Annotated in this window: 105 protein-coding genes (1 of these 105 running past the window's edge); 54 read left to right on the top strand and 51 right to left on the bottom strand. The window is 70.6% G+C overall.

Annotation, left to right across the window (positions count from 1 at the left end; genetic code table 11):
* Positions 1-168: 168 nt before the first annotated feature.
* The 10 genes from ACIBVN_RS09660 to ACIBVN_RS09615 form a co-directional block, all read right to left on the bottom strand.
* On the bottom strand, positions 169-1104 hold the full coding sequence (locus ACIBVN_RS09660) for an ABC transporter ATP-binding protein (RefSeq protein WP_397134494.1): 936 nt from the start codon (positions 1102-1104) through the stop codon (positions 169-171).
* Complete coding sequence (locus tag ACIBVN_RS09655) at positions 1101-2066, bottom strand: ABC transporter ATP-binding protein (RefSeq protein ID WP_397134492.1); 966 nt, start codon at positions 2064-2066, stop codon at positions 1101-1103. Before ACIBVN_RS09655 ends, ACIBVN_RS09660 begins: the two co-directional genes overlap by 4 nt.
* Positions 2063-2890 (bottom strand): ABC transporter permease, encoded by an 828-nt coding sequence (locus ACIBVN_RS09650; protein WP_397134490.1) that lies wholly within the window; start codon positions 2888-2890, stop codon positions 2063-2065. The genes ACIBVN_RS09655 and ACIBVN_RS09650 overlap by 4 nt, the downstream gene beginning before the upstream one ends.
* Positions 2883-3842 (bottom strand): ABC transporter permease, encoded by a 960-nt coding sequence (locus ACIBVN_RS09645; RefSeq protein ID WP_397134488.1) that lies wholly within the window; start codon positions 3840-3842, stop codon positions 2883-2885. Before ACIBVN_RS09645 ends, ACIBVN_RS09650 begins: the two co-directional genes overlap by 8 nt.
* Entirely contained in the window at positions 3842-5458 is a 1617-nt protein-coding gene (locus tag ACIBVN_RS09640; protein ID WP_397134486.1) for an ABC transporter substrate-binding protein, read from the bottom strand. The genes ACIBVN_RS09645 and ACIBVN_RS09640 overlap by 1 nt, the downstream gene beginning before the upstream one ends.
* A 93-nt stretch (positions 5459-5551) precedes the next feature.
* Entirely contained in the window at positions 5552-6226 is a 675-nt protein-coding gene (locus ACIBVN_RS09635; RefSeq protein WP_397134484.1) for a GntR family transcriptional regulator, read from the bottom strand.
* Positions 6227-6252: 26 nt separating this feature from the next.
* Positions 6253-7836, bottom strand: coding sequence for a hypothetical protein (locus tag ACIBVN_RS09630; RefSeq protein ID WP_397134482.1), 1584 nt, complete (start codon positions 7834-7836; stop codon positions 6253-6255).
* A gap of 157 nt (positions 7837-7993) precedes the next feature.
* Entirely contained in the window at positions 7994-8746 is a 753-nt protein-coding gene (locus ACIBVN_RS09625; RefSeq protein WP_397134480.1) for an ABC transporter ATP-binding protein, read from the bottom strand.
* Entirely contained in the window at positions 8743-9348 is a 606-nt protein-coding gene (locus ACIBVN_RS09620; RefSeq protein ID WP_397134478.1) for a TetR/AcrR family transcriptional regulator, read from the bottom strand. Before ACIBVN_RS09620 ends, ACIBVN_RS09625 begins: the two co-directional genes overlap by 4 nt.
* Positions 9349-9415: 67 nt before the next feature.
* Entirely contained in the window at positions 9416-14146 is a 4731-nt protein-coding gene (locus ACIBVN_RS09615; RefSeq protein WP_397134476.1) for an ATP-dependent helicase, read from the bottom strand.
* A gap of 88 nt (positions 14147-14234) precedes the next feature.
* Here ACIBVN_RS09615 and ACIBVN_RS09610 point away from each other — a divergent pair, with 88 nt between their 5' ends.
* Positions 14235-14723, top strand: coding sequence for a VOC family protein (locus ACIBVN_RS09610; RefSeq protein ID WP_397134474.1), 489 nt, complete (start codon positions 14235-14237; stop codon positions 14721-14723).
* Between the two features lie 49 nt (positions 14724-14772).
* Here ACIBVN_RS09610 and ACIBVN_RS09605 read toward each other — a convergent pair whose 3' ends face one another.
* Positions 14773-14967, bottom strand: a complete 195-nt coding sequence (locus tag ACIBVN_RS09605) for a hypothetical protein (RefSeq protein ID WP_349450076.1) — start codon at positions 14965-14967, stop codon at positions 14773-14775.
* A gap of 43 nt (positions 14968-15010) precedes the next feature.
* Between ACIBVN_RS09605 and ACIBVN_RS09600 the strand changes: the two genes are divergently transcribed.
* Positions 15011-15205 (top strand): DUF3046 domain-containing protein, encoded by a 195-nt coding sequence (locus ACIBVN_RS09600; protein WP_349450077.1) that lies wholly within the window; start codon positions 15011-15013, stop codon positions 15203-15205.
* 16 nt (positions 15206-15221) lie between these two features.
* Here ACIBVN_RS09600 and ACIBVN_RS09595 read toward each other — a convergent pair whose 3' ends face one another.
* Complete coding sequence (locus tag ACIBVN_RS09595) at positions 15222-15494, bottom strand: hypothetical protein (RefSeq protein WP_397134472.1); 273 nt, start codon at positions 15492-15494, stop codon at positions 15222-15224.
* A gap of 416 nt (positions 15495-15910) precedes the next feature.
* Between ACIBVN_RS09595 and recA the strand changes: the two genes are divergently transcribed.
* The 4 genes from recA (at position 15911) to ACIBVN_RS09575 (ending at position 20718) form a co-directional block, all read left to right on the top strand.
* A complete protein-coding gene (gene recA, locus ACIBVN_RS09590; protein ID WP_349450079.1) occupies positions 15911-16999 on the top strand; it encodes a recombinase RecA in 1089 nt (362 codons plus the stop codon).
* A 1109-nt stretch (positions 17000-18108) separates the two neighbouring features.
* The gene (locus ACIBVN_RS09585) at positions 18109-18552 is read left to right on the top strand and encodes a regulatory protein RecX (RefSeq protein ID WP_397134470.1); all 444 of its coding nucleotides are present in this window, start codon (positions 18109-18111) and stop codon (positions 18550-18552) included.
* A 608-nt stretch (positions 18553-19160) separates the two neighbouring features.
* Positions 19161-19892 carry a TetR/AcrR family transcriptional regulator gene (locus tag ACIBVN_RS09580; protein ID WP_397134468.1) on the top strand — a complete coding sequence of 244 codons (732 nt, stop codon included), beginning with the start codon at positions 19161-19163 and terminating at the stop codon, positions 19890-19892.
* Positions 19893-20073: 181 nt separating this feature from the next.
* On the top strand, positions 20074-20718 hold the full coding sequence (locus ACIBVN_RS09575) for a TetR/AcrR family transcriptional regulator (RefSeq protein WP_397134466.1): 645 nt from the start codon (positions 20074-20076) through the stop codon (positions 20716-20718).
* On the opposite strand, the gene ACIBVN_RS09570 is transcribed toward ACIBVN_RS09575, so the two are convergent.
* Positions 20701-21861 carry an RNA-guided endonuclease InsQ/TnpB family protein gene (locus tag ACIBVN_RS09570; RefSeq protein ID WP_397134464.1) on the bottom strand — a complete coding sequence of 387 codons (1161 nt, stop codon included), beginning with the start codon at positions 21859-21861 and terminating at the stop codon, positions 20701-20703. The genes ACIBVN_RS09575 and ACIBVN_RS09570 overlap by 18 nt on opposite strands.
* A gap of 108 nt (positions 21862-21969) precedes the next feature.
* Here ACIBVN_RS09570 and ACIBVN_RS09565 point away from each other — a divergent pair, with 108 nt between their 5' ends.
* The 5 genes from ACIBVN_RS09565 (at position 21970) to rny (ending at position 28156) form a co-directional block, all read left to right on the top strand.
* Entirely contained in the window at positions 21970-22860 is an 891-nt protein-coding gene (locus ACIBVN_RS09565; RefSeq protein WP_397134462.1) for an ATP-binding cassette domain-containing protein, read from the top strand.
* The gene (locus tag ACIBVN_RS09560) at positions 22857-24428 is read left to right on the top strand and encodes an ABC transporter permease (protein WP_397134460.1); all 1572 of its coding nucleotides are present in this window, start codon (positions 22857-22859) and stop codon (positions 24426-24428) included. The genes ACIBVN_RS09565 and ACIBVN_RS09560 overlap by 4 nt, the downstream gene beginning before the upstream one ends.
* Before the next feature lie 205 nt (positions 24429-24633).
* Positions 24634-25149 (top strand): GNAT family N-acetyltransferase, encoded by a 516-nt coding sequence (locus ACIBVN_RS09555; protein ID WP_397134458.1) that lies wholly within the window; start codon positions 24634-24636, stop codon positions 25147-25149.
* Between the two features lie 22 nt (positions 25150-25171).
* Positions 25172-26140 carry a phosphotransferase family protein gene (locus tag ACIBVN_RS09550; RefSeq protein WP_397134456.1) on the top strand — a complete coding sequence of 323 codons (969 nt, stop codon included), beginning with the start codon at positions 25172-25174 and terminating at the stop codon, positions 26138-26140.
* A gap of 399 nt (positions 26141-26539) precedes the next feature.
* Positions 26540-28156, top strand: a complete 1617-nt coding sequence (gene rny / locus ACIBVN_RS09545) for a ribonuclease Y (protein ID WP_397134454.1) — start codon at positions 26540-26542, stop codon at positions 28154-28156.
* Positions 28157-28187: 31 nt separating this feature from the next.
* Here the strand turns inward: rny and ACIBVN_RS09540 are convergent, their stop codons facing one another.
* The 6 genes from ACIBVN_RS09540 to ACIBVN_RS09515 form a co-directional block, all read right to left on the bottom strand.
* A complete protein-coding gene (locus ACIBVN_RS09540; RefSeq protein WP_397134452.1) occupies positions 28188-29996 on the bottom strand; it encodes a S9 family peptidase in 1809 nt (602 codons plus the stop codon).
* 50 nt (positions 29997-30046) lie between these two features.
* Complete coding sequence (locus tag ACIBVN_RS09535) at positions 30047-30895, bottom strand: glutamate ABC transporter substrate-binding protein (protein WP_397134450.1); 849 nt, start codon at positions 30893-30895, stop codon at positions 30047-30049.
* A 184-nt stretch (positions 30896-31079) separates the two neighbouring features.
* Positions 31080-31985 (bottom strand): amino acid ABC transporter permease, encoded by a 906-nt coding sequence (locus ACIBVN_RS09530; RefSeq protein WP_397134448.1) that lies wholly within the window; start codon positions 31983-31985, stop codon positions 31080-31082.
* On the bottom strand, positions 31982-32671 hold the full coding sequence (locus ACIBVN_RS09525; RefSeq protein WP_397134446.1) for an amino acid ABC transporter permease: 690 nt from the start codon (positions 32669-32671) through the stop codon (positions 31982-31984). The genes ACIBVN_RS09530 and ACIBVN_RS09525 overlap by 4 nt, the downstream gene beginning before the upstream one ends.
* 80 nt (positions 32672-32751) lie before the next feature.
* Positions 32752-33591, bottom strand: coding sequence for a glutamate ABC transporter substrate-binding protein (locus ACIBVN_RS09520; RefSeq protein ID WP_349450094.1), 840 nt, complete (start codon positions 33589-33591; stop codon positions 32752-32754).
* 33 nt (positions 33592-33624) lie between these two features.
* Positions 33625-34380 carry an amino acid ABC transporter ATP-binding protein gene (locus ACIBVN_RS09515; RefSeq protein WP_349450095.1) on the bottom strand — a complete coding sequence of 252 codons (756 nt, stop codon included), beginning with the start codon at positions 34378-34380 and terminating at the stop codon, positions 33625-33627.
* Positions 34381-34518: 138 nt separating this feature from the next.
* Between ACIBVN_RS09515 and miaB the strand changes: the two genes are divergently transcribed.
* The 4 genes from miaB (at position 34519) to ACIBVN_RS09495 (ending at position 38864) form a co-directional block, all read left to right on the top strand.
* On the top strand, positions 34519-36015 hold the full coding sequence (gene miaB / locus ACIBVN_RS09510; protein ID WP_397134443.1) for a tRNA (N6-isopentenyl adenosine(37)-C2)-methylthiotransferase MiaB: 1497 nt from the start codon (positions 34519-34521) through the stop codon (positions 36013-36015).
* A gap of 789 nt (positions 36016-36804) precedes the next feature.
* Positions 36805-37359, top strand: coding sequence for a hypothetical protein (locus tag ACIBVN_RS09505; RefSeq protein WP_397134441.1), 555 nt, complete (start codon positions 36805-36807; stop codon positions 37357-37359).
* Between the two features lie 90 nt (positions 37360-37449).
* Positions 37450-38184, top strand: a complete 735-nt coding sequence (locus ACIBVN_RS09500; protein WP_397134440.1) for an isocitrate lyase/phosphoenolpyruvate mutase family protein — start codon at positions 37450-37452, stop codon at positions 38182-38184.
* A gap of 26 nt (positions 38185-38210) precedes the next feature.
* Complete coding sequence (locus ACIBVN_RS09495; protein ID WP_397134438.1) at positions 38211-38864, top strand: hypothetical protein; 654 nt, start codon at positions 38211-38213, stop codon at positions 38862-38864.
* On the opposite strand, the gene ACIBVN_RS09490 is transcribed toward ACIBVN_RS09495, so the two are convergent.
* Positions 38840-39754: a ribonuclease Z gene (locus tag ACIBVN_RS09490; RefSeq protein ID WP_397134436.1), complete on the bottom strand. Its 915-nt coding sequence runs from the start codon at positions 39752-39754 to the stop codon at positions 38840-38842. The genes ACIBVN_RS09495 and ACIBVN_RS09490 overlap by 25 nt on opposite strands.
* Here ACIBVN_RS09490 and ACIBVN_RS09485 point away from each other — a divergent pair.
* The 6 genes from ACIBVN_RS09485 (at position 39753) to ACIBVN_RS09460 (ending at position 46209) form a co-directional block, all read left to right on the top strand.
* Positions 39753-40265 carry a methylated-DNA--[protein]-cysteine S-methyltransferase gene (locus tag ACIBVN_RS09485; RefSeq protein WP_397134434.1) on the top strand — a complete coding sequence of 171 codons (513 nt, stop codon included), beginning with the start codon at positions 39753-39755 and terminating at the stop codon, positions 40263-40265. The genes ACIBVN_RS09490 and ACIBVN_RS09485 overlap by 2 nt on opposite strands.
* A 27-nt stretch (positions 40266-40292) precedes the next feature.
* Positions 40293-41198, top strand: coding sequence for a tRNA (adenosine(37)-N6)-dimethylallyltransferase MiaA (gene miaA / locus ACIBVN_RS09480; RefSeq protein WP_397134432.1), 906 nt, complete (start codon positions 40293-40295; stop codon positions 41196-41198).
* Between the two features lie 9 nt (positions 41199-41207).
* Positions 41208-42020 carry a diaminopimelate epimerase gene (dapF, locus tag ACIBVN_RS09475; protein ID WP_397134430.1) on the top strand — a complete coding sequence of 271 codons (813 nt, stop codon included), beginning with the start codon at positions 41208-41210 and terminating at the stop codon, positions 42018-42020.
* A gap of 49 nt (positions 42021-42069) precedes the next feature.
* Complete coding sequence (locus tag ACIBVN_RS09470) at positions 42070-42825, top strand: hypothetical protein (RefSeq protein ID WP_397134428.1); 756 nt, start codon at positions 42070-42072, stop codon at positions 42823-42825.
* Positions 42826-42844: 19 nt separating this feature from the next.
* Positions 42845-45121: a tetratricopeptide repeat protein gene (locus ACIBVN_RS09465; RefSeq protein ID WP_397134426.1), complete on the top strand. Its 2277-nt coding sequence runs from the start codon at positions 42845-42847 to the stop codon at positions 45119-45121.
* Positions 45122-45426: 305 nt separating this feature from the next.
* Positions 45427-46209 (top strand): SDR family NAD(P)-dependent oxidoreductase, encoded by a 783-nt coding sequence (locus tag ACIBVN_RS09460; protein WP_397134424.1) that lies wholly within the window; start codon positions 45427-45429, stop codon positions 46207-46209.
* 9 nt (positions 46210-46218) lie between these two features.
* On the opposite strand, the gene ACIBVN_RS09455 is transcribed toward ACIBVN_RS09460, so the two are convergent.
* A complete protein-coding gene (locus tag ACIBVN_RS09455) occupies positions 46219-46650 on the bottom strand; it encodes a hypothetical protein (protein WP_397134422.1) in 432 nt (143 codons plus the stop codon).
* Between the two features lie 93 nt (positions 46651-46743).
* On the opposite strand from ACIBVN_RS09455, the gene ACIBVN_RS09450 reads away from it, so the two are divergent.
* Genes ACIBVN_RS09450 through ACIBVN_RS09440 form a run of 3 tightly spaced genes read left to right on the top strand, consistent with a single transcriptional unit; the run spans position 46744 to position 49062 of the window.
* Complete coding sequence (locus ACIBVN_RS09450) at positions 46744-47421, top strand: response regulator transcription factor (protein ID WP_397134420.1); 678 nt, start codon at positions 46744-46746, stop codon at positions 47419-47421.
* Positions 47422-47446: 25 nt separating this feature from the next.
* Complete coding sequence (locus ACIBVN_RS09445; RefSeq protein WP_397134418.1) at positions 47447-48685, top strand: ATP-binding protein; 1239 nt, start codon at positions 47447-47449, stop codon at positions 48683-48685.
* A gap of 35 nt (positions 48686-48720) precedes the next feature.
* A complete protein-coding gene (locus ACIBVN_RS09440) occupies positions 48721-49062 on the top strand; it encodes a PepSY domain-containing protein (protein WP_397134416.1) in 342 nt (113 codons plus the stop codon).
* A gap of 98 nt (positions 49063-49160) precedes the next feature.
* Here ACIBVN_RS09440 and ACIBVN_RS09435 read toward each other — a convergent pair whose 3' ends face one another.
* Both ACIBVN_RS09435 and ACIBVN_RS09430 read right to left on the bottom strand, forming a co-directional pair.
* The gene (locus ACIBVN_RS09435; protein ID WP_397134414.1) at positions 49161-49946 is read right to left on the bottom strand and encodes an endonuclease/exonuclease/phosphatase family protein; all 786 of its coding nucleotides are present in this window, start codon (positions 49944-49946) and stop codon (positions 49161-49163) included.
* Positions 49947-49977: 31 nt separating this feature from the next.
* Entirely contained in the window at positions 49978-50658 is a 681-nt protein-coding gene (locus ACIBVN_RS09430; protein ID WP_397134412.1) for an HNH endonuclease family protein, read from the bottom strand.
* Positions 50659-50817: 159 nt separating this feature from the next.
* Between ACIBVN_RS09430 and ACIBVN_RS09425 the strand changes: the two genes are divergently transcribed.
* The gene (locus ACIBVN_RS09425; RefSeq protein ID WP_397134410.1) at positions 50818-51822 is read left to right on the top strand and encodes a helix-turn-helix domain-containing protein; all 1005 of its coding nucleotides are present in this window, start codon (positions 50818-50820) and stop codon (positions 51820-51822) included.
* Here ACIBVN_RS09425 and ACIBVN_RS09420 read toward each other — a convergent pair whose 3' ends face one another.
* The 7 genes from ACIBVN_RS09420 to aceB all read right to left on the bottom strand — a co-directional run bounded on the left by ACIBVN_RS09420 (position 51823) and on the right by aceB (position 60336).
* The gene (locus ACIBVN_RS09420) at positions 51823-53736 is read right to left on the bottom strand and encodes a hypothetical protein (protein WP_397134408.1); all 1914 of its coding nucleotides are present in this window, start codon (positions 53734-53736) and stop codon (positions 51823-51825) included.
* A gap of 57 nt (positions 53737-53793) precedes the next feature.
* Positions 53794-54006, bottom strand: coding sequence for a DUF2277 domain-containing protein (locus tag ACIBVN_RS09415; protein WP_349457077.1), 213 nt, complete (start codon positions 54004-54006; stop codon positions 53794-53796).
* A gap of 73 nt (positions 54007-54079) precedes the next feature.
* Entirely contained in the window at positions 54080-54829 is a 750-nt protein-coding gene (locus ACIBVN_RS09410; protein ID WP_397134406.1) for an IclR family transcriptional regulator, read from the bottom strand.
* Positions 54826-56034 (bottom strand): (Fe-S)-binding protein, encoded by a 1209-nt coding sequence (locus ACIBVN_RS09405; RefSeq protein WP_397134404.1) that lies wholly within the window; start codon positions 56032-56034, stop codon positions 54826-54828. Before ACIBVN_RS09405 ends, ACIBVN_RS09410 begins: the two co-directional genes overlap by 4 nt.
* A 76-nt stretch (positions 56035-56110) precedes the next feature.
* A complete protein-coding gene (locus tag ACIBVN_RS09400; protein ID WP_397134401.1) occupies positions 56111-57298 on the bottom strand; it encodes an FAD-binding oxidoreductase in 1188 nt (395 codons plus the stop codon).
* Positions 57298-58734 carry an FAD-linked oxidase C-terminal domain-containing protein gene (locus tag ACIBVN_RS09395; protein ID WP_397134627.1) on the bottom strand — a complete coding sequence of 479 codons (1437 nt, stop codon included), beginning with the start codon at positions 58732-58734 and terminating at the stop codon, positions 57298-57300. Before ACIBVN_RS09395 ends, ACIBVN_RS09400 begins: the two co-directional genes overlap by 1 nt.
* A gap of 24 nt (positions 58735-58758) precedes the next feature.
* Positions 58759-60336 carry a malate synthase A gene (gene aceB, locus ACIBVN_RS09390; RefSeq protein WP_397134399.1) on the bottom strand — a complete coding sequence of 526 codons (1578 nt, stop codon included), beginning with the start codon at positions 60334-60336 and terminating at the stop codon, positions 58759-58761.
* A gap of 153 nt (positions 60337-60489) precedes the next feature.
* Between aceB and ACIBVN_RS09385 the strand changes: the two genes are divergently transcribed.
* From ACIBVN_RS09385 to ACIBVN_RS09370, 4 genes are all read left to right on the top strand, one after another.
* Positions 60490-61182, top strand: a complete 693-nt coding sequence (locus tag ACIBVN_RS09385; protein ID WP_397134397.1) for a DUF4097 family beta strand repeat-containing protein — start codon at positions 60490-60492, stop codon at positions 61180-61182.
* Between the two features lie 84 nt (positions 61183-61266).
* Entirely contained in the window at positions 61267-62685 is a 1419-nt protein-coding gene (gene hflX / locus ACIBVN_RS09380; protein WP_397134395.1) for a GTPase HflX, read from the top strand.
* A gap of 518 nt (positions 62686-63203) precedes the next feature.
* Positions 63204-64412 carry an imidazolonepropionase gene (gene hutI, locus ACIBVN_RS09375; RefSeq protein ID WP_349457070.1) on the top strand — a complete coding sequence of 403 codons (1209 nt, stop codon included), beginning with the start codon at positions 63204-63206 and terminating at the stop codon, positions 64410-64412.
* Positions 64413-64917: 505 nt separating this feature from the next.
* Positions 64918-65652: a DegV family protein gene (locus ACIBVN_RS09370; protein WP_397134393.1), complete on the top strand. Its 735-nt coding sequence runs from the start codon at positions 64918-64920 to the stop codon at positions 65650-65652.
* Positions 65653-66008: 356 nt separating this feature from the next.
* Here ACIBVN_RS09370 and ACIBVN_RS09365 read toward each other — a convergent pair whose 3' ends face one another.
* Together ACIBVN_RS09365 and ACIBVN_RS09360 are read right to left on the bottom strand one after the other, a co-directional pair.
* Complete coding sequence (locus ACIBVN_RS09365) at positions 66009-66671, bottom strand: DUF4097 family beta strand repeat-containing protein (protein ID WP_397134625.1); 663 nt, start codon at positions 66669-66671, stop codon at positions 66009-66011.
* A 634-nt stretch (positions 66672-67305) separates the two neighbouring features.
* Positions 67306-67791 carry a serine hydrolase gene (locus ACIBVN_RS09360; RefSeq protein WP_397134391.1) on the bottom strand — a complete coding sequence of 162 codons (486 nt, stop codon included), beginning with the start codon at positions 67789-67791 and terminating at the stop codon, positions 67306-67308.
* Positions 67792-67946: 155 nt separating this feature from the next.
* Between ACIBVN_RS09360 and ACIBVN_RS09355 the strand changes: the two genes are divergently transcribed.
* The 3 genes from ACIBVN_RS09355 to ACIBVN_RS09345 all read left to right on the top strand — a co-directional run bounded on the left by ACIBVN_RS09355 (position 67947) and on the right by ACIBVN_RS09345 (position 70652).
* Positions 67947-68534: a PadR family transcriptional regulator gene (locus tag ACIBVN_RS09355; RefSeq protein WP_397134389.1), complete on the top strand. Its 588-nt coding sequence runs from the start codon at positions 67947-67949 to the stop codon at positions 68532-68534.
* Between the two features lie 87 nt (positions 68535-68621).
* A complete protein-coding gene (locus ACIBVN_RS09350) occupies positions 68622-69344 on the top strand; it encodes a VOC family protein (RefSeq protein WP_397134387.1) in 723 nt (240 codons plus the stop codon).
* 672 nt (positions 69345-70016) lie between these two features.
* The gene (locus ACIBVN_RS09345) at positions 70017-70652 is read left to right on the top strand and encodes a helix-hairpin-helix domain-containing protein (RefSeq protein WP_397134385.1); all 636 of its coding nucleotides are present in this window, start codon (positions 70017-70019) and stop codon (positions 70650-70652) included.
* Positions 70653-71001: 349 nt separating this feature from the next.
* Here the strand turns inward: ACIBVN_RS09345 and ACIBVN_RS09340 are convergent, their stop codons facing one another.
* The gene (locus tag ACIBVN_RS09340) at positions 71002-71310 is read right to left on the bottom strand and encodes a hypothetical protein (protein ID WP_397134383.1); all 309 of its coding nucleotides are present in this window, start codon (positions 71308-71310) and stop codon (positions 71002-71004) included.
* A 249-nt stretch (positions 71311-71559) separates the two neighbouring features.
* On the opposite strand from ACIBVN_RS09340, the gene ACIBVN_RS09335 reads away from it, so the two are divergent.
* A complete protein-coding gene (locus ACIBVN_RS09335; RefSeq protein WP_397134381.1) occupies positions 71560-73638 on the top strand; it encodes a ComEC/Rec2 family competence protein in 2079 nt (692 codons plus the stop codon).
* Between the two features lie 347 nt (positions 73639-73985).
* Here ACIBVN_RS09335 and ACIBVN_RS09330 read toward each other — a convergent pair whose 3' ends face one another.
* The gene (locus ACIBVN_RS09330; RefSeq protein ID WP_397134379.1) at positions 73986-74630 is read right to left on the bottom strand and encodes a TetR/AcrR family transcriptional regulator C-terminal domain-containing protein; all 645 of its coding nucleotides are present in this window, start codon (positions 74628-74630) and stop codon (positions 73986-73988) included.
* Positions 74631-74744: 114 nt separating this feature from the next.
* Here ACIBVN_RS09330 and ACIBVN_RS09325 point away from each other — a divergent pair, with 114 nt between their 5' ends.
* The 4 genes from ACIBVN_RS09325 to holA all read left to right on the top strand — a co-directional run bounded on the left by ACIBVN_RS09325 (position 74745) and on the right by holA (position 79115).
* Positions 74745-75347 carry an NADPH-dependent FMN reductase gene (locus ACIBVN_RS09325; protein ID WP_397134377.1) on the top strand — a complete coding sequence of 201 codons (603 nt, stop codon included), beginning with the start codon at positions 74745-74747 and terminating at the stop codon, positions 75345-75347.
* Between the two features lie 30 nt (positions 75348-75377).
* Positions 75378-76388, top strand: coding sequence for an aldo/keto reductase (locus ACIBVN_RS09320; protein WP_397134375.1), 1011 nt, complete (start codon positions 75378-75380; stop codon positions 76386-76388).
* Between the two features lie 5 nt (positions 76389-76393).
* Positions 76394-77884: an MFS transporter gene (locus tag ACIBVN_RS09315; protein WP_397134373.1), complete on the top strand. Its 1491-nt coding sequence runs from the start codon at positions 76394-76396 to the stop codon at positions 77882-77884.
* A gap of 259 nt (positions 77885-78143) precedes the next feature.
* Complete coding sequence (gene holA, locus ACIBVN_RS09310) at positions 78144-79115, top strand: DNA polymerase III subunit delta (protein WP_397134371.1); 972 nt, start codon at positions 78144-78146, stop codon at positions 79113-79115.
* Between the two features lie 196 nt (positions 79116-79311).
* Here the strand turns inward: holA and ACIBVN_RS09305 are convergent, their stop codons facing one another.
* Both ACIBVN_RS09305 and ACIBVN_RS09300 read right to left on the bottom strand, forming a co-directional pair.
* On the bottom strand, positions 79312-80442 hold the full coding sequence (locus ACIBVN_RS09305; protein WP_397134369.1) for an epoxide hydrolase family protein: 1131 nt from the start codon (positions 80440-80442) through the stop codon (positions 79312-79314).
* A gap of 111 nt (positions 80443-80553) precedes the next feature.
* Complete coding sequence (locus ACIBVN_RS09300) at positions 80554-81039, bottom strand: MarR family winged helix-turn-helix transcriptional regulator (RefSeq protein WP_397134367.1); 486 nt, start codon at positions 81037-81039, stop codon at positions 80554-80556.
* 68 nt (positions 81040-81107) lie between these two features.
* Between ACIBVN_RS09300 and ACIBVN_RS09295 the strand changes: the two genes are divergently transcribed.
* The gene (locus tag ACIBVN_RS09295; RefSeq protein WP_397134365.1) at positions 81108-82325 is read left to right on the top strand and encodes an MFS transporter; all 1218 of its coding nucleotides are present in this window, start codon (positions 81108-81110) and stop codon (positions 82323-82325) included.
* Here ACIBVN_RS09295 and ACIBVN_RS09290 read toward each other — a convergent pair.
* The 6 genes from ACIBVN_RS09290 to ACIBVN_RS09265 form a co-directional block, all read right to left on the bottom strand.
* Positions 82318-83010, bottom strand: a complete 693-nt coding sequence (locus ACIBVN_RS09290; RefSeq protein ID WP_397134363.1) for an ABC transporter ATP-binding protein — start codon at positions 83008-83010, stop codon at positions 82318-82320. The two genes, ACIBVN_RS09295 and ACIBVN_RS09290, sit on opposite strands and share 8 nt — an antisense overlap.
* Complete coding sequence (locus tag ACIBVN_RS09285; protein WP_397134361.1) at positions 83003-83920, bottom strand: ABC transporter ATP-binding protein; 918 nt, start codon at positions 83918-83920, stop codon at positions 83003-83005. Before ACIBVN_RS09285 ends, ACIBVN_RS09290 begins: the two co-directional genes overlap by 8 nt.
* Positions 83917-86484 (bottom strand): FtsX-like permease family protein, encoded by a 2568-nt coding sequence (locus tag ACIBVN_RS09280; protein WP_397134359.1) that lies wholly within the window; start codon positions 86482-86484, stop codon positions 83917-83919. The genes ACIBVN_RS09285 and ACIBVN_RS09280 overlap by 4 nt, the downstream gene beginning before the upstream one ends.
* Positions 86481-89534, bottom strand: a complete 3054-nt coding sequence (locus ACIBVN_RS09275) for an ABC transporter permease (RefSeq protein WP_397134357.1) — start codon at positions 89532-89534, stop codon at positions 86481-86483. The genes ACIBVN_RS09280 and ACIBVN_RS09275 overlap by 4 nt, the downstream gene beginning before the upstream one ends.
* A 173-nt stretch (positions 89535-89707) precedes the next feature.
* Positions 89708-89980, bottom strand: a complete 273-nt coding sequence (gene rpsT, locus ACIBVN_RS09270; protein WP_397134355.1) for a 30S ribosomal protein S20 — start codon at positions 89978-89980, stop codon at positions 89708-89710.
* Positions 89981-90088: 108 nt separating this feature from the next.
* Positions 90089-91075 carry a hypothetical protein gene (locus tag ACIBVN_RS09265; RefSeq protein WP_397134353.1) on the bottom strand — a complete coding sequence of 329 codons (987 nt, stop codon included), beginning with the start codon at positions 91073-91075 and terminating at the stop codon, positions 90089-90091.
* A 14-nt stretch (positions 91076-91089) separates the two neighbouring features.
* Here ACIBVN_RS09265 and lepA point away from each other — a divergent pair, with 14 nt between their 5' ends.
* Together lepA and ACIBVN_RS09255 are read left to right on the top strand one after the other, a co-directional pair.
* A complete protein-coding gene (lepA, locus tag ACIBVN_RS09260) occupies positions 91090-92958 on the top strand; it encodes a translation elongation factor 4 (RefSeq protein ID WP_397134351.1) in 1869 nt (622 codons plus the stop codon).
* Positions 92959-92975: 17 nt separating this feature from the next.
* Positions 92976-93467 carry a GNAT family N-acetyltransferase gene (locus ACIBVN_RS09255; protein ID WP_397134349.1) on the top strand — a complete coding sequence of 164 codons (492 nt, stop codon included), beginning with the start codon at positions 92976-92978 and terminating at the stop codon, positions 93465-93467.
* On the opposite strand, the gene ACIBVN_RS09250 is transcribed toward ACIBVN_RS09255, so the two are convergent.
* Positions 93455-94981 (bottom strand): DUF6297 family protein, encoded by a 1527-nt coding sequence (locus ACIBVN_RS09250; protein ID WP_397134347.1) that lies wholly within the window; start codon positions 94979-94981, stop codon positions 93455-93457. The genes ACIBVN_RS09255 and ACIBVN_RS09250 overlap by 13 nt on opposite strands.
* A gap of 40 nt (positions 94982-95021) precedes the next feature.
* Complete coding sequence (ccmA, locus tag ACIBVN_RS09245) at positions 95022-95645, bottom strand: heme ABC exporter ATP-binding protein CcmA (RefSeq protein WP_397134345.1); 624 nt, start codon at positions 95643-95645, stop codon at positions 95022-95024.
* A gap of 163 nt (positions 95646-95808) precedes the next feature.
* Here ccmA and ACIBVN_RS09240 point away from each other — a divergent pair, with 163 nt between their 5' ends.
* Positions 95809-96051, top strand: a complete 243-nt coding sequence (locus ACIBVN_RS09240) for a hypothetical protein (protein ID WP_397134343.1) — start codon at positions 95809-95811, stop codon at positions 96049-96051.
* Positions 96052-96381: 330 nt separating this feature from the next.
* Here the strand turns inward: ACIBVN_RS09240 and ACIBVN_RS09235 are convergent, their stop codons facing one another.
* Positions 96382-96912, bottom strand: a complete 531-nt coding sequence (locus tag ACIBVN_RS09235) for a DNA-binding response regulator (protein ID WP_397134341.1) — start codon at positions 96910-96912, stop codon at positions 96382-96384.
* Between the two features lie 286 nt (positions 96913-97198).
* Here ACIBVN_RS09235 and ACIBVN_RS09230 point away from each other — a divergent pair, with 286 nt between their 5' ends.
* Complete coding sequence (locus ACIBVN_RS09230; RefSeq protein ID WP_397134339.1) at positions 97199-97834, top strand: MOSC domain-containing protein; 636 nt, start codon at positions 97199-97201, stop codon at positions 97832-97834.
* 94 nt (positions 97835-97928) lie between these two features.
* Here ACIBVN_RS09230 and ACIBVN_RS09225 read toward each other — a convergent pair whose 3' ends face one another.
* The gene (locus ACIBVN_RS09225; protein ID WP_397134337.1) at positions 97929-99134 is read right to left on the bottom strand and encodes a styrene monooxygenase/indole monooxygenase family protein; all 1206 of its coding nucleotides are present in this window, start codon (positions 99132-99134) and stop codon (positions 97929-97931) included.
* Between the two features lie 88 nt (positions 99135-99222).
* Between ACIBVN_RS09225 and hemW the strand changes: the two genes are divergently transcribed.
* Entirely contained in the window at positions 99223-100443 is a 1221-nt protein-coding gene (gene hemW, locus ACIBVN_RS09220) for a radical SAM family heme chaperone HemW (protein WP_397134335.1), read from the top strand.
* Here the strand turns inward: hemW and ACIBVN_RS09215 are convergent.
* The 3 genes from ACIBVN_RS09215 to ACIBVN_RS09205 are packed head-to-tail and all read right to left on the bottom strand — an operon-like array spanning position 100440 to position 102912.
* Entirely contained in the window at positions 100440-101291 is an 852-nt protein-coding gene (locus ACIBVN_RS09215; RefSeq protein ID WP_397134333.1) for a DUF4870 domain-containing protein, read from the bottom strand. The two genes, hemW and ACIBVN_RS09215, sit on opposite strands and share 4 nt — an antisense overlap.
* Entirely contained in the window at positions 101288-102094 is an 807-nt protein-coding gene (locus ACIBVN_RS09210) for a DUF3097 domain-containing protein (protein ID WP_397134331.1), read from the bottom strand. The genes ACIBVN_RS09215 and ACIBVN_RS09210 overlap by 4 nt, the downstream gene beginning before the upstream one ends.
* A gap of 17 nt (positions 102095-102111) precedes the next feature.
* Positions 102112-102912, bottom strand: coding sequence for a hypothetical protein (locus tag ACIBVN_RS09205; RefSeq protein ID WP_397134329.1), 801 nt, complete (start codon positions 102910-102912; stop codon positions 102112-102114).
* Positions 102913-103070: 158 nt separating this feature from the next.
* Here ACIBVN_RS09205 and hrcA point away from each other — a divergent pair, with 158 nt between their 5' ends.
* The 3 genes from hrcA to ACIBVN_RS09190 are packed head-to-tail and all read left to right on the top strand — an operon-like array spanning position 103071 to position 105962.
* Positions 103071-104084: a heat-inducible transcriptional repressor HrcA gene (gene hrcA, locus ACIBVN_RS09200; RefSeq protein ID WP_397134327.1), complete on the top strand. Its 1014-nt coding sequence runs from the start codon at positions 103071-103073 to the stop codon at positions 104082-104084.
* Positions 104085-104095: 11 nt separating this feature from the next.
* Positions 104096-105235: a molecular chaperone DnaJ gene (gene dnaJ / locus ACIBVN_RS09195; RefSeq protein WP_397134325.1), complete on the top strand. Its 1140-nt coding sequence runs from the start codon at positions 104096-104098 to the stop codon at positions 105233-105235.
* Position 105236: 1 nt separating this feature from the next.
* Positions 105237-105962 (top strand): 16S rRNA (uracil(1498)-N(3))-methyltransferase, encoded by a 726-nt coding sequence (locus tag ACIBVN_RS09190; protein WP_397134323.1) that lies wholly within the window; start codon positions 105237-105239, stop codon positions 105960-105962.
* 7 nt (positions 105963-105969) lie between these two features.
* Here the strand turns inward: ACIBVN_RS09190 and ACIBVN_RS09185 are convergent, their stop codons facing one another.
* Together ACIBVN_RS09185 and ACIBVN_RS09180 are read right to left on the bottom strand one after the other, a co-directional pair.
* On the bottom strand, positions 105970-106614 hold the full coding sequence (locus ACIBVN_RS09185) for a hypothetical protein (RefSeq protein ID WP_397134321.1): 645 nt from the start codon (positions 106612-106614) through the stop codon (positions 105970-105972).
* The gene (locus ACIBVN_RS09180) at positions 106611-107123 is read right to left on the bottom strand and encodes a SigE family RNA polymerase sigma factor (protein WP_344987656.1); all 513 of its coding nucleotides are present in this window, start codon (positions 107121-107123) and stop codon (positions 106611-106613) included. The genes ACIBVN_RS09185 and ACIBVN_RS09180 overlap by 4 nt, the downstream gene beginning before the upstream one ends.
* 278 nt (positions 107124-107401) lie before the next feature.
* Between ACIBVN_RS09180 and ACIBVN_RS09175 the strand changes: the two genes are divergently transcribed.
* The 8 genes from ACIBVN_RS09175 to era form a co-directional block, all read left to right on the top strand.
* The gene (locus ACIBVN_RS09175; protein ID WP_397134319.1) at positions 107402-107746 is read left to right on the top strand and encodes a histidine triad nucleotide-binding protein; all 345 of its coding nucleotides are present in this window, start codon (positions 107402-107404) and stop codon (positions 107744-107746) included.
* A gap of 91 nt (positions 107747-107837) precedes the next feature.
* On the top strand, positions 107838-108878 hold the full coding sequence (locus ACIBVN_RS09170; protein ID WP_349457036.1) for a PhoH family protein: 1041 nt from the start codon (positions 107838-107840) through the stop codon (positions 108876-108878).
* Positions 108875-109345, top strand: a complete 471-nt coding sequence (ybeY, locus tag ACIBVN_RS09165) for an rRNA maturation RNase YbeY (RefSeq protein WP_397134317.1) — start codon at positions 108875-108877, stop codon at positions 109343-109345. The genes ACIBVN_RS09170 and ybeY overlap by 4 nt, the downstream gene beginning before the upstream one ends.
* Before the next feature lie 2 nt (positions 109346-109347).
* Positions 109348-110643, top strand: a complete 1296-nt coding sequence (locus tag ACIBVN_RS09160; protein ID WP_397134315.1) for a hemolysin family protein — start codon at positions 109348-109350, stop codon at positions 110641-110643.
* A gap of 318 nt (positions 110644-110961) precedes the next feature.
* Entirely contained in the window at positions 110962-111588 is a 627-nt protein-coding gene (locus ACIBVN_RS09155) for a hypothetical protein (protein WP_397134313.1), read from the top strand.
* A 9-nt stretch (positions 111589-111597) separates the two neighbouring features.
* Entirely contained in the window at positions 111598-111915 is a 318-nt protein-coding gene (locus tag ACIBVN_RS09150) for a cytidine deaminase (RefSeq protein ID WP_397134311.1), read from the top strand.
* A 2-nt stretch (positions 111916-111917) separates the two neighbouring features.
* Positions 111918-112394 carry an NUDIX domain-containing protein gene (locus ACIBVN_RS09145; protein WP_397134309.1) on the top strand — a complete coding sequence of 159 codons (477 nt, stop codon included), beginning with the start codon at positions 111918-111920 and terminating at the stop codon, positions 112392-112394.
* A gap of 18 nt (positions 112395-112412) precedes the next feature.
* On the top strand, positions 112413-112644 hold the 5' end (the start) of the coding sequence (era, locus tag ACIBVN_RS09140; RefSeq protein WP_349457030.1) for a GTPase Era. 677 nt of this gene lie beyond the right edge of the window; the window shows 232 of its 909 coding nt (coding positions 1-232); it begins with the start codon at positions 112413-112415; the stop codon falls past the right edge of the window.

Below are 112644 nucleotides of genomic sequence, written 5' to 3'. Positions count from 1 at the left end.
GAAGTCACCCGACAGCTCGGGCCTGGTGGTGAACAAGATTTCTCCTTCTACAGATTCGCGGTCGCGTCGGGGACGCGAGGGGCCACCGACAAGAAACCTGCTCATCGGCCTTCCGCCCCACTGCCCTGCCTGGTTAAGGCCGTAGCGGCAGTCCATTTTGCAGGTTTCTCATCGGACTAGATGGCACGCGGCCGGATGGCCGTTCCGCCGAGGATCCTGAAGCAACGGCTCCTCGGTGCGGCAGGCGTCGTACGCCAGCGGGCACCGCGTGTGGAACCGGCACCCGGCAGGCGGGTCGACCGGGCTTGGCACGTCGCCGCCGAGCACGATCCTGCGCCGCTCCCGCTGCCTGACCGGGTCGGCCACCGGAGCCGCCGACAGCAGGGCCTGCGTGTACGGGTGCCGCGGGCCGGCGAAGATCTCGGCCGTCGGACCCGACTCCACGATCTTGCCCAGGTACATGACGGCGACCCGGTCGGCCAGGAACTCCACCACCGACAGGTCATGCGTGATGAACAGGCACGAGAACCCCATGTCCCGCTGCAGATCGGTGATCAGGTTGAGCACCGACGCCTGCACCGACACGTCCAGCGCCGACACCGGCTCGTCGGCCACGACCAGCTTGGGCTCCAGGATCAGCGCCCTGGCCAGCCCCACCCGCTGCCGCTGCCCGCCGGACAGCTCGTGCGGGTAGCGGGAACGCATGTCCTGCCGCAACCCCACCTTCTCCAGCATGGCCGACACGCGCCCTGACACCTCACGCCGGCCGGCCACCTTGTGCCTGAGCAGCGGCTCGGCGACGATCTGGCCGATCGTGAAGCGCGGGTTGAGCGAGGAGAAGGGGTCCTGGAAGACCATGTGCACGTCCCTGCGCAGCGGGCGCATGGCCCTGCGCGACAGGTGGGTGATGTCGCGGCTGTCCAGCTCGATCGTGCCCGAGGTCGGCTCGGTCAGGCGCAGCACACACTTGCCGACCGTGGACTTGCCGCTGCCCGACTCACCGACGAGGCCGAGCACCTCGCCCTGGCCGATCTCGAGCGACAGCCCGTCCACGGCGCGTACCTGGCCGTAGTGCTTGACCAGGTTGTCGATGCGCAGGATCATCGCTTGCCTCCCGGGTGGAAACAGGCCGCCAGATGGCCGTCCGCGTGCCGTTCGAGCGAGGGTCTGGCCGCCCGGCAGTCGTCCTGGACGCGCGGGCAGCGGTCCAGGAACGCGCACTCGTCGGGGTCCGTCAGCGGCGAGGGCACCATGCCGGGGATCTCCGCCAGCCGGCCGTTGACGGCCGCGGACGGGAGCGCGTTCATCAGGCCCAGCGTGTACGGGTGGCGCGGGTTCGCGAACAGCTCGGTCACCGGGGCCTGCTCGACGGCGCGGCCCGCGTACATGACCACGGCCCGGTCGGCGATGTCGGCCACCACCCCCAGATCATGTGTGATGAGGATGATCGCTGTACCGAGCCGGTCGCGCAGGTCGCGGAACACGTCCAGCACGCCCGCCTGGATCGTCACGTCGAGCGCCGTGGTGGGCTCGTCGGCGATCAGCACCCGGGGCGAGCAGGCCACCGCGATCGCGATCATCACGCGCTGGCGCATGCCGCCGGAGAGCTGGTGCGGGTACTCCTTCATGCGGCGCCGGGGCGCCGGGATGCCGACCAGTTCCAGCAGCTCGACGGCCCGGCCGGCCGCCGCCTGGCGCGCGAGGCGCTCGTGCCTGCGCAGCACCTCGGTGATCTGGTACCCGACGGTGAACGACGGGTTCAGCGAGGTCATCGGCTCCTGGAAGACGACCGAGACGTCCTTGCCGCGCACCTGCCGCATGTCCCGCTCGGGAAGCGTGGTGAGCTCGCGCCCGTCCAGCTTGACCGAGCCGGACAGCCTGGTCGTGTCGGGCGGCAGCAGCCTGGGCACCGACATCGCGGTGACCGACTTGCCGCAGCCCGACTCGCCGCACAGCGCCAGGATCTCGCCCTCGTCCAGCGTGAGCGAGATGTCCCTGACCGCCTGCACCAGGCCGTCCTCGGTGTCGAAGCCGACGGTGAGGTTCGTGATCTCCAGCAGGCTCATCGGGCGCTCCTCGGGTCCAGAACGTCACGCAGCCCGTCGCCGAGCAGGTTGAAGCCGAGCGTGGCCAGCGCGATCATCACCCCGGGCCAGACGGCCAGCCAGGGCGCGTCGCTCAGGTACTGCTGCGCGGTCGTCAGCATCACGCCCCACGAGGGTGTGGGCGGCTGCACGCCGAGCCCCAGGAACGACAGCGTGGCCTCGCCGATGATCGCTCCCGGGATCGCCACGGTGGCCTGCACGATGAGCGGGTTGAGGCAGTTCGGGAGCACGTAACGGAAGATGAGGTGCCCGTCGCCCGCGCCGTCGGCGATGGCGGCGTCCACGTAGTCCATCTCCCTGACCGCCAGCACCTCGCCGCGGGTGATCCTGATGACGGCGGGGAGCTGGGAGAAGCCCAGCGCCAGCACCACGCCCTTCAGCGAGGGGCCGATGATCGCCGCCAGTCCCACGGCGAAGACCAGGAACGGGAAGGCCAGCGTCACGTCCACCAGCCGCATCACCACGGGGTCGAGCCAGCGCCGGTAGAACCCGGCCACCAGGCCGATCGGGATGCCCACGACCATCGCCAGCAGCGTGGAGAGCACCCCGGCCTGCAGGGACACCTGCGCTCCGTGGGCGATCCTGGCGAACGCGTCGCGGCCCAGGTCGTCGGTGCCCATCGGGTGCGCGCCCGACGGGGGCGCGAGCGTGGCCAGGTAGTCCTGCGCGGCCGGGTCGCCGGTCACCAGGGGCCCGATCAGGGCCAGCAGCACGAACGCGACCACCAGCACCAGCCCGGCCATCGGCATCGGCCGCCTTCTGAAGCGGCGCCACAGCTTAGTCACGGGTGCCCCCTGACAGCCTGATCCGGGGGTTGAGGAAGGCGTAGGCGATGTCGACCAGCAGGTTGACCAGCACGTACCCGATGACCGTGATCAGCACGACGGCCTGGATGACCGGGTAGTTCCTGGTCAGCACCGCGTCCACGGTCAGCTTGCCGAACCCGGGGATCACGAAGATCTGCTCGGTCACCACGGCGCCGCTGATCAGCGCGCCGAGCTGGAGGCCCAGCACGGTGACGACGGTCGTCAGGCTGTTGCGCAGCGCGTGCGCGCCCACGACCTTGGCCTCGGACAGGCCCTTCGACCTGGCTGTCCTGACGTAGTCGGCGGACAGCGCGCCCAGCATGGCCGAGCGGGTCTGCCGCATGAGGATGGCGGCGAAGCCGGTGCCGAGCACGAGGGCGGGCAGGATCATGCGCTGGAGGTTCTGCGCGGGGTCCTGGGTGAAGGGGACGTACCCGGAGGCGGGCAGGACCCGCCAGGTGACCGCGAAGAGCAGGATGCCGAGCAGGCCCAGCCAGAAGTGCGGCACCGACAGGCCGGCCAGGCCGAACCCGGTGGCCACGTAGTCGGCGAGCCGGCCGCGCCGGACGGCGGCCGCGATGCCGGCCCCGACACCGACGACGATGGCGACCAGCATGGCCAGCAGCGACAGCTCCAGCGTCACTGGCAGCCGCTCGGCGATGATGTCGATCACCGGGAGCTGGTCCTGCGTCGAACGGCCGAAGTTGCCGGTCAGGGTCTGGCCGACGTAGTCGAGGTACTGGGCGGGCAGCGGCTTGTCCAGGCCGAACTCGTGCCGGATGGCCTCGACCACGGCGGGCGAGGCCTCCTCGCCCGCCATGACCGTGGCTGGGTCGCCGGGCAGCGCCCTGATCCCCAGAAAGATCAGGACGCTGGCGACGAACAGCACGATCACCGCTGATCCGCAGCGCCGAAGGATGAACCAGAGCATTACGCGGCGAATCCGGCGGTAGCGAAGCGCGGCAGGCCGTCCTCGAAGTACTGGACTCCCGCGACGTTCTTGCTCATGCCCAGGTAGTACTTGTTGTGGTAGAGGTACAGGACCCCGCGCACCTCGGCGGCCTTCTTCATCGCGGCGGCGTAGAGCTCGGCCCGCTTGGCCGGGTCCGACTCGGCGGCGGCCTGCTTGATCGGGTCGTCGATGCCCGGGTCGGACATGCCGCTGTAGTTGTTGCTGCCGCGGCTGGTGACGAGGTTCGTGAGGTTGCCGTCCGGGTCCACGCGGCCCGACCAGCCGTTCAGTAGGACGTCGAACTTGCCGGACTTGCCCTGTTCGAGGGTGCTGACGAACTCGGCGGTCTGCACGCTCACGTTGAAGCCCGCCTCCTTGGTCATCTGCTGGATGACCTGCGCCAGGCGGGAGTTCGTGGCGTCGTTCGGGCTGGTCAGCGTGACCGGGATCGGCGTCGGCACGCCGGACGCCTGCACGAGCTGCTTGGCCTTGGCGAGGTCGCGCTTCGGGCACTGCAGGTCCTTGGCCCGGTAGGGGCTGTTCAGCGGCACGGGGAAGCAGTCCACCTCGTGCAGGCCGTTGTAGACGGTCTTGTTGATCAGGTCGCGGTCGAGCGCCAGCTCGAACGCCTCGCGCAGCTGCGGGCTCTTGGCCAGCGCCGTGTTGACCGTACCGGGCTTCTCGGTGGAGCCGTTGGCGTTGCCGGTGTTGATCGTGATCCCGTAGTAGCCGAGGCCGCCACCAGAGACGACCTTGAGGTTCGGGTCGCTCTGGACGCCCTTGACCGTGGTCGTGGCGAGGTTGTCGCCCACCTGCACGTCGCCGGACTTCAGGTTCGCGGCCCGCACGTTCGGGTCCACGATGATTTTGTATACGAGCTTGTCGAGCTTGACCTTGGCCGCGTCGTAGTAGTCGGGCGCCTTCTCCAGCACGATCTGGCTGCCGGAGGTGCGGCTCGCGAACTTGAACGGGCCGACGCAGACCGGGGCGGCGCCGAAGTTGTCGTTCCCCGCGTCCAGCGCCTTGGGCGACATGATCATGCCGGCGCGGTCGGCGAGCTGCGCGGTCAGCGGCGTGAACGCGCGCGACAGCGTGAGCGTGACCGTCGTGGGATCGGCCACCGTGACCTTGGACACCGCGGCCAGGTCGGCCTGGCGCGCGGACTTCTCCCAGGTGCGGTGCCGGTCCAGCGACTTCTTGACCGCCTCGGCGTCGAACGCCGTGCCGTCGTTGAACTTCACGCCCTCGCGCAGCTTGATCGTCACTTCCTTGCCGTCGCCCGAGACCTCGGGCAAGGCGGTGGCCAGCTGCGGGACCAGGTTCGCCTGCGCGTCGATGTCGTAGAGCTTCTCGCACATGTTCGCGAACACCTCGCGGCCCACCAGCGTGGTCGAGATGCTCGGGTCGAGCGCGTCGGGGTCGGCGCTGAGCGCCACGTTGAGCGTGCCGCCGCTCTTGACTGGCCGGTTGTCGGCAGAGGCGTCGGCTATGGAGGGCGGGGCCGCGGGCGTGCTGCCGGACCCGCCTCCACCGCAAGCCGCCAGGGCAAGGGGGAGAACGGCGAGCGCCGCGACCAGCCTGGGGGACGGTCTCATGTGGGGGCCTCCGTTGAAACGTTTAGGAGACTGTATACAAGACCTGACATTTCACTGGTGTTTCGTGACCCGACGTTGTTATCTGACCGTTTTCTAATCGTTCGGGTGTTTTGCCATGCGGACGGCCGCGAGGAACGACCGCCTGGCGGCTGCCACGTGCGCGACCGCCCTGGCCTGCGCCTCGTCCTCGTCGCCCGCCGCGATGGCCTCGCACAGGCTCAGGTGCTCCGACCAGGAGTGCGGCCCGCGTACGGCGGCGGTCTGACTGAAGACCCACTGCGCGCGCAGGAGCATGGGCTTCATCATCAGGCTGAGGTACGAGTTGCCCGCCGCCTCGCCCACGGCCAGGTGGAAGGCGGTGTTGAGATCGGCCACCTCCTCCAGCCGGCCGCTGTCCACCGCCTCCCTGGCCTGGTCGAGCACCCGCCGCAGCCGCTCGGCAGACCCGGGCGTCCGCTTGCGCGCGGCCAGCCGCGCCGCCAGCCCTTCGACCGCCATGCGCACGTCGAAGAGCTCCTCGCCCTCCGCTGCGGACAGTCGCGCGACGGTGGCGCCGAGCCTGGGCGCGACCTCGACGAATCCCTCGGTGGCCAGCACCCGGATGGACTCGCGAACGGGGTTGCGGGACACGCCGAGCGAGGCGGCCAGCCGGTCCTCGACCAGCCGCTCGCCCTGGGCCAGCTCGCCGGAGAGAATGCGGCGCCGCAGCTCCTTGGTGACCTCGTCGCGCAAGCTCCGGTGAGTCGCGCCCAGCGTCAAATCAGTCATATAGCGACTAATCGTATACAGCGGGATCAGGTCTCGCGCTCGGGGTGCCAGCCGGCGGTCTTACCCCGCTTCTTGGCGCGGTAGGGGATCCACAGGCCCACCCCGTACATGGTCAGGCCGATGAGGATCATGAGCGCGGCCGTCGGCCAGCGCAGGCCGGGCGGCATGTACGTGGCCAGGAACCACGACATCCGCACCCGGTCGTCCGCCAGGAAGGCGGCGGCCACGATGCCCTGAGGGAACAGCGGGATCGCGCCGAGCGACAGGCACGTCATCACGATCGCCCGCTGCGGCTTCGGCAGGTCGGGCAGCTTGAACGACCTGCCGCCGCCCTCCGGCCGCCGCCCGGTGCGCATCATGTGCAGCAGTTCGGGCCCTTGTGCCGCCAGCCGCCGCTCAGCCAGCAGGCCCAGGCCCCAGTAGCACAGGGCGCCCGTCGCCAGCCCGCCCGCGACGCCCCACCAGCCGTACAGCAGGGCCGCCACGACGGCGGGCGCGCCCGTCAGGGCCACGAGCAGCATCGTCAGGTACGCCAGGCCCGTCAGGGCTCCGTCGTCCTCGCTCGTGCGCAGCGGGTTGCCGCCGCGCCGCTGCGGATCGGTGCCGGGCACCAGCGCGTACACCGAGATGAGCGGCACCAGCCCGGCCGCGCCGCCCAGCAGCGCGGCCACGCTCGCCAGGATCAGCGGCCACGGACCGTCCGTGACCAGGGTGAACGCCACGGCCAGCAGCGCCGCGACCGGGCCCACGGTCACCAGCCAGGCCCGCTGCCTGCCGCGCAGGTCCGACGCGCCGGGCGTCATGAGCGTGAGCCAGAGCGCGGTGCCGTCGATGCCGTAGAGGTTGGCGGTCATCGCCGCGGCCATCACGATGAAGATCGGCGCCGCCCACGGCAGCATGCCCGTCCAGCCGAGCGCGAGCGGCGCACCCGCGAAGAACACCCCGTAGGCCAGCGCGAACGTGAGCTGGTGGTTGCGCACCAGGTCGCGCGACCACGTGCGCAACTCCTTGGCCACCACCGCCTCCTGCGAGGTGGCGGCCCGCATCGGACGACGGCCCCGCGTCGAGGGCCGGCTCGCGCCCGTCCGTCCGGCCAGCAGCGCCGCCCACGCCGCGAGCAGCAGCACGATCAGCACCGCCATCGCGAGCAACGCCAGATAGTGACCCTGTACGGCGAGCAGCCCCCACCCCGACGGCAGGTAACGCACGAACGACGGGATCCGCCCGCCCTGGCCGAAGGCCAACGCGAACACCCACGCCTGGCCCAGGAACGCCAGCACCGCGCCGTTGATCACCCCGGCGCCGACCGCCCCGACCCGGGACCGCAGCGCGATGCCCAGCAGTCCCACGGCCACTTTCGACAGCAGCACGAAGATCGCCAGCTGCAGCACCATCGCGGGCACCGCCACCAGCACGTTCCCCGGTGAGGCCGCGAAGACCAGGCCCGCCAGGGCGACCAGGCTGATCACCGGCGCCACGCCGACGAACGCCGACACCAGTAGCCCCGCCGCCAGCCGCCGCGCGGGCAGCCCCAGCAGCGCGAAGAACTCCGGACGCAGCGTCTCGTCGCCGCCGCCGGAGAAGACGGGACCGATGATCCAGCCGAGCATCCACACGGCGTAGGCGGCTCGCCCTCCTGGAAGGCGAGGTAGATCGTGCCGGCCGCGAGCAGGAGCCCGAGAACGCCGCCCGAGGCCATCATGCCGCCGCGCTGCCCCGTGGTGGAGTGACGCAGGATCGCGATCTTCATCCGGACCAGGGCGACCGCTACAGCCATGACAGCCCCTTGGCGCCGGTGGAGTCCGCGCCGACCAGCTCCACGAACCTGTCCTCGAGCGTGGCCGCGCCGCGTACCTCGTCGAGCGGGCCCGCCGCCGCCACCCGGCCCTTGTCGATCACACCCACGTGGTCGCAGAGCTGCTCGACCAGCGCCATCACGTGGCTGGACAGCACGATCGAGCCGCCGCGCGCCACGAAGCCGCGCAGGATCATCTTGATCGTCGCCGCCGACACCGGGTCCACCGCCTCGAACGGCTCGTCCAGGACCAGCAGCCTGGGCGCGTGCAGCAGCGCCGTGGCCAGGCCGATCTTCTTGCGCATGCCGGTGGAGTACTCGATCACGAGGGTCTTCTCGGCGTCCTTCAACTCCAGCACCGACAGCAGCTCCTCGGCCCGCTCGGCCACCACCTCCTTGCTCAGGCCCCTGAGCAGGCCGAGGTACGTGAGCACCTCGCGCCCGGTGAGCCGCTCGGGCATGGCCAGCCCGTCGGGCAGCACGCCCACCAGCTGCTTGGCCCGCGCCGGGTCCGACCACACGTCGGCGCCGAAGATCCGCGCCGTGCCGCCGTCCGGTCTGAGCAGGCCGACCGCCATGGACAGCGTGGTCGTCTTGCCCGCGCCGTTCTGGCCGACCAGGCCGTAGAAGGAACCCTGGGGGACGGTGAGGTCCACGTGGTCGACGGCGACCTTGTCGCCGAACGTCTTGGCTAAACCGCTGATCTCCAAGGCCGCTGCTGTCATGACTGTCTCCTGGTGGCGAGCGTGAAGGTGGTGACGAGCTCGCGGGCGAGCAGGTCGAGGTCGAGGCCGGGCTCATGGACGATGCGTGACGGCACGGCGTCGACGGCCGCCCGGATGGTGACGGCCATGCTGCGCCTGTCGAAATCGCGGAACTCGCCGGACTGCTGGCCCCAGCCGAGGACCTTCTCCAGGTCGGCCACGGCGACCTCGGCCTGCGCCGCGTACGGTCCCGGGCCGCCCTCCTCGCCGGGCATGTGGGTGATGATCTCCATCAGGGCCAGGAGCGGCTTGCGGTGCTCGCGCATGAAGTCGAGGTTGCTCTCGAGGTAGGCGCGCAGGGCCTCGGTCGCGGTGGGCTGCGCGAGGATCCGGGGGACCATCAGGTCCGTGGCCAGCCTGGCGACCTCGGCGACGACCGCCTCGATGAGCTGCTGCTTGCCGCCGAAGTGGTACGAGATCACTCCGGTGCTGATCTTCGCCTGCCTGGCGATCCTGGCCAGGGTGGTGTGCGCGTAACCCTGGTCGGCGAGCACCTCGATGGCGCACGCGATGATCTGGGCCCTGCGGGCCTCCTCGATGAACGTGCGGCCTTCTGACGTCACGTTCAAAACTTTAAACAGCCATTCAAATTTTTGGAAGCGTCTTCAACCGCTCCTGTCCATGCGGGTGTCAGGCGCGCAGGCGAAGCCCGCGGGGCGTGGGGTGGAACCCGGCCGCCTCCAGGGCCGCCGCCAGCGGTGAGTCGATGATGGAGGCGCCGTCGGCCCGCTCCACGGTCAGTTTCCCGAGCGCGCCGTCGCGCACGGACAGCGCGAGCGCGTCGACGGCGGGCTGCAGCCGCTCGTCGTCGGCGAACGACAGCAGCGTCTTGCCGCCTCGCTCGACGTAGAGCACCAGGTGGCCGTCCACGAGCACCACGAGCGAGCCGGCCTTTCTGCCCGGCTTGTGCCCGAGGTCGCCCGGGTGCTGCGGCCAGGGGAGCGCGGCGCCGTACGGGCTGGCGGGGTCGGCGGCGGCCAGCACCACGGCCCGGGGCCCGGCGTTCTCCTGGTGCGGGGCCGGGGCGATGGCCGGGGCCATGGCACGCATCCGGTCAACCGCTCCCGGCAGCGCGAACTGCGCGCCTCCCAGGCCCTCGACGAAGTAGCCCCGGCGGCACCGCCCGCTCTCCTCGTACGCCCGCAGGACCTGGTAGACCGGGGTGAACCCGCCGGGCAGCCGTTCGGACGTCACCGCGCCCCTGGTCACCACGCCGTGCCGCTCCAGCAGCACCTCGGCCTGCGCGTGGGCCCGCTGCGTCGCGTCGGCGGCGGGCGCGGGCAGCAACCACCATCGGCCGCCCACGGTGGGAGGGCCGCTCCTGCTCGGCAGCACGGCCCGGCGCCTGCGCGTGGTGGCGGGCCGGTGCGCGGGACGGCCGGTGCCGAGCGTGGCCCGCAACGGGGCCAGCGTGTCACCGGAGATCCGCCCGGCCCACACCAGGTCCCACAGCGCCGCGGCCAGCGCCGCGTCGTCCAGCGAGCCGAGCTGGTCGGAGATGCCGCGGAAGAACAGCGCGCCGCCACCGCCCAGCAGCTCGAGCACGCCGTCGTGCAGGGGCGTCATCGTGATCTCCGCGGGCTCGGGCAGCAGCAGCGGCGCGGTGTCGGCGTAGTAGAGCGACACCCAGCCGTCGCCGCCGGGCAGCGACCCCTGACCTGCCCACATCACCTCACCCGAGGAGGTCAGCTCGTCGAGCAGCGCCGGATGGTAGCCGGGCACCCGAGAGGGCAGCACCAGCGTCTCCAGCGCGGACGCGGGCACGGCGGCCCCCTGGAGCTGCTCGATCGAGCGAACCAGCGCGTCCATGGCCCGCGCCGCCTCGCTGCCCGCCCGACCGGCGGCGCTCGAGCTGGTGATGCCGTGCCAGGCGGGCAGGAACCGGGCCAGCGTCTCCGGCGCGACCGGCTCGACCTCCTTGCGCAGCCTCGCCAGCGACCTGCGGCGCAACATCCGCAGCACCCCGGCGTCGCACCACTCCTCGCCCCGCCCGCCGGGCCGGAACTCCCCGTTGACGACCCGCCCGGACGAGGCCAGCCGCCGCAACGCATCCGTCACCACGGCCACGCCGAGCCCGAACCGGGCGGCGGCCGTGCCCGCGTGGAACGGCCCGCGCGTGCGGGCGTGCCGGGCCAGCAGGTCGGCCAGCGGATCGGCGACGGGCTCCAGGAACGCGTGGGGCACCCCGACAGGCGGCGGCGCGCCCAGCGCGTCACGCATGCGGGCCGCGTCCTCGATCGCCGCCCACTGCTCCTCGCCCGCGATCCGCACCCTGATCGCGCGCCGCGAACGCTCAAGCTCCTCCAGCCAGGACGGGTTGCCGCCGCGCACGCTCACGTCGGGCGCGAGCAGCGGCCCGTGCGAGCGCAGCAGGTCGGCGAGGTCCTCCAGGTCGCGCAGCGGGCGGTCGAGCCTGGCCAGCTCGCGCTCGGTGTCGGAGATCACGTCGGGATCGAGCAGCTCGCGCAGGTCGGCCTGGCCGAGCAGCTCGGCCAGCAGCGTGGTGTCCAGCGCCAGTGCTTGGGCCCGCCGCTCGGCCAGGGGCGCGTCGCCTTCGTACATGAACGCGCCCACGTAGTGGAACAGCAGCGAGGTGGCGAACGGCGAGGCCTGCGACGTCTCCACTTCGACCAGCCGCACGCGGCGCGCGGCGATGTCGCGCATGAGCTGCACGAGCCCCGGCACGTCGAAGACGTCCTGCAGGCACTCGCGCATCGTCTCCAGCACGATCGGGAACGAGGCGTACTGCGAGGCCACGCCCAGCAGATGGGCGGCGCGCTGGCGCTGCTGCCACAGCGGGCTGCGCCTGCCCGGCGTACGGCGCGGCAGCAGCAGCGCCCGCCCCGCGCACTCCCTGAACCGGGAGGCGAACATGGCCGAACCGCCCAGCTCCTCGGTGACGATCTGCTCGATCTCCTCGGCGTCGAACGCGGCCACGTCGGTGGGCGGCTCGGCGAGCGTGTCGGGGATGCGCAGCACGATGCCGTCGTCGGAGTGGACGGCCTGCACGTCGATGCCGTAGCGCTCGCGCAGCCGCCGGTTGATCGCCAGCGCCCACGGGGCGTGCACCCGCGCGCCGTAGGGGGAGTGGATGACCACGCGCCAGTCGCCGAGCTCGTCGTGGAAGCGTTCGACGAGGAGGGTGCGGTCGTCGGGGACGTAGCCGGTGGCCTCGCGCTGCTCGTGCAGGTAGGCCAGCAGGTTTCCCGCGGCGTACTCGTCGAGCCCGGCCTCCCGCATGCGCTCGGTCGAGCCGTTCTTGGCCTGCTCGCGCAGGAACTGCCCGATCGCCCTGCCCAGCTCCGCCGGGCGCCCCGGCGCGTCGCCGTGCCAGAACGGCAGCTTGCCCGGCTGCCCCGGTGCGGGCGAGACGAGCACCCGGTCGGCCGTGATGTCCTCGATCCGCCAGGACGTCGCGCCCAGCACGAACACGTCGCCCACACGCGACTCGTAGACCATCTCCTCGTCCAGCTCGCCCACCCTGGAGGCCTTCTCGCCCACCAGGAACACGCCGAACAGGCCGCGGTCGGGGATCGTGCCGCCGTTGGTGACCGCCAGGCGCTGCGCGCCAGGACGCCCCTGCAGGGTGCCGGTGACGCGGTCCCACACGATGCGCGGGCGCAGCTCGGCGAACTCCTCGCTCGGATAGCGCCCGGCGAGCATGTCGAGCGTGGCCTCCAGCGCGCTCCTCGGCAGCGTGGCGTAGGGGGCGGCCCGCTTGACCACCGACTCCAGCTCGTCGACGGTCCACTCGTCCATCGCGGTCATGGCCACGATCTGCTGCGCCAGCACGTCGAGCGGGTTGCGCGGATAACGCAGCTCCTCGATCTGGCCGCTCTTCATCCGCTCGGCCACCACGGTGGTCTGCACCAGGTCGCCCCGGTATTTCGGGAAGATCACGCCCTTGGACACCGCGCCGACCTGGTGGCCCGCCCGGCCGATGCGCTGCAGCCCGCTGGCCACGCTCGGCGGCGCCTCCACGCACGCGACCAGGTCGACCGCGCCCATGTCGATGCCCAGCTCCAGGCTGGAGGTGGCGACCACGGCAGGCAGCCGGCCCGACTTGAGCGCCTCCTCGATCTGCGCCCGCTCCTCCTTGGAGACCGAGCCGTGGTGAGCGCGCACGATCTCCGTCACGACGCCCTTGCTCGCCCCGGCCTGCGCCATCATGTCGGCGGGCATCCGCTTGGGGGTCTCCCAGGTCGGTCCTGCGGACGGCCCCGTCTCCCAGATGGACAGGTCGACGGCCTCGGCGTCGCCGCGCTCCCGCTCGTACGCCAGCTCGTTGAGCCGGGTGCACAGGCGCTCGGCCAGCCGCCGCGAGTTGGCGAAGACGATCGTCGAGCTGTGCGCCCCGATCAGGTCGAACAGCCGGTCCTCCACATGGGGCCAGATCGACCTGTTGCCCGGCTCCGGGGCGAAGTCCTCCGCGTTTCCCTCCGGCTGCGGGCGGCCCTCCATCTCGGTCATGTCCTCGACGGGGACGACGACCTCGATCTCGAGCCGCTTCTCCGACGGCGGCTGCACGACGGTGGCCGGTCGCGTGCCGCCGAGGAAGGCCGCCACCTCGCTCACCGGCCGCACGGTCGCCGACAGCCCGATCCGCTGCGCGGGCCTGTCGAGCAGCGCGTCGAGCCGCTCCAGGGTGAGCGCCAGATGCGCGCCGCGCTTGGTGGCGGCGACCGCGTGGACCTCGTCCACGATCACCGTCTCCACGCCGCGCAACGCCTCTCGCGCCTGGCTGGTGAGCAGCAGGAACAGCGACTCGGGCGTCGTGATGAGGATGTCGGACGGCTTGGCCGCGTATCGCCTGCGGTCCTCCGAGGGGGTGTCGCCCGAGCGGATCGCCACCGAGATCTCCGGCACCGGCAGGCCCAGCCGGCGCGCCGTCTGCCTGAGCCCGGCCAGCGGGGCACGCAGGTTGCGCTCGACGTCGACGGCCAGCGCCTTGAGCGGCGACACGTAGAGCACCCGCGTCCCCTTGCGGGCGGGCTCGCCCTGCTCCGACTTGCCGGGGGGCTTGTGGGCGGGACCGGCGGACTCGGGCTTGTGGGCGGGGTCGGGGTGCTGCGGCTCGGCGGTGGGATCGGCGTGCTGCGGCTTGTGGGCGGGACCGGCATGCTGCGGCTTGGCGGGGTCGGCGTGCTGCGGCTTGGCGGGGTCGGCGTGCTGCGACGCCAGCCTGTCGAGGGACCACAGGAACGCCGCCAGCGTCTTGCCCGAGCCGGTGGGCGCGACGACCAGGGTGTTGTCGCCGCGCGAGATCGACTCCCACGCCCCCTCCTGGGCGGCCGTGGGCGCTTGGAAGGCTCCGGCGAACCATTGCCTGGTCACCTGGCTGAACTGGTCAAGGGAGCTCACCAGCTCATACTGCCTCGCGCCACCGACAGAAAGCGCATTGGCGCCGTGACGAGCGGTTGAGCGGGGTCTTGGCGGACATATAGCGACCGTGACCATTGACTATGCGGCCATCGAAGCCCGCCGTGCGGAGATCAGGCGGCGTTACGTCTTACCGCACCGGCCATCGAGCAGCGCGCGCGGCCTGCACCACATGGCCCTGCTCTCGTCGGACGTGGAGCGAACCATCAAGTTCTACCAGGAGCTTCTGGAGTTTCCGCTCACCGAGATCATCGAGAACCGCGACTACAAGGGCTCCAACCACTTCTTCTTCGACATCGGCAACGGCAACCTGCTCGCGTTCTTCGACTTCCCCGGGCTCGACCTGGGGCCGTACCAGGAGGTGCTGGGCGGGCTGCACCACGTCGCGATCTCCGTCGACCCCGCCACGTGGGAACGTCTGCGCGGAAAGCTGGAGATGGCCGGCGTGCCGCACCAGATAGAGAGCGGCGCCTCCATTTACTTCAAGGACCCCGACGGCGCCCGGCTGGAGCTGCTCGCCGACCATCTCGGTGAGATGTACGGCTCACGTGTGCTGTGACCGCGGTTCGACGATGGTTCGACGCTCGTTGACGCCCTAGCGTCGCGCCCTAGCGTCGTGACGGCCGGCGCGTGCGGGGCTTGCCCGCGCGGGGCGCCTGCCTGATGCCGGCATGCCTTTCCGATCGCTCCGCCTTCTCCTTCTGTACGGCGAGGCGCAGGACGAGCAGCAGCCGGCGGCGTTTGGCCCTGTTGGCCTTCGTCTTGGCTGTCTTCGGGGGTGAAGACTTGGGGGTCTTTGGCATGGGGATGTCTTACCCACGCCCCGGGCGATTCCATACTTGGTTCATGCGCCTGACGGAGTTCTGGAGACGGATGAACGCTCATTTCGGGGAGACGTACGCCGAATCGTGGGCGCGCGACTACGTGCTCGCGCCGCTCGGCGGGCGGACCGTCATGCAGGCGCTGGCCGACGGTGAGAGCGCCAAGACCGTCTGGCGCGCGGTCTGCCAGGTGGAGAACGTCTCGCCCAAGCTGCGCTAAGTCTGCGCCATACCGGCTAAGTCTGCGTCATGTCGAGGGCCTGCCGCAGCGTGGCGGCTGTGAGCTCCAACTCGTCCGCGCTGCCCTGCCCGCCGGGCGACCACAGGAACAACCATCCGCGGTGCGACGGGGTGGCGAAGATGATCGTCTGGCGGCCGGTGCGCGGGTGCCAGACCCACAACACCGGATCCTCGGTGCCTATCATGCGGCTGACCAGGCCATGATGGGGGAGCAACTCGGCGAGCGCCTCAAGACGGGTGCGTCGTTCCCTGGTGTAGCCGCTCGCCACCCGCCACCTCCGACCCCTCGCCCCTGCAGTGAGTCTCCCCAGCTCACCGCGCGTGCAACACGTTGGAGACCAACATCGGCCGGGCGTGTTCGTGCGGATACGGATGGGGCTCGCAGACGACCGATGTCACACCGCCCCGGCACACGGCCCCGGCACACGGCCCCGGCACACCGCACCGGCACACCGCCCCCAGTGCACAAGCCCGGCACACCGCCCCGGCGAGGGAAAAGGAAGGCTCACCTCCCCGAACACGGGAGCTTGACGGCGACCTGCGTGTTCCTGCTGTGATCGAACAGTCGTTCGGCTACGATTGACTCCGCCGGGCCACGTCTTCCCCGGCAGTCGCAGAAAATGTCAGTGGCAGGCCGTAGCTTTCACTCGACTGATCGGACCACGACCCTCCAGGGGGAGTTCCCATGGCTATCAACGACCGCGAGAAGGCCCTCGAGACCGCTCTCGCTCAGATCGAGCGACAGTTCGGCAAGGGCTCAGTGATGCGCCTGGGCGACGACGCCCGAGCTCCCATCGAGGTGATCCCCACAGGGTCGATCTCCCTCGACGTGGCGCTCGGCATCGGCGGCCTGCCGCGCGGCCGCATCGTCGAGATCTACGGCCCCGAGTCTTCGGGTAAGACCACGATCGCCCTGCACGCGGTGGCCAATGCCCAGCGGGCCGGCGGCATCGCGGCGTTCATCGACGCCGAGCACGCCCTCGACCCCGAATACGCCAAGAAGCTGGGGGTCGACACCGACGCCCTGCTGGTCTCCCAGCCCGACACCGGCGAGCAGGCGCTGGAGATCGCCGACATGCTGATCAGGTCCGGCGCCGTCGACATCATCGTCATCGACTCGGTGGCCGCGCTGGTGCCCAAGGCCGAGATCGAGGGCGAGATGGGCGACAGCCACGTCGGCCTCCAGGCCCGCCTCATGTCCCAGGCCCTGCGCAAGGTCGCCGGCGCGCTCAACAGCACGGGCACCACCGCCATCTTCATCAACCAGCTCCGCGAGAAGATCGGCGTCATGTTCGGCAGCCCCGAGACGACGACCGGCGGTAAGGCGCTCAAGTTCTACGCCTCGGTCCGGATGGACATCCGCCGCATCGAGACCCTCAAGGACGGCACGGAGGCGGTCGGCAACCGCACCCGGGTCAAGGTCGTGAAGAACAAGATGGCCCCGCCCTTCCGCGTCGCCGACTTCGACATCCTCTACGGCGTGGGCATCTCCCGCGAGGGCGGCCTCATCGACATGGGCGTGGAGCACGGCTTCGTCCGCAAGTCCGGCGCCTGGTACACGTACGAGGGTGACCAGCTCGGCCAGGGCAAGGAAAACGCCCGCAACTTCCTGAAGAACCACCCCGACATGGCCAACGAGATCGAGAAGAAGATCAAGGACAAGCTGGGCGTGGGTCCCCGCCTCGACGCCCCCGCCGAAGCCGCAGCCCCCGCCCCGGCCGCCGCTCCTTCCGGCCGTGGCTCGAAGTCCACCCCGAAGCCGGGTGACGTCTGATCGTCCACCCCATGAGCGACCCCGTCCACCCCATGAGCGACCCCGTCCACCCCATGAGTGACCCAGACCGGCCACAGGCGCCCCAATCCCGGGGCGCCCGGCCCGGCCCCCCTCCGTCGTCCCCCTCCTGGGGCCGCGACCTGGCCCGCTCGTCCACGGACGGCTGGCCATCGGTCGACGAGTGGCGCGACCACCGCGCCCGCCAACGCGCCTCCACCCCACCCCCCGACCCCCAGGTCCCCACAGCCGACTCCCCGCCCGCCACAGTCGACCCCCAGGTCGCCGCAGCCGACCCCCAGGTCGGCACGGCCGGTTCCCAACATCGGACGGACGATTCCCCGGCTGGCACTGCCGACGACTCTCACTCCGGAGTGGCCAATTCCCTGGCCAGTACTGCCGACTCCCATCCCGGGGCGGACGATTTTCTGGCTGGAACGGCTGGTGCTCAGGCTGGGATGGCTGGCTCCGAGGCTGATACTGCCGACGCCCAGTCCGACACAGCCGATCCCCAGCCTGCGGCGGATGGTTCCCAAGCTGGCACAGCCGACTCTCCGGCGTTGGCGCGCGGCCGGTTCAGCGAGAATGACGAGGCCACGGCCGACGAGTCCCGGACGAGCGGAGTCACAAGCGACCACCAGACGGCGGCGTCTGAGCGTGCCGGTGGTGACGCTGCGTCCTCTGATGAGGGGGGCGCTGGGTGGCATTCCGAAGTGCTGGCGGGCAGCAGTTGGTTTGCGGAGGAGCAGCCGGGCGGCGGAAAGGCCGGTCAGAAGCGGGCGGGCCGAGGGCGGCGATCGGGCCGATCCAGCCGGCGGTCCGGGAAGGGCGCACGAGAGCGGGACTGGCCATCCGAAGAGCTGGGCACTGGGGCCGATCCGCATGCCGAGGGTGCTGCCGGGTTCGCACCGGACGGTGAGAGCTTTGCCGGATCCAGGCGGGACAGTGAGAGCCTTGGCGGATTTGGGCGGGGCGATGCGGGTGCCGCTTGGTCTGGGCGGGGCGGTGAGAGTGCCGGTCGGGCTAGTCGGGGCGGTGAAAGCGGTTCCGGAGGTGGCCGCGACGCGGATCCGGAGTCGGTGGCTCGGGCCATCTGCCTCCGCCTTCTCACCATGGCGCCCAAGACGCGCGCCCAGCTCGCCGAAGCGCTGCGCAAACGTAACGTGCCGGACGAGGCCGCTGAAGCCGTCCTCAGCCGCTTCTCCGAGCTCGGCCTGATCAACGACGAGGCGTTCGCCGCCGCCTGGGTCGACTCGCGGCACCACGGCCGCGGTCTGGCCAAGCGCGCCCTGGCCGCCGAGCTGCGCCATCGGGGTGTGGACACCGACACGGTCAAGGAAGCAGTGGAACGGCTGGATCCCGACCAGGAGGCGGAGACAGCGCGGCGGCTGGTGGAGCGCAAGCTCGCCTCCACCCGATCGCTCGACCCACAGACCCGCACGCGGCGGCTGGCGGGCATGCTGGCGCGCAAGGGCTACTCCGCGGGCCTGGCCTTCCGCGTCATCCGGGAGGCGCTCGAAGCAGAGGGCATCGACATGGAGGAAGACCTCCCGTAACCTCCCCCCGGCTCCCGGCTCCCGGCTCCCGGCTCCCGGCTCCCGGCTCTCGTTCAGCTTTTGTTTGGCGCTCTCTCACCCGTGCCTGCGCTGAGTGCCCGCGGGTGGATCCGCCTTGCCAGGCGCCCTCTTGGCGCAACCTCTTAGGATGGCCGAGTTTCTGGCACCTGCACGCCTTGTCGGGCACTCGTCTGGCGCGCGCTTCGGAACAGGCTCGGCCACCCGGCCCACCGAACCCCCTGCTGACCTGCCCCCGGGTCACTCCGGCCGGGGCTCGTCCGGTAGTTCGGCGAGGACCCCATAGTGCGACGAGGCGTTGCCGATCTCGTCGTCGTGACGCCGGCCAGGCAGCGGATGCCGCCGCCGAGTTCGGCGATCATCCGGTCGATGGCCGAGGCGTAGGCGCGGCGGCTGCCGCTCGCTCGACGTGTCGGTGCGCAAGTTACGCGCCCACGTCGCCGACCTGCTGGTCCGCCTCGGCACGCCGTCGCCGCCCCTGCCCCAGCGCACGCGTATCCCACGCGGGAACCACGACCTCCGCTCCCCAGCGCCCGCATTTCGCCGTACAAGATACACTGTATCTTGTACGGTATTAGAAGGGGTGCGTGATGCAGAAGCTGCCCACGGTCGTCGCGCGGATGTGGGGGCGGGAACCCGTGTCCCGCCGCGGTCCCCGTCCCGGACTGACCCTCGACCGGATCGCCGATGCCGCGATCGAGATCGCGGACGCCGAAGGCCTGGCGGGCGTGCGGATGAGCAGTGTGGCCGCCCGATTGGGCGTGTCCACGATGTCGCTGTACGGCTACGTCGCCAGCAAGGACGAACTGCTCACCGCGATGGTGGATGCCGCGGCCCCCAAATCGCCGGAGCCCGGCACGCTGCCGTGGCGGGAATATCTGTCCGTCTGGACCCGCGCCAACCGCGATTTCCTGGTGAGCCACCTTTGGCTGCTGGAAGTCTCGCCCCTCACCCCGCCCACCGGACCGCGCACCCTGCGCTGGCTGGACCGGGCGCTGACCGTGCTGGGCAGTGCCGGGCTGACCGCGGCGGAGGCCGTCAACATCACCTCCACCCTGTCCGCCTACGCCGCCAGCTCCGCGACCCTCCTGTCCGCCATGAGCGGCACGGTCGACGAAACGGGACCGGAAGGGCTGGCCCGACGCAGGCGGTCGCTACCGCGAGACCGCCCGCCGCATCGAAGGCGTACGTCTGACCGTCACCTTCATCTTCGACACCGGACGCGGCGGCCAAGAACGCCTCACCTAAAGCTTCCTGGCCCGCGGGGGCCGCATCGCCGATGTTGTGGGCCGATACCTCCAGGACTGACACAGGGCCCGTGACAGCGAGGGTTTGCGTTCGTACGGGTTCCTGCGCGTCCGGCCGCTTGCTTCGCTCCTTCCTCCAGTCCGCGACGGCCTCCCGCACCGCGGCGTCCACCGTCCGATGGCGCGGTCGCGGGCGAGTCGAAGAGTGTGTTGAACACTTGCATGGCAACCAATACATCTGTATAGACTTCGGTACGTGCGACCAATCTCTGAAGAAGATCTGACGACCCGCGCCCGCATCCGCGACGCCGCGATGGCGCTGTTCGCCGAGCAGGGAGTCAAGGCCACCACGATCCGCGGGATCGCCGAGGCGGCCAAAGTCTCGCCCGGCCTGGTGCAGCACCACTTCGGCACCAAGGAAGCGCTTCGGCAGGCGTGTGACGAGTACGTCCTCAGCTACATACGTGAGCAGGTCAACGCGGGCGTCACCAACCGCAATATGGAAAAGCCCGAATTCATCGAGAACGTCCACCGCACCGCGCCGCCCCTGATGAAATACCTCGGCCGCGCGCTCGTGGAGGGCTCCCCGGCGGCAGCCGCCATGTTCGACGAGCTCGTGAGCGTGACGGAGGAGCATCTCGCCAACGAAGATCAGCACTCCGAGGCCGACCACCGCGCCCGCGCGACCGTGCTGACGGCAATGAAGCTGGGCATCACGGTGCTGCACGAGCACGTCTCCCGCGCGCTGGGCACGGACCTTTACGCCCCGCAGGGTGCGCTGCGCGTCGGCAAGGCTCAGCTCGACCTGATCAGACCGGAATTCCTCGGCCGCGAGCTGTTCGAACAGGCGCGGACGGGCCTGGAGAAGGCCGAGGGACAGCAGTCAACTACCACCGGCTGAAGCCGGTGGTTTGCTCTCACGGTCCCGTCTGGCTGAAGGGAGGCCGGTAGCGTGTGGCTGGTTGACAACAGCCCAGCCCGCGACGCCGCGTGCGGCGATGTTGCGGGCCGCGATGTGGTCGGCGTGCCCAGCGAGGCCACACCGGGTGCAGACGAACCGGCCCCGCGCCGGCCGGTTCGCCCTGGAGACACACCCGCACGTCGGACAGGCCTGCGACGTATAAGCGGGATCGACCAGCTCGAAGGCAACCCCGACCCGTGCGGCCTTGTAGCGGGTGAACTCGATCTGCTGGGCGAACGCCCAGCTGCGAAGGGTGCGCCGCTGGAGCCGGTGAGCCCTTGCCCGCCCGCGGATGCCCTGGAGATCCTCCAGGGCGATGCCGCGGCCGGTGCGTTCGGCTTCGCGCACCACGTACTTGCTGATCTGGTGGTTGAGGTCGGTCATCATCCGGTGCTCACGCCCGGACAGGCGGCGCAGCACCCGCCGCGCCGCGGGAGTGCCCTTCCTCTGCAAGCGTCGGCGTTGCCGATGGCGCCGCTCCCGCAGCGTGCGGACGTGGCCGTTGCCGCCGACCGGGCCGGGCAGGGCAGTGCCGGGCAGCACCGCCCCGTCACTGGTGACCGCCAGGTTGGCCACTCCTTGGTCCACTCCCATGAAACCGTTGATCGGCTTGCGCGCCGCTGGTTCGGGCAGGGTGACGGCGACCTGCAACAGCCACACCCCGCGCCGATAGAGCAGGTCGGCCTCCCCGATGGGCAGCGCCTCGACGGCCTTGAGATCCTCTGGACGTCCGGTGTACGGCACAGTCACGCGGCCGGTGGGGGTCCACAGCGACACGATGCGGGCGTCACGGTTCCAGCTCATCAGCCGTGCGTCGTAGGGGACCGCCCCGTACGGGCGGAACACATGCGCCGGCTTCTTTGTCGCGCGCCGGTTGGCGTAGGCGCCGGCGACGCGGGCGATGGCCCGCACGGCTGCCCGCGCGCCCAGCCCAGCGACCTGTGCGCGCACGGGATGGTAGGCCAGGCGGTGCAGTTCCAGGACGGCGAAGGTGCGCTGCTGCAAGGCCAGCCGGGAGACGAAGGCGGCTGCTTGATTGCACACCAATATCGCTGCCGTGAGGGCGTCCCCCGAGAACCTCACTCACCGCAAATGTTACTGAGTGTCACCGAGCTTTTCCATATTGTTTTCGAAAGGAGGGTGGCGCTTTCTCCCGGCCCTGAAGGGTCGGCTCTTCGCGCCACATTTCAGATGAACGCCGCACTGCGCGCCGACGGCCTCGTCAAGACCTTCGGCCAGACCAGGGCCCTGGACGGGCTCGACCTCACCGTACAGACAGGCGAGGTGCACGGCTTCCTCGGCCCCAACGGGGCGGGCAAGACCACCACGATCCGTATCCTGCTGGGCCAGATGCGCGCCGACGGAGGCCGGATCGAGTTACTGGGCGGCGACCCCTGGCACGACGCCACCGAACTGCACCGAAGGCTCGCCTACGTGCCCGGCGACGTCACCCTGTGGCCCTCGCTGACCGGCGGCGAGGTCATCGACCTGCTGGGCAGGGTACGCGGCGGCCTCGACCCCAGGCGGCGCGCCGAGCTGCTCGAGCGCTTCGAGCTCGATCCGCGCAAGAAGTGCCGCACCTACTCCAAGGGCAACCGGCAGAAGGTGGCGCTGGTGGCCGCCTTCGCCTCCGACGTGGAGCTGCTGGTGCTGGACGAGCCGACCTCGGGCCTGGACCCGCTGATGGAGGCGGTCTTCAACGAGTGCGTGCTGCGGGAGAAGCGCAACGGCCGCACCGTGCTGCTGTCCAGCCACATCCTCTCCGAGGTCGAGACGCTGTGCGACCGCGTCAGCATCATCCGCGCCGGCCGTACCGTCGAGTCCGGCAGCCTGGCCGAGCTGCGCCACCTCACCCGCACCTCGGTGACGGCCGAGCTGATCGGGCCCGCGCCCGGGCTGGCCAGCCTGCCCGGTGTGCACGGCCTGAGCGTGGCCGGCGACCGGCTGCACTGCCAGGTGGACGGCGACGCGCTCACCGCGGTGCTCGCCGAGCTGGCCGGCGCAGGCGTGCGGACATTGACCACGCAGCCACCGACGCTGGAGGAGCTGTTCCTGCGGCACTATGAGGGAGCCGCCAGATGACCGGCACCTGGATACTGATCCGGCTCATTCTGCGCAGGGACCGCGTGCTGCTGCCGGTGTGGATAGCGATCAGCGCGCTGCTGCCGGCGAGCATCGCCTCCTCCACCACGGCCCTGTATGCCGACCAGGCCGCCCGCGAGGCCTTCGCGGCGGCCACGATGAGCAACCCCGCGCAGCTGGCCACGCGCGGTCCCATCTACGACGCGAGCGTCGGCGGGCTGACCGCCTGGACGCTCAGTTCGTCCGCGGCACTGATCGGCGGGCTGATCAGCATCCTGCTGGTGACCAGGCACACCCGGGTCGAGGAAGAGGCCGGCCGACGGGAGCTGCTGTCGTCGGGTGTCATCGGCCGCCACGCCCCGCTGGCCGCCGCGCTCGCGGTCGTGCTGGCCGGCAATCTGCTGCTGGGCCTGCTGTCGGTGCCCGCCCTGGTCGGCAACGGCCTGCCTGCGGGTTCCTCGGTGCTGTTCGGGTTGTCCATCGCCGCGGGCGGCTGGGCGTTCGCGGCCGTGGCCGCGGTCACCGCGCAGCTCACCGCGTCCTCCGGTACGGCGCGTGGCCTGGCGATCGCCATCGGCGGCCTGCTGTTCGCGTTGCGCTCGCTGGCCGACACCGGCGGCATCGGCTGGCTCGCGTGGCTGACGCCGTTCGGCTGGGTCCGGCTGACCAAGCCCTACGCCGGCGACCAGTGGTGGGTGCTGGGGCTGGTCGCGCTGTTCGTCGCCGTCCTGGCGGCGGCCGCCTTCGCGCTGTCCACGCGGCGTGACGTGGCCGGCGGCCTGGTGCCCGCCCGCCAGGGGCCCGCCACCGGAGGGCTGCCGGGCGCGTTCGGCCTGGCCGGGCGGCTGCACCGGGGCACGCTCGCGGGCTTCGCCATCGGGTTCGGCCTGCTGGGCGCCCTGCTCGGCGTGTCCGCGCGCGGGCTCGACGCGCAGCTGGACACGCCGCAGTTCCAGGAGCTGGCCGAGACCATCGGCGGCGCCGGCGCCCGCATCTCGGATGTGTTCTTCACGTTCATGATGTATGTGCTCAGCCAGCTCGTCACGGGGGCGGCGCTGATGTCGGCGCTGCGCGCCCGTGGCGAGGAGGCAGCGGGCCGGGCCGAGCTGCTGTTGTCCGCCCCTGTCGGCCGGCTGCGCTGGGCGCTGAGCCATCTGGCGTTCGCCATCGTGGGCCCGGCGCTGCTGCTGGCCGTGCTGGGCGCGGCGGCAGGGCTCACCTACGACGGCGACGTGGGCCGCGTCACCGGGGCCACGCTGGCCTACCTGCCTGCGGTCTGGACCGTGGTCGGGATCGCGACGCTGCTGTTCGGCATGGTGCCACGGCTGGCCGCGGCCGTGAGCTGGACTGTGCTCGGCCTCTTCCTGGTCGTGGATCTGCTCGCGGAGTTCAAGATGGCCAGCGGGATCCTCCTGGAGCTTTCGCCGTACGTGCATGTGCCGGCGCTGTTGCTGGGCAGTGCCTCGTCACCGGTGGCGCCGCTGCTGGGGCTGACCGCGGTGGCCGTCGCCCTGGCCACAGCGGGGCTGGCGTTCCTGCGCCGCCGCGACCTGGCGCCCTCGTCCTGAGACCCCGCGAACTCCCAGCGCCAAGCGAGCGATCGCCTGGCCTGGCAGCGGCTGCTAGGATCGTCGACGGCGTATGAGACCCCTGATGGCTACGTGACGAGGGAGGTTGATGAATATGGCTGCCAGCAGCCGTTATCAGCATGCCCTTGTCCGGTCCGCGCGAGACTAGCGCGGCCCGGGTCGTTCCATCGACCAGGAGTCTCACATGTCTTCACTCTTTCCGGTGACCGATGCCGATCTGACCACCGACCGCCTCATCCTGCGGTCGTGGTCCGCGACTGAAGTCAGCGCCGTCCTGGACGGTGCCCGGTCGGCGCACTGGGCCGAGGACTTCCCCGCCGAGGGGGACCAGGTCATCGTCGGCCTGTTCGCCGAAAACCCCACGTGGCTGGACGAGTACGGCCACCGTCAGATCATCGAACGCGAAAGCGGTCTGGTGGTCGGCTCGATTGGCCTGTTCTGGCCGCCCAGCGACGGCACCCTGGAGATCGGGTACGGCGTCGTGGCCTCTCGCCGGGGGCGCGGCTACGCCCCCGAGGCCACGCGTGCCCTGACCGAGTTCGCCTTCTCCGCGCCGGGGGTCCACACGGTCCACGCCAACGTGGAACTGTCGAACCCCGCCTCGATCCGGGTGCTGGAAAAGGCCGGCTTCCAGCGATCGCACACCGACGCTGAGCAGAACACGGCCCGGTACGTCGCCACACCGCCGCTCCAGCGGTAACCACTTTCAGGGGATCGGCGGCATGCCCGCCGATCCCCTGAGTCACCGGACGGTCGCGGCCCAGATGGAGGAGCTCATGGCAGGCCATAGGCGTGACCTGGACAGTCGCCTCGCCGAGCGCGGGTTCACGCGTGTCGAGCCGCTCGGGCGCGGCCTGGAGTTCTCGGTCTTCCGCGCCGAGCCGGGCGACGGCGGGGATCCGGTCGCCATACGCGTCGCCGAGCGTCGCTTCGACTCCACGGTCAACGATCCCCGGGTCGACACTCGAGCCCTGCTGCGGCAGGAATACCGGCTGACCCGCCTGCTGCGTGACCACGGGCTCCCCGTCGCTGAGCCCGTCACCCTGATCCTCGGCGAGACCTCCGACGAGCCGGACATCCTGGTCAGCCGCTACGTGGAGGACGACGGATCGGAGCTGGACTCCTTCCTGCTCGGCGCTCTCCTGGCCAGGCTCCACGCCCTCCCGCTGCCCGAACTGCTGCCCGGACTGCGTCTTGTCGCCGCCGAACGGTCGACGGCGCCCCGGCTGCTGGTCGGCAGGATCCTGCGCCGCTGGAACGAGATCGGCCGCCTCACGGACGACTGGCCGCCGGCGCCCTCCGCCGACCGGCTGCTCCCGATCGCCGCGCCGCTGAGTCACGGCTGCCTGCTCCACCTCGACGTGCGCCGGGCCAATGTGCGCTGTCACAAGGGCGAGGTCCGCGCGCTGCTCGACTGGTCCAACGCCGTCCAGGCCCATCCCGCTCTGGAGTTCGGACGCCTGGGGGAGTTCGCCGGACTCCCGGAGAATCAGCTCGACCTCGTGGCGCTACGCACCGGCTACGAGCTCCACGCCGAGCCCCCATCCGAGACCGGGCCGCTGGAGCTGCTGTGCCGCCTCGACGCCGCCGTGATGCTCGCGCTCGTCTTCCTCGCCGAATCCCCCGACCCCGTCCGGGCGAACGCCGCCGTGGAACGCGTCCTGGAACTGTGCGAGCGCCTGGAACGGTGAAGCCCGGCTCTCTCCAAGAAGCCCCACTCACTCCAAGCTCGCAGGCCCCAAGAGGGGCAATTCGGGCAGTAATGGGGGATATTGGGCAGAGTGTGGAGATGCAGGCCCGTAAGACACGCTTGATGACGCGTTTGCTTGCTCGTGACCTGTTCGACGCATAACCTCGACGGCAGTGAGGAGTTACTCCGCGCAGCGCGGATTGCCATACCGGTGAAAGACGGACGAACGAGGTTGATTGATCGAGGCGGACGAGGTGTCGGCTTTACGAGTCGACGCCCGGTCAGTCTTGGCTGGATATCGATCCTGACGCCCACCGGGCTGTTCGTGGCGCGCTTGTGACCCCTCCCGTTTGTGGCCGCGTTAATGAGGTGTTGACGACGCGAGGAGGGCGGGGCGCACATGGGGCCGCTGGTCGTGGTGCTGATGGTGGCGGTGCTCGTGCTCGCGTTCGGGATGATCGTCGCGCTCCTCGTCGTCATACGGCGCACCTCAGGCGACTCCCCACGCGTGGCCAAGCCCAGCGCCGAGCAGGTGCAGGCCGTACACGAAGAGCTCGAGCAGGCGCGTGAGGAGGCGCGGGAGATCCGCCACAAGGCGGAGACCGACGCCGAGGAGATCCTGCGCAGGTCGGAGGCCGCCACCGAGAGCGCCGCGCAGATGCGGCGGGAGGTCGAAGAGGAGAGCCGGATACTCAAGTCCGAGCTCAAGGAGCTACGTGCCGACCTCGAGCGGCGGGAAGCCAGGCTGGCCGAGCGGGAGCAGCGGCTGGACGAGGAGGCCAGGCGGCAGTCCGAGCGCGACAGGAAGCTGGCCGAGACCGAGGTCGAGCTGGCCGACCGGCGCGAGGAGCTGCTCCAGGTCGAGGAGGAGCGGCGGGTCATCCTGGAACGCGTCGCCGGCCTGACCGGTGAGCAGGCCAAGGCCGAGCTGGTCAAGGAGATCGAGAACCAGGCCAAGCGCGAGGCCGCGCTGATCGTCAGGGAGATCGAGGGCGACGCCCGCAAGGAAGGCGAGAAGCGCGCCACCAAGATCGTGACGCTGGCCGTGCAGCGACTGGCGGCGGAGCAGACGGCGGAATCGGTCGTCAGCGTGCTGCACCTGCCCGGAGACGAGATGAAGGGCAGGATCATCGGGCGCGAAGGGCGGAACATCCGGGCCTTCGAATCCACGACCGGCGTAAATCTGATCATCGATGACACTCCGGAGGCCGTGCTGCTGTCGTGTTTCGATCCCGTGCGGAGGGAGACGGCCCGGCTGACGCTGGAGAAGCTCGTGCTGGACGGGCGCATCCACCCTCAGCGCATCGAGGAGGCGCACGACCGCAGCCGCCAGGAGGTGCAGGACCTGTGCGCGCGGGCCGGCGAGGACGCCCTGGTCGAGCTGGGGATCACCGACATGCATCCGGAGCTGACCCTTCTGCTCGGGCAGCTCAGGTACCGGACGTCGTACGGGCAGAACGTACTCAAGCACCTGATCGAGTCCGCGCACATCGCCGGGATCATGGCCGCCGAGCTGAAGATGAACCAGGCGTTGATGAAGCGCTGTGCCCTGCTCCACGACATCGGCAAGGCGCTCACGCACGAGGTCGAGGGCAGCCACGCGCTGATCGGGGCGGAGATCGCCCGCAGGTACGGCGAGGAGGAGGACGTGGTGCACGCCATCGAGGCGCACCACAACGAGGTCGAGGTCCGCACCGTCGAGGCGGTGCTCACCCAGGCCGCCGACGCGATCAGCGGCAGCCGGCCCGGCGCCCGCCGCGAGTCCCTGGAGGCGTACGTCAAGCGCCTGGAGCGACTGGAGGAGATCGCGCAGTCGTACGAGGGCGTCGAGAAGGTCTTCGCCATGCAGGCCGGGCGGGAGATCCGGGTCATGGTCAAGCCGGACGCGATCGACGACATCCAGGCGCAGGTGATCGCCCGCGACGTGGCCAAGCAGGTGGAGGAGGAGCTGACCTACCCCGGCCAGATCCGCATCACCGTGGTGCGGGAGTCCAGGGCCACCGAGTTCGCCAGGTAGGCGCGGCGCAATCGATGAGCCCTGGTGATGATCAGGCGAAAAGCTGCTGGTAGAAGGCCAGCTCGGCGGCCAGCGCCGCCGCCCGCGTCTCTGTGCGGCGGAAGCCGTGCGACTCGCCCTCGAACGCCAGATAGGTGCACGGCACGCCCCGCTCCAGCAGCGCGTCCGCGAAGGCCGACGACTGCTCCGGCGGCACCACGGGGTCGTCGAGGCCCTGCAGGAGCAGCATGGGGCAGGTCACGCCGTCAACCAGGGCGAGCGGCTCCCGGCTCGCGTACACCTGCGGGTCCTCCGGCCCGACCAGCCACTCCACGTAGCGCGACTCGAAGTCGTGGGTGTGCGCGACGAGCGGCGCGAGCGCGCTGACGCCGAAGTACGACACCCCGCCGGCGAACACGTCGGATCGGCAGCAGGCCGCCATCACGGTCCACCCGCCCGCGCTGCCCCCGCGCACCGCGATCCTGCGGGGATCGGCCAGCCCCTCCGCGGCCAGCCATTCGGCGGCGGCGACCGTGTCCGCCACGTCGACCAGCCCCCACTGGCCCTTCAGCCGGTCGCGATATGCCCGGCCGTAGCCCGTCGAGCCGCCGTAGTTGACGTCGAGCACGCCGATGCCGCGCGAGGTCAGGAACGCCTTCTCCAGGTCGAGCGCGGTGTCGGCGTGCGCGGTCGGCCCGCCGTGCACGAAGATCACGAACGGTGGCACGCCGTCGGTCGCGGGGCCGTACGGCGGGTAGAGGAAGGCGGGGACCGGCGACTCGACGGCTCTCGGCACGGGCAGCAAGGCCGGGTCGGGCAGACGTGCCCTGTCGCTCCTGAGCGAGCGGGACTCGCCGGAGGCCGCGTCCACGCTGACGACCGACCGGGGGGTCGTGGGGGCGTACCCGATGCCGACCACGGACGTGCCCTCGGCGGCCAGCGCCGCGTCCCACCCGTCGTAGGGCACCTCGAGGTCGGTGAGCGTGCCGGAGACCGGGTCGAGCACGCCCAGCCGCAGGTCGCCACGCCCGTGCAGGACCGCGAGCCGCCCGTCGCCGAGCATGGTGTACGGAGGCCCGCCCAGCCGCCACGGCGGCAGCGTGAACTCCTCCTCCGCGGCGTGGACCGCCCGCAGGCCGTCACCGTGGAGGCCGATCTCGTAGAGGTTCCACCAGCCGGAGCAGTCGGAGAGCAGGTAGAGGGCGGCGTCGTCCTTCCAGGTCGGGGCCAGCACGGACTCCTCGGGGCCGCCCTTCACCGTCCACGAGCCGCCGCCCGACAGCCGGGTGACGCGTAGCTTGGTGCCGTCCCAGGGCATGCGCGGGTGGTTCCAGCAGACATAGGCCAGATGCCGCCCGTCGGGGGAGACGGCGGGGGAGGCGTAGAAGTCGCAGCCGGTGGCCCATTCGCTGGCCTCGCCGCCGTCCAGCGGGATCGACACGACCGACCTGGTGACCTTGCCGTCGCCGTCGTGGTGCTCGCGTACGCACCAGACCTGGCCGTCGCGCACCGACAGGTCGGCGTAGCGGCAGCCCTCCTTCGTGAGGGGTTTCGGTTCGCCGTATTCGCGCAGAATGTACAGGCGTTGATCCTTGAGGTGGGCGAAGACCACCTCGCCTTCAGGAGTCACGGCGTACGGCTTGCCGCCGTACTCGTGAACCCTGGTGCGCGCGCTCCAGGGAGCCCTCAGCAGCTCACGTTCGGTGCCGTCGGCCGCGCGGCACACGATCGTGGTGCGCCCGCCCTCGTCGGGACGGTCCTCGGTCCACCAGACCCGGCCGTCCTGGGCCGTGGGCCAGCCAGGGCGCACGCCGGAGCCGGCCACGTCTCTGGTCGAAATGGGGGAGGGCCAGAAAGGCATACCCGCATCCTGCCGGAAGATCGGCGACGGTGTGCGCCGGTCCCCACAGTTCAGGGGCACCCCTCCGGCTTCGGCAGATACCACGGCAGCTTGAGCCCCGTCTTGCCGAACCACTTGTACAGCAGCCGCGTGGCCGTGCCGTCGTGCCACATCGCGGCGATCGCCTGGTTGACGGCCTCGCAGGTGGCGGTGTCGCCCTTCTTGATCCCGACGGCCCACCTCTCGTCGATTACCGGGTCGTTCAGTAGCCTGAAGCGGCCGGGCTCCTGCTGCGCGAACCCGGCCAGGATCAGGTTCTGGGTGCTCACCGCGTCCAGCCGGTGGTCGGTGAGCTTGCGTACGCAGTCGGAGTAGTTGGCCGCGTTCACCAGCACCGCGGGCAGGTCCAGTTTGCCGTCGGGCGGCGGATCGACGATCCGCCGGTACGAGTTCGAGCCCTCCGCCAGGCAGAGCCGCTTGCCGCGCAGGTCGGACACCTTCTTGATACTGGTGTCGTTCGCGCGGACCATCGTGTCCTGCTGGACGATCACGTACGGGCCGGCGAACGTCACCTTGGGCCGGCGCGCCTCGGTGATGGTGTAGGTGGCGACGATGAGGTCCACGCTGCCGTTCTGGAGCAGCGCCTCCCGGGCGGACGAGGGCGACTCCCGCCACGCGATGTCCACGTGGCGGCCGTGCGCGAGATGGTTGACGATGTATCTGGCGACGTCCACGTCGAACCCCTGCGGGTCGCCCGGTCCGACCATCAGTCCCAGGCTCGGCTGGTCCCACTTGGTGCCGACGACGACGTGCCCGGTGTTCCTGATCTTGCCTACGACAGTGGTGTACGAGCCTCCGCCGCCGCATGCGGCCAGGCCCATGACGGTGGCGGCGGCCAACGCCACATATGCCCGACGCATGGACACCCCCGGTCTCTTGCTACAGGAGTGTGCTCGCCTGGCATCCAGTACGGGAACGGGCCATTGGCGGTATTTAACCGAGTTGTGGCACCTTCTTGGGACTTTGCTGCCACAAGGTGAACGCGGACGGCGGCGGCACGCAGGTTCGCGCGCCGCCGCCGTCCGTTCTTCAGGTAAAGGGCCGTCATTCCAGCGTGGCGACGGCCCCCCGTCCAGAGCCGCCGGTGGGACCCGTGCCGATCGCCGAGGGTGGCGCGACCGGTCCTCCCGCCGCCGACTTGCGGCTGCGGCGGCTGCGGCGCTCGAGCCAGTGCGCGAGGTAGCTGAGAGCCAGGTTGATCAGCACGTAGAACAGCGCCAGCACGATGGCGCTCGGGATGAGGTTGCCGTAGTTGACCGCGAACTGCTTCAGCCCGGCGTTCAGCAGGTCCTCGTAAGCGATGATCCAGCCGAGCGCGGTGTCCTTCAGCAGCACGACCATCTGGCTGACGATCGCCGGCATCATCGCCGTGGTCGCCTGCGGCACCAGCACCAGGCGCATCACCTCGGACTTGCGCAGCCCGATGGAGTAGGCGGCCTCCGACTGGCCCCTCGGCACGGCCAGGATGCCCGCGCGGACGATCTCGGCGAGCACCGACCCGTTGTACAGCGTCAGGCCGACGACGACGGCCCAGAACGCCGGCACGCTGACCGTGTAGCCGCTCAACGTGGCCGGGCCGGCCTGCACGAAGTAGATGAGGATCAGCAGCGGGATGGCGCGGAAGAACTCCACGACGCCGCCGCAGAACAGGCGGATCGCCCGGTGGTCGGAGAGCCTGCCGAGGCCGAACACCACGCCGAAGAGCATCGCGAGCACGGCACCGACCACCGCCGCCTGCAGCGTGCCGATCAGGCCGGGGATGATGAAGCCCGTCCACGTGTCGCCGCGCAGGAACGGCTCCCACTTGGCGGCGTCGAGCTGGCCCTTCTCGCCCAGCGTCGAGATCACGATGTACGCGATGAGCAGCAGGACCGCGACGGACAGCAGCGTCAGCACGTTGTTGCGCAGCCGCGCGCGCGGCCCGGGGGCGTCGAACAGAACGCTGGTCATCGGGCCACCGCCAGTCGCTTGGCCAGCCAGCCGAAGAAGAAGCCGGTGGGGAGGGTCAGCACCATGTAGCCGAAGGCGAAGCCGAGGAAGATGGGTATCGTGCCGCCGAAGTCGTCGAACATCTGCTTCATCTGGGCCGCCGCGTCGAGATAGCTCGCCACGGTGACGATCGTGGTGTTCTTGGTGAGGGCGATCAGGATGCTGCCCAGCGGGGCGATGACCGACCGGAACGCCTGCGGCAGCACGATCAGCCGGAGCGACTGGACGAACGTCAGCCCGATGGCCCTGGCCGCCTCCGCCTGCCCGACGGAGACGGTGTTGATGCCGGAACGCAGCGCCTCGCACACGAACGCCGCGGTGTACGCCGACAGGCCGGCCACCGCCCACCAGAAGTAGTTGGTGGAGGGCTGGTCGGAGAAGGTGAGCTGCATCGTGTCGCTGAGCCCCAGCGCGCAGAGGATCAGCACCAGCGTGAGCGGGGTGTTGCGGACGACGTTGACGTAAACGCCTCCGGCCCAGCGCAGCACCGGGGTGGGAGCCACGCGCATGGAGACCAGTACGGTGCCGAGGATGAGCGCGAAGAGGCCGCTCATGAGCGTCAGCCGGATCGTCGCCCAGAAGCCCAGGAGGATCTTGTCGAACTCCTGTACCAGTGGGGAGAAGTCAAACAGGGTAGAGGTGTCCATGACATTCCTCGTCGACAGTGCTCGGCGGCGAGCCTGAGCGGCTCAGGCTCGCCGCCGTGCGATCGGACCCGGACGGGAGATCAGGAGCAGCCCTCAGCGGGCGGCGCCGAGGTCTCGAACTTCAGCCCGGTGCCGGCGAAGTGCTTCTCCAGCAGCTTGGCCGCGGTGCCGTCGGACCACATCTGGGCCACGATCTTGTTGATCTCGTTGCAGCTCTCGACGTCGCCCTTCTTCAGGCCGATGCCGTACTTCTCGTCCGTGAACGGCGCGCCCGCCACCTTCACGCCGGTGCCCTCGCGCTTGGCGAAGCCGGCGAGGATCGTGTCGTCGGTGGTCACGACGTCGACCGCCTTGGTCTTGAGCTTCTGGATGCACTCGTCGTAACCGCCGGCGGGCACCAGGGTCGCCTCGACCTTGAGGTTCTGCTTGTTGGTGCCCTCGGTGATGTTCTTCCACGAGTTGGAGCCGCTGACCTGGCAGACCTTCTTGCCCTTGAGGGTGTCGAGGCTGGTGATCGTGTTGTCGTCGGCCCGGATGAGCGAGTCCTGGTGCGCCAGGTAGTAGGGCCCGGCGAAGGTCACCTGCGGCTTGCGCGCGTCGGTGATCGAGTAGGTCGCGATCACCAGGTCGACCTGGCCCTGCTTCAGGAAGCTCTCCCGGTTGGCGGAGCGGGCCTCCTTGAACTCGACCCCGCTCTCGGGCACGCCCAGCTTGCCGGCGATGTATTTGGCGACATCCACGTCGAAGCCCTCAACCGTGCCGTCGGGCTTCTTCAGGCCCAGACCCGGCTGGTCGTACTTCACGCCGACTACGAGCTTCTTCTCGTCCTTGGCCTTCTGCACCACGGTGGTCGCCCCACCGCCGCCGCAGGCGGCGAGACCGGCGATCATGGCCCCGGCGGCAACGAGGGCAGCGCTCACGCGACGGATATGCATCGTCCTACCTCGGCTCTCTCAATGCGTCAGAATCTTAGAAAGGAAATCCTTGGCCCTGTCGGTCTGGGGAGATCCGAAGAAGGCGTCCGGGTTGTTCTCCTCAACGATCTGGCCGTCGGCCATGAACACGACCCTGTTGGCGGCCCTGCGGGCGAAGCCCATCTCGTGGGTGACGACCATCATGGTCATCCCGTCGCGAGCCAGCCCGATCATGACGTCCAGGACCTCCTGCACCATCTCGGGGTCAAGGGCCGACGTCGGCTCGTCGAAGAGGATCATCTTCGGGTCCATCGCCAGCGCCCTGGCGATCGCGACCCGCTGCTGCTGACCGCCCGACAGCTGGGCGGGATATTTGTCCGCCTGCGCCGCGATGCCGACGCGCTCGAGCAGCTCCATGGCCCGCTTGTCGGCGGCGTCGCGCGCCTGGCCGCGAACCTTGATCGGGCCGAGCGTCACATTTTCCCGAATGGTCTTGTGCGCGAAGAGATTGAACGACTGGAACACCATGCCGACATCGGCACGAAGTTTTGCCAGAGCTTTACCTTCTTGAGGCAGCGGCTGGCCGTCGAAAATGATTCTCCCGCCGTCGATGGTCTCCAGCCGGTTGACGGCCCGGCAGAGCGTGGACTTGCCTCCGCCCGAAGGACCGATGACGACCAGTACCTCGCCGCGAGAGACGGTCAGGTTTATGTCCTTCAGGACATGCAGCGCCCCAAAGTGTTTGTTGACGTTCTCCAGACGTACGAGTGGAGCGCCGTTGCCGTTCTCCGTCATGCGTCAAACCGTAGACGGTCCGCAGAGTGCAGGTCACTAACTAAGCGGTACCGATCCGATCACATCATGCCACCAAGCTGGCCTTTTGGATCGGTACGGGCCTTGCCAAGCCGGACAGCGACTACCCTTGAACGTGCGATGACTGTGACCCAGGACGGCGCCCGCACATACGAAGTGCGCACATACGGGTGCCAGATGAACGTGCACGACTCCGAGCGCCTGTCCGGTCTCCTGGAGGACGCCGGCTACGTGCCCGCCCCCGACGGTGAGACCGCCGACGTGGTCGTGTTCAACACGTGCGCCGTGCGGGAAAACGCGGACAACCGCCTCTACGGCAACCTCGGCCACCTCAGGCCCGCCAAGACCCGCAATCCGCGCATGCAGATCGCGGTGGGCGGCTGCCTGGCGCAGAAGGACCAGGGCGAGATCGTCCGCAAGGCGCCCTGGGTCGACGTGGTGTTCGGCACCCACAACATCGGCTCGCTGCCGGTGCTGCTCGAGCGGGCCCGCATCGAGGGCGAGGCGCAGGTCGAGCTGAAGGAGTCGCTCGAGGTCTTCCCCTCGACGCTGCCCACCAAGCGCGAGTCGGCCTACGCCGCCTGGGTGGCCATCTCGGTCGGCTGCAACAACACGTGCACGTTCTGCATCGTGCCGTCGCTGCGCGGCAAGGAGAAGGACCGCCGCCCCGGCGACATCCTCGCCGAGGTCCAGACCCTGGTCGGCCAGGGCGTCCTGGAGGTGACGCTCCTCGGCCAGAACGTCAACACCTACGGCGTGGAGTTCGGCGACCGCCTGGCCTTCGGCAAGCTGCTGCGCTCGTGCGGCACGATCGACGGCCTGGAGCGGGTCCGCTTCACCTCGCCCCACCCCGCCGCCTTCACCGACGACGTGATCGCCGCCATGGCCGAGACGCCCAACGTCATGCACCAGCTCCACATGCCCCTGCAGTCGGGCTCCTCGCGGGTGCTGCGCGCGATGCGCCGCTCCTACCGCGCGGAGCGCTATCTCGGCATCATCGAGCGGGTGCGCGCCGCCATGCCGGACGCGGCCATCTCGACCGACATCATCGTCGGCTTCCCTGGGGAGACGGAGGAGGACTTCCAGGCCACCCTCGACGTGGTCCGCGAGAGCCGCTTCGCCAACGCCTTCACCTTCCAATACTCCATCCGCCCCGGCACCCCGGCGGCCACCATGCCCGACCAGATCCCCAAGGAGGTCGTGCAGGAGCGCTACGAGCGGCTGGTGGCGCTGCAGGAGGAGATCTCGTGGGAGGAGAACAAGAAGCAGGTGGGGCGCACGCTCGAGGTCCTGGTGGCCGAGGGCGAGGGCCGCAAGGACGACGCCACCCACCGACTGTCGGGCCGGGCGCCCGACAACCGCCTGGTGCACTTCACCGCCGGCGCCGAGACGCCCCGGCCGGGCGACATGGTGACGGTCGAGGTGACGTACGCGGCCCCGCACCATCTGGTGGCGGACGGGCCGGTCACGGGCCTCAGGCGCACGAGGGCAGGCGACGCCTGGGAGTCGCGCCAGTCCGGCTCTGCCCAGTCCTCGGGCGTCCTGCTGGGCATGCCCACCATCGGCCGCCCCGCCCCCGCCCCTGCCGCTCCTTCAGGAGCCTGCTCGGCGCACTGACGCCCATTCGCGACGGTCAGCGGGTGAGGCGGTTCAGGTAGGCGTAGCAGGGTTCGCGGCGGAAGTCGTGGAACGTGGCGCAGGGGTCCGCGACAACTCTGCCCGAAATCGACGCAGCAGGCTCGGCGCGCCGGCTCGGCTCCTCTTCGGCGGGCGTCTGGGGAGCGGGCAGGACCTTCGGCTGAGCGGGCAGGACCTTCGGCTGAGGAGCGGCTGAGCCGGAGGCGGGAGGCGGCTGGGGAGCCGCCGATCGCTGCGGCTCTGTCCATGTCGTGGCGGGCGGCGGTGGCACGGTGCCGGACGCGGGAGGTCCCGTCGTGGATCCCGTGACGGTCGCCGGGGGCGGTTCCGCGGTGCTGGATGTCGTCGACCCTGGCGGCGGGACGGCGTGAACCCAGGAGAGCGGCAGGAGCCCGGAAGCGCCGTCTTGGAACGATCCATCCGATGATTGCGAGACCGGTGGAACCGGAGTTCCGGCGACGTACGAGAAATTCGCCCGTGGGGAAAGCGTGCTTTCCCGATCGAATTCCGATGAGCTTTCCGTTGACGCTTCCTGCGTGTTGGTGAATGCCAGGAATATGCCCGTGATCGCGGTGGCGAGCACTCCGGCGGCTCCGGCCACGGGTGCGAGGCGGGCGCGACGACCTCGACAAATGGATCTAGAGGGGGACAAGTCGTGATTCCTTTGTGATTGGTGTGCGAGCATTCGGTCGTTGCGGCTAGTGTGGTCCATCACCCGCGGAAGCCGGTTAGCTTTCCCCCGATACGACCGCAGGGAGCTGCACCACCATGCAAGATCCGATCGAGCCGGATCGTCTCGAGATCCTGTCCGGACCTGGAGACGCCCGCCTGGCGGCCAGGGATACGACCCCGGCCGGCAAACCCCCGAAGAACACCAGGAAGACCGCCGTCATCGCCGCTTCGGCGCTCGTCGCCGTGCTGGTGGCGGGCGGTGCCGGCTATCTGCTGGCCGGAAGCCAGGGTGGGACGGCGCAGCCGGGCGCCGTCCGTCCCGCGCCCTCGCAGAGCGTCGGAGGGAACGAGGACCTCGGCGGCGACGACACCACCACGGGCGACGCCGCCACCGACGCCCCTGACGACGACCTCTCCACCGACGCCCCCGACGACGGCTCCATGGGAGACGCGGCGACGGACGTGGGCTCGGGCGGCGACCCCGCCACCGACACGGGCACGAACCCGTCCCGCGGCACGGCGGAGACCGGCGACGGCAAGACGCCCGCCACGACGTCACCCACCAAGGCGCCGCAGCCGTCCGAGGCCGACAACCCCGCGGACGGCCCGGCGGGCGAGCTGAGCGGCCAGTGCGCGAAGAGCGGCTGCTGAGCGCGGGCGAGCGCCCCGTCAAAGTGGCTCGGCGGTTATCGGCGGCATTGGACCTACGGCACGAGCCACCGCACTCCGTAGGGTCGGCGCATGACGACTGACAAAGCCGAGGTCCTTCGGGCGCTGCATGTGCCGGGAAGGCCCGTGATCCTGCCCAACGTGTGGGACGCTGCCTCCGCCGGCGCCGTGCAGGAAGCCGGGTTCCCGGCCGTGGCCACCGGCAGCGCCGCCGTGGCGCAGGTGCTGGGATACGAGGACGGCGAGGGTACGCCGGTCGGCGAGATGATGGCGGCGATCGCCCGCATCGTCAGGGTCGTGGACGTGCCGGTCACCGCCGACATCGAGCGCGGCTACGGCCTCAAGCCGGCCGAGCTGGCCGAACGCCTGGCCGCGACCGGAGCCGTGGGCTGCAACATCGAGGACTCCACCGCCGGCGCGCTGGTGGACCCCGGCGAGCAGGCGGACTTCCTGGCGGAGCTGCGGGCCGCGGCCGGCCAGGGGCTGGTGATCAACGCGCGGGTCGACACCTACCTGCTCGGCCGGACCGCCCGCGAGGAGGCGGTGGAGCGCGGGCGGCGGTATCTGGAGGCGGGGGCCGACTGCGTCTACCCGATCGGGCTGGGGGACGAGGACGAGATCAAGGCGCTGGTGAGCGAGCTGGGCGGGCCCGTCAACATACTCTTCAGGCCCGGGCTTCCGGCCTTCGAACGGCTGGCCGAGCTCGGGGTGGCCAGGATCAGCTTCGGCGGCGGGCTGCACCGGGCCGCTCACGTCCACGCCCAGAGCCTGATCGCCAAGGTCAAGGAAGGCCTCAGCCCGTACTGACCTGGACGCCACGTACGCTTGCCCCCGTGCTTGTCGCCGCGGCCGTCTGCCCGCCCACCCCGCTCATCGCGCTCCAGCTGGACGACCTCCGCTCCGCCTGCCAGGCCGCGATCGCCGCGCTCCGCGACGCCCGTCCCGACGTGCTGCTCGTGGTGGGCGGGGCCGAGCGCACGAGCACGTACGGCGGCCGGGCGGCGGGCACCCTGCGCCCGTGGGGGCTGGACGTCACGGCCGGCCACGACGAGCCTCCCGTGCTCCCGCTGTCCTTGACCGTCGGCCGCTGGCTCCTGGGCGATCGGGCCCCGGACGGCTTCCAGTCCGTCGCGCACGATGCGACAAGCAAGGAATGCCGGCTGCTTGGCGAAAGACTAGGAAAAATCGCGGACCGGGTGGCGCTGCTGGTCATGGCCGACGGCTCCGCCTGCCTGAGCCCCCGGGCCCCGGGCAAGTACGACGACGCCGCGAAGCCGTACAACGACCTGATCACGAACGCCATCGCCAACGCCGACCCCGGCGCCCTCGCCGCCCTCGACCCCGCGCAGGCGGAGCGACTGTGGGTGAGCGGGCGGGCCGCACTCCAGGTGCTGGCCGGTGCGGCGGGCACCCGCGGGTACGCGGGCCGGCTGCTGATGGAGACGGCCCCCTACGGCGTGGGCTACTTCGCGAGTCTGTGGACCTGACGCTTCGGCACCGGGATCTTCATCAGGTCACGGGCGAGCACGACCTCGCCGTCGAAGTGCCGTCGCACCTCCGCCACGAAGGCGGGCTCGGCGTCGAACCCGTACCGCTCGGAGAAATGCGTCAGCACCAGCCTGCGCACTCCGGCGTCGGCAGCCACCAGCCCCGCCTCGAACGCCGTCAGATGCCCGTACTCTTTGGCCAGCGCGCTCTCCGACGACAGGAACGTGGACTCGATCACCAGCAGGTCCACCCCCGAGGCCAGCTCGAACACGGTGTCGCAGAGCCGGGTGTCCATGACGAACGCCACGCTCTGCCCCGGCTTGGGCACGCTGCACTGGTCGATCGTGACCCCACGCACCGAGCCGGTGCGCTGGAGCTCGCCGATCTCGGGGCCGCGGATGCCGTAGGCGGCCAGCTTGTCGGGCAGCATGCGGCGGCCGTGCGGCTCCTGGAGGCGGTAGCCGTACGACTCGACGGGATGGGACAGGCGGCGTGCGGTCAGCGGGCCGGCGGTGGCCAGGTCGCCGGAGAGAGCGTGCTCGGAGATCACCGAGGTGTCGGCGAACGCGGCGGCGTGGCGGAGCCTGCGCCAGTACGTCTCGCCGGAGGCGGGGAAGAGCGCGCGCACCGGGTGCCTGACCTTGTCGCGGGCGATGCGCTGCACGACCCCGGGCACGCCCAGGCAGTGGTCGCCGTGGAAGTGCGTCAGGCAGATCCAGTGCACGTCGTGGGCGTTCACGCCGGCGAGCAGCATCTGCCGCTGAGTGCCCTCGCCGGGGTCGAAAAGGTAGCCTTGTCCGTCCCAGCGCAGAAGGTAGCCATTGTGATTACGGTGTCGGGTGGGGACCGCGCTGGAGGTGCCCAGCACCACCAACTCACGTGAGGACATGATGACCACAGTCGCGTTCGCCGAGGTGCCGACGCCGGTCGGGCTGTTCGTGCTGGCCGTCACCGAGGTCGGTGTCGTCGCGTCGGGCTGGGGCTCCCGTCCGCGGCCGACCGACCGCCTCGGTCTGGCTGAAGTCCATGATTCGGATCGTACGGCCTTCGCGGTCGCCGAGCTGAATGCTTATTTCGCGGGCGATCTGAAGACCTTCGAGACACCGGTGGACTGGCGGCTGATGTCCGGCTCGCGGCTGCGGGTGCTGCAGGCCCTGCACCAGGTCCCGTACGGCACCGCCGTCACCTACGGCGAGCTGGCCGCGCGCAGCGGCTCCAGCGTGCCCGCCCGCGGCATCGGCTCGATCATGGGCTCCAACCCCATCCCGATCATCGTGCCGTGCCACCGCGTGATCGCGGGCAACGGCCTCGGCGGGTTCAGCGGCGGCGAGGGCGTCGAGACCAAGCGCTGGCTGCTGACCCACGAGGGCTACCTGCAACCGACCCTGCTGGATTTCTAGGCCCCGATCTCTAGCAGACTTGTCGGTGTGAGCCAGAAGCCAGTCATCGCCGTCGTGGGTCCCACCGCGGCCGGGAAGTCCGATCTCGCCGTGGACATCGCGCTGCGGCTGGGCGGCGAGTGCGTCAACGCCGACTCCATGCAGCTCTACCGGGGCATGGACATCGGCACGGCCAAGCTCACCATGGCCGAGCGGCGCGGGGTCACGCACCACCTGCTCGACGTCTGGGACGTCACGGTCACGGCCAGCGTGGCCGAGTACCAGAAGCTGGCCAGGGCGGTCATCGACACCGTCGAGGTGCCCGTGCTGGTCGGCGGCAGCGGCCTGTACGTACGCGCGGCCATCGACGAGCTGGAGTTCCCCGGCACCGACCCCGAGATCAGGGCCAGGCTGGAGGGCGAGCTGGCCGAGCGCGGCCCCGCTCCGCTCTACGAGCGCCTGTGCGAGCAGGACCCGGCTGCCGCGGCGGCCATCCTGCCGAGCAACGGCCGCCGCATCGTCCGCGCTCTGGAGGTGATCGAGCACACGGGCCGCCCGTTCTCGGCCACCATGCCCGGCTACGACGCCGTCTACCCGAGCGTGCAGATCGGCCTCGACGTGCCCAGACCGGAGCTGGACGAGCGGATCGCGGTCAGGGTTGAGCGCATGTGGCAGGCGGGCCTGGTCGACGAGGTGCGGAGCCTGCTCGGGCAGGGCCTGGCGCTGGGCCGCACGGCCAGCCGCGCCCTCGGGTACGCCCAGGTCATCCGCTTTCTTGAGGGGGAGTGGAGCGAGGAGCAGGCGGTCGAGGAGACCGTCAGGGCCACCAGGCGCTTCGCCCGCCGCCAGGAGTCGTGGTTCCGCCGCGATCCCAGGGTGCGCTGGCTGCCGTACGACGCTCCGGACCTGCTTGAGCGGTCCCTCGACCAAATCTCCGCACACCCTTTCGCATAAACTTAAAAGATGCGGTTTTTCAAGGGGCACGGCACCGAGAACGATTTCGTCATCCTTCCCGATCCCGGCGGAGAGGCAGTCGTGACAGCCTCGCTCGTCGCCAAGATCTGCGACAGGAGAGCCGGCATAGGGGCTGACGGCGTGCTCGTGGTGACGCGCACCAAGGAGAGCCATGAGGTGAGCGAGCATGCCGCCGTGGCCGAGTGGTTCATGGACTACCGCAACGCCGACGGCAGCGTGGCCGAGATGTGCGGCAACGGCATGCGCGTGTTCGCCCGCTACCTGATCGACGCGGGGCTGGAGCACTCCACCGAGTTCGCGGTGGCCACCAGGGGCGGCGTACGCAAGGTGCGCGCCGAGCCGAACGGCGACATCACCGTCGACATGGGCAAGCCCGTCGTGCTGGGCGAGAGCGCGGCGACGGTCGGCGGCCACGAGTACACCGGGTTGCACATCAGCATGGGCAACCCCCACCTCGCCTGCGCCATCGGCGACCCCGTCGTCCAGCTCGACCTCACCCACCAGCCCGGCTTCGACCCCGGCGTCTTCCCCAGCGGCGTCAACATAGAGCTGTTCAACCCCGTCGGCACCAGCCGCGCGGTCATGCGCGTCTACGAGCGCGGCTGCGGCGAGACGCGCTCCTGCGGCACCGGCACGGTGGCCACGGCCGTCGCCGCCGCCGCCCTGTCGGGCGACACCACCGGCACCTGGACGATCGAGGTGCCCGGCGGCACGGTGACCGTCATCCTCGAAGAGGACACGAGCTACCTTTCCGGCCCCGCGGTCATCGTGGCCAGCGGCGAACTGATGCTTGCAGAATGATGTTCTCCTGAGAGATGCTGAGTCCACTTCGCGAACTGAGGGGTGGACCATGGCGGACCCGCGCACCACGGCGGCACAGGTCAAGGCGCCGATCGGCCAGCTCGGCGGCGGATGGATGATCTCCAGGGAGGCCAAGGCCGTCTGCGAGGAGTACGGCCTCGGCCCCCGCGAGTTCTACTTCAGAGGCCGCTGCGGCGTGCTCGGCGAGTGCGACGCCGACGTCGTCACCTCGGTCGCCGTCTTCTTCCCGCCCCAGCACGTCGAGGAGAGCTGGAACGGCGGGCGCAAACTCGCCGCCGAGCGGGCCGTCGAGCTGTACGCCGAGGTGTGCAGGGCCTGGGGCCGGCGCAAGCTCGGCGGCTACGACGGCTGCGCCAGGATCGCCGAGCTGCTCCAGCCGGTCGTCGAGCAGGCGTCGCCCGTCGGCGCACCGCTGTTCGCCGGGTGGCGGGCCGTGCCGCTGGCCGACGATCCGCCCGCCCGGGCCACGCAGCTCATGCATGTCGTACGCGAGCTGCGGGGCGGCCTGCACGCCAACGCGGTGGTCGCGGCGGGACTGCACCCGCTGGCGGCCACGCTCGCGACCAGCCACGACGCGACCCCGTTCGGACAGGCCGCGGGGGAGATGATCGCAAAGTTCTTCCAATGGCCGGAGCCGTACGCCACGCCCGGCCCGGACGTCGTAGCGCGGCGCGCGGCGGTGGAGGAGACGACAGACGACCTGATGGCGCCGGTGTTCTCGGTCCTCGACGACAACGAATCGGACGAGCTGATCGGGCTTCTGCGTTTTGGGCACGGTCGTTGACCTGGCAGACTGGCTGCCCATGGACGTGGACATCTGGGCCTGGGTGGGCGACACCCAGCAGCAGCTTTCTGAGGCGGGCAACGTTGGCCTTGCCATGGCGCTGGGAGACCTTCCCGCACAGGCCTACGAGGGCAGATATCCGCAGCTCGACGTCATGGCGCCGGCCATCGCGCAGCAGGCGGAGGCCCTTGAGCTGCCCTGGCTCGAGTTCTACGCCCGCTACTGGCACCTGATCGGCCGCATCGGCGACCGGGCGCAGGGCGCGGTCGCCGTGGACGACGCGCAGCAGTTGCTGGCGTTCGCCCAGCGCGAAGACGTTCGCGAGTGCCCGGCCGTCCCTGCGGCCGTCGAGGCGCTGGCCGTCACGTGGGCCAACACCGACGGTCCCGGCTACGCGAGCGACCGCCTCGAGACGCTGGGGACGTGGATCGAGGGCCTGAGCCCGGAGAAGCCCGCCTTCACGGGGCTCGTCACGCAATACGTCGCCGCGCTCATCGACGCGGGCACGCCGGACGAGGCCGTGACCTACGCCGAGTCCGCCGTCGAGCGGCTGCGGGTCGCGGGCCGCGAGGCGAGCTGGGAGCTCGGCGCCGAGAGCGCCAGAGCGCTGTTCGCGGCGGGCCGCACGGAGGACGCACTCAACGCGCTGCAGGCCGCGGCCGAGTTCAAGGCGGACGACCCGGTGGCCAAGGAGCACCGCGACGGCGTGCGGCGGGCCCTGATCCTCGCCACGCTCGGCCGCACCGCCGAGGCCGTGGACGCGCTGCCCGACCTCGACGTGGTGGGTGAGCACCCGCGCGTGTTCGTCGAGTGGTCGCAGGCGGTCGCCAAGCTGGCCGGCTCCGCGCAGATCGCCAACACCTGGCAGCTCGGCCGCGTGCTGCGCCAGTGGATGGACTACTTCGGCATGATGGGCGGCTACCGCGCCCGCGTCGAGCTCGCGCTGGTCGCCGGCGACCTGGCCGTCGCCAGGCAGGGCGTGTGGCAGGCCATGCTCCTCGCCGACCTGGCCGAGTCCGGCGCCGCCGAGCTGCGCCGGAGCGAGGGCATCGCCGAGCGGGTGGCCGCGCTGCGGGCCGCCGCCGACGCCGCTGCCGAGCCCGAGGCCCCGGGACCGCTGAGCGAGCTGGTCGGGCTCTTCGACGCCGCCGACGGCTTCAACGCCGACCCGGAGAGGTGGGTGGGCTGGCTCGCCCCGCTGTCCGGCGAGCACCTGGAGGCCACCCGCCGCCACACGACCACCCTCGGCTTCCTCGGCTACCCCGCCACCGGCGCCGACATCTACTGGAAGCTGCTGGTCGACACCGGCGCCATCACCACCGCCGACTCCGACGACGTGGCCTACCTCACCACGCTGCTCGTCGAGGCCCGCCAGGACGAGCGGCTCGAGCAGATGGCCGCGATGCTGCCGCACGCCGCCCAATACCTCGCGCTGGCCAGGCTGCACAGCGCGCGCGAGCGCTGGCAGGAGACGCTCGACGCGGCCGAGCACGCCGTCGCCGCCGGTGCCGGGCTCGACGCCCGCCGCCTGCTGTCCGGCGCGGCTCAGCAGCTCGACGAGAACGCCAGGGCCGCCCAGGTGCTGCTGGAGGTGATCGACGAGCTCGCCGACGAGGACGTCTGGCGCCTGATCGTCATGGCCACCTCGGCGGAGGACTGGGACACCGTACGCAAGGGCGCCGCCAAGATCGGCATGCCGATCAAGTCCCAGGAGGGCCCGATCGAGGAGGAGATGGGCCTCATCAGGGTCATCCTCCCCGCGCCGGACGGCGGCCAGCGCCAGGTGCTGTCGATCCGCACCGGTCCCGCCACCGCCAGGCTGGCCCTGCCGCAGCCGCGCGGCATGGACTACAACGCCGGCGACCTGGTGGTCTTCGACCCGCAGCTGCTGGAGCCGGTCCCCGACGACCCCCAGGAGCAGCAGAACTTCGTGCCGCCGTTCGCCGCGGTGCGCATCCTGAGGCCCGGCGGCTACACCAGCTACTTCTTCGACGGCGCCGCGCCGAGCGAGGAGGACTGGGCGGAGTTCACCGAGGTCATGGCCGAGCGCGGCTGGCCGATGTGGGTCTACAGCGACGAAAACTACACCGTCACCCACCCGACGTCCGGCGAGTCCCTGCCCGGCGTCTTCGGCTGGGTCGCGGTGCCGCCGGACGTGTCGCCGGCCGAGGTCGACGCGCTGCTCGACGACGCCACCGAGCGGTGGGTGCACCCGCTGGCCTGGCTCGACCTGGCCCGCGAGATCGACGTCGAGGTGGAGCGGCACGAGCGGATCGTCAAGGAATACGGCCTCTGACCGATGGCCGCGCCGCGTCCCGTGTCCGGGGTGCGTCGCCTGCGCGCGATGCCCGTCCTGGCACGGGACGTGTCACGCGGCCGTTGCCGCGCCGCGTCCCGTGGGTGGATGCGTCGCCTGTACGCGATGCCCGCCCTGGCATGGGACGTGTCACGCGGCCGTGGACGTGGCGTGCGGTGTGCGTGTCCGTGCGGCTGCGTCCATGGAGCGCCGCGGTGGCGGGACGTGGTGCGGTGGGGTGCGGCGCCCGTGTGCGGCGCCCGGCCCGATGCATGGGACGCCTGCGGCGCGGACGGTGCTCGTGAGTGAGCTCGAAGGCGGGATGTGACGTGCTGGAGCGGTTCGCCCTCGACGGCAAGGTGGCCATCGTCACCGGCGCGTCCGCGGGGCTGGGCGTCGCGTTCGCCCGCGGTCTGGCCGAGGCGGGTGCCGATGTCGTGATCGGCGCCCGGCGCGCCGACCGGCTCGAGGAGACGCGGCGGCTGGTCGAGGAGACCGGCCGCCGGTGCCTGGCCGTGCAGACCGACGTTTCGCGGCCAGAAGACTGCGACGCGCTGATGGCCGCCGCGGTCGAGGCCATGGGCGCGGTCGACGTGCTGATCAACAACGCCGGCATCGGCACCGCCGTGCCCGCGCTGCGCGAGACGCCCGAGGAGTTCCGGCAGGTCATTGACGTCAACCTGCTCGGCACGTACTGGATGGCCCAGGCATGCGCGCGGGTCATGCGCCCCGGCTCGTCCATCGTCAACATCGGCAGCATCCTCGGCGAGACCACGGCCGGGCTGCCGCAGGCCGCCTACAGCGCGTCCAAGGCGGCGGTCATCGGGCTCACGCGGGACCTCGCGCAGCAGTGGACCGGGCGGCGCGGCATCAGGGTCAACTGCCTGGAGCCGGGGTTCTTCCTCTCGGAGATGACCGAGCAGTACAAACCGGGCTACGTGGAAAGCATGGTGGAGTCGAGGGTGGTGATGAAGCGGCCCGGCGACCCCGCCGAGCTGGTGGCCGCGGCGGTCTTCCTGGCAGGCGACGCGGCCTCGTACATCACCGGGGTGACGCTGCCGGTGGACGGCGGGGTGCTGCTCACCTAGCCGCCACGGCTAGGAGCCCGTGCGGGTCACCGGCCGGCCGGACGAGCAGGTGATCTTGAGCTCGACCTCCTCGCCCTCGTCCGGCTCGAACTCCACCTTGGCCTCGCGCGCCGGACCCGGCTCGACCGTGTCCACCGAGTGGTTCTGGGCCGGGCTCCACGAACGCAGCGTGACCAGGTCGCCCGCGCAGGAGGCGATCACCGTGCCACCCGGACTGCGGATCAGCTTGCCCGGCGACGGCGTGGCGGTGCCCGGGGTGAGGGCGGTGGCCGGGCCGGTGGCGCGCTGGGTCGCGGTGCTCAGGGCCGCGCGGACCTCCGCCTGGCTGAGCACGTGGCCGGAGTCACCGGTGAGGCCGGTGCCGAGCAGGGCGAGCACCCCCACGGCCGCGCCGGTGGCGGCGACGGCGGTGGCGGCCCAGGCCAGCACGAGTCTCTTCATCGCCCTCACCTTCCCCCATGTACGGCTAAGGCCAGGTTAAGGCGACGCTAAGGCTGCCCAAGGCATGCTCATCGAGCGTTTACGTTCTTGTATATGGCCGACATCCTGCTCATCGAGGACGACGTGGCGATCCGTACGGCGCTCAGCCGGGGCCTGCGGGACCTGGGGCACGCCGTGTCCTCGTCGCCGACGGCGCTGGAGGGGCTGCGGCTGGCCGTACAGGACCGTCCTGACCTGATCGTGCTCGATCTGGGGCTGCCGGACCTCGACGGGGTGGAGCTGCTGCGGATGTTGCGGGCGGTCAGCCGGGTGCCGGTCATCGTGGCGACCGCCCGCGACGGGGACGCCGAGATGGTGCCGGTGCTGGACGCGGGGGCGGACGACTACGTGGTCAAGCCGTACAGCGCGGCGCAGCTCGACGCGCGCGTCCGGGCCGTGCTGCGGCGGGCCGGAGGCTCGGTCCCCGAGCCGCTGGCCGTCGGGGCGCTGCGGGTGGACCCGCGGGCGCGTACGGCCACGCTCGACGGGGCCGCGCTGGATCTGACGCCGCGCGAGTTCGACGTGCTGCACTATCTCGCCGCGCGGCCCGGTGAGGTGGTGACCAAGCGGGAGCTGCTGACGGAGGTGTGGCAGCTGCCGTACGGGGGCGCGGACAAGACCGTGGACGTGCACCTGTCGTGGCTGCGCAGGAAGCTCGGTGAGACGGCCGCGGAGCCCCGCTACCTGCACACGGTCCGCGGCGTCGGCGTCAAGCTGGTCGAACCGTCATGAGGCACGCGCATGCGGGGGTGCGGTCGTGAGGCGGTGGCTGGCGCTGCTGGTGGCGGCGACGACGTCCCTGATCCTGATCGCGTTGCTGGTGCCGATGGCGCTGCTCATCCGGGCCGTGGCCGAGAACAGCGCGATGGGCAGGGCCACCGCCGCCGCCGAGTCCGTGGCGCTCGCGGTGGGCACGCCCGACCTGGCGCTGGCCGTGGAGCAGGTGTCGCGCCCGGTGACGGTGTTCCTGCCGGACGGGCGCGCGGTGGGCGCGCAGGCGCCCCGCACCGACGCGGTACGCCTGGCCGCCACCGGGCGCAGCGTCACCGCCGCGACCTCCGGCGGCAGGGAGGTGCTCGCCTCCACGCAGTCACCCGGCGGCACGGCCGTGATCAGGGTGTTCGTGCCGGACGCGGAGCTGACGAAGGGGGTGCGCGAGGCGTGGCTGGCCCTGCTCGTGCTCGGGCTCGCCCTGGTGGTGCTGGGTATCGTCCTGGCGGACCGGCTGGCGCTGGCCGTGACCAGGCCGGTGGACGGGCTCGCGCGGGTCTCGCACCGGCTGGCCGGGGGCGATCTCACGGCTCGGGCGGAGCCGGGCGGGCCGCCCGAGGTGCGTTCCGTGGCGCTGGCGCTGAACCATCTGGCGGGGCGGATCGACGAGCTGCTGGCGGCGGAGCGTGAGTCGGTGGCCGACCTGTCACACCGCCTGCGCACCCCTCTGACGGGCCTCAGGCTGGACGCGGAGTCCTTGCGGGACCCGGAGGAGGCGGCGCGCGTACAGGCCCGTGTGGACGCCCTGGAGCGCGCGGTGAGTGCCGTCATCACGGAGGCGCGGCGCCGCTCGGCCGGACGGGACTCGTGCGACGCGGCGACGGTCGTGCGGGAACGGGCGCGGTTCTGGTCGGTGCTGGCCGAGGACCAGCGCCGCGAGATGTCGGTCGCGCTGCCGGACGGGCCGCTGCCGGTCGCGGTGGGCGCCGAGGAGCTCGCGGCCTGCGTGGACGCCCTCCTCGGCAACGTCTTCGCGCACACCCCGGAAGGGGTGTCCATGTCGGTACGGCTCGCGCCCCATCCGTCGGGAGCCGTGCTGGCCGTCGAGGATTCGGGACCCGGCTTCGACCCCGCGCTGCTGGAGCGGGGCAACAGCGGGGGCGGCTCGACCGGCCTCGGGCTGGACATCGCCCGGCGTACCGCCGAGTCCTCGGGCGGCGGGCTGACCGTCTCCACGCCGGCGGGGGGCGGCACGCGTGTGGAGGTGGTCTTAACCGCCGCTTAGCGCGCGGTTACCGGGCATCGCGATTTGGTGGAGTCATGCAGATCACGAAGAAGTTCATCGTCGCAGGTGCCGGGATCGTCACGCTGGTCGCGGGCGGGGGCGCAGCCTTCGCCGCCACCGCCGTCACGGCCGGCGCTCCGAAGGTCACGGCGGAACAGGCCATCAAGATCGCGCACGAGGCGGTGCCCGGGGCCTGGGTCAGCGAGGTCGACCACGACCGCAGGGGCACGCGGCCCGACGTGTGGGAGATCCAGTTGACGAAGGGCTCGCAGCGGCACGAGGTGGACGTGGACGCGGCCACCGGCAAGGTCACCAAGCACGAGACGGGCCAGGACGACCACGGCGGCCAGGACGACCACGGCCACGACGACGACTGATCCCCGCTGATCCCCGCGCCGACCGGCCCACCGCACGCAGCGGTGGGCCGTCGCCGTGTTCGGGCGGCAGAGGCACCCAGGTCGCCGCGCCCGGCGCGTCAGCGGGTCATCTTCATGACCACGGGCCGATGGTCGGACAGGGTGCTCGACAGGACGGCGCCGCTCGTCGTGGTGACGCCCCTCGTGTAGATGTAGTCGATGCGGGCGTCGCCGAGTGTCGGCTTGTTGGCGTACCTGGCGCCGGTGTCCACCCAGCCCGCGCTCACGAACTCCTTCGACAGCGCGTCCGTGGGCAGGGCGTTGAAGTCGCCGGTGAGGATCAGCCCCGATCGGGAGCCGAAGTAGTCGCGTACCTTGTCCGCCTGGGCCTCGCGGCGGGCCACCGAGGTGGCCGACAGGCCGGGGGACAGGTGGGTGGTGAAGACGGTGATCGTCGAGCCGCCGCCGAGGTCGAGCTTGACGCCGGCCATGGAGCGGTTGACGGGACAGGTCGCGAAGTCGGTGAGCGGGATCGTCACACGTTCGAGGATCCTGAACGAGGACAGGATCGCGTTGCCCGCCGCGCCGGGCTGCGGGTCGTCGCAGGGACCTGGATTGTCGCCCGCGCCGAAGTGGGCGTTGGCGGTGATGTCCCAGCCGAGCTCGTCGGCCAGCTGCCTGACCTGGTCGGCGGAGGGCTTGCGGTGGATCTCCTGCACCGTGACGATGTTCGCGCCGCTGCCGCGGATGACTGCGGCGACGGCCTTCACGTCGGCGGTGTCCCCAGCGATGTTCCAGTCGAGGACCACGAGGTTGGTCGTCGCCTTGGCCGTGGCGGGCACGGCGGTGGCGGCGAGCGTGGCCATCATGGCCAGCAGCACACTGATCCGGCTTGATACTCGCATGGCCGGATCTTCACTGATCACCTGACCGGGATCAACAGTCCGCGAGGATGGTCTCCATGGCGTCCTTCTCCGCCGACGTCACCCAGACCGCGTACTTCGCCTTCACCTCGATCTGGCGGGCGATGTAGGCGCACCGGTACGCCTTGCGCGGCGGCAGCCAGGTGGCCGCGTCGGAGTCGCTCTTCTGGCCGTTCAGCGGGCCGTCCACGGCCAGGAGGTTCAGCGGGTCGTTGGCGAACTGCTTGCGCTTGTCCGCCGACCACTGCTGCGCGCCCTTCTGCCAGGCGTCCGACAGCGGTATCAGGTGGTCGATCTGCACGTCCGCGCTGGTGTCCTGGCCGCGCCTGAAGTTGATCGTCTTGCCGCTGTACGGGTCGTGCAGCGTGCCGCTCAGCACGATGCAGTCGTGCGTGCCGGCCTTGAACTTCTCGTCCACCAGGTCGCGCTTGAGTATGTCGTTACGGGTGTCGCACCCGTTGTGGTCCACGTCCGACCAGGCGGGGCCGAACTTGTCGCGGTCGAACCCGGTCTTCGGCGCGCGCCCCTTCACCGACAGCCTGGCCAGCTTCTTGCGGGCGTCCGAGACCGAGGCCGAGTCCGGCTTGGAGGTCTTGCCGGAACCGCCCGTGGACCGCGCCTCCAGACCGCCGCAGCCCGCCAGCACCGCAACCGTGGCCGCACCGGCCATGAGCACCCGAACCCGTCGTCCCACGCCATCCCCCAGACTTGTCCGAGTTTTCGTAAAGTCTAGGTCAAGTGCCCATAAACAGGCTTAGTACGTGTCGCGGCCGCGCCGCTCGAGGATCACCGAGGTCCTGAAAGCCCCACGCATCCTCGAACAAGCATGAGTACTCTGAACGCGGATCATGGCATGTCAAAGAGAGGCGAGATGGCGCAGCGGCGCTTACTGGAGGGACTCGGCGTCACCGTCACCGAGGAGACCGCCTACCGCGCGCTCCTCCGGCACGGCCCGGCCACGCTGAGCGAGCTCGCCGCCGAGACCGGCTCGTCGGCCGCCGCCATCCGCCGCATGCTGCCCAGACTGGAGGATCTCGGCCTGATCTCCCGGGTGGCGGGCCGCCCGCTGCGGCTGATCGCCACGCCCCCGAACATCGCCATCGACATCCTCGTCGCGCGCCGCCAGGAGGAGATCACGCACAGCCGGGCCGCCGCCGCGCTGCTGGCCACCGAGGTCGCCGAGCGCAACGGGCCGCACCCGGAGGAGGTGCTCGAGGTGGTGAGCGGGCGCGACGCCGTGGCCCGCCGCTATCTCCAGATGGAACGCAACGCCACGCGGGAGATGCTGGTCCTGGTGCATCCGCCGTACGCCGTGGACGTCAGCGACGACCGGGAGAATCGCCGGCGCGCGGCCCGCCAGGGGGCGCCCACCCGCGGGATCTACGGCCCTCAGGCGTTCGAGCACCCGGGCATGCTGGCCCACACGCGCCGCGCCATCGCCGACGGCGAGCAGGCCAGGCTCGGGCAGGTGCCGGTCAAGCTGGCCATCGCCGATGCCCGCACCGCCATCCTGCCCCTGGTGTCCGACGAGGACAGGGCCGTGGAGAGCGCGCTGGTGGTGCACCCGTCCGCGCTGCTCGACGCCCTGGTCGGGCTGTTCGAGACGCTGTGGCGCACCGCCGTGCCGCTCCGCCTGACCGCCGAGGACACGCTGGAGCACGAGATGTGGCCGCAGCCCCCCGACGCGGAGGTGCTGGCGCTGCTGGCGGCCGGCATGAAGGACGACGCCATCGCCCGGCAGCTGGGGCTCTCGCCGCGCACGGTGCAGCGGCGCGTGCAGGTGCTGTCCGAACGCCTGGGCGCCAGGACCCGCTTCCACGCGGGCTTCCTCGCCGCCCAGCAGCACCTGCTGGAGTGATCATGCTTCGGCGGCGAGTGCCTCCTTCGTCAGCTCTGCCTGGTGCCGGATCTGCCCCATGATGATGGGGTTCACCCCCTTGGCCTGGAACGTGGCGACCATCTGGTCCATCACCGCGTTCGCCCGCCGGCGGTCGCCCTGCCGCGCCTCGGCCCTGGCCAGGCGGCGCATCACCATGTTCAGGGTGATGTTGTCGATGCTCGCGTCCCTGGCGACCCGGGTGAGGTGCTCGATGCCCTGCTTGGGGTCCGGCGGCCGGACGCGCAGCCGCTTGCCCGCCGTCAGCGCCTTGAACTCGCGCTCCGCGTTCAGCCCCTTGACCATGCGGGCGTAGACGGCCAGCGGGTGGGTGCCGTACCGGTCGATGACCTCGTCCAGCGCCAGGTTCCCCGAGCGCAACCTGGGCGAGTCGGAGCCGAGCAGCGAGAACAGCCGGCCCTGCTCCTCGCCCAGCATCAGCTCGGCCACCTGGTGGTCGTCGCGGCTGACCGGGAAGCGCACCCTGACCAGGCACGCGGGGGAGACGATGCGCGAGCCGTCGGCGGCGATGTACTGGGCCCGGACGTGGTACTCGCCGGGCTGCTGGAAGTAGTGGCCGTCGCGGCCGTGGCCGATGTACGCGCTCCGGTACATGGCCGGATTGCCCGCGTCCAGCCGGATCTCCGGCGAGGAGTCCACGCAGTGCCGCATCATCGGCCGGTACAGCACGGTCCTGCCGCCCGGCTGCGTGATCGACACCTGCGTGAACTCGGTGTCGGGGTGCAGGTGGCCGTGCGTCGTGCGGGGCTCGCCGGCGCAGGAGAGCTTGAGCTCGACCACCACGGGCTCGCCCAGCTCGAACGACTCCTTGGCACGCAGCTCCAGCCGCAGCCCTGAACGGTCCTCGACCGGCTGCTCGAACGGCGCGATCTCGGCGGCACCGGTGCCGAACGCGTTCGCGCCCATGGCGACGTCGCGGTAGAAGCCGTGCCGCAGGTGGACCAGCTCCGCGTCCGTGAACTGGAAGGGGAAGGCCGCCCAGTAGCCCTGTTCCCCGCCGGGGAGGTAGTTCTGGACGTAGTTCATCCACGACAGATCGCCGAAGCCGCCTTGTGGGCCCAAGGGCTGGGGCGGGGTGCCGAGGTTCTTCTGCCAGGAGTGCAGCAGGTTGAAGGCGTGCCCGAGCTCGTGCACGTACGTACGTAACTGCGCCCGTCGAGTCTGCGGCGTCGTCCCCTTGATCGCGTCGTAGAACACCGCGGCTCCCTGCCGCTGGTGCGCGTCGTTGTAGTCGAACATGATCCCCCGGAAGCCGCCCACGTGCTTGCTCGCCACCAGCAGCCACATCCGCCAGGCCGGCGCGTCGCCGAACGCGCTGAACTGCTGGGTCATCGCGTGATGCAGCTCGGCGTCGTCCCACGCCAGGTCCGCGCCGGACCCGTCGACCGGGATGACGCCCGGCTGCGCGAGGGTCAGCTCGATGCCCGCCTCCGCGTACGCGGCGCTCACGCTCAGCTCCCTGGCCGGCGAGCCGCTCGGCCCGGGCAGCGTGCCGGTGTGGTACGACGCGAACGGCACGGTCCCGATGACGGAGTCCTGCTCGAGCAGCACGCTGCGGAAGTACGGCGAGGCGAAGGCCACCTGGTACGTGCGCCCCGCGACCGCGGCCGTCCCCGACCCGTCCGCGATCGTGACGCTCACGTCCTTCACCGGGGTCTCGAACGTGAAGACCCCGCGGCCCTGGACCCGTGCTTCGTCACCCGCGGCGTGCACGGTGGGGGCGTTGACCACGAACGAGCCGACGTAGGAGGTCGTCGCGCCCGCCACGGTGAACAGGTCACCGCTCACCCGCCCGGTGGGCCTGGCCCCGTCGACGTCGACGCGGAGCGCCAGCTGCGAGTCGCCGTCCTGTCCCTGGTAAAGCCCGCTGATCATGGGAGCTCCCTCGCTTGGGCCTACACGAGGGAACATTTCTCCGACAGCGGGCGGCTGTCAACGCGATCCGCGAACTTGGAGCGCCCCGAGCAGCTCCTCCGACGCCTTCGTGATCGTCTCGACGGCCCGGTCGAACGCCTCCGCGTTGTGCGCGGCGGGCGCGCGGAAGCCGGAGATCTTCCTGACGTACTGCAGCGCCGCCGCCCGCACGTCCTCCTCGGTCACGCTCTCGGTGTACGGGGGCCGGAGCGTCTTGATGCTTCTACACATGCCCTAACGGTAATAGCCGATCCGCCGGCTTATCTCCCGTGAATACTTCATGGTTCTTCAGCGCGCGCCGACGTCAGGGCCCGGCCGCTGGGCTGAGCTCGTTGCCGAAGCCGACGGCGATCTTGCGCATGCCCTCGGCCAGGTCGTCGCGGTCGAGCGCGTCGATGCGCTCGGCGGGCCCGGAGACCGACATCGCGGCCACCACCCGGTCGCCGTCCCACACGGGCACGGCCAGGCAGTGCACGCCGAGCTCCTCCTCGCCCAGGTCCATGGCGTGACCCCGCGCTCTGACGCGATCGAGCTCGGCCAGCATGGCGGCCATGTCGGTGATCGTGTTCGGGGTGCGGCGCGGCATGCCGGTGCGCTCGAAGACGGCGACCGCCTCGGCGGCGGGCCGTCCGGCCAGCAGCACCTTGCCCACGGCGGTGCTGTGCGGCAGCACCCGCCTGCCTACTTCGGCGAACATGCGCAGCCTGCGCGGTGAGAGCACCTGCGCCACGTAGACGACGAAGTCGCCTTCGAGCACGGCCAGGTTCGCGGTCTCGCCCGACAGCTCGACCATCTTCGTCAGGTACGGCTGCGCCCACACGCCGACCATGCCCTCGGCGATGCCGCCCAGGCGCACGAGGCCGCCGCCCAGGGCGTACCTCTTGTCGGATTCCTGCCGCACGTAGCCGCGGGCGAGCAGGGTGCGCAGCAGCCGGTGGATGGTCCCGTACGGCAGCCCGGTCCTGGCGGCGATCTCCGACAGCCCCGCCTCGCCCCCGTGCTCGGCCAGCGCCTCCAGCACGTCGAGCGCCCGCTCCACTGACTGCACACTCATAGGGCGACCCCGCGCAGCGAGGCGTCGAGCACCTCGGCCGTGTGGGCCACCCTGATCCGCGCGCCGGCGCGCCGCATGGCCGAGGCGATCTGCATGGTGCAGCCGGGGTTGGCCGAGACCAGCAGCTCGGCGCCGGTCGTGGCCACCGCCGCGGCCTTCCTGTCGCCGAGGTCGCGGGCGGCCTCCGGCTGGAAGATGTTGTACGTGCCCGCGGAGCCGCAGCAGATGGCCGACTCGGGGATCTCGCGGATCTCCAGGCCGGGGATGCCGCTCAGCAGCTCGCGCGGCTGGGCGCGCACCCCTTGGGCGTGGGCCAGGTGGCAGGCGTCGTGGTAGGCGACGGTGAGCGGCAGCGGGTGCCGTTTGGCCACGGGCCCCAGCTCGGCGAGGTACTCCGACAGATCGACCACCCTGAACCCGGGCTCGCGCCCGAGCAGTTCGGCGTACTCCTTCATCGACGAGCCGCAGCCGGCCGCGTTCACCACGACGGTGTCCACCCCGGCCTTCTCGAACGTCCGCACCGTCCTGCGCGCCAGCCGTCTGGCCTGGTCGTCGCGGCCCGAATGCACGCTGAGCGCGCCGCAGCAGCCCTGGCCGCGGGGGATGACCACGTCGCAGCCCTCCAGCGAGAGCACCCGCGCGGTGGCCGCGTTCACCTGCGGGAAGAACTCGCCCTGCACGCAGCCGGTGAGCATGCCCACCACGGCCCTGCGCTCGCCCCTCGCTCTCACGACGCGCGGCATGCGCTGCCGGCGCTCCACGCGCGGCGCGAGCGCGGCCATGGCGCCGAGGCTGGGGTTCGCCCTGGTGAGGACGGGCGCCATGCGCTCGGCCAGCCACATCGCCGGGCGCAGCAGCCGGAGCCTGCGCGGGTAGGGGAACAGGCTGAACACGATGCCGCGTACGGCCCGCTCCTGCGGATCGCGGACGTGCCGCCGCTCCACCTCGGCCCTGGTCTGTTCGATCAGGCGGTCGTACTGGACCCCGGAAGGGCAGGCCGTGACGCACGCCATGCACCCCAGGCAGGCGTCGAAGTGCCCGGCCATCTCCGGCGTGATCGGGGTGCCCTCGACGTGCTGCTTCATCAGGTGGATCCGCCCGCGCGGCGAGTCCATCTCCTCGCCCCACAACACGTACGTCGGGCACGTCGGCAGGCAGAACCCGCAGTGCACGCAGTCGTTGATCAGCTCGGGGTCTGCGCCCATGGTCGCGCTCCCTCGGTCCTCCGTTGGCATAGGGCTGGACGCCCTCGCTCTCTCCGGCCCGGCTCGCCGCTCCACATCAAATCCCTCCCAGGAACCGGCCGGGAGACATCCTGCGCCCGGGATCGAAGCGTTCCTTGACCCGCCGCATCAACGGCAGTGCGCTCACCTGCCCCCACCTGTCGACGCCCTCGTACGGCGCGGCCAGCACGCTCACGCGCCCGCCCAGCGCCTCGATCCGCGCCCGCAGCCGGGCGACGACGGCCGCCAGCTCCTCCTCCGGGATGTCGCCCCAGCTCTCCAGGTACGCCCGCCCCGAGGCGGCGGACCCGCGGAAGGAGAACCGGGCGTCCGCGGCGGCGGCCAGCGCCTCCACCGTGTGCGCGGGCGGGAAGCGCGCCTCGAGAAGCAGGTCGTCCCTGAGTATCAGCCCCCACCACTCCGGCGCCTCGGCCGTGACCGTGCCGTCTCCGAGCACCTCGCGCAGCGCCAGCGCCCGCGCCTCGGCCGCCGAGCCCTCCACCAGCACCGCGACCGTCGTGTTCTTGCCGTCAGGGCAGTCGATCTCCACGGCGGACGGCTCCGCCTGGGAGGCGGCCAGGCGCAGCAGCACGTCATTGGAGGGCCCAGAAGACTGTCCGCCGCTCGCGACGAGCCAGCGGCGGTCCGCGGGCAGCGGGTGCAGCCGGAACGTGGCCTCCGCGATCACGCCGAGCGTGCCCTGCGAGCCGGTGAAGAGCTTGCCGAGGTCGTAGCCCGCGACGTTCTTGACCACTTTGCCGCCGGACTTCGCGATCGTCCCGTCGGGCAGCACGACCGTGATGCCGATGAGCAGGTCGCGGGCGGTGCCGTAGCGGAAGGCGCGCGGGCCCGCCGTCGCGGTGGCGAGCGTGCCGCCGACCGTCGTGTGCTCTGTGAACGGCGGGTCGAGCGCGAGCTCCTGGCCCTTGTCCGCGAGCGCGGCGGTCAGGGCGTCCATGGTCAGCCCGGCCTGCGTGCGCACCACGAGGTCGCCCGCGGCGTGCTCGAGTACGGCGTTCATGCAACACATGTCGAGCAGGACGTCGCACCGCACGGGCGGCGGCCCCCAGTGCAGCTTCGTGCCGCCGCCCGCGGGCACGACCGCGAGGTCCTGCTCGGCGCAGGCGCGCAGCACGGCCGAGACCTCCTCGACGGTCTCGGGCAGCGCGACCCAGCGGGGCAGCACGCCGTTGACGGCGTCGTCCGCGTCCGCCTGCCTGACGGCCACCCCACTGTCGATCGGCATCAAAACTGCTCCGCCTTCCCCGACTCCACCAGCGGATGCACGCCCTTGCGCACTCCCGGAACCTCGCCGCACAGGCGCGGGGTGGGGAACACCTTGCCCGGGTTCGACAGGCCCTGGGGGTCGAACGCGCACCGGACGAGCTGCATGGTGTCCAGGTCGTCCGCGCTGAACATCTTCGGCATGTAACGCGACTTGTCCACCCCGACCCCGTGCTCGCCCGTGATCGAGCCGCCGTTCTCGATGCACAGGTCGAGGATCGCGCCGGAGACCACCTCGGCCCGCTCGCCGGCCCCCGGCTCCGCGTCGTCGAACAGCACGAGCGGGTGCAGGTTGCCGTCTCCGGCGTGGAAGACGTTGGCCACTCTGATGCCGTGCTCCTGGGAGAGCCGGTCGATGGCGGCCAGCACGCCGGGCAGCGACGTGCGCGGCACGACCCCGTCCTGCACGATGTAGGCCGGGCTGATGCGCCCGACGGCGGCGAACGCCGACTTGCGGCCCTTCCAGATCGCCGCCCGCTCGGCCGGGTCGGCGGCCACCCGCAGCTCGAACGCGCCCGAGCAGATCTCCGTGAGCTGCGCGAACTGCCGCTCCACCTCGGCGCGCGGCCCGTCCAGCTCCACGATCAGCACGGCGCCCGCGCCCTCCGGGTAGCGGCAGGCCACGGCTGCCTCTGCCGCCTCGATGGCGAGCGCGTCCATCATCTCGATGGCGGCGGGCACGATGCCGGCTCCGATGATCGCGGAGACCGCCTGCCCGCCCTGCTCGATGCTCTCGAACGCGGCCAGCACCGTGGTGACGGCCTCGGGCGCGCGGCTCAGGCGTACCGTGATCTTGGTGGCGATGCCCAGCGTGCCCTCCGAGCCGACGAACGCGCCCAGCAGGTCGTAGCCGGGGTCCATGCGGTCGAGCGTGACCAGGTCGCCGTCGGGCGTGACGATCTCGCAGGCCTCGACGTGGTTGACCGTGAAGCCGTACTTGAGGCAGTGGGCGCCGCCGGAGTTCTCCGCGACGTTGCCGCCGATCGAGCAGACCTGCTGGCTGGAGGGGTCGGGCGCGTAGTAGTAGCCGCGCTCGCGCACGGCCTCGGTGATGGCCAGGTTCGTGACGCCGGGCTCGACGACCGCCCTGCGGTTCGCCAGGTCGATCTCCAGAATCCTGCGCATCTTGGAGGTGACGATGAGCACGCCGTCCTCGCGGGGGAGCGCGCCCCCCGACAGACCGGTGCCCGAGCCCCTGGCCACGAAGGGCACGCCGAAGTCATTGCAGAGCCGTACGACCCGGGCGACCTGCTCGGCGGTGTCGGGCAGCACGACCACGCCGGGCGTCGCCCGGTGGTAGGTGAGGCCGTCGCACTCGTACGTGCGCAGGCGTACCGGATCGGTGATCACCGAGTCGTGGGGCAGCAGCGAGCGCAGGGCGGCCGTCAGCGTTTCCAGCACCGATCCCCCCTAACCTCTGTTCTACGGCATTTGAGCATAGGCCGGAAGTGTCAGGAATTCGGCAAAGTCGTCGTCCAGCGCCACTTCCTTGAACAGGGCCGTCGCCTGGCCGTACAGCTTCTCGTCGTAGCCGGGCTCCTCGGCGAGCTTGGCCAGCTCCTCCGAGATGATCTGCTCGACCAGCTCCTTCGTCACCTGCGCGCCCGTGTCGGCGAGCGTGATGTCGTTGTGGATCCACTGCCAGATCTGCGAGCGCGAGATCTCGGCCGTGGCGGCGTCCTCCATGAGGTTGTGGATCGCCACCGCGCCCAGACCGCCCATCCACGCGGCCAGATAGCGCAGCGCCACGTCCACGTTGTTGCGCAGCCCGGCCTCGGTGATCTCGCCCGGCGTCTCGGAGACGGCCAGCAGCGCGGCGGCGGTCACGTTGACGTCCTCGCGCAGCCGGTCGAGCTGGTTGGGGCGCGACCCCAGCACGCCGTCGAACACCTCACGGCACACCGGCACCAGGTCGGGGTGGGCCACCCATGACCCGTCGAACCCGTCGCCCGACTCGCGCGTCTTGTCCGCCCGCACCTTCTCCAGCGCCACCGCGTTCACCTCGGGGTCGCGCCGCGAGGGGATGAACGCCGCCATGCCGCCGATGGCGTGCGCGCCGCGCTTGTGACACGTGCGCACCAGCAGCTCGGTGTACGCGCGCATGAACGGGGCGGTCATCGTGACCGCGTTCCGCTCGGGCAGCAGGAACTCGCGGCCCCTGGTGCGGAACTTCTTGATCACGCTGAACAGGTAGTCCCAGCGGCCCGCGTTGAGGCCCGCCGAGTGGTCGCGGAGCTCGTACAGGATCTCCTCCATCTCGAACGCCGCCGGGTAGGTCTCGATGAGCACGGTCGCCCTGATCGTGCCGTGCGGGATGCCGAGGAGCTCCTGTGCCCTGGTGAACACGTCGTTCCAGAGCCGCGCCTCCAGGTGGGACTCGATCTTGGGCAGGTAGAAGTACGGGCCCTTGCCCTTGTCGATCTGCCGCTTGGCGCAGTGGAAGAAGTAGAGCCCGAAGTCGAACAGCGATCCCGCGACCGGCCGTCCGTCCACCTGCGCGTGCTTCTCGTCCAGGTGCCAGCCGCGCGGGCGCACCACGATCGTGGCCAGCTCGTCGTCGGGCCTGAGCGCGTACGTCTTGCCGCCGGTCTCGAAGTCGATCGCGCGGTCGAGCGCGTCGCGCAGGTTGAGGTGGCCGGTCACGCAGTTTTCCCAGAGCGGCGAGTTGGCGTCCTCGAAGTCGGCGAGCCAGACCTTGGCGCCGGAGTTGAGCGCGTTGATGGTCATCTTCTTGTCGACCGGACCGGTGATCTCCACCCGGCGATCCTCCAGGCCGGGCGCCGGGGGCGCGACCTGCCAGTCGGCCTCCCTGATCTCCTTGGTCTCCGGCAGGAAGTCGAGCATGCCGCCCGCCGACAGCTCCGCCTGCCTCGCCTGGCGCGCCTCCAGCAGCTCCAGCCGCCTGGCGCCGAACTCCCGCTGGAGAGCCGCCACGAAATGGAGCGCCTCCGGCGTGAGGATCTCGTCGAACCGGTCGAGCATCGGGCCGGTGATCTCCATGGGACCTCTTTCCGCTTCGTGGAAAATGAGTTCTGGATTGTGGAAGTGAAGGTACTCCGCCGGTGCTCCCCGGTCAAAGGTTGGGGTTCCCTCGGGGAGTCGTGGGGGGCATCCCCGATGTCTGCCGGGGCGTACCCGGACAGGATTTACGGCATGAAGACCATCGCGATCGCGGGCGGGCTGCTGGCCTCCGCACTGCTGCTGACCGGATGCGGGCTCGCGAGCATCGCGGGACCCGACAACCAGGACACCACGACCTACCAGGTGACGGACAAGGTGACCAAGCTGCAGGTGAAGAGCGGATCGGGGGACACGGTGGTCACCGAGACCGACGGGAACGCCGTCCGCGTCACGGAGACCCTGAACTGGCGCAGCGACGACAAGCCGAAGACCGAGCACAAGGTCGAAGGGGAGGCGCTGCACCTCACGTACGACTGCCCGTCGGACTGGGGCAGCTGCAGCGTCGATTACAAGATCGAGATCCCCAAGGGGCTGGCCGTCGACCTGGACGCGGGCTCGGGCAACATCACGCTCAGGAGCCTGACCGGGCGGCTCGACGCGCACCTCGGCTCCGGCGACCTGGACGCCACGGGGCTGGCGGGCAAGCAGGTGGTCGCCGAGGCGGGGTCGGGGCGGATCGAGCTCAAGTACGCCTCCGCGCCCGACAGCGCAGAGCTGAAGTCCGGCTCCGGGGACATCGTGCTCACCGTGCCCGACGGGACCTATGACGTGAACACCGAGATGGGATCAGGAGACGCGAAGGTCTCGGTCAAGGACGACGGCTCCTCGCCGCACAAGGTCTCGCTGACCTCGGGCTCCGGCGACGTCACCATGTCAGCTGGATAACCGGATGATTGCGGCACGGATCTCGTGCCACCATCGTGGGAAGACACCGAGGTGTCCAGACGTTCCCTAATAGAGATGACACGTATGCACGATAACTCCGCACTCGACTTCGACGAGTTCGAGAACGGCGACATGGACCTCGAGGAGCGCCAGGCGCTGCGCCGCGTGGCGGGCCTCTCGACCGAACTCCAGGATGTCTCCGAGGTCGAGTACCGGCAGCTGCGGCTGGAACGGGTCGTCCTCGTCGGCGTCTGGACCTCCGGCACCGTGGAGGACGCGGAAAACTCCCTGCTCGAGCTCAAGCTCCTGGCCGAGACGGCCGGCTCGCAAGTGCTCGACGGGCTCATCCAGCGCCGCCAGAGGCCGGACCCGGCCACCTACATCGGCTCCGGCAAGGCCCTCGAGCTCCGCGACGTGGTCGAGTCGACCGGCGCCGACACCGTCATCTGCGACGGCGAGCTGGCCCCCGGCCAGCTCCGCCAGCTCGAAGAGACGGTCAAGGTCAAGGTCATCGACCGCACCGCGCTGATCCTCGACATCTTCGCCCAGCATGCCAAGAGCCGCGAGGGCAAGGCCCAGGTCGAGCTGGCACAGCTGCAATATCTGCTGCCCCGCCTGCGCGGCTGGGGTGGCAACCTGTCCAGGCAGGTCGGCGGTCGCGCCGCGGGCGGCGTCGGCATCGGCGGCCGCGGCCCCGGTGAGACCAAGATCGAGCTGGACCGCCGCCGCATCCGCGAGCGCATGGCCAAGCTGCGCCGCCAGATCAGCGGCATGTCCACCTCGCGTGACACCATGCGCTACCAGCGCCAGCGGCGCGAGGTTCCGGCCGTGGCCATCGCGGGCTACACCAACGCGGGCAAGTCCTCGCTGCTCAACCGGGTCACGGGGGCGGGCGTGCTGGTGGAGGACGCGCTGTTCGCCACCCTCGACCCGACCGTGCGCCGGGCGCGCACGCCGGAAGGCCGGCTCTTCACGATCGCCGACACCGTGGGCTTCGTGCGGCACCTGCCGCACCAGCTCGTCGAGGCGTTCCGCTCGACGCTGGAGGAGGTGGCCGAGGCCGACCTGATCCTGCACGTGGTGGACGGCTCGCACCCCGACCCCGAGGGGCAGCTGGCCGCCGTACGCGAGGTGCTGGCCGACATCGACGGCGCTTCGGACGTACGCGAGATCGTCGTGATCAACAAGGCCGACGCGGCCGATCAGGACGTGATCGACCGGATCATGCGGCGCGAGCGCGACAGCGTCGTGGTGTCGGCGCGGACCGGTCGCGGCATTCCCGAGCTGATGGCGGTCATCGAGCGGGAGCTGCCTCGGCTGGATCACGAGGTTCACCTGCTGGTGCCGTACGACAGGGGGGATCTGATCTCCCGGGCGCACAAGGAGGGTGAGGTGCTCTCCGTGGACCACGTGGCGGACGGCACGATCCTGCACGCCCGCGTGCTGCCCAGCCTGTGGCAGGAGCTGGAGCGGGTGGGCAAGCCCGTGGAGCGCGTCTCCTAGCCCCTGGGCTGTTCATGGCCGGGCGGCCTCATCAGCGAGGTATGGTGGGGACGCCCGGCGCGAAGTCGCCTTTGGTGAGGGTGACTGTCGCCGCAAAGTACGCATGCCTGCCCAAAAGCGTCAGTGGTCCTTGGACCCTGGGGTTGCTACCATTGGCCAAACCCATCGGCGGGTTTTCTGGTTTTTCGGGTTCTAGGTTTCGGACGATGACTGTAGGTGTCGAAGTCGTCAACGGGGGCCGTGGGGGCGACGTAGAGCTGGGTGACGGTTGGGATCAGTGGTCTTTCTTCCGAATAACCCTGTACAGCGAGCCCGGCTGTGAAATAACGTAACTGAACTGAAATCGCTGGATCATGGCTCCGGCGATACGGTCACCGCACAACCAATGCGGATGAGAGCAGGAGACCCCCCATGTCGTCCGGACCCGGAGCGGACTCAGTGGGCGCGGCACAGGCCGTGCGCTGTGCGCTGCACTCATGCCGGTGCGCGGGTGGGGAATCACGCAGGGCGGTGATGCGGTGACCGTTCGATTGCTGACCAACATCGGCCGCCTCTGGACCGGCAACGAGGTCCTCAGCAACGCGGCCATCCTCGTCCACAACGACCGCATCGCGTGGGTCGGGCGGGCGCCCGACCTGCCGCAGAGCGTGCCTGGAGTCGTCGACGACATCGTCGACGTCGACCACGTCGAAAACCTGGGCGGCGCGCTCGTCACGCCCGGTCTCATCGACGCCCACACCCATCCCGTCTACGCCGGCAACCGCTACGCCGAGCTGGCCATCCGCACCGGCGGCTCCACCTCGGCCTCGATCACCGCGGCGGGCGGCGGCGTGGGCTCGACCGTCACCGTGACGCGCGGCACCGACCCGTGGACCCTCTGCAACGGCGTGCGCGAGCGGCTGCGCGGCTGGCTGCTCAGCGGCACCACCACGGTCGAGGCCAAGACCGGCTACCACCTCACCCGCGACGGCGAACTGGCCGACGTCCGGCTCCTGCGCGAGCTGGAGAAGGAGCCGATGATGCCGCGGGTGCACGTCACCTTCCTGGCTGCGCACGTCGTGCCGCCCGAGTACTTCGGGCGGCAGCGCGAATACGTCGAGGCGGTGGGCGCCTGGTGCGCCGACGCCGCCGCGGCGGGCGCCGACAGCGTCGACGTCTACTGCGACGAGGGCCACTTCACCACCGAGGAGTCCCGCTGGGTGCTCGCCTCGGGGCGCAACGTCGGCCTGCTGCCGCGCATCCACGCCGGCATCTTCAGCCGCCGCGGCGCCGTCCAACTGGCCGCCGAGCTCGGCTGCGCTTCCGCCGACGGGCTGCACCACATGTCGGACGAGGACATCGCGATCATGTCCCGCTACGGCGTGCCCGCCGTCGTCTGCCCGGCCACCGCCCTCCAGCGCGGCCACCTCCCGCCGGTCCGCCAGATGATCAAGCACGGCGTGCAGATCGCCCTCGGCAGCGACCACAACCCCGGCTACTGCGGCATCACCTCGATGTCCCTGGTCATCGCCATGGCGGTGTCGGCGTTCGGGATGAGCGTCAACGACGCCCTGCGCGCGGCCACCCTCGGCGGCGCCACCGTCCTGGGCGCTCCCGACCGCGGCGTCCTCGCGCCGGGCCGGCTGGCGGACATCGTGCAGTGGGACGCCGACCACGAGGGCGCCTTCGCCTGGTCCTTCGGCCTGAAGCCGCGCCGGGTGTGGCGGGGTGGGACGCCCGTTCAGTAGCTAGTCTCGGGTTATGCCGCCCTTGGTCGCTGTTGTCACTGATTCGACGGCTTATCTGCCGCCTGTGCCGGGTGTCATCGTGGTGCCGGTACAGGTGATCGCCGGGGGTGTGTCGTACGACGAGCCCTCGTTCCGGATCGACGGCGCTTTCTCTGAGGAACCCCGCTTCGGGATCGGCAGCTCTGGGATCGGCGGCTCCGGGACGGGCGGTTCTGGGACGGGCGGTTCTGGGACAGACGGCTCCGGGACAGACGGCTCTGGGACGGGCGGCTCCGGGACAGACGGCTTCGGGATCGGCGGTGCACCGTCGGACGAGCGTCCCTCGGGCGAGGCCGAGCCTTTGGGCCGGGCTGAGCCTTGGGACCGGGTCCAGCCCACGGGCGGTGGGCCCGCCCACGAGAGCTCTCCCCACAGCGGCGCGCCCCACCATGAGAGGACCAGCACGGGGAGATCCGGCACCGAGAGGACCGACAACGGGGGATCCGGCAACGACGGAGTGCGTGGAGTGCGTTCGGGCGGCGGCTACCGCCGCGATGCGGGCTCCTTCATCGGCGACCTCGCCTCCGCCAGCACCTCCCGCCCCTCGCCGGAAAGCTTCGCCTCCTGCTACTCCTCCCTGGCTGCCTCAGGCGCGACCGGGATCGTCTCGATCCACCTCTCCCGAGAGCTCTCGGGCACCGTCGAGTCCGCCCTGACGGCCGCCGCCCAGGCACCCGTTCCGGTGGAAGTCATCGACAGCCGCTCGATCGCCATGGGCCTCGGCTACCCCGTCCTGGCCGCCGCCCGCGCTGCCGCGAGCGGCGCCTCCCTGGAGGCGGTGACATCGGCCGCCCGCCGCTGCATGGAAACCACCCAGACGTTCTTCTACGTCGACACCCTCGACTACCTGCGGCGCGGCGGCCGCATCGGCACCGCCGCCTCCCTCGTGGGCTCGGCCCTCATGATCAAGCCATTGCTGCACATCGTGGACGGCCACATCTCACTCCTGGAAAAGGTCCGCACGTCGTCACGCGCCATCGCCCGCCTGGAGGACCTGGCCGTCCGTGCGGCGGGGGAGGGGCCTGTGGAGGTGGCCGTGCAGCACTTGGGAGCAAGGGAACGGGCCGAGGCACTGGCAGAGCGCCTGCCGAAGCGGCTGGCCGGTCTGGTGGAGCTGCGGGTGGTGGAACTCGGGGCGGTGATCGGCGCCCACGTGGGCCCCGGCACGCTCGGCCTCACCGTCATGTCGTGCGACTTTTAGCTCCTTGACGTTCAGCCTCGTGATCGAACGGGTCCGGTGGGGCGGGCCGAGGACGGGCTCGGTGACGTGGTGCGGGTGTTGGGGGAGTGGCAGTGCGACGGAGCTCCCGCGATCGCGCGCGACCTGGAGTACACCAACCTTCGGCCGTAAGCTCGGCATCTCGAACGGGCCGTCACCCTTGGAGCCGGCAAGGAGACAGGGTGCGCAGCCTGCGCGACCAACACCGGCATGTGAATCCGAACGGAATCCGGCGTAAGCGCGATCGGAAGAGAGGAAACGCAGGGTGCTCGCTGACCTGCGTGAGTCGCGTTAACGCCGGATTCCGTGCCAAATTTCCGTGACCCCGAGGCCGTGGGTCACAGGCTGCGGGCGGTGATGTCGCCGTTGGAGGTGGTGGCGTGGATGTCGAGTCCGGCGGTGCCGTCGTTCTTGAGGGCGTTGGTGATGCGGCCGTGGCTGGTGCCGGCGTCCAGGGTCGCCGAGACTCCGCCCGCGGCGGCGATCGAGATGTCGCCGGACTGGGTGCGGAGCACGACCTTGTCGCCGGTGGCCTCGGCGATCCGGATGTCGCCCCGTGCGGTGCTGATCTCCGCCGGGCCGCCCAGCCGGCCGACCTCGACGTCGCCGTCGGTCGCGGTGAGGCGGAGGCTTGCGGTCTCGTCGAGCTTGATCTGGCTGTACGCGCCTTCGAAGGCGACGTCGCCGAGGCGGCCGACGGTCCGGAGTTCGGCGCTGGCCGCCTTGGCCTCGATGTGGGAGCCGGCGGGCAGTTCGACCGTCACCTCGATGGATCCGGACGGGCCGAGGTACTGGTTCTTCACCGGGGTCTCGATCCGCAGGACGCCGTCGGCGTATTCGACCGTGGTCTGCTCGGCTGCCTTCACGTCGCGGCTCTTTGCGGCGTTCGCGGGCCGGATCTCGACCGCGGTGTCGGCCCGGTCGGCGGCGATGAACTGCACGCGTCCCGCGGGGATGTCCAGGACGGCGGAGATCGGGGCGGGGGTGTCGAACTTGTGCATCATGTGCTCCTTGTGCTGCGTTGTTTCGATCTTGCGAGGCCCGGCCCGGCGTGGCGCTCATGGCATTCCATGAGCGCCGCACAAGGCTCGGGGGTGAGTTCTGCGCGGCCCAGTTCGCGGCCCCGAGGCCGCATCGCTGAACCGTTCATGGCGTCCACCATCGCCGACCGCGCTGATACCGGGCTGTCGCCGTCCTGACGCCGCCGCTGACATACGGCGGGAAGCAGCCGGCCGGGCATGACCACCGTGGCCGCGTAGTGAAAGTGGTTCTCGGCCCAGGCACGATGGTGCCGCGGGCGGTGCGCGGCCGGCAGCAGCGTCACCGCGGCATCGATATCGGCCGCCGGCGCGGTCGGGACTGCCTCGATGTTTCGGGACGATTGCTGCCTGCGAAAACGCGATTTTGATGAGGTGGTTCCTGATCGCTGGCGTGAGGAGCGCGCCGACGCTCTTGGCCTGCAACGACGACGCATCCCACGCCCGAGCAGGCGATCCCTTGGCCGGCTTCGACGTCCCCGACGGGTTCGTCGACCGGTTGTGCCTGCTCGGCCCCGTCTCTACTGAGTCTGCTCGGCCCCGTCAGCTCGCGGCCTTTCCGCCGCAGAACACCTGATTGAGGAGCTGGTTCAGTGCCTCAGGGAACACCTTCGCTTGATCGACTGCGGCGTCCCCGCCCGTGATCGAGGCAGTCATGGTCTTCTTGCCGTCGGGCGTGCTGTACATCAGCGCCGCATAGCCATTGTTGCTGCCGTTGTGGTTGAGGACGGTGCCGCCGCAGTTCGGGCCCATGTCCTGTACCCACACCCCCGAGGCCGTAGCGGCCGTAGAGGGCGTCGCTCTTGGGGTGCGGCTTGCGCATCTCGGCCAGCAGCCGGGCCGAGATGAGCTTGCCGCTGTTCAGTGCGGAGAAGAACGTCTGGAGATCCTCGGTGGTCGAGATCATGTCCCCGGCGGCGGAGATCCAGGTGGGGTTCTGGCGGCTGACGTCGACCACCTTCCACTGGCCGGGGGCGTCCTCATACCGGTGGTAGCCGTGGGCGTGCGGCCCACGGATGTCCGTCCGGGCACCCGGCAGCTCGGTGTGCCGCAGCTTGAGCGGCTGCAGGATCCGCCGCTTCATCTCCCTTTTCGTAGGAGCCGGTGACCTTCTCAATCAGCAGCTTGGCCAGCACGTAGTTGGTCACGCCTGAGCTAGCCAAATTTGGCTAGAGAGGGGATCGGCGATACCATGCCCCAAGGCTAGCCAAACTTGGCTAGACGAAGCCAGGAGGTTTGATGAAGTCGGTACGGCTGCTGGTGCTGGGAGCGCTGCGTAGGCGCGGACGCGCACACGGCTACCAGGTCCGTGCGGATCTTGAGTCGTGGGGTGCGCACGAGTGGTCCACGGCCACGTCGGGATCGGTGTACCACGCTCTCAAGAGCATGGCCCGCCAGGGCCTGCTGGTGACGCACGAGACGGTCCCCTCGGAAGCCGGGGGCCCGCCGCGGATCGAGTATGAGCTGACCGACAAAGGCGAACAGGAGTACTTCACCCTCCTGAGCCAGGCCCTCGCCGACCGCGAGCCGAGCCTTGACGTGCTGGGCGCTGCCGTCGGCCTGATCGAGGACCTTCCCCGCCAGCGTGCCCTGCAGATGCTGCGCGAGCGAGCCCACGCGATGCACGAGTGGCGCACGAGCATCACCTCGCACCTGCCTGCGGATACCGATCTGGACACATGGGGGCCGATAGGCGAGGTCCTGTCCCTGTGGTTGACCACCGCCGACACCGGCGCCCGATGGACCCACCGGCTGATCCGCCGCCTGGAAGAGGGCGCGTTCACCATGGCCGGCGAGGACCCTGCACCCGCGCAGCAAGTCGAATAGCGGCCCCACGCCTTACCGCCTCTGGGGCCGGGCGGCCGCGATGGCCCCGCCGACCACAGCAGCCCACCTCATCGGAACGGAGACCCCATGGCCAACGAGATCGCCATACCGTTGCTTCCCTGCCGGAACATCGATGAGATCGTCGAGTTCTACACCATGTTGGGCTTCACCCGGATCTACTACCAGGTCCGCCCGAACCCGTACGTCTCGCTCAAACGCGAAGACCTCCAGCTGGACTTCTTCGGCATGCCAGAGGGCTTCAAGCCCGAGGACTCCTACGGGACCTGCGTGGTCATCGTGCCCGACACCGGGGAGCTCTTCGAGGCGTTCGCTGCGGGCATGCGCGAGGCCCACGGCAAACTGCTGGTCGCCGGGATCCCCCGGATGACCCGGCCCCGAAAGCGCAAGAACGCCGAGAACCATTCCGGATTCACCGTCATCGACCCTGGCGGAAACTGGATCAGGATCATGGCCGCCAAACCCGCGCCCGCCCAGAAAGAGGCGGCCTCCGGCAAGCTCACCACGACTTTGAACAGGGCGGTCGTGATGGGCGACTCCCATGGCAAGCACGTACGCGCGGCCCAGATCCTGGACGCGGCCCTGGAACGCGACAAGGACACCGCGACGGCGGCCGAGCTGCTCCAGGCGCTGGCCTACCGCGCCGAGCTCGCGCTCCGCGCCGAGGACCCCGCCGCCGCCGGCGACGTCCTCGCTCGGGCACGCGCGCTCGCCCTCTCCGAAGCCGACCGTGACAAGCTCGCCGACACCCTGGCCGCACTCGACGACATGGAGGCCGTTCTGCGGCCCTGACTTACCCCGGTCCCGGACCGCCGCGGGCAAAGACCGGACTCCGGCGCTGATCAGAACCATGATCTGCTCCCAGACGACATGCCATGGCGCGGAGAAGAAGGGGATTTTCCGCGAGTGCTACCGGGACCTTTGCGGGCGGACGGCCCGCGCACCCCCCGCTGGGATCCCAGGTCGGTTGTCCACAGCGCTCTCGCTCGTCGCCTGCCCCATCCCCAGAACGCGATTCGGGACCTCGACGATGGCCGCTGAGGACTTACGTTCACTGCCGTGCGAACCCCCGACCCCATGGCAGAGCGGACCATAGCCGAGTCCCGGCTACGGTCGATCAACGCGCCTTCCCGCCGCTCCCGCCACTCTCTCGGTCGGCGCGCCGGTGGCGCGAGCGAGCCGGCCGAGGCCCGGCCGAAAGGCCACGACGTTCCACCTGAGCCTCGGGGAAGAGGCCGCCAGGCTGGACGGCCCCCGTACACCCCCCAGGAGGGTGGCCGCCAGGCCGGGCGGCCTCAGGAGGGAAGCCGCTGGGACGTCATCGCCGGCTCAGATGTCGCCGTGGCCACATCGCCTGCGAGACGTGGGTGGGACGACGCCACCTCACCCACATCCCACGAAAGCCGCGAACGGCACCCAAACGCTTCAATCCCATCTCACCGAAAGAGCGGCAGGCCCGCCCCCATGCCACCCTCCTTTCCGGCATTCCGCGCAGCCATCGCCGCCCAGGCCCCAGCCCTCGACCCAGGCAAGCCCGGCCTCCGGGTCCTGCTGGCCGTGGGCGCGCTGGCCGCAGCCATCGCCGCCTTCTTCCTCTGGCGCGCCCAGCCCTCACCAGAGCCCTTGCCGCCCCCCACCCCGATCGCCGCACACACCACGCCATCACCGACATCCGCGGCCAAAGTGACTGTCCATGTCACTGGCAAGATCCACAAACCCGGCGTCTACCAACTCCCTTCAGGCTCCCGAGTCACGGATGCCGTGACGGCAGCAGGGGGCGTGTCACGCGGCGCCTCCACCGGCTCGCTCAACCTCGCCAGACGCCTGATCGACGGCGAGCAGATAGTCGTAGGCGGCGCCGCCGGCCAGGCGGCCCCCGGCTCGCCCATCACGGACCCGGCCGTCTCCGCCGTTCTCGACCTCAACTCCGCCACGACGGACCAGCTCGAACAACTTCCAGGAGTAGGGGAGGTCCTGGCAGCCCGCATCGCCGAGTTCCGCAACGCCCACGGCGGCTTCGCCACGGTCGAGCAGCTACGCGAAGTGAGCGGAATAGGCCCACGAAAGTTCGACGAGCTCAAGGCAAGGGTCCGCGTCTGACATGGCCACCACCCGTCCAGCGCGTACGAGCCTGCACAACGACAACACTCCATTCGACGGCGACCGGGCTGACGACGGGAACGACACGAATCCCGGAGCAACCGGCACCGCCCAGCGCAGCGGAAGCGGCATCGGTCGGGGTGGCGGAAGTGGCATCGGTCAAGGCGGTGGAAGCGGCACTGCTCAGCGCAGCGGGAGTGGCATCGGTCTGGGCGGTGGAAGTGGCGTCGGTCGGGGCGGCGGAACCGGCACCGTCCTGGACGCCGGAACCCATGCCGTCCAGGACAGCGGTAGGCGTGAGCAGGCCTGGCCCCTCATCCTCCCCGCGCTGGCCGCTTGGGCGAGTGCCCTAACCCTGCTCGGGTGCTCCGCCCGCACAGGCCTGATCGTCGCCATCTCCGCAGCCCTGACCGCCATGGCCGTCTCCTGGCGCGCCCGGCCCGTACGGTGGCGCGCCCAGTCCGTGGCGTGGCGAAGGAGGAGTGACACCGACCGACCCGCACGGAAGGCAAACACCCCAGACCATCGGACGTGGCGACGACCTTGGCCCGCACCTCTCGATCACCTCGACCACCTCGACCAGATCGACGAGATCGACCAGACCGAACACTTCGACCACCTCGACCAGGCCGACCAGGCCGACCAGGCGGAGCAGCACACAAGCACACCACCTCGATGGGTGGCACGACGACCAGCTCACCTAGCTCCATGGCGCAACATCATCATCGCCACGCTCATCTGCGCCGCCGCAGCCGCGGCGTCGGTCGCCTTCCGAGTCCACGCCTTGACCACCGGCCCCGCAGCCGACTTGGCCAAGAAGAACACCTCCGTAAAGGCCCAGATCGCCCTAACAGACGACCCCAAAAAGAGACAAAACAAAAGCGGCCACTTCAACCAAGAGAGCTACGTGACCCCAGCCACCCTGGAGCTCATCCACACAGCCGGTACCCGGCAGACCGTCAACGTCCCCATCACTGTCTTCGCCAACGGACACGACTGGAGCACCTTTCTCCCCAGCCAGCGCCTCGAAGTCACCGGTCGCCTGGCCGGGCCGAGTCCGGGCGACCTCGTTGCAGCCATCCTCCTGGTGCAAGGCTCACCCCGAGTCCTGACACCCCCGTCCGGCATCCAGACGGCGGCGGGTGCCCTCAGAGCGGGCCTGCGAGCCGCCGCCGACGCCCTCCCCGCCGACCAACGAGGCCTCCTGCCGGGCTTGGTCGTCGGCGACGTCTCGCGCATGGACCCTCAGGTCGCGGCCGACCTCAAGGAGGCCGGCCTGAGCCACTTGAACGCCGTAAGCGGTGCAAACCTGGCAATCGTTGCAGGCGCTGCCCTCGCCCTCTCCCGTCTCCTCGGCCTCTCCCTCCCTCTAAGAGCTGTCTTCGCCGCCATCGCGATGCTCGCGTTCGCTGTGGTCGCTCGCCCATCCCCGAGCGTCCTCCGTGCCCTCCTCATGGGCCTGGCGGCAGCCATCGCTCTGGGCACCGGCCGCTCGAAGGACGGTCTGGCGGCCCTGTCGGCAACGGTCCTCCTCCTGGTGCTGTTCGCCCCGGAGCTGGCCCGTTCGTACGGCTTCGCCCTTTCTGTCGCGGCCACCGCCGGAATCCTCATCCTCGCCCCACGCTGGCGCGACCGCCTGTCATCGCCGAGAGACGAGGGCGGTTCGCCGCGGGACTGTGGTCTGGCCCGGGAACGCGAAGGTCATCGGTGTCACGAGAGTGGTGTGTCATCGGATGGCGGCGGTGCCAAGGTGTCATGCCGGTTGCCGCGTTGGATGGCCGAGGCTGTTGCAGTGCCGGTGGCCGCTCAGGTAGCGGTGACACCCGTTCTCGTGCTGATGTCGGGACAACTGACCCCCGTCGCGGTGGTCGCCAACCTGCTCGTGGCTCCGGCGGTGGCGCCTGCGACTTTGCTCGGGTTCGGCGCCGCTCTGGTGGCGCCCGTATGGCCGGAGGGGGCCAGGCTTCTGGTGATTCCGGCGGGTTACGCCGTCGGGTGGATCGTCACGGTGGCCAGCTGGGCGGTCAACCTGCCCTTCGCCACCGTGCCGTGGCCTGGCGGCCTTCCGGGATTGGGGTTGCTCCTGGTCGCGGTGGCGGTCGCGATCCCGATCCTGCGGCGGCGTGCCTGGAGGCCGGTGGCGCTGACGGTGGCCGGTGCTGCCTTGGTGACGGTGCTGGTGATCCGGCCCCTCGCCGGGGCGTGGCCGCCCGGGGGCTGGCTGATGGTGATGTGCGATGTCGGCCAGGGGGACGGTCTTGTCGTGGCGGCGGGACCGGGGCGAGGTGTCGTGGTCGACACCGGGCCCGACCCGGTCGCCATGGACCGGTGCCTGCGCAGGGTCGGCATTGACGACGTACCCCTGCTGATCCTCACCCACCCGCATGCCGACCACGTGGACGGCCTCCCCGGCGTGCTCAGGAACCGGCGCGTCGGAGCCGTGGTCGTCAGCCCGCAACGGACAGGCGCTCGTTCCAGCGCTCACGTTTCGGCCATGCTGGCGCAGCACCACATACCGGAATGGACGGCCTCGCCGGGGACCCGCTGGCGATTCGGCCCGTCCGAGCTGACAGTGCTCGCCCCCGACCCCGCTCAGAGCGAGACGAACGGGTACGGCGAGGGCAGCGCGATCAACAACTCCAGCGTGGTCGTCCACGTGCGCTGGCGATCCGGGTCTGTCCTGCTCAGTGGTGATCTGGAAACGGAGGCGCAGGAAGAGCTGTCGCGGCAGGTGGTGCTGCGGGCTGACATCCTCAAGACTCCGCACCACGGATCGAACAGGCAATCCCCGGCATTTCTCTCGGCCGTCGGCGCGCGGGTGGCTCTGATCAGCGTGGGGGCCGACAACGACTACGGCCATCCCGCTTTGTCCACGCTCACCGTCCTGCGCCGGCTGGGGGCAACCGTCTACCGGACCGACCAGTCCGGCGACCTCGCCATTGTGGAGAGGCAAGGGCGGATGGCAGTGGTCCCACGCGGTCCTTAATCCGCCTCGAGGCACGGCGACCCGACGCCCGACGCCCGTGCCTCTCGTGCGGGACTCCGACGCCACGAGCGCACAGGAGCCCGCCCGGGTCGTCTTCCCGGTCGTCCACCCGGGTTTGTCCACCTGGGCGAGGGCTCGTGATCTACCGGGTCGAGTCGGCCGTGTTCTGTCGACCAGAGGCCTGCGGTGGTTGTGCGCGTTCTGTTGGCTCGGTGTCTGCGGTGTTTTGGGGATTATCTGGAGCTTTGGGTGGCTGCGGTGGTTGTGGGCGTTCTGTTGGCGGGGTCTCTGCGGTGATCGTGCGGGTTTGTTGGCCGGGTGCCTGCGAGTGATCGCGTCCGGTTCCGTCAGCGCGGGAGATATCCGTGCAGGAAAGCGCGGACCCCCGACCTGACCATCTCGTCGATCTCCCGATCGTCGGGGACGGCTCCCGGCAAGGAGGGGTTGCTCGCGGAGATCAGCAGCAGCAGGTGCACGGCTGCTCGATCGGGATCATCGACGTGCAGCAGGCCCCGGTCCGCCCACTGCCGTAGATGGCCGGCGAGCTCGCGGCGGACCCGGAGCGGCCCAGTCTCCTGCCAGACGTCGATGACGGCCTGCGGGATATGTCCCGCCTCGGCGTTGATCTGCCTGACCAGGGCGAAGTGCTCGGCGTGCTCGGAGGTCACCGGCCGGGTCAAGGCGCGGCCGAACTCGACGAGGTCCGACTCCAGGTCGGTGATCTTGTGCAGGTGGCGGTCGATGATCGCGACCTGGAACGCGGCGGCCCGGCCGGCGCTCTCCTGGATGACGGTCTGGAAGAGCTCGGTCTTGTCGGCGAAGTGGTTGTAGATGGTACGCGTGGACACGCCGGCTGTGGCCGCGATCGAGTCGATGCTGGCACGGGTGTAGCCGTCACGTGCGAACACCGTCAGAGCGCCGGCCAGGATCGCCCGGCGCTTGTCGGCCAACCCTCCGCGCGGACGTGACGTCGTGGCGTTTCCCCTGCTCATCCCCAACCCCTTCACCTTTTTTGCAGTGAACGTTTTACTTGTTGCCATGCACGTTGTACTTTACCTCATGCCGCTCTTGAATGACCCGAAACGACATGGAAGAGGCAAACACCCATGACCAGGATCGCCATCGTCATTGGCAGCACCCGTCCCAGCCGCAGGACCGCGGTCGTGGCCCGCTGGGTCGCTGAGGTCGCCGCCCGGCACCCGGCCGTCGCGGCCGGCCAGGCGGCCTTCGAGGTCGTCGACCTCGCCGAATACGGGCTGCCTGTGCTCGACGAGCCCGTGCCCGCGCTGTTCGGCGACTACCGCAACGAGCACACCGCCAGGTGGGCGGAGACCATCGCCTCGTTCGACGGGTTCGTCTTCGTCACCCCTGAGTACAACCACTCCTTCCCCGCCGCGCTGAAGAACGCGATCGACTTCCTGTTCGCGGAGTGGAACAACAAGGCCGCCGGATTCGTGAGCCACGGTATGCACGGCGGTACCCGGGCCGTGGAGCATCTGCGGCTGACCATGACCGAGGTGCAGGTCGCCAACGTCCGTACCCAGGTGGCGCTGTCGGCCTTCACCGACTTCGAGATCAGCGACCCGACCGAGCCCGGCGTGATCGCGCCGGGCTCGCACCAGGAGCCCACCCTGGTGCAGTTGCTCGACGAGGTCATCGCCTGGTCCGGCGCGCTCAAGCCGCTGCGCCAGGCCGCCGTCCCCGCCTGACGTGTGGGGCCGTGGAAAGGAGAAGATCTCATGCGTTACCGGTTGCTGGGCCGCACCGGACTGCGGGTCTCCGAGGTGTTCCTGGGGGCGATGACCTTCGGCGAGCAGGGGCTGGGGGCCTCGGGTGACGACGCCCGGCGCATCCTGGACGTGTACGCCGATGCCGGCGGCAACGTCGTCGACACGGCCAACTTCTACGGCGGCGGGCAGAGCGAGAGCATGCTCGGCGAGTTTCTCCAGGGCCGCCGCGACCGGTTCGTCGTCGCCACCAAGTACACCGTCTCACGTGACGGCAGCGACCCCAACGCCGCCGGCAGCCACCGCAAGAACCTCGTCCTGTCGCTGGAGGAGAGCCTGCGGCGGCTGCGTACCGACTATCTCGACCTGTACTGGGTGCACTTGTGGGACCGGCACACCCCGCTCGAGGAGACGATGCGGGCGCTGGACGACGCCATATGCGCCGGAAAAATCCTCTATATCGGCATCTCCGACGCGCCCGCCTGGGTCGTCGCCCACGCCAACACCCTCGCCGACTTGCGCGGCTGGACGCCGTTCGCGGCCCTGCAGGTGCCCTACAGCGTGCTCAACCGCGACATCGAGCGCGAGTTGCTGCCCATGGCCGAGACGTTCGGCATGACCGTCGCCGCGTGGGGGCCGCTCGCGCATGGTGTCCTGTCGGGTGCGTTCACCCGGCCCGGAGGCCCGACGGCGAAGACCCGCGTCTCGCCCGAGTCCATGGGCCCACGTGAGCAGATCGCCGCGCGGGCCGTGCAGAAGGTCGCCGACGACCTGGGCGCAACCCCCGCCCAGGTGGCGATCGCCTGGACCCGGGCGCGCTCGCCGTACGTGCACCCGATCGTCGGCGCCAGGACCGCTGAGCAGCTCCGCGACACCCTCGGCGCCCTCGACCTCGCCCTCCCCGCTGACGCGGTGCGGCGGCTGGACGAGTCCACCGATTTCACGCTCGGCTTCCCCGGCGACTTCCTCGACCAGGCCGGCCCGGTGTTCGGCGAGGTGTCCGCCAGGATCGACGGCAGGTGAGGGCGGTGACCGGAGCACGCTCCCGCCGCGGGCATCCCGGCGTGACGCTGGCCGGGGTGCTGCTCGGCTTCCTCGTCCTGCCGATGTTGATGTCAGGCACGACTGTCGCGCTGCCGCGCATCGGTGCCGACCTGGACGCCTCCGGCGCCGCCCTTCAGTGGGTGGTCGTCGGGTACTTCCTGGCCGCCGCGTCGGTGATGCTGGTGGCGGGCTCGCTGGGCGACCTGTTCGGCCGCCGCCGGGTCTTCGCGCTCGGCGCCGTCGCCTACAGCGCAGGGGCCCTGACCAGCGCCGTGGCCACTGACATCCTGCTGCTGGACGTGGCGCGGACGATGTCGGGCCTCGGCGCCGCCGGGGTGATGGCCGGCGGCGGCGCCATCCTGGGCGCCACGTTCACCGGGCGCGCCCGGACCCGGGCGTTCGGGGCCATGGGCAGCACGGCCGGGGTGGGCATGGCGGTCGGGCCGACCCTTTCCGGATGGCTGGTGGGCGCGTTCGGCTGGCGCGCCACCTTCGCCGCCTTTGCCGCCGCCGGCCTGCTCATCTGGGCCTGCTCCGCGTTCATGGCCGGATCACGTGCGGTCGCCAGGCCCCGGGTGGACGTCGCCGGGTCGGCCGCGCTCGTCGGTGGGCTCGTGCTGGTGATGTTCGGCGCCAACCAGGCCGCTGAGGCGGGATGGGCGAGCGCGGCCGTGCTCGGCCCGCTCGCCGGAGGGCTGCTCCTGCTGGTGATGTTCGCGCTGGTGGAGCGCCGTAGCCGCAATCCCGTGCTGGACCTGGGTCTGCTGCGTGAACGCCGCTTCATGGCCTGGTGCCTGGCCTGCGTGTTCGTCGCGGCCGGGCCTGCGGGAGTGACCACGTTCCTGCCCACCTACCTGCAGGGAGTGAATGGCGTGTCCGCCGAGAGCGCCGGGCTCACCATGCTCATGCTGACCGCGCCGGTCCTGCTCATGCCCCAGGTCGGGGCCCATCTGGTGAACCGGGGGCTGCGGCCCCGGGTGTTGATCACCCTCAGCCTGCTGCTGATCGCGGTCGGAAACGCCTGGCTCACAGTGCTGCATCCCGGTATCGGCCTGCTCGGGCTGCTGGGACCGTTGGCCACGATCGGCGTCGGCATGGGACTGGTGATCGGCACCGTTGACGCCCAGGCCATGAACGAGGTGGCGCAGGAGCGGATCGGCATGGCCACGGGCCTGCTCAACACCCTTCGCGCCGGAGGCGCGACGTTGGTCACCACCCTGTTCGGCACCGCTCTGACCACCTTGCTCCTGGCCCGGACCGGCGACGCCGCGGCCGCCCGGCGGATCGCCGCGGGTGAACTCGCCGGACCAGAGCGGTTGCGGCATGCCCTGCAGTTCACCGAGGCCTGGCACGTCACGTCGTGGTGCGTGGCGCTCGGCTGCGCCGCCGCGGCCGCCATCGTGTGGGCCATGCTGGCCCCGTCCAGAAACCGGGCCGTCATGCCGGCTCACGCATCGCGTGCAAGGGCGAGGTGACCACCCGGAGGAACGCCAGGATCGCGGGCCTGGTCCCGATCCCCCCGCCGGGCCGGAGCCCGTCCCGGCCAGGGCGCCGCCGAGCAGGCGGTCAGCGGCAACGTCTCTCGCACGAGGAGGCGCGACGTTTGCATCGTCGCCGTCCCTGGGGCTACCAGGATGCCTCGACGGGGGCCGTTCCATGAGCCGGGTCGTCGATGGTGCTCCACGGGCACCTTCGAGTACCAGGTTGTCGGTGGCGCATGGCATGCTGCCTGACATGGCGGGAACCGATCCAGCACCTGTGACCCTGGTCCTCGGCGATGAGGAGCTGCTGGCCGAGCGGGCGGTGAGCGGTGTCGTCGCGGCGGCCCGGTCCGTTGATCCGGAGGCCGACGTGCATGACCTCGTCGGCGGGAAGGTCGGGGTCGGGGAGCTGACGCAGCTGACTTCGCCGTCGCTCTTCGGCGATCGGTCGGTGGTGGTGATCCGTTCGGCGCAGGATCTGGCGAAGGACGTCATCGCCGAGGTCGTCGCCTACGCCAAGCAGCCCTCAGGCGACACCGTGCTCGTTCTGGCGCACCCGGGTGGGGTGAAGGGGAAGGCGCTGGTCGACGGGGTGAAGAAGGCCGGGGCCAAGGTGGTCACGATCAACAAGGTCACCAAGGCAGGGGAGCGGCTGGACTTCATCAAGGGCGAGTTCAAGCGGGCCGGGCGGGGCATTGCCGGCGATGCGGCTCAGGCGCTGCTCGACGCCGTGGGCAATGACCTGCGGGAGCTGGCGGCGGCGTGCAGTCAGCTGGTGTTCGACACGGAGGACAAGACGATCGGCGCGGCCGCCGTGGCTCGCTACCACAAGGGCCGGGCCGAGGTGACCGGCTTCAACGTGGCTGACTCCGCTGTCGAGGGGCGCCTGGCTGACGCTCTGGAGCAGTTGCGGTGGGCGCTTGGCACTGGGGTCGCTCCTGTCTTGCTGGTGAGTGCGCTCGCCGGTGGTCTGCGGTCGCTCGCCAAGGTCGGCAGCGCGCCCCGCAACCTCCGTGGCGGGCAGTTGGCCAGCCATGTCGGCATGCCGCCGTGGAAGGTGGATCGGGTCAAGCGGCAGCTGAACGGATGGGGGCCCGAGGGGCTGGCCAAGGCCATCCAGGCCGTGGCCAGTGCGGACGAGCAGGTCAAGGGTGGGGGAGCGGACCCGGCTTACGCGTTGGAGCACACGGTGCAGGTCATCGTCGCCTGCCGCACAGGGCGGTAGCGGGCAGCCCATCCCTCGACGCGGTGCGGTGTGGTTTGCATGAGCGTCGGGGTGCCGCGCCACGGCGTTGGTGGAAGTGGCGGTTTCGGCGTGGGGCGCCCGGGTGCCGGTGGTGGTGAGGCCGAAGGCGCGCACTTCGGCTTCGCCCGGGCTCCGGGGATGGGGGCGGTGGGGCGAGGTTGCTCCCTGGGAGAGGTCAGGCGGTGTGGCGGAGGGAGCGGAAGAACGTCGTCAGCTCCTCCTGCATCAGCTCCGGTTCCTCCAGCGCAAGGAAATGTCCGCCGCGTCCGGCTTCGTTCCAGTGGCGGAGGTCGGTGCAGGATCGTTCGGCGATCGAGCGCGGGATGCCGGACATCGACGGCTCGTGGCTGAGGGTGATGGCCGTCGGCACCGTGATCGGTGGGCGAGGGGTGTTGTGCTCCCAGTCGTAGTACTGCCTGAACGAGGTGCCGATCGAGCCGGTCGCCCAGTACAGCGTCAGGATCGTGAGCAGCGTGTCGCGGTCGAAGCGGGACTCCACGTCGCCGTGGCAGTCGCTCCAATCCCGATATTTGTCGACTATCCACGCAGCCAGTCCGGCAGGTGAGTCGATCAGGGCGGCGGCGATGGTGTCGGGCCGCGTCCCCATGATGGCGCTGTAGCCGCCGTCGAGCTCGTCGTACGCCTCCTCCGCGGCCACGAACGCCTGCTCCTCCGCCGACATCGGCGGCTCCTCCAGCGAGGCGGGGAACGGTGGATGGATCAAGTGGATCCCGGCCACCTCCGCGGGGTAGAGCGCGGCGAGCCACTGGATGGCCGCTCCGCCGATGTCGCCGCCGAAGGCGGCATACCGCTCGTACCCCAGGGTGTCGGTCATCAGCGTGTGCAGCGTATGCGCCATCGCGGCCCGCGTGAGCGGCTCAGCCGGCAGGTCGGAGTAGAGGAAGCCCGGCATGGACGGGATCACGACGTCGAACGCGTCGGCCGGGTCGCCGCCGTGGCGGGCGGGATCGGCCAGGCGCGCCGCCAGGGGGAGCATCTCGAGGAAGCTGCTCGGCCATCCATGGCAGAGGAGGATCGGCATGGGCGCGGGGCCGGCCCCCGGGATCCGTACGAAGTGCAGGCCCTGCTCCCGGTAGTGCGGCAGCGCGTTGAGCTCGGCCTCCCGGGCGCGGTAGTCGAACCCTTCCGCCCAGTACGCCACGAGTTCCCGCAGGTACGCGGGGTCGGCTCCGGCCTGCCAGGGCTGCGCGCCGCTGCGGTCCGTGAACCTGGTCCCACGCAAGCGAGCCCGCAGGTCGTCCAGCACCTCGCCGGGCACCTCGATGCGGAAGGGGGGTTGGGCCACGTATTGCCTCCGATCATCGGAAATTCCTGGACTGGCTTACCACCGGCGGCATGCCTCGCTCAATCGGATCACCGGCGCAGATCGTATTCATCCCGACATGAGCCGTCGAGGTCAGCGGCCGGTTTCCGTCTTCACCAGGAGCCGTTTGAGCAGGCCGTCCAGGACGGCCTGGTCGGCGGGCGAGAGGGCGTTAGCCATGTCGGCCTCCACCTCCGCCCTGATCGTCATCGCATCCATCCAGAGGTCGTGGCCCTTGGAGGTGAGCTCGACGTCCACCCGCCGGCGGTCCTCCGTGCTGCGCACCCGCCGTACCAGGCCCGATCGCTCCAGGGTGTCCAGCCGGCCCGTCATCCCGGCAGGGGAGAGCAGGAGGTCGGCGGCCAGCTCGGACGGGGTGGCAGAGCCGTCGCGTGCGACGAGCCGGTGCAGCGTCTCGAACTCGAAGTCCTGCATCCCCACCTCCTTCAGCGCCGCCTCCTTGGTGTGGGCCAGGTGTTTGACGAGGACCTGCAGCCGCGTCACGATCGCCTCCACCCGCTCGTCGAACGGGGCCTTGCCGCGCCAGCGGGCCAGGTGGCGATCGACCGAGTCCTCCATGCAACGGATCATACGGCCGCGAGTATTTTGTTGACGAAACATTCGCTGGCGAAATACTCTGCTGTCCCGTGATCAAGCGACTTTTGATCGGGCGATGCCTGTCCGCGCTCGCCACCGCGCTCATCCCCACCACCCTGACGCTCGCGGTCCTGCGGGCGACCGGGGACGGCGGGGCGCTGGGCATCGTGCTGGCGAGCGAGATGGTGCCGCTCCTGCTGCTCCTGCCCGTGGGCGGGGTGCTGGCCGACCGGATCCGGCCTGAACGGGTCGCGCTGCTCGCCGACCTGACCCGGTGCCTGTCGCAGGCCGCCATCGCCGCTGAGCTGCTGCTCGGCGTGTACCGGCTCCTCGACCTGGCGGTGCTGTCAGCCGTGGCGGGGGCCGCGATCGCGTTCGGCAGCCCGGCCGTGCCGAGGCTGGTGGTCGCGGTGGTGCCCGGCGAGGACAGGCTGCGGATGAACGCGCGTATCGGCGTGGCCACCAGTCTGTCCGCGGTCGTCGCTCCGGCGCTGGCCGGGACGGTCACGCTGGCCGCCGGTCCCGGCTGGGCGGCCGCGCTCACGGCGGCGCTGTTCGCCTGCTCGGCGCTCACTCTCGGCGGGATCCGCACGCCCGCGGCGCCTCATGCCAAAAGAGACTCCTCGTTCGGCAGGGACGTGGTCGAGGGGTGGCGGGAGGTCAGGGCACGTCGATGGTTCCTGGCCTCCTGCCTCGGGCACGGCGTGTGGCATTTCGTGGCCGGGTTGTTCCTGACGCTCGGCCCGGTGACGGCCGTGCGGGAGCTGGGCGGCGAGGTGAGCTGGACGGTGATCGTGCAGAGCGGCACGGTCGGCTTGGTCCTGGGCGTGCTGGCCGCTCCTCGGCTGCCCATTCGCAGGCCGCTGATGGTGGTCCAGGCCGGTGCCGCGTGCTACCTGCTGCCCATGGTGGCCCTGGCCGTGACGGCGCCCGCCGCGGTGATGGCGGGCGCGTACTTCGTGGCGATGTTCGGGCTGGGGCTGCTCAGCCCGCTGTGGGAGACGGTGGTGGCCAATGAGATCCCGGAGCGGGCGCTGGGGCGGGTGCGCTCGTTCGACCAGCTCATCTCGTTCGCGTCGCGGCCGTTCGGGCTGGCGGTGGCGGCGCCGCTGGCCGACGTCACCGGGGTGACGGCGCTGGCCCTGACCGGTGGCGTGCTGGTGGCCGCCGCGAATCTCGCCGTGATCCTCCCGCCGGCGCGGCGACCTGGCGAAGAAGGCCGGGGCGAAGCCGAAACCGCGAGACCGCGCAGCCGTGGCGTCAGGTGAGCGCCGCCTCCTGTACGACGCCGTCGCTGATCTCCAGCACCCGGTCGGCCAGCGTGATCAGGCTGGGATCGTGGGTGGCCACCAGGGCGGTGACCCCCTCACTCCGTACGAGCGCCCGCAGCAGCTCCATGATCTGCCGCCCGGTCTGCGAGTCCAGCTGCCCCGTGGGCTCGTCGGCCACCAGCAGCCGGGGCCGGTTCGCCAGCGACCGCGCGATGGCCACCCGCTGCCGCTGCCCTCCGGACAACTCGTACGGCCGCTGGTTGGCATGCTGCTCCAGCCCCACCAGAGCCAGCAACAGGCGTATGCGATCCTCCCGCTCCGCCACCGGCATCCGCACCAGCCGCATCGGCACGCCGACGTTCTCCGCCGCCGACAGCACCGGGATCAGCCCGAACGACTGGAACACGAACCCCACCACGTCCCGGCGCAAGGCCAGCAGGGCGTCCTCGGACATGGCGGTGACCTCGTGCCCGGCGACCACCACCCGCCCGGCGTCCGGTTTGTCCAGGCCGCCGATCTGGTTGAGCAGGGTCGTCTTCCCGGACCCGGACCGCCCGCGGACGGCGACGAGCTCCCCCGGGAACACCGAGAAGGACACCTCCCGCAGCGCCACGACCTCCTTGGGCCCGCTCCGGTAGACCTTGCGCAGCCCTTCCACCACGACCAGCGGCGAATCAGTCATCAGAGGGCTCCTCCCGGGCGGGCCACACGCCGATGTGGTCGGACTCGAGCTCGAGGCGTACCCGCCGCTCCATCTTGAGTGCGTTCATGAAGTCGCGCGGCAGTTGCAGCCGCCCCACCCGGTCCAGCACCGCGTACTCCTCGGCGACGATCTCCCCCTCGGCGCCCTCGCGCCGCAGCGTCTCGCTGCTGGTCCGCCCGTCGCGAATGCCCACCGTACGGTCCACCTGCTCCGCCACCAGCGGGTCGTGCGTAACGACGACCACGGTCACCCCCAACTCCCTGTTGGCCTTCCGCAGCGCGTCGAAGACCTGCTCCGACGTCTCGCTGTCCAGCTCACCGGTGGGCTCGTCGGCCAGGATGAGCTGCGGGGAGTTGGCGAGCGCGACGGCGATGGCCACCCGCTGCTGCTCCCCGCCCGACATTTCGGGAATCTTGCGGTTGGCGCAGTATCCGACCCCGAGCAGCTCCAGCAGCTCGAGAGCCCGCCCCCCGCGCCGCCCGGCCAGCTTCATCGGCAGCTCGACGTTCTCACGAGCGGAGAGGTAGGGCAGCAGGTTCCGCGCGGTCTGCTGCCAGACGAAGCCCACCACGGACCGTCGGTACCGCAGCCGGTCGCGAGCGTTCATCGACAGCAGGTCCATCCCCGCCACCCTCGCCACCCCGGCGGTCGGCACGTCCAGCCCGGACAGCACGTTGAGCAGCGTCGACTTGCCCGACCCCGAGGCGCCGACGATGGCCACCAGCTCGCCCTTGTCGATCACCAGGTCGAGCCCCTGCAGGGCGACGACCTCGACCCCCTCGGTCTTGTAGATGCGCACCAGGTTGTCGCACACGATGTGCGCGTCGCCGCCGAACGCGGCCTTCTCCCGGGTGGCTCTGGCTTCCAGCTCGGACAGGGTCGGGTTCATGTCAGGTCCCCCACTCGCAGGACGGCGCCGAGGTTGCGGCGGCGGCTGATGGCGGTGTGCGCGTACGCGCCGAGCACGGCGACGGCGGCGAGCCCGGACGCCAGCGCGACAGGTGTGAACAGGTCGAGCGAGTAGTCGCCGACGGGCAGGTCACCCGCGTACGACGACAGGTCCACGCCGGGCCCGAGCGCGAACGGCAGTAAGAGGCCCAGGCCGAGCCCCACAGATGCGGTGAGGAGGATCATGGGCAGGATCTCCAGCACGGTCAGCCGCTGCGCCTGACGGTCCGACAACCCGAGGGTGCGCAGGAACGACACCGTCCTGGCCCGCTCAGCGGCGCCGATGACCAGGGACAGCACGACCGCGACCAGCGCGTACGAGCCGAGCGCCACCGTCACCACGACCAGCGCCCAGCGCACGGCACTGGTGAGCGGATCGTCCCTGATGGCGCTCAACGCCCGCTCCTGCGACTCCACGGTCGCCGACGGGACAAGCCGCGCCAGCGCATCGAGAGACACGTCGCCCTTGATCAGCAACGTGTTCACGGCCGGCCGGGTCAGCACGCTCAGGGGCACGACCATGAACTTCCCCTTGGTGTAGAACCCGGGAACCGAGGAGATCACGCCTCGGGTGGTGAGTTTGACCCGCGACTGCCACCCGATCTCGAACGTCCCCCGCCCCCGCAGTTCCGGAGAGACCAGGGCGCCATCGGACAGAGCGGGCAGGCTCACGGGAGCACCATCCAGGATCCGGCGCCACTGCGCCACGTCCACCGCGATGGTCTCCGCCCGTTCCGCGCCGTACCCGACCTGTACTCGCCCGGTCTGCGCGACCACCACCTGCTCCACCCCGGCGAGCCCGCGCACCTGCGAGATCGTGGCGGCCGGGATCTCGATGTCCGACGTCAGCTTGACCGGCGCGCCCACCTGCTGCCAGGACGCCAGCCGCTGCGTGCTCGCGATCCCGTCGGAGATCACCGCCGCGAACACCGACACGCCCAGCGCGGGCAGCAGGATCAGCACCGGCAGCACGCTGGCGGAGCGCGCCCTGGCCGCCCTGGTGAGTCCCAGGAACGGCACGGCCGCCCGCCCGCGCGCGGCCAGCCGTACGAACAGCCGCAAGGGGTACGGATAGCAGCGCAAGGTGATCAACGCGGCCGCCAGCGTCAGCCCGACCGGCACCAGGAGCAGGAACGGATCGCCGCCCGCCAGCCCGCGGGCCCGCAGCAGGTACGCCCCCACCAGCGCGAGCGCCACGACCAGCACCTCCAGCGTGACGCGGCGAGCCGAGGTCCGGCCGGCGGCCACGTCGTCGCGGCGCTCGTGCAGCGGGGTCCGGTGCGTGCGGGCCACCCGGGCGGCGGTGAACCCCACGGCGACCAGGACCACGACGGCCGGTCCCAGGTGCACGACCGGCAGCACGGGGCCGGGCACAAGGAAGGACAGCCCATACCCGGCCAGGCCGGCGGGCACCACCGCGACCCCGGTCACGGCGGCCGCGGCCCCGGCCACCTGGCGCAACGATCCGCCGCGCGCCCGCGCCAGGGTCAAGGTGTGGTCGAGACGGTCGGTCAGCAGCAGCACGACCAGCGCGATCACGCCGAGCGCCACCGCCAGCAGCCCGCCGAGCACCAGGTACATCACGGTCTGCGCGGTGGACAGCGCGGCGAGGAAGTCGCCGAGCAGCTTGCGCAGCCCGGTGTCCAGGTGGTACGGGCTGCCCGTGGACTGCAGCGCGGCCACCCGCCCGAACTCGGCGACCGCCGCGTCGATGTCGGGCGCGGCCAGCGCGCTCGCGCCCCGGGCGTCGATCGGCAGGATCCAGTGGTAGGACAGGTTGCGACCCTCGCCGCTGAGCGCGGTCAGCCCCTCGTCGGAGATGAGGCTCGTGATGTGCTTCTCGAAGTCCAGCGCGCCCGGTGGCTGGATCTTGGTCACCTGCAGGACGTCGAGGTTGTGGCCCCAGTAGCGATCTTCCGGATTCCTGGCCTTGAAGGAGCCGACGATCTTCACGGCGACGTAGTCGTTCTCGCCGAGCATCTTCGTCTGGCCCACCCGGAGATCCATCTCGCGCAGGGCGTCCGCCACGATGCCCACCTCGAACACCGGGATCGTCGCGCCCTCGTACCGCATGGTCGAGGGCCTGCCGGGGGCCCGCCCCTGGACCCAGTCCACGCGCTGGGCCGCGTCCGAGAGCCAGCCCAGGTTGATGTACGTCTGGCCGCTGGTCCCGGTGACGGGCGTGCGGGTGGTCTTGGCGCTCATGTGGCCGGCGGCGGTCACCAGCGGGCGCAGCGTCGCCGGCAGGATCTCGCGCCAGCGGCGGTCGCGCAGGTCGAACTGTCCGCGTTCGCGCAGGTCCTCCTCCGGCGAGCGGGATTCCACGCTCACCGTCAGGTCGGCCTGCCACGCGGGCGCGGTGGCCAGCGAGCGGCGCAGCGCCTCGTCGAACGACGCCTGCGTCGCTCTGGGCACGCCCGCGACCAGCAGGCAGGCGCTCAGCGCCAGCACGAAGAGCACGGCCAGCGTGCCCAGGTGCACGCGAGCGAGCAGGGCGATCCTCACCGTTCCTCCACGAGTTGCCCGTGGTGCCCGCGCAAACGGCGGGCCAGCCCGGCCACGATGGCGAAGAGCACGGCCGCCACCAGCGCCAGCATCGCGACGGTGGCGCCCCACGGGATGTCGAGCACCACGCCAGGCGTGACCGCCGAAGCCTGCCCGGTCAGCACGATGTGCGGCACCACCAGGACGCCGACGGCCACGGCGAGCCCGGTGCCCGCGGCCAGCGACAACCCGATGACGAACGCCTGCTCGATCGCCAGCAGTCCGAACACCTGCCTCGAGCTCACCCCGAGCGCCCGCAGGATCACGAACTCGCCCATGCGCTCCCGCGCCGCGACGGTCGCGTTCACCAGGAACCCGAGGGCCGCGAACACCAGCGCCGCCATGAACCCGAGCATCAGCGCCCCCTGCAGCCCGCTGGCCAGGGGGTCGTCCTGCAGCTCGGCCGCCAGCTGCCGCTGGTCGAGCGCGCTCACGTCCCACCCGGGCCGGGACTTGAGCGCCTTCACCGCGGGCGCGGTGTCGTCGGCCGCGAGCCACCATTCGGTGGCGGGCCTGGGCAGCTGCGCCGCGGCGAATTCGTACGCCTGCAGCGTCCCCCAGTCCGCGAGCACGGCCTTCTGCCCCGCGGCGGTCGTCGGCATGCTGTCCACGACGGCCACCACCTTGATCTGGAGCACCTTGCGGTCGATGCTGGCCGGTCCGACCTGCCCGGCGGCCAGCTTGAGCGAGGCGGCCAGATCGGCGGTGAGCACCACGGGCAGCGGGCCCGGCCGCGGCGGCGGCGAGAAGGCGCCGGCCGCGGACCGCGCCACCTTCATGGACAGTGGCGGGGCCGCCAGCTCGCGTCCGTCGGCGTCGAGGCCGGTCAGGGTCAGGTTCGCGGTGCCCTGCGGCGAGCTCGCGACGAGGCCACGCAGCGACAGCGGGTATGTGATCTTCCCGGTGCGCCCGGCCAGCGCCCGGAGGTCGAGGCCGATCCGGTTCTCGCCCTTCCGCAGCACGCCGAGCGACATGTCGCGCCATACGCCCAGCGCGTCGGAGAGCACCAGCCGCACCGCGACGTCCGCGTCCGCCTCGGCCCGGAGCGTGAGCGTGGACGGCCGGCCAGGAATGTCCAGCTTGCCCGCCTGCTCTCCCACCAGCGCGCGTGACATCTCGCCGACCGGCTGTGAAGACAGGTCAGGCCGCAGGTGGAACAGCGTGCCGAGCTTGGTCGCGTCCACGCCGAGCAGCAGCGCGCTCTCCCCGCTCACCTCGGTCTGCCCGCGAAAGCCCGGCGAGTACGCCGTCACGCCAGGCAGCGCCGTGAGCGCCGTCCCGCGTCCGAGCGCCCCCAGCTCAGGTCCGTCCGGCGGCCCCGACAGCCGCAGATCGGCCCCGGCCTGGTGGCGGGCCTGGTCGAGCTGGGAGGCCCGCCAGGTGGCGGCGGTGGCCATGGACACGATGCCGATCGCGATGGCCATGGTCAGCAGCAGGGCGGGGCCGGCGTACTTGAGCGGCCGCCTGCTCACCTGCCACGCCCCGAGCGCGGGGGCGAGCGTGGGCCGCCTGGAGGTCAGCCGCTCGGCCAGCTTCGAGATGCGCGGCACCAGCCGCAGCCCCAGCATGCCGCCCGCGAGCAGGGCCAGCGCGGGCCCGGAGATGATCAGCGGGTCGATGCCGAGCGCTCCGGTGGCCGTCGCGGTGACCGGCGCGCCGTAGTGCTGGAGCTGCCAGATCGCCAGCCCCGCCACCACCAGCAGCGCCACGTCCGCGCCCGCCCGCTCGATCAGCCCGCGCCCGCCGCCGCGCCCGCGCGCCGACTGCTCCTCCACGTACGTGCGCCGCGCCCCCGCCAGCGCCGGCAGCACCAGCAGCACGGCCGCGGCCAGGGCCACGCCGAACGACACGAGGAACGTGCCCAGATCGGGGGAGGGCGCCAGCCGCACGCCCGAGGCCTTGATCCACGGCAACTGGTTGACCAGCGCGAGCAGCGGCGGGCCAAGGAACGGCGCGGCGACCGCGCACGGCAGCGCCACCAGCAGCGCTTCGCCGCCCGCCAGCGCCGCCAGCCGCACCGTGCCCGCGCCGCGCGAGCGCAGCAGCGCCACCTCCATGCGCCGGTGGTCGGCGAGCAGCCGCGCGGTGAGCATCAGCGCGTACGCGGCCAGCAGCAGGAGCTGCAGCACCGGGATGAGCATCGTGGAGCGTGCCACCAGGGAGGCGGTGTCGAGCTGGGTGAGCATCTCGGGCAGCCGGCTGGCGGCCACGCAACTGCCGCAGCCGTCGGCCTTCAGGCGCGCGCCCACCTGGTCGATCGCGCCGGCCATGGGGCGGAGCTGGTCGGGCGTCAGGGTGCGCAGGTCGGGTACGGCGGTCCAGGTGGCGTTGACGTTCGTGGCGAAGCGGGCGACGAATGTCTGGCGCGGCACCATCAGCGGCCCGTACGTGGTGAACTCGCCGCGCTCCACCCCTCGGCTGAGCAGCTGCTCGCCCGCCCATCGCTCGCCGAACGGGTCGTTGAGCTGGAACACGCCCACGATGCGCACCTTGACCGGGCGCGGGTCCAGGCGGCCCTTCGTGGTGAACTCCTGACCCGCTTTTAACCCGGTCGCCGAGGCCGCCGACAGCGAGATCGCGGCCTCCACCCGGTCTGCGGCGTCGCGCGGCCAGGCGCCGGAGACGAGCCTGGCGTGCCGGTCGAGGCCGTCGTAGCTGCCGAACCTGAGCAGCTCGGGCCGCTCCTGGCCGTCCTGGCCGGGCATGACGTAGGAGTCGGAGCGGAAGCTGGTGGTGACGGCGGGCGGCTCGGTGTACGCCTTGCCGAGCTCGGCGCGTACGGACCGGTCGAACTTCGGGAACGTCTCCGCCGTCACGGGGGTGCTGACGGTGGCGGCGATCTGGCGGTACGAGGCCGTCTCCATCGTCCTGCGGACACCGGCGTCGGCGATGGAGGAGGCGTACATGGTCAGCGCCACCAGCGTGGTGGTGGCCAGCAGGATCGAGCCGAACGCGGCCAGGAGGAGCAACGGCTCACTGAACGCGCGCTTGACGACCAGCGGCCCCCGCATGCATCCCCCTTAGCCCGTTTAGTGCACCTTCAGGCAGATGCCGGAGCAGGGGCAAGGTGATCTTTGCAACGGTGACGCACCCGATACGGGCGTGTGATATCGAAACTGTGACAAAAGGGGGCGCAACAAAAACGCCGCACCCCCGAAGGGAGTGCGGCGTCGCTATGCCAGCGTTACTTGGCGGCGGCCAGCGCCGCGGCCTGCTTGGCGATCGCGGACTTGCGGTTGGCGGCCTGGTTCTTGTGAATGACGCCCTTGCTGACGGCCTTGTCGAGCTGGCGGGCGGCAGCCTTCTGCAGCGCGACGGCCTGCGCGACGTCGCCCTGCTCGGCGGCCTCGCGGAACTTGCGGACAGCCGTCTTCAGGGAGGACTTGACCGCCTTGTTGCGCAGACGAGCCTTCTCGTTCTGCTTGTTGCGCTTGATCTGGGACTTGATGTTCGCCACGAAGAAGCCTCGGTGAAAGTCTGAAGTGATGGATGGGCGCGCGGGCTCGAGAGAGGGCGCGCCACACGCAGTTGAACAGGCTACCAATAACTCAGGTGGCTGCTCAAATCAACGCCAGCGCGTCATGTACTCCTGCCAATCCTCCTCCGTGGCGGCGAAGTCCACGTAGAGGGCCAGGCCGAAGCGCTCCCGGCGGCCGTGCGCCGATAACGCGAGCTTAGCGCCCTCCGCGGACATGGCGACGCTCTCGGCGCCGTCGGCCCAGACGACGCCGTGATCGTGGTAGGCGGGCGCGCCCATGAGCAGCAACTTGCCCTCGGGTACCAGGTCCAGGGCCAGTTCGGCCTGGCGGGCAACGTAACCGCCGTAGAGGGACTGCAGGGGCGTGAACGAGTCGTAGGTCATGACGGCGACCTGGTCCACGCGGTCGACGACCTGCTTGAAGTAGCTCTCGGACCAGTACTTGTCGTGGGCCAGGACGGCCCTGGCGGTCAGGCGCATCCCGGGGTACGGCTCGAGCTGCGGGGTGGAGGTGGACAGCAGCTTCGTGTGCTGCCGGGTCTGGTCGAGGAGCTCGAGGAACTCGGTGTCGCCGTCGCCGATCGGCTCGAAGTTGTAGTGGATGCCGTCGTAGCCCTGCTTCATGATGGCGGCGACTCCGGCCAGGACGTTCTCGCGGGACTTGGGGTCGTCCAGGTCGAGGCCGTTCTTGACGGCCTGGCCGAGCCAGGCGGAGACGCGGACCGTGGGGAGCTGCTCATGCATCCACTTCACGAAATTTCCGGCGTTGGGGTATTTGGCGGGATTTAGTGTGCCGTCCCAGTCGAAAGGGCCCGAGTGTACGTACACGTCCTTGATGCCTGTGGTGCGCAGACGTACCGCCAGTTGCTCGACGTCACGCTCCGTACGGCGGCCGTCCACCCACATGTGGCCCAGCCACAGGGCGTCGTTGCCCGTGCTCTTCGCCCAGGCCGCCGGGGCACCGGTAAACTGGAGGCGGAGCGCGGCGGCGAGGAGGCCGACCAGCGCGACGACGACGGCCAAGGCAAGCGCGAGCAAGCGCAGGCCGCGGCGGATGACGGTTCGGGCAGTCACCCGGGCATGTCACCATGAAAGACTGCTTGACCTCAACCCTGTCGAAACGGACTTCGGTGCGCACTCAGCCTGGCCAGACCGACCCCGCGTTGATCCGCAACTTCTGCATCATCGCGCATATCGACCATGGCAAGTCGACCCTTGCCGACCGGATGCTCCAGATCACCGGCGTGGTCGACGACCGTTCCATGCGCGCGCAATACCTCGACAGGATGGACATCGAGCGCGAGCGCGGCATCACGATCAAGTCGCAGGCCGTGCGGCTGCCGTGGGACGGCCACGTGCTCAACATGATCGACACGCCCGGCCACGTCGACTTCACCTACGAGGTGTCCAGGTCGCTGCAGGCGTGCGAGGGCGCCATCCTGCTGGTCGACGCGGCCCAGGGCATCGAGGCGCAGACGCTGGCCAACCTCTACCTGGCCATGAACGCCGACCTGCACATCATCCCCGTGCTCAACAAGATCGACCTGCCGGCCGCGCAGCCGGAGAAGTTCGCCGAGGAGCTGGCGGGGCTGATCGGCTGTGACCCGTCCGACGTGCTCAAGGTGTCGGGCAAGACCGGTGAGGGCGTGCGCGAGCTGCTCGACCACGTGGTCAAGACGGTGCCCGCCCCGGTGGGCGACGCCGACTCGGCCGCCCGCGCGCTGATCTTCGACTCGGTGTACGACACATACCGCGGCGTCGTCACGTACGTGCGGGTCATCGACGGTCACCTGGGCAAGCGCGAGCGCATCCTCATGATGTCCACCAGCGCCACCCACGAGACGCTGGAGATCGGCGTCATCTCGCCCGAGCCGAAGCCCGCCGACCTCGGCCTCGGCGTCGGCGAGGTGGGCTACCTCATCACGGGCGTCAAGGACGTGCGCCAGTCGCGCGTGGGTGACACCGTCACCTCGGCGGTCAAACCCGCCGGCGAGATGCTGGCCGGCTACGAGCACCCGAAGCCGATGGTGTTCTCCGGGCTCTACCCGATCGACGGCGACGAATACCCCGAGCTGCGCGAGGCACTCGACAAGCTGCAGCTCAACGACGCGGCGCTGGTCTACGAGCCGGAGACGTCGGCGGCGCTCGGGTTCGGGTTCCGGGTCGGGTTCCTGGGGCTGCTGCACATGGAGATCGTGCGGGAGCGGCTGGAGCGCGAGTTCGGCCTGTCGCTGATCTCCACCGCGCCCAACGTGGTCTACCGCGTGGTCATGGAGGACGGCAAGGAGCTGACCGTCACCAACCCGTCGGAGTTCCCCTCGGGCGGGAAGATCGCCACGGTGTACGAGCCGGTCACCAAGTCGACGATCCTGGCGCCGGCCGAGTTCATCGGGGCGATCATGGAGATCTGCCAGGGGCGGCGCGGGCAGTTGCTCGGCATGGACTACCTGTCGGAGGACCGGGTCGAGATCCGCTACACGCTGCCGCTCGGCGAGATCATCTTCGACTTCTTCGACCAGCTCAAGTCGCGCACCCGCGGCTACGCCTCGCTCGACTACGAGCCCGCCGGCGAGCAGGAGGCCGACCTGGTCAAGGTCGACATCCTGCTGCAGGGTGAGGCGGTCGACGCGTTCAGCGCCATCGTCCACAAGGACAAGGCCTACACGTACGGCGTCGACATGGCGAAGAAGCTGCGCGAGCTGATCCCCAGGCAGCAGTTCGAGGTGCCGATCCAGGCCGCCATCGGGGCCCGGGTCATCGCCCGCGAGAACATCCGCGCCATCCGCAAGGACGTCCTGGCCAAGTGCTACGGCGGTGACATCTCCCGTAAGCGCAAGCTGCTGGAGAAGCAGAAGGAAGGCAAGAAGCGGATGAAGATGGTCGGGCGCGTGGAGGTCCCTCAGGAGGCCTTCGTCGCGGCGCTGGCCACCGACTCCAGCGCCGACAAGAAGAAATGACCGCCTAGTCTGAAACCATGGAAGTGGTGCAGACGGCACGATTGGTGCTTTCTCGGGTCACACCCGACGATCTAGCCGCTGTCCACGAGATCCACTCCGACCCGCGGACGAACGTCTACAACCCTGCCGGCCCGACCCCTGACCTGGAGTCGAGCCGGGCCATGCTGGATCTGTGGCTGGCCGACTGGGACGAGCGCGGGCTCGGCTACTGGGCGGTGCGGGCGACGGGGGAGCCGGAGGTGCTCGGGTTCGGGGGGCTGCGCCACGCCCTCCTGAACGGGGAGCACGTGCTGAACCTCTACTACCGGTTCCGGCCGTCCGCCTGGGGGCACGGGTACGCGGGTGAGCTCGTGGAGGCGGCGCTGCGGATCGGGAAGGGCCTCGGGACGGTCGTGGCGGTGATCCGCGACATCAACGAGCCGTCGCACCGGGTGGCCGAGCGTGCGGGCATGCACAAGGACCGGACGATCCCGTACGGGGGCGTGCCGAGCGACGTCTACGTGGCCTGACCCGCTCGCCTGCGCCACACGTACCCCACGAGCGTCAGCACCCCGAACACGCCCTGCGCCGTCAGGAACCCGCCCAGCGCGCCGGGCGGGGACAGCGCCACGGCCGCGATGGCAGGCAGGCAGCCGAGCACGGCCAGATCCGCCCCGGTGGCGGCCCAGAGCAGCGGGCCGGTCGGGATCGCGCCGCCCGGGGTGTCGATGACCGGCATGGAGTGGTCGACCGGGCCGCGCCTGGCCATCCGCAGCGCACCGGCGGCCATCGCGGGGGCGGCCAGCGGTCCGAACAGCCACCAGGCTCCGGGGAACGCGCTCACGCCGGCCATCGGCCCGAACAGCCACCAGGCCCCGGAGAACGCGCTCACGCCGGCCAGCGCCAGCCCCGCCCACGCGCCGCTCAACAGCATGGGCAGCAGCGCACGGGCCGCGAGCGCCTGGCGGTGCCCCACGCCGATGATCCTGGCCAGGGCCGGGTTGTCGCTGTCCCGGCGCGCCCCTGACACGCTCGCCGCCGCCACGGCCAGCGCCCCCGCCAGGACGGCCGACTCCAACGCCACCGGACCCGCGCCCGCCCGGGCCAGTACGGCAGGCAACGCGGCCGCCCCGAACATGATCGCCAGCAGACCGGGCCGGCGAGCCAGCCGCCGCCAGTCCTGCCAGGCCAGCGCGAGCGGCGCGGGCAAGGACGGCCACCGCCGAGAGCTGAGCGTCCTGGCCCGCCAGTGGTTGTCCTCGGCGATCCAGGTGAGCGCGCCGGGGTCGAGCCCCACGGCGGCGTTCGCCACGTGACCGGCGCGGGTGGACGAGGCCAGGAGCGTACGGGTGGGGATCCGGTCGAGCGACCTCCACGCGAGCCGTACCAGCAGTCCGGACACCACGGCGGCCCCGGAGGCGGCCGCGGCGACCGTCGAGAGGGGCGCGCTCGCGGCGACGGCCAGCACCGTACGGGCCTGACCGGTCACCGCCACCACCGCCAGCACCAGCAGCGCGACCATCGCGGCCGTCAACCAGACCTGCCACGACTGGGACGCCTGCCCGAGCACCGCCAGCGCCATCCCGCCCACGGTCGCCGACAGTCCCAGGGCCAGCGCGCCGAGCAGCCGCCAGACGAGCTGATCGGGCGCGCCCAGCACCGCCAGCAGCCCCAGTCCGAGCGCCAGGCCCGCCACCACCGCGACCATGATGAGCACCCGGCCGGTGCGTGCGAGCAGGCGCCGCCGGTTCAACGGCGAGAGCAGGAGCCAGGACGCGTCGGCGGCAGGCAGCAGCACAGGCCCCGCCGCCCGGGCCGCGGCCAGGAAACCGGCCACTGCCAGCGCGACCAGCGCCGCACCCGCGCCCATGCGCACGGGATCGACGGGTCCGGCCAGGCCGGTGATCATGGTGGACAACGGCCGGCCGAGCACGGCGATGAGCATCACCAGGCCGAAGACGGAGGTGTACCGATCGAGGAGGCCGGCGGGGGTTCGGCGGCGCGAACGGAGGAAGGCTCGCACGTTTCCCTCCGCCCCGCTCACGCGGCCACCTCTTGGGGCGAGACTTGGCGGGCGTTGGGGCTCACGCGGCCACTCCTGAGGGCGAGACTTGGCGGGCGCGGGCGGCCAGGTCCTGGTCGTGGGTGGCCATGACCACCGTGCCGCCCTCATCCGCGTACCCGCCGAGCAGGTCGGCCAGCCGGGCCCGGAAATCGGTGTCCAGCCCGCGTTCCGGCTCGTCCAGCAGCAGCAACGTGCTGGGCCTCAGCAGTGTGGCGGCCAAGGCGAGGCGTTGGCGCTGGCCGGTGGACAGGTTCAGCGGCGCCGAGTCGGCACGCTCCACCAGCGCGAACACCTCCAGCGCCGCCTCGACCGTCATACGGGCCTGAGTGTGCACGGCTCCCATCAGCTCCAGGTGCTCGCGGGCGGTGAGCCCCGGATACCAGGCGGGCTCGTCGCCCAGCAGCGCGACCTGGCGCCAGAACGCGGCATCGTCGGCAGGCGGCTCCCCGAACACCCGCACCTCGCCCGAGGTGGCGGGCTGGAGCCCGGCCAGGCAGCGCAGCAGGGTGGACTTGCCGGACCCGTTCTGGCCGACCACGGCCACGATCTCGCCCGTGGAAACGGTCAGTTCCATGTCCCGCAGCACGGGGTTGCCACCGAGCTCGACCCTGAGGTCGCGAACACTGATGATCCAGTCGTACACCGTTCGAGAGTAGCCACTGGCACGAGCAGTCGCGTGCGCGGGTGATCACGAGAATTTTCTGTCGGTGCCATCGCCTACCTTTCTGTTCCGAACACCAGTGCGACTGGAGGGTGACGTGACTGCTTCTGAGCGATTTGAGCGTGCCGCCGTTTTGGGGGTCGCTGTGGCTGAGGAGACGCGACGGCTGCTGCGGCTCCACCTCGCTCCGGGCGAGGAGGGGGACGACGGCACGGTGCTCGTCGATGTGCCCTACCCCGATGCGGTCGTGGTGACGGCGCTGCTCGACGTGGCGGCGGAGTGTTTCGGCGAGCGGGGCGACTCGGTCGAGGAGACCAGGCAGGCGGCGCTGGAGACGCTGTTACAGCTGGCCGGATTCGATGGCGAGTCCCAGCTCAGCTCGGGTTGATCCGCGGCTGCGCCCGTACGCCTGTGACGCTCACCCGCGCCGTCCGAGCGGCGACGGCAGCGGACTCCGGCGATCTTCGCGGCCCCCCGCTCATGCTTCACGGGCCCCGTCCGTGGTCCCGGGGCGGCGGTTCTCGAGGCGCGGCGATCGGGGTGTGTGGAGGTTCCATCCGGTGGTGGACCGGGTGGAGGTTTCCCTGTGCTGGCGCCCCGGTGGCGGTTTACACGCGGTGGCGGCTCGGGCCGCGGCTGCCCGCCGTGAGGTTGCCTGGGTGAAGGCTGCCTGCCGCGAGATTGCCCGGGTGGCGGCTGCCCATCGCGGGGAGGTGGCTCAGTGCGGGCGCGCCATGCCGTGGCGGAACGCGTAGGTGACCGCCTGCGCCGGGTCCCGCAGATGGGCCTTGGCGAAGAGGTTGTTGATGTGGGTCTTGACGGTGGCCTCCGTGATGTGAAGGCGGGCGGCGATCTCGGCGTTCGAGAGGCCGTCGGCGATGAGGGTCAGCACCTCGCCCTCACGCGAGGTCGGTCTGTCGGGAAGCTCGCCGCGGCGCGCACCCGGAGCCGTCGCGCTGGCGGCTGCGGGCGCTGGGGCGGTGGTTTCGGCAGGAGGTACGGGGATCGCGGCGTGTTGGGGGGGAGATGTCGACATGGTGTCCAGGAGGCGGCGTTGGACGGTGGGGTCGAGTTGGGCGTCGCCGCGCATCACCGTGGCGACGGCTCTGGCGATGTCGTCGGAGTCGGCGTCCTTGGTGAGGAAGCCACGCGCACCGGCTTTCAGCGCGGCGAAGACGAGCAGGCCGAGCAGCAGCACCAGGCCCTCACGCACGACGGCCTGGTCGTCGACCACGATCACCTTGGTCATGACGGCAGCTTCAGATGCACCAGGAAGCCGCCGTCGCGTTCGCCTGCCGACAGCGTTCCGCCCAGGAGTTCGGCTCGTCGCGCATCCCCACGAGGCCGTAGCCGCCTCCCGGGAGCCCTCCTCGGCGGAGGGCCGGTTGGTGACGCGCAGTTCACGCCAGGCCCGGCCGAGCTCGAGCTCGACCGTGGCCGGGCTGTTGAGAGCGAGGATCTCCACCCTGGGGTGGAGGGCCGAGACGAGGGGAATTGATTGGCTATTCGGAGTGGGGGCGGGTTACCGTCCGGATATGCGCGTTCTCTCCGTAAATGTGGGCAAAACGGTCGAGGCTGAGTGGGCGGGAAAGCTGGGGCGTACCGCGATCGACAAGCAGCGGGTCACGCACCGGGTGGGGGTGCTGGCCAACGGGCTCGCCGGCGACGAGCGGGCCGACAAGGAGCACCACGGCTCGCCCGATCACGCCGTCTACTCGTATGCGAGGGAGGACTACGACTGGTGGGAACGCGAGCTCGGGCGGGAGCTGCGTGACGGGCGCTTCGGGGAGAACCTGACCACGTCCGGCCTCGACGTCACCGGCGCCCTGATCGGCGAGCGGTGGCGGGTGGGCAGCGCCGTGCTGGAGGTGAGCGGGCCCCGTACACCGTGTGTGGTGTTCCGCAACTGGATGGACGAGCCCGGGTGGGTCAAGCGGTTCACGGAGGCGGGGCGGCCCGGGGCGTACCTGCGGGTGGTCGAGCTCGGTGAGCTGTGCGCAGGGGACTCGGTGGAGATCGTCTCGCGGCCTGAGGCCGGAATCACGGTGGGCGACTGGTTCCGTGCCCGCCACGGGGACGTGGACGCGCTCCGCCGCATTCTGGCGGTTCCTGGACATGACGCCGAGTGGGATCGGATGGCTGAGCGGGTGCTCGGCGAAGTGCCCTCATGAGCCTCGTTGCCACGGGGGTCGGTGACGGCGCGGGGGTAGGTGGCGGGTCCTTCTGAGCCCGGGGCCTGTGCCGCGTGGGTCTCCGGGGGTGTGCTCATGCGGGGCCGTCGTCGACGATCCGTGCCACCTCCTCCGGGCTGGAGATCACCGCCCACGCGTACGCCGGGTTCGAGAACAGCCCAAGGACCAGGTCCGCCACCTCCTGCCTGGTCGCGGCGGCCAGCAGCAGGGTCACGACGTGCTCGGCCGGCGGGCGCAGGAACGTGTTGGTCCACTGCGTGACCGGTGCCGCCGCCTCCCACATCCGCTCCGCCGTGGTGTGGCCGAAGGCGGCGTCGTACGGGCCGCCCGCCGCGATGGCGTCGGCCGCGATCCAGGCGCAGGCCGAGCCCAGGTTGGCGCCTTGGCCGGTCAGCGGGTCGTTGGTGATCCAGGCGTCGCCGACGGCCAGCGCGATCCGGCCGCTGGGCAGCTCCGCCACCGCCTCCCGTACGACCGGCGTGACCGCGCCCTGCAACAGATCCTCCTTGCCCAGCAGCTCGAAGCCCGTGTCCGTCCGCTCGGCCAGCCGCGGCGCGTGCTCGGGCAGCAGCCGCGCCAGCTCTCCGGCGACCTCGGCCGCGGGCAGGTGCGAGATCGGCTCCAGCGGCCCGCCGGGGACCGCCTCGACCAGGACGCCGGAGACCACGCCGTGCCTGGTCATCATCGGCAGGCGGAGGATCTCCCCGCATCCCGGCGAGACGTTGTAGCTGAACATGGGGCCGAGGTCGAGGCCACCGTACAACCCGGCCGTGAGGATGCGTTGCGGCCGGTCGTACGGCGAGCGCCTCGGGTCGGGCGGGAACAGCTCCGTCACCGAGCGCCGCCCGGACGCCACCACCATCAGCTCGTGCTCCCGCGACCAGCGGTCCACCTGCACCGCGTCGGGAGCGGCGCCGGTGACGACGAGCTCGCCGCCCCGGGCGGTGAAATCGTCCAGGTACGCGGGGAGCAGCAACCGGAAGTCGACCGCGTGGATCGGCTCGGGGACTCTGCCGAGGAACTCCAGCGGCGGATCCCCTTTGATCGAGAGCTTGGCGGAAGTCATCAGGCACCCGGGATCGCGATAGTGCTCGCTGCTCAGCTCCCGCTCGCGCGCCTGGGTGTGCCCCATCCTGCCCACCGTGTTGGGCAGGCGCCCCGAGCGCATGGCGTCGGCGTCGGCCTCGCTGTAGAGCGTGGCGTCGATGCCGAGCTGCTGCAGGCGCAGCGCGAGGGTCAGACCGGAGATCCCTGCGCCCACGATGCCGATGCCCGCCATGGGGACCCCTTTCAGCCGGTTTGGCATCAGTGGATACCCCGGGGGTTGCAGTTCGATAGCACCCCTGAGTACCCGGCAAACTGGAAGCGTGCCATCCACCCTGCCTGACGGCGACCCCGCGCCCACCTCGGGCGAGCTGCCCGACAGCGCCCTGAGGGGCCTCGGCGAGCGTCCGTTCGGCTTCTACGTGCACGTGCCGTTCTGCGTGACTCGCTGCGGCTACTGCGACTTCAACACCTACACGGCTGCCGAGCTGGGCCCCGGCGCCTCCCAGCGGGACTACGCGGACACGGTCGTCGAGGAGATCCGCCTCGCGCGCCGCGTCCTGGGCGCGGCCGACCTGCCGGTGGAGACGGTGTTCTTCGGCGGCGGCACGCCCACGCTGTTGCCCCCGGAAGACCTGGCCAGGATCCTGGCCGCGATCGACTCGGAGTTCGGGCTGCGGCCGGGGGCCGAGGTGACCACCGAGGCCAACCCCGAGTCCGTGGACCCGGCCTACCTCGACAAGCTCCGCCAGGGCGGCTTCAACCGGGTCAGCTTCGGCATGCAGAGCGTAAGCGAGCACGTGCTCAAGGTGCTCGACCGCCGGCACACCCCCGGCAGGGCGGCGGCGGCCGTGCAGGAGGCCAGGCGGGCCGGGTTCGAGCACGTCAACCTCGACCTCATCTACAGCACGCCGGGCGAGTCCGACGACGACTGGCGGGCCTCGCTGGCCGCCGCGATCGAGGCCGGGCCCGACCACGTGTCGGCGTACTCGCTGATCGTCGAGGAGGGCACCAGGCTGGCGGCCAGGATCAGGCGCGGCGAGTTGCCCATGCCCGACGACGACGTGGCCGCCGACCGCTACCAGATCGCCGACGAGCTGCTGTCGCAGGCCGGGTTCAGGTGGTACGAGGTGTCCAACTGGGCCACCTCCGACCAGGCGCGCTGCCGTCACAACCTGCTCTACTGGACGGGCGGCGACTGGTGGGCCGCCGGGCCCGGCGCCCACAGCCACGTCGGCGGCACCCGCTGGTGGAACGTCAAGCACCCGGCCGCCTACGCCCAGCGCCTGTCCGCCGGCGCCTCGCCCGCCCATGCGCGCGAGGTGCTCGAGGACGACGACCGGGCGGCCGAGCGGCTGATGCTGGAGCTGCGGCTGTCGTCCGGCTATCCGCTGGCCGCGGTGGCGCCCGCCGCGCGCCCGGCCGTGGCGAGCGCCCTGGCGCGCGGGCTGCTGGAGCCCGGGCCGTTCAGGTCGGGCCTGATGGTGCTCACGCTCCAGGGACGGCTGCTGGCCGACGCCCTCATCAGGGATCTGCTGGTCTAGGTGATCATGCGGATGGAGAACGGGTAGCGGTACCTCTCGCCCCGGTTGGTGGCCATTGCGCCCTGGATGTGGAAGATCAGGGACAGGATCCAGATGACCGGCAGCAGGAGCACGCCGATGAAGATGAACGACAGGATGAAGGCGATCACGTAGCCGATGAACATCGTGATCTGGAAGTTCAGCGCCTCCGCCGCCTGATCCCTGACGTAGGGGGACTCGTCCTTCTTCATCAGGTAGATGATCAGCGGCCCGATCCAGGAGACCAGCAGGCCGAGCAGGTGCGAGAGCATCGCCATGGTGGTGTCGTCGGTGCCCGGGCGGGGGCCGAACCTGCCGGGGACGTACGGCTCTCCAGGGGGCGCGGCGTACCCGTAGCCGGGCTGCCCCGGCGCGGGGCCGTAACCGGGCGGGGGAGGGCCGTAGCTCGGCGGCTGCTGCCCATAGCCGGCCTGGCCGTAACCAGGCTGGCCGTAGCCGGGCTGCCCGTAGCCGGGCTGCCCGTAGCTCGGAGGCTGCTGCCCGTAACCAGGCTGCCCGTAACCAGGTTGGCCATAGCCGGGCTGGTCGTAACTCGGGGGCTGCTGGCCGTAACCAAGCTGCCCGTAGCTCGGGGGCTGCTGTCCGTAACCGGGCTGCCCCGGTTGTCCATAAGCTGGCTGGCCGTAGGCGGGCTGGGAGCCGGGTTGCTGGCCGTACCCGGGCTGCTGGCCGTACCCCGGCTCTGAGGCGGGCTGCTGTCCGTAGCCCGGTTGCTGGGGACCGGAGCCCTGGCTGGGCGGGATGTCCGACGGTGGGACGAAGCGGGTGGCGTCGTCGTCCGGCGCCGGCTGCGGTGGGTCCTGGCTCATGATGCCTCCGTAACGAAGTCGATCAGTTCCTCGACCCGGCCGAGCAGTTCCGGCTCCAGGTCTGCGTACGTGGAGACGGCGCCGAGGATCCGCCGCCATGCCTCCGCGGGCTCCATGCGCCAGCCCAGGGCGGCGATCACGCCCTCTTTCCACGGCACCCCGCGCGGCACGGCGGGCCAGGCGGGAATGCGCAGCACGGACGGCTTGACCGCCTGCCAGATGTCGATGAACGGATGCCCCACGACGAGCACGTCCGGCGAGGTGATCTCGGCCGCGATCCTGCTCTCCTTGGACCCGGGGACGAGATGGTCCACCAGCACCCCCAGCCGGCGCCCCGGCTCCGGGCCGAACTCCGCCACGATGTCCGGCAGGTGGTCCACGCCCTCCAGGTATTCGACCACGACCCCCTCGACCCGCAGGTCATGACCCCAGATCTTCTCGACCAGGGCGGCGTCGTGCACGCCCTCCACATAGATCCGGCTCTCCTTGGCGACCCTCGCCCGCAGCCCCTCCACGGCGATGGAACCCGACGCGCTGCGCCTGGGGCCCGCGGGGGCCGCCGTCGGGCGTACCAGCGTCACGGGCTTGCCCTCCAGCAGGAACGCGGCGGGCGCGAGCGGGAACAGCCGGCGCCTGCCGAACCGGTCTTCGAGCGTCACGGCCTCCTTGTCGCAGGCCACCACCGCGCCGCAGAAGCCGCTGTCGGCGTCCTCCACGACGAGGTCCAGCTCGGCGGGCACTTTGGGGATCTTGCCCTTCCCCGGTCGCCGCCAATTCCCCGCCAGCACATCGCCCTCGTACACACGGGGACCGTAGCAAATCACCCGCTGACCGCAAGGCGCTTACGCGCGCCACTACGGCGTACCAGGACGACGACGGTGCCGATGACGGCCACGAGCAGCCCAGCGCCCGGGACCAGGAGGAGCGCGGCCACCCCGCCGGCGATGCCGCCCGTGGCCGAGGCCAGCTCACGGCCCACGCCGAAACGCACGTCTGCCTGCTCCTGGGTGGCGCAGATCAGCTGGTAGTCGCCCTTGGACGGGGCGTTGATCACGAGGAGCTGCTCCCAGGTGACGGCTCCGGACGTGACCTTCTGCGTGCCCTTGGTCTTGGCGAGCTTGGCCTGGCCGGAGATCTGGCACTCGTAGTGGACGGTCGTGTCGCTGGAGAGGTAGATCGCGGGCTTGTTCGCCGGGTCGATCGGCAGCGTCACGCTTTCGCCGGACGCGAACGTCCTGGTCGGGGCGAGGTCGTTCACGCTGCTCACGATGCCCGTGGCGAACAGGACGACGCCGGCGATCGCGCACACGACGAAGATCGCCCAGGAGAGCCCGATCCACCACAGGGGCGGCTTGATGGCTTTCGAGTCGATTCGAGGGGGAAATTGGGGTTGTTGGCCGTATTGTCCGTACTGAGGAGGTGGGCCGAATTGGGCAGGCGGGCCGTACTGCGGTGGCGCCCCGTGCTGAGGCGGAGGCCCGTACTGCGGCGGAGGCTGCCCATAACCCGGCTGGGACCCGGGCTGGGGGCCGTAGCCCGGCTGGGGCCCGGGCTGAGGGCCGTGGCCCGGCTGGGAGCCGGGTTGCGGGCCGTACGGCGGAGGCGGGGAATTGTCGCTCATGTCGGCAAGTGTGGTACTTGCCCCTTGTAAGAAGCTAGGAGCCAGCTTGCGACCTGGTGTTATCGCACCTTGTGGGCGAGAGCCGTACACTTGGCACTCAGGAACACAGAGTGCTAGATGGTTGTGCTCCTCAGATGTCAGAGGCAGGAGGTGAGCACGTGCTCGACGATCGGAAGCTGGCGGTGCTACGCGCCATTGTCGAAGACTACGTGTCCACCAACGAACCGGTGGGCTCCAAGGCGCTCGCCGAGCGCCACAACTTGAAGGTCTCCCCGGCGACGGTCAGGAACGACATGGCCGCGCTGGAGGAGGAGGGTTACATCACCCAGCCGCACACCAGCGCGGGCCGCGTGCCGACGGACAAGGGCTACCGGCTGTTCGTCGACCGGCTCTCGCAGGTCAAGCCCCTGTCGGCGGCCGAGCGCAGGGCCATTGAGACGTTCCTCGCGGGCGCGGTCGATCTCGACGACGTGGTCACCCGCACGGTCCGGCTGCTCGCGCAGCTGACCAGGCAGGTGGCGGTCGTGCAATACCCGACGCTGACGCGTTCGACGGTCCGGCACGTCGAGCTGGTGCCGCTGAGCGACCGTCGGGTCATGCTCGTGCTGATCACCAACACCGGCCGCGTCGAGCAGCGCGTGATCGAGCTGCCCGAAGTGGTGGAGGAAACCCGCATCGCCCATCTGCGCGCGGTGCTCAACGCCTGCCTCGACGGCTGCGGCCTGAGCACCGTGCCCGAGCTGGTCGCCGACCTTCCCGAGCGGCTGCCCGTCGAAGACCGGCCCGCGGTGGCCACGATCCTGTCGGTGCTGCTTGAGACGCTGGTCGAGCGGCACGACGAGAAGATCGTGTTCGCCGGCGCGGCCAACCTGGCGGGCGCCGACTTCACGACCGGCCTGCGTGACGTGCTCGAGGCCCTGGAGGAGCAGGTCGTTCTCATGCGGCTGCTGGGCGAGACCTCCACAGACACACCGTCCGCGCTCACCGTGCGCATCGGCTCCGAAAACCCCTACCTGCGAGGGACGTCCATTGTCGCGACCGGATACGGTTCTGGCGACAAGCAACTGGCCCGGCTCGGCGTGCTGGGACCGACGAGGATGGACTACCCGGTTACGATGGGCGCCGTGCGCGCGGTGGCACGCTACGTCAGCCAGATCCTGGCTGCATCATAAGAGGTCGATAAGTGGCAAACAGCGACTACTACGCCACCCTCGGGGTGCGCCGTGACGCCAGTCAGGACGAGATCAAGAAGGCGTACCGCCGCCTGGCCCGCGAGCTGCATCCCGACGTGAACCCCGATCCTGAGACCCAGGAGCGGTTCAAGGAGATCACGCAGGCCTACGAGGTGCTGTCCGACCCTAACAAGCGCCAGATGTACGACCTGGGTGGCGACCCCTTCGGCGGCGCGGGAGCAGGGGCGGCCGCCGGCGGCTTCGGAGCGGGCTTCCCGTTCAGCGACATCATGGATGCCTTCTTCGGCACCGCGGGCGGCGCCAGGGGGCCGCGCTCGCGCGCCCGCAGGGGGCGCAACGCCACCATCCGGGTCGAGCTGGACCTGCGCGAGACGGCGTTCGGCACCACGCGCGAGCTCGTCGTGGACACGGCCGTGCTCTGCGAGGTCTGCCACGGGGCGGGCGCGGCGGCCGGCACGCATCCCGACACCTGCGACATGTGCAGCGGGCGCGGCGAGATCTCCCAGGTCACCCGCTCGTTCCTGGGCCAGGTCATGACCTCGCGGCCGTGCCCGCAGTGTGGCGGGTTCGGCACCATCATCCGCCATCCGTGCCAGGAGTGCTCCGGCGACGGCCGGGTGCGCACCCGCCGTACGATCAAGGTCCGCATCCCCGCGGGCGTCGAGGACGGCACCCACATCCAGCTCGCCGGCGAGGGCGAGATCGGCCCCGGCGGCGGCCCGCCCGGAGACCTGTTCCTGGAGATCGTCGAGCGGGCTCACGAGATCTTCGAGCGGCGTGGTGACGACCTCCACTGCACCGTGCAGATCCCGATGACGGCCGCCGCGCTCGGCACCATCCTGACCGTGGAGACGCTCGACGGCGCGGAGGAGATCGACGTCCGCCCCGGCACGCAGGCGGGCCAGGTCATCACCATGTTCGGGCGGGGCGTGCAGCGGCTCAACGAGTCCGGCCGCGGCGACCTGCTGATCCACGTCAACGTCGAGACCCCGACCCGGCTCGACCCGGCGCAGGAGGAGCTCCTGCGCGAGCTGGCCAAGCAGCGGGGCGAGGAGCGGCCGCCGGGCAAGTTCGCCCCCGGCCAGCAGGGCTTCTTCTCCCGGCTGCGCGACGCCTTCAACGGCAGGTGACGTGACCGTCCCGGTGTTCCTGTCCCAGGAGCTGGACGGGCCCGAGCTGACGCTCGCCGGCCCGGAGGGGCGGCACGCGGCCTCCGTGCGACGCCTGCGGGCCGGCGAGCGGGTCGATCTGACCGACGGCGCCGGCTCGGTCGCCGAGTGCGTCGTGCGCGAGGCGCTGAAAGACTCACTCAGGCTCGACGTGCTGCGCCGCTACGAGGTCGAGCCGCCCGAGCCGCGGCTGGTCGTCGTCCAGGGGCTGCCCAAGGGCGACAGGGGCGAGCTCGCGGTCGAGATGATGACCGAGGCGGGCGTCGACGTCATCGTCCCCTGGGCGGCCTCGCGCAGCATCACCCAGTGGAAGGGCGACAAGGTCGCCAAGGGGCTGCACCGCTGGCGCTCCACCGCTCGCGAGGCGGGCAAGCAGGCCCGCAGGTTCCACCTGCCTGAAGTGACCGAGCCCGCCACCGCCGCGCAGGTCGAGAAGCTGCTGGCGGGCGCGGCGCTGGGCCTGGTGCTGCACGAGGAGGCGGCCGAGCCGCTGTCCGGCGTGGCGCTGCCCGCGTCGGGCGACATCGTGGTGGTCGTGGGGCCCGAGGGAGGCGTCTCGGAGCAGGAGCTGGCCGGGTTCCGGGCGGCGAAGGCGGTGCCGGTGCTGCTGGGCCCCACGGTGCTGCGTACGTCCACGGCGGGGGTGGCGGCGGCCTCGGTGCTGCTCGCGCGTACCGGACGCTGGTAGAGCCCGTTCAGGGCGTCGTGTGGGAGGCGTCCACCAACGGGCTGGTCACGTCGGTGGGGGTGTCGGTGACGTCATCGGGCGGGCACTCGTCGACCGGGCATGACGTGGGCTGCAGGGTCTCCTCCACCGACGGCGACGGCGGTGGCGGCGTCGGCGAGGCTGTGGGGCAATCGGATGGCGGGTCGGCCTGCTCGCTCTGCGGCGTCGGGCAGGCGGTCGGGGTCGGGGTCGGAGTCGGGGTCGGCGACGGCCTGCTGGTCGACTCGGCCCTCTTCGTGGGCCGGGGCGACGGGCTCTTGGAGACCTCGGGGACCACGACGGGGTGCTGGTCCTGGGGCGGCTCGCTGGGCGGCGGCTCCTGGGAACGGGTGGTGGAGGAGTTGGACGGGAGTCTGGAGGTCTGGTTCTCGACAGGTTGCGAGTTGATGATCTGCGTGCGCAGCTGCGGAACGGCCATCACGATCGTGCCCGCCACCAGGACGGCGCTGGCGGCGGCCGCGCCCGCTCGCCACCAGAACAGATTACGGACGCCGCGCCGCTCGATGCGGGCGCGGATGATCTCCAGTCCGTCCGGCGAGGGCACGACCGCGTCCGCCTCCGCGCGGAGCGCACGGCGCAGGATGTCGCCGTGCTCGTCGGGGGGCTGGGTCATGACATTTTCTCCAGAACGGATCGCAGTGCGGCCATGCCACGTGCGGTGTGGCTCTTGACCGCGCCCTTGCTGATGCCCATCGCGTGGGCGATCTCAGCTTCGGACAGATCACCGTAGTACCGCAGAACCAGTGCTTCTCTCTGACGGGTGGGCAGGGCGCGTAACGCCTCGATGACGGCGGAGCGTTCCAGCTCGCCGATCGCGCCGTTCTCGGCGCTCGGGGCGTCCGGCAGACCCTTGGGAGCGTACTTCTCCACGACCGCGCGGTGACGCAGCACGGAACGGGACCGGTTGACGACGGATTGACGGAGGTAGGCCAGTGCTTTGTCGGGGTCACGCAGCCTACGCCAGGCACCATGGATGGCGACGAACGCGTCCTGCACGACCTCCTCAGCTGTTGCCGTGTCTCGCACCAGCAACACGGCGAGACGCACCAACGACCGGAAGTGCGCGCTGTAGAGCGCGGTCACGGCCATGTCGGCATCCCACCCGACCGGCGCCGCCCCCATCGACCTGTCGGCCAGAAGGGTTTCGGTGGTCACATCAATGGGACGCTCAGCCTTCCCAGAGGGTTTACGCTCTTCCGGTTCTTGAGGTTTCCCCGGTTCCTTAGGGTGCATTACCCAGTCGTGTCCTCGCCAGGTGGCGCTCGCCCGACCCTGAATCGTCCTTTTTCGTTGAAGTGTCGCACACACACCCTAACCTTGTGGATCTTCCTTCGCACGACACAGAGGATTACCGATTGGCAACGGGTTTCGTACGCCGGGGCTCTCGGTAGGGTGATCGGGTGAGCGATTGTCTCTTCTGCAAAATCGTCGCCAAGGAGATTCCCGCCGAGATCGTTTATGAAACCGGCAGGACCCTGGCGTTCCGGGACGTCAACCCGCAGGCGCCCACCCACGTGCTGGTCATCCCGAAGCAGCACCACGCCACTGCGGCGGTGCTCGCCGAGGCCGATGACGGGCTGGCCGACGAGGTGCTCAAGGCCGCCCATTCGGTGGCCGTGCTGGAGCACGTGGCCGACAGCGGCTACCGCGTGGTGTTCAACACCGGGCTCGGCGCGGGGCAGACCGTCTTCCATGTGCACGCCCATGTTCTGGGCGGGCGTGACCTGACCTGGCCGCCCGGCTGATATTGGGGAGAGCGTTCGGCCCGGTCCCGGATACGATGGGCTCAGAAGAACACCGAAAGAGACCGGGAGGCATCAGGCCACTGGCCTGCCCATGTCCGAACTACACGAATCCCGACGCACGGCACCTCCCTCGCGCACTCAAGCCAAGGTGCTGATTCCGGACGAATACTCGATGGTCAGCCTCCTGGGCTCCCGCGACGAGCTGCTACGCGTCATCGAGGGCGCCTTCAGGGCCGACATCCACGTTCGCGGCAACGAGATCACCGTCACCGGCAGCCCCGACGAGAGCGGCGCGGTGGTGCGGCTCTTCGAGGAGCTGGTCGAGGTGCTGCGCAGCGGCGGCGAGCTCACCCCTGACGCGGTCGAGCGCAGCATCGCCATGCTCCGCATGACCTCCGACCGTCCCGCCGAGGTGCTGTCCCTCGACATCCTCTCCTCGCGCGGGCGCACCATCAGGCCGAAGACGGTCAACCAGAAGCGGTACGTCGACGCGATCGACAAGCACACGATCGTGTTCGGCATCGGCCCCGCGGGCACCGGCAAGACCTACCTCGCGATGGCCAAGGCCGTGCGGGCGCTGCAGGAGAAGCGGGTCAACCGGATCATCCTGACCCGACCGGCCGTCGAGGCCGGCGAGCGGCTGGGCTTCCTGCCCGGCACGCTGTACGAGAAGATCGACCCCTACCTGCGGCCCCTCTACGACGCGCTGCACGACATGCTCGACCCCGACTCCATCCCCAAGCTGATGGCCGCGGGCACGATCGAGGTCGCGCCGCTGGCGTACATGCGCGGACGCACGCTCAACGACGCGTTCATCATCCTCGACGAGGCGCAAAACTCCTCGGCCGAGCAGATGAAGATGTTCCTCACCCGGCTCGGCTTCAACTCCAAGATCGTGGTGACCGGTGACGTGACGCAGGTCGACCTGCCCAACGGCACGGTGAGCGGGCTGCGGGTCGTCCAGGAGATCCTCGACGGCATCCCCGACATCCACTTCGCCCGCCTGACCAGCTCCGACGTGGTCCGCCACAAGCTGGTGAGCGAGATCGTGGACGCTTACGGGCGCTACGACGCCTCGCAGGCCGCCCAGGAGCCGAAGAGCATCCAGCATCGGGGGAAGCGGCGACCATGAGCATCGAGATCAACAACGAGTCGGGCGTCGGGGTCGACGAGGAGAGTCTCGTCGCCCTGGCCGCCCACGTGCTCGGCGAGATGGGCATCAACCCGCTCGCCGAGCTGTCCATCGTGGTGGTCGACGAGGACGCCATGTCCGAGCTGCACGAGAAGTGGATGGGCGAGCCGGGCCCGACCGACGTGCTGGCGTTCCCGATGGACGAGCTGCGTCCGGGCGGGGGCGCGCGTGGCGACTCCGACAGCCCCGCGGACCCGGCGCTCCTCGGCGACGTCGTGCTCTGCCCGCAGGTGGCCGCCAGGCAGGCCGAGGAGGCGGGTCACAGCACGGCCGACGAGCTGGAGCTGCTGTGCACTCACGGCATCCTCCACCTGCTCGGCTACGACCACGCCGAGCCCGAGGAGCACAAGGAGATGTTCGGCCTGCAGGCCCGGCTCCTCGAGTCGTGGCAGGAGGTGCGCAACTAGCGGTGAACGCCTGGTTGTTGTCGGCCATCGCCCTTGTGATCATCGGTGGCCTGATCGCCAGTGCGGAAACGGCACTGACGCGCATCTCGAGGGTGCGTGCCGAGGAATACGTGCGCGAGGGCCGGCGGGGCGCCGTGCGGCTGCAGGCCATCGTCGACGACCCGCCGCGCTACCTCAACCTGCTCCTGCTGCTCAGGCTGAGCTGCGAGCTGGTGGCCACGGTCATCGCCACGCTGCTGTTCATCGATCTCCTGCACGACCAGGGCTGGGCGTACGTCTGGGCCGCCGTCGTGATGATCGTGACCAGCTACGTCGTGGTGGGCGTGATGCCGCGCACACTGGGGCGCCAGCACGCCGAGCCGGTCGCGCTCGCCAGCGCGCCCATCGTGTACGGCCTGACCCGCATCTTCGGCCCCCTGCCCAAGCTGCTCATCCTGCTCGGCAACGCCCTGACCCCCGGCAAGGGGTTCCGCGAGGGGCCGTTCACCTCGGAGGCCGAGCTGCGCGACCTGGTCGACCTGGCCGAGGAACGCCGGGTGATCGAGCCGGACGAGCGCGAGATGATCCATTCCGTCTTCGAGCTGGGCGACACGCTGGTGCGCGAGGTCATGGTGCCCCGCACCGACATGGTCTACATCGAACGCGGCAAGACGATCAGCCAGGCCCTGTCGCTGGCGTTGCGCAGCGGGTTCTCCCGCGTCCCCGTCGTGGGCGAGAACGAGGACGACGTCATCGGCATGGCGTACCTCAAGGACATCGCCCGCAAGATCCACGAGGCCGGTGAGGGCGGGGGCAAGGAGACGGTCGAGACGATCATGCGGCCGGCCGCGTACGTGCCGGAGAGCAAGCCCATCGACCAGCTCATGCGGGAGATGCAGGCGCGGCAGATCCACATCGCCATCGTCATCGACGAGTACGGCGGCACCGCCGGGCTCGTCACGATCGAGGACGTCCTGGAGGAGATCGTCGGCGAGATCACCGACGAGTACGACCAGGAGGCGCCCCGCGTCGAGCCCATGCCCGACGGCGGCATGCGGGTGACGGCCCGGATGCCCGTCGACGAGCTGGGCGAGCTGTTCAACACGGAGATCGAGGTGGACGACGTGGAGACCGTGGGCGGGCTGCTCGCCCACGCGCTCGGGCGGGTGCCGATCGCGGGGTCGCAGGCCGAGGTGGCCGGGCTCATGCTCACCGCCGAGAGCCTGGCGGGCCGCCGCAACCGGATCAGCACCGTCGTGGTGCGCCACGCCAAGGCTCTGGAGGAGGAGACCGACCCGGCCCCTGCCGACCACGACTGACCCGCTGGACGAACCCGGGCGAAGACCGCAAGTGTTCTACAAGTCTTCTGCAAGCCCGCCAGGGCACTCTCTTAACACGACATCCAGTGCGGTGGGTGTCACAAGGGGGAGGCATCCGAACGCCGGGTGGGGTTCGCGGCGGGAGGATGCCCTGGGGGGAACGACGGCGTCCAGGCCGGCCAGCCGGCTCTGACGCAGGTCGACGCGAAGGGTGCTCCCATCTGGAAAACCGGATGGGGGCACCTTTTTGCGTATTGGTGGAAACTCCGGTGGATTCCCGCATTCCTCGACAGGGGAAGCTGCGATCCAGGGGGGATCATGAAACGCGAGATCATCGCCTGCGGGCTGCTGGCCTGCGCCCTTGCGGGTTGCGGAGGCGGGGAGGCGGCGAACGTCCTCGACCCGCAGGCCGCGGCGCAGTTGCGCGAGGTGCTCCACAAGGGGCCGCAGCTGCCGGAGGGATTCGCGGTCAGGGCGGAGCAGGCGTGGCGGATGCCGTTCACGCAGGGCGACGAGAACTGCCGGGCCGTGCTGGAGCCCGCGGGAGGGCGGGCGCCCGGGCAGGCGCTGACGGCCCAGGCGGCGGCCAGCTACCGGGGCGACGGGCTGGGGGAGCAGGCCGGGGTGGGGCTGGCGCGCTACGCGGACGGGGAGGCGGAGGAGCACCTCGACGAGCTGGCCAGGGCCATGGAGTCGTGCCAGGAGCTACGCACCTCCTCCGGCACGGACCTGCGCTCGCAGATGCTGCCGCTGGAGATCGAGGCGGACGAGACCGTGAGCGCGCGGCTGCTCGGGCGGCTGAACGGCTACCCGTACGCGATGGACGTCGTGCTGTCGCGCGTGGGCGACACTCTGGTGTCCGTGGTGCATACGAGCATGGACGACATGGACCCCGCCCGCACGCGCGAGGTGGTCGACGCGGTCATCTCCATGGCCAGCGCCTAACCTGGTTCCGTGACACTCGATCCTGAAGACAACAAGATCATCACTTTGGCCCGGGCCGCCAGGGCGCGCAACGAGTCCGCCGAGGGCGCCGCCGTACGGGATGAGACCGGCCGCACATACTCGGCGACGAACGTGGCGCTGGACGCGCTGACGCTCTCGGCGGTGCAGGTGGCGGTGGCCATGGCGGTCTCCAGCGGCGCTCGGTCCCTGGAGGCCGTCGCGCTGGTGAGCGAGGGCGCGCCGAGCGCCGCCGACGAGGCCGTGGCCGCGGAGCTGGGCGTCAAGTCGCTGCTCGTGGCCGGCCCCGACGGCACGCTGCGGGGCTGAGCATGCCGATGTCGCCGTTCCTGGCGAGGCTGCGGGAGAAGGTCGGCTCCGAGCTGCTCATGCTGCCGTCGGTGGCGGCGTTCGTGTTCGACGACACGGGCAGGCTGCTGGTGGCCCGGCACGGCGACGTGGGGCTCTGGGCGGCGCCCGGCGGGGGCATCGACCCGGACGAGCGGCCCGAGGACGCCGCCGTCAGGGAGCTGCGCGAGGAGCTCGACATCGAGATCGAGGTGCGGGGCCTGATCGGGGTCTACGGCGGCCCCGAGTTCCGCACCGTCTACCCGAACGGCCACCAGGTCGGCTACGTCATCGCCGGCTACGGTTGCGCCCTGGTCGCGGGCGTCCCCGAGCCCGACGGCGTCGAGATCAACGGCTACCGTTGGGTGACCGAGCAGGAGCTTTCCGAGCTGGCCACGACCCCGTGGACGCCCGGGGTGGTCCCCGAGGCGTTCGCCTGGTGGCGTGAGCACGCTCATTGATGGGACACAATGCAGTACGTGACTTCGCCAGACAGCCATCGCGCCGGATTCGCCTGCTTCGTGGGGAGGCCGAACGTCGGCAAGTCCACGCTCATGAACGCTCTGGTCGGCAGCAAAGTGGCGATCACCTCGTCCAAGCCGCAGACGACCAGGCGTGCCATCAGGGGCATCGTGCACCGTCCCGACGCCCAGCTCGTCATCGTCGACACGCCGGGTCTGCACCGGCCGCGCACGCTGCTGGGGGAGCGGC

The sequence above is a fragment of the Nonomuraea sp. NPDC049400 genome, assembly GCF_044466425.1.
GTDB lineage: Bacteria > Actinomycetota > Actinomycetes > Streptosporangiales > Streptosporangiaceae > Nonomuraea.
This window is presented reverse-complemented; position numbering and strand designations above follow the sequence as displayed.

Bases quoted from the DNA above. Each gene is read 5' to 3' on its own strand.
- ACIBVN_RS09660 (WP_397134494.1), bottom strand. From the start codon at position 1,104: ATGATCCTGCGCATCGACAACCTGGTCAAGCACTACGGCCAGGTACGC.
- ACIBVN_RS09655 (WP_397134492.1), bottom strand. From the start codon at position 2,066: ATGAGCCTGCTGGAGATCACGAACCTCACCGTCGGCTTCGACACCGAG.
- ACIBVN_RS09645 (WP_397134488.1), bottom strand. From the start codon at position 3,842: ATGCTCTGGTTCATCCTTCGGCGCTGCGGATCAGCGGTGATCGTGCTG.
- ACIBVN_RS09640 (WP_397134486.1), bottom strand. From the start codon at position 5,458: ATGAGACCGTCCCCCAGGCTGGTCGCGGCGCTCGCCGTTCTCCCCCTT.
- ACIBVN_RS09635 (WP_397134484.1), bottom strand. From the start codon at position 6,226: ATGACTGATTTGACGCTGGGCGCGACTCACCGGAGCTTGCGCGACGAG.
- ACIBVN_RS09630 (WP_397134482.1), bottom strand. From the start codon at position 7,836: ATGCTCGGCTGGATCATCGGTCCCGTCTTCTCCGGCGGCGGCGACGAG.
- ACIBVN_RS09625 (WP_397134480.1), bottom strand. From the start codon at position 8,746: ATGACAGCAGCGGCCTTGGAGATCAGCGGTTTAGCCAAGACGTTCGGC.
- ACIBVN_RS09605 (WP_349450076.1), bottom strand. From the start codon at position 14,967: ATGCCAAAGACCCCCAAGTCTTCACCCCCGAAGACAGCCAAGACGAAG.
- ACIBVN_RS09600 (WP_349450077.1), top strand. From the start codon at position 15,011: ATGCGCCTGACGGAGTTCTGGAGACGGATGAACGCTCATTTCGGGGAG.
- recA (WP_349450079.1), top strand. From the start codon at position 15,911: ATGGCTATCAACGACCGCGAGAAGGCCCTCGAGACCGCTCTCGCTCAG.
- ACIBVN_RS09585 (WP_397134470.1), top strand. From the start codon at position 18,109: ATGGCGCCCAAGACGCGCGCCCAGCTCGCCGAAGCGCTGCGCAAACGT.
- ACIBVN_RS09580 (WP_397134468.1), top strand. From the start codon at position 19,161: ATGCAGAAGCTGCCCACGGTCGTCGCGCGGATGTGGGGGCGGGAACCC.
- ACIBVN_RS09565 (WP_397134462.1), top strand. From the start codon at position 21,970: ATGAACGCCGCACTGCGCGCCGACGGCCTCGTCAAGACCTTCGGCCAG.
- ACIBVN_RS09560 (WP_397134460.1), top strand. From the start codon at position 22,857: ATGACCGGCACCTGGATACTGATCCGGCTCATTCTGCGCAGGGACCGC.
- ACIBVN_RS09555 (WP_397134458.1), top strand. From the start codon at position 24,634: ATGTCTTCACTCTTTCCGGTGACCGATGCCGATCTGACCACCGACCGC.
- ACIBVN_RS09550 (WP_397134456.1), top strand. From the start codon at position 25,172: ATGCCCGCCGATCCCCTGAGTCACCGGACGGTCGCGGCCCAGATGGAG.
- rny (WP_397134454.1), top strand. From the start codon at position 26,540: ATGGGGCCGCTGGTCGTGGTGCTGATGGTGGCGGTGCTCGTGCTCGCG.
- ACIBVN_RS09540 (WP_397134452.1), bottom strand. From the start codon at position 29,996: ATGCCTTTCTGGCCCTCCCCCATTTCGACCAGAGACGTGGCCGGCTCC.
- ACIBVN_RS09535 (WP_397134450.1), bottom strand. From the start codon at position 30,895: ATGCGTCGGGCATATGTGGCGTTGGCCGCCGCCACCGTCATGGGCCTG.
- ACIBVN_RS09530 (WP_397134448.1), bottom strand. From the start codon at position 31,985: ATGACCAGCGTTCTGTTCGACGCCCCCGGGCCGCGCGCGCGGCTGCGC.
- ACIBVN_RS09525 (WP_397134446.1), bottom strand. From the start codon at position 32,671: ATGGACACCTCTACCCTGTTTGACTTCTCCCCACTGGTACAGGAGTTC.
- ACIBVN_RS09515 (WP_349450095.1), bottom strand. From the start codon at position 34,380: ATGACGGAGAACGGCAACGGCGCTCCACTCGTACGTCTGGAGAACGTC.
- miaB (WP_397134443.1), top strand. From the start codon at position 34,519: ATGACTGTGACCCAGGACGGCGCCCGCACATACGAAGTGCGCACATAC.
- ACIBVN_RS09505 (WP_397134441.1), top strand. From the start codon at position 36,805: ATGCAAGATCCGATCGAGCCGGATCGTCTCGAGATCCTGTCCGGACCT.
- ACIBVN_RS09500 (WP_397134440.1), top strand. From the start codon at position 37,450: ATGACGACTGACAAAGCCGAGGTCCTTCGGGCGCTGCATGTGCCGGGA.
- ACIBVN_RS09485 (WP_397134434.1), top strand. From the start codon at position 39,753: ATGATGACCACAGTCGCGTTCGCCGAGGTGCCGACGCCGGTCGGGCTG.
- ACIBVN_RS09490 (WP_397134436.1), bottom strand. From the start codon at position 39,754: ATGTCCTCACGTGAGTTGGTGGTGCTGGGCACCTCCAGCGCGGTCCCC.
- dapF (WP_397134430.1), top strand. From the start codon at position 41,208: ATGCGGTTTTTCAAGGGGCACGGCACCGAGAACGATTTCGTCATCCTT.
- ACIBVN_RS09470 (WP_397134428.1), top strand. From the start codon at position 42,070: ATGGCGGACCCGCGCACCACGGCGGCACAGGTCAAGGCGCCGATCGGC.
- ACIBVN_RS09465 (WP_397134426.1), top strand. From the start codon at position 42,845: ATGGACGTGGACATCTGGGCCTGGGTGGGCGACACCCAGCAGCAGCTT.
- ACIBVN_RS09455 (WP_397134422.1), bottom strand. From the start codon at position 46,650: ATGAAGAGACTCGTGCTGGCCTGGGCCGCCACCGCCGTCGCCGCCACC.
- ACIBVN_RS09450 (WP_397134420.1), top strand. From the start codon at position 46,744: ATGGCCGACATCCTGCTCATCGAGGACGACGTGGCGATCCGTACGGCG.
- ACIBVN_RS09440 (WP_397134416.1), top strand. From the start codon at position 48,721: ATGCAGATCACGAAGAAGTTCATCGTCGCAGGTGCCGGGATCGTCACG.
- ACIBVN_RS09435 (WP_397134414.1), bottom strand. From the start codon at position 49,946: ATGCGAGTATCAAGCCGGATCAGTGTGCTGCTGGCCATGATGGCCACG.
- ACIBVN_RS09425 (WP_397134410.1), top strand. From the start codon at position 50,818: ATGTCAAAGAGAGGCGAGATGGCGCAGCGGCGCTTACTGGAGGGACTC.
- ACIBVN_RS09420 (WP_397134408.1), bottom strand. From the start codon at position 53,736: ATGATCAGCGGGCTTTACCAGGGACAGGACGGCGACTCGCAGCTGGCG.
- ACIBVN_RS09415 (WP_349457077.1), bottom strand. From the start codon at position 54,006: ATGTGTAGAAGCATCAAGACGCTCCGGCCCCCGTACACCGAGAGCGTG.
- ACIBVN_RS09410 (WP_397134406.1), bottom strand. From the start codon at position 54,829: ATGAGTGTGCAGTCAGTGGAGCGGGCGCTCGACGTGCTGGAGGCGCTG.
- ACIBVN_RS09405 (WP_397134404.1), bottom strand. From the start codon at position 56,034: ATGGGCGCAGACCCCGAGCTGATCAACGACTGCGTGCACTGCGGGTTC.
- ACIBVN_RS09400 (WP_397134401.1), bottom strand. From the start codon at position 57,298: ATGCCGATCGACAGTGGGGTGGCCGTCAGGCAGGCGGACGCGGACGAC.
- aceB (WP_397134399.1), bottom strand. From the start codon at position 60,336: ATGGAGATCACCGGCCCGATGCTCGACCGGTTCGACGAGATCCTCACG.
- ACIBVN_RS09385 (WP_397134397.1), top strand. From the start codon at position 60,490: ATGAAGACCATCGCGATCGCGGGCGGGCTGCTGGCCTCCGCACTGCTG.
- hflX (WP_397134395.1), top strand. From the start codon at position 61,267: ATGCACGATAACTCCGCACTCGACTTCGACGAGTTCGAGAACGGCGAC.
- ACIBVN_RS09365 (WP_397134625.1), bottom strand. From the start codon at position 66,671: ATGCACAAGTTCGACACCCCCGCCCCGATCTCCGCCGTCCTGGACATC.
- ACIBVN_RS09360 (WP_397134391.1), bottom strand. From the start codon at position 67,791: ATGAAGCGGCGGATCCTGCAGCCGCTCAAGCTGCGGCACACCGAGCTG.
- ACIBVN_RS09355 (WP_397134389.1), top strand. From the start codon at position 67,947: ATGAAGTCGGTACGGCTGCTGGTGCTGGGAGCGCTGCGTAGGCGCGGA.
- ACIBVN_RS09350 (WP_397134387.1), top strand. From the start codon at position 68,622: ATGGCCAACGAGATCGCCATACCGTTGCTTCCCTGCCGGAACATCGAT.
- ACIBVN_RS09345 (WP_397134385.1), top strand. From the start codon at position 70,017: ATGCCACCCTCCTTTCCGGCATTCCGCGCAGCCATCGCCGCCCAGGCC.
- ACIBVN_RS09330 (WP_397134379.1), bottom strand. From the start codon at position 74,630: ATGAGCAGGGGAAACGCCACGACGTCACGTCCGCGCGGAGGGTTGGCC.
- ACIBVN_RS09325 (WP_397134377.1), top strand. From the start codon at position 74,745: ATGACCAGGATCGCCATCGTCATTGGCAGCACCCGTCCCAGCCGCAGG.
- ACIBVN_RS09320 (WP_397134375.1), top strand. From the start codon at position 75,378: ATGCGTTACCGGTTGCTGGGCCGCACCGGACTGCGGGTCTCCGAGGTG.
- holA (WP_397134371.1), top strand. From the start codon at position 78,144: ATGGCGGGAACCGATCCAGCACCTGTGACCCTGGTCCTCGGCGATGAG.
- ACIBVN_RS09300 (WP_397134367.1), bottom strand. From the start codon at position 81,039: ATGGAGGACTCGGTCGATCGCCACCTGGCCCGCTGGCGCGGCAAGGCC.
- ACIBVN_RS09290 (WP_397134363.1), bottom strand. From the start codon at position 83,010: ATGACTGATTCGCCGCTGGTCGTGGTGGAAGGGCTGCGCAAGGTCTAC.
- ACIBVN_RS09285 (WP_397134361.1), bottom strand. From the start codon at position 83,920: ATGAACCCGACCCTGTCCGAGCTGGAAGCCAGAGCCACCCGGGAGAAG.
- ACIBVN_RS09275 (WP_397134357.1), bottom strand. From the start codon at position 89,534: ATGCGGGGGCCGCTGGTCGTCAAGCGCGCGTTCAGTGAGCCGTTGCTC.
- lepA (WP_397134351.1), top strand. From the start codon at position 91,090: ATGAAAGACTGCTTGACCTCAACCCTGTCGAAACGGACTTCGGTGCGC.
- ACIBVN_RS09255 (WP_397134349.1), top strand. From the start codon at position 92,976: ATGGAAGTGGTGCAGACGGCACGATTGGTGCTTTCTCGGGTCACACCC.
- ACIBVN_RS09235 (WP_397134341.1), bottom strand. From the start codon at position 96,912: ATGACCAAGGTGATCGTGGTCGACGACCAGGCCGTCGTGCGTGAGGGC.
- ACIBVN_RS09230 (WP_397134339.1), top strand. From the start codon at position 97,199: ATGCGCGTTCTCTCCGTAAATGTGGGCAAAACGGTCGAGGCTGAGTGG.
- ACIBVN_RS09225 (WP_397134337.1), bottom strand. From the start codon at position 99,134: ATGGCGGGCATCGGCATCGTGGGCGCAGGGATCTCCGGTCTGACCCTC.
- ACIBVN_RS09215 (WP_397134333.1), bottom strand. From the start codon at position 101,291: ATGAGCCAGGACCCACCGCAGCCGGCGCCGGACGACGACGCCACCCGC.
- ACIBVN_RS09205 (WP_397134329.1), bottom strand. From the start codon at position 102,912: ATGAGCGACAATTCCCCGCCTCCGCCGTACGGCCCGCAACCCGGCTCC.
- ACIBVN_RS09185 (WP_397134321.1), bottom strand. From the start codon at position 106,614: ATGACCCAGCCCCCCGACGAGCACGGCGACATCCTGCGCCGTGCGCTC.
- ACIBVN_RS09180 (WP_344987656.1), bottom strand. From the start codon at position 107,123: ATGGGGGCGGCGCCGGTCGGGTGGGATGCCGACATGGCCGTGACCGCG.
- ACIBVN_RS09170 (WP_349457036.1), top strand. From the start codon at position 107,838: ATGTCCGAACTACACGAATCCCGACGCACGGCACCTCCCTCGCGCACT.
- ybeY (WP_397134317.1), top strand. From the start codon at position 108,875: ATGAGCATCGAGATCAACAACGAGTCGGGCGTCGGGGTCGACGAGGAG.
- ACIBVN_RS09155 (WP_397134313.1), top strand. From the start codon at position 110,962: ATGAAACGCGAGATCATCGCCTGCGGGCTGCTGGCCTGCGCCCTTGCG.
- ACIBVN_RS09145 (WP_397134309.1), top strand. From the start codon at position 111,918: ATGCCGATGTCGCCGTTCCTGGCGAGGCTGCGGGAGAAGGTCGGCTCC.